The organism is Methylobacterium sp. E-046 (assembly GCF_022829625.1).
GTDB lineage: Bacteria > Pseudomonadota > Alphaproteobacteria > Rhizobiales > Beijerinckiaceae > Methylobacterium > Methylobacterium longum.
The window spans coordinates 1-111946 of sequence record NZ_JAKSYP010000090.1; the positions used below are offsets into that span (position 1 = coordinate 1).

A 111946-nucleotide genomic window follows, 5' to 3' on the forward strand; every position below is an offset into this window, starting at 1 on the left:
ACCTGCTGAAAGCTCACGCCCAGCGCGTGACCCAGGGCGGTCTGGCTCAGCCCCTGTGCCTTGCGTAGGCTCGCCACAAGACCACCGATCGTGCGGTCCGCATCCGTCGTGAGCTTCGGACTGTTGGCCATCGTCATGTCGAGTGACGCTTCCTGCCGAGAAGGCTCGTCTCCCCCAGTGAGAGTCGCCGATCGTGATAACATGCGATTGTGCTGTGCACCACAGAACAATCCTAGGCTGCGTTCGCAACATAGCGGGATGACGGTGTCTCGACAATGCGCCTATGCGGAACGGTGCGCCCTCGCACCGTCGGTCGGTCTGGCGGGGAAGAACAAATATCGTCAGCGCGTTAGCTGTTCCGGATCGCTGATAACGTCCGGCGACAATGGTGTCGTCCTCACGATGTGTTGCGCGGCTGCACGCCCCAGATGACCGTCTGGATCCGCACATTCTTGTGCGGCGCCAGACCATGCGGCAGCATCGGATTGTCTCCCCCTTTCTGCCGGACGATGCTGGAACATGGCAGGCGCAGCAAGACGTGAAGAACCTGATCCTACATTGATCTTTAGAATACCCGCCAGAATGTTCAGTCCTCCGCCGAACAGAGGGCTGTGGATTCTGATTTGTGTCGACGATGCGAAGTACGGAGGGCCGTGTCGTCGACACGGTCAACCCTGGGCGCAACGGAGCGGAAGGGGAGGCTTGACGCGCCGCCTGTTCCGGTTCGTTCGCGGGCCAAGCCACGGCCTTTTTCGCCCGTCAGGATCCCGCGATCGCGGACGATCCGTCCGCAGGACCGGTCATTTCCAGCCAGAACGAAGCGCCGGGCGCGCGGGCATCGTTGGGATAGAGGAACGGTATGGCGGGGCGGGAGCCGCGGGCGGCGAAGATGCGCTGTACCCGGGCGCCCAGGTCCGCGTCCCTGCAGACGTAAGTGACCGGCAGGCTTACCCGGAACGGGGGCTGGCCGCACAACAGCATTGCCGCGAGCAGATACTGCTCGTTGTACAGCCGGTGGTTCCAGGCAACCGGGTAATCGTCCGGTATGAAGATGTCATGGATGTGCACCATCACACCGGGCCGGAGGCGCGGCAGCACTTCGAAGAAGAACACCGCCACATCGGAGTTGGTGAAGACGCGGTGCGATCCGTCGAAGAACAGGATATCGCCCGCCCGCAGCTCGTCGAAAACCTTCAGGTCGCAGGCTTCCAGCGGCTTGCGCACGATCGCGTCGCAGATCCGGTCGATATGGAGGCGCGGCATGGGGTCGATCGACGTAAGCCGCGTCGGCAGTTTGAGCGCCTCGACGGTGTAGCGCGTGAAACAGGTCGAGGTCCCGGAGCCGATCTCGAGGTAATGGGCCGGACGCTTCCAGGCGAGCATCGCCATGAGCGCGGCGGCATCGAGTGCCGTGAACCACGTATTGTTCCAGTGCGGCATGCACGGATCGTCGGCGCTGGCCGCGTGCGGAACCGCGTGGAGCAGATCGGCCTGGGCTTCCAGCACGTCGAGGAAGCTTTCGTAGGCCGCCGTCTGCTGCGCCAGAACGGCGCTGAGCCGCCCGTGCGGGAGGGTGCCGGGGCTCCAGCGTGCAGTGGGTACGATCGGATAGTAGTCGTGGACCGTATGGCTCCAGCGAAACGGCTCCGTGCTGGCGCGAAAGATGTCGACGCCGGCCCGTCGCCCGGCGCTACGCACCATATCCTTCAGCATGGCCCTCACTCCAAAGACGAGAAGCATGCCGAAATTACAACCGTAAGTCGAGTGATGAGGGGTACGTAAGCGCGGGGATCCCCGGTATCCACGATGAGCGGCACTGCCGCGCAACTCACTTTTCGGGGTGGCGGCGACGGGATGCCGGCGGGGCCGACGAACCCCGCGACGGGATGCACGCGCGGCCTTCACGTGCGGTCTGCCCGTGCGGTCTGCCCGTGCGACTTGGAGGACGCGATCAGGGGGAACGAAGCACTGATTGGACTGCTTCGGGAGCGATCCATCCCAACCCGTTGATCCGTGCGCAAACAAGCGAACGCGGTTGGTTCTGGTGCCTCGGACACCGCCAGCGCTTGCGCGAGACCGCTCACCAGACGCGGTGTCGCCGTCGGCAACGCGGCCACCGGGAGACCGGACATGTCATCCTGCCGGTGGATCGGCTGCGCGCCTGGCCCGAGATCCAACCGCCGATGCCATGGTCTGCCCCTGGCGGCGAAGTCGCCTCCTGCATCGGCGGCACTTGATCGTATTCTGATCGATCGCGGGTCACACGCCAAAGTTGTGACGGCGTCCCTCGCCGGGACGGTTCAGGACAGGCCTCGGCAGCCTTCCGAGGTGAGTCCTCGTCCCACGCGCGGACCGTGGCGAGGACCTGATTGTCCCGGCTTCGGAGTGATCGCATCGATCGCAACGCCGTCGCTTGAAACCCGTGTACCCTTCGATCTTGGCCGAACACGCCTGACGCGTTGTCGGCTTTTCACGGCGAGCGCGTGCGAGTTTGACTCTGTGAGGAACTTCGGAGGCAGCACGACGTGTCCCGCGCAGATTGAACGCCGGCAGGAGCACCCTTCCGAGCCAGAGCGAAGTCCGACGGTCGAGCGGGCGCACTCGCCTTCTGCCCGATGAATCCCTACGCGGCCGGCCGGGACCGGCTTCGCGTGCTCCCCTCAAGGGAGCAGCTTGCACAGCGCCTGCACGAGGTCGCGCGCGATGAACGGCTTCTCCAGCCGGGGACCGTGCTGCTCGGCGGCGGCGCCGGTCGCGCGCACGTCGCCCGTGGCGAACAGGTAGGGCACGCCGAGCGTGCGGAGCCTGTCGGCCACGGGGTGAGCCGTCTCACCATTGCCGAGGTTGACGTCGAGCACCGCGGCGTCGAGCTCGTGGTTCTCGATCAGGTCCAGAGCCTGAGTCATGCTCGGCACCGGTCCGACGACGTCAAATCCCGCTGCCTGCAACCATCGCTTCATCTCGACAGCGATGAGATACTCGTCCTCGACGACGAGGATGCGGCGGACGTTGGGCGGCGGTGCGGGCGCTGGCATTGTTCCTCCGGGCGCGTCCGGGATGCGGTAAGCTAACTCCGCCGGCACCGTGGATGGTATCGCCTGCCAGGGAAAGAAACCGCAGGACGTCGGAATCGTCGTCACCGACCACAGCGTCGGGCGCATACTCGCCGGCGGCGTCGTCCATGCATGCCACGTACGGCTCGATCGTCGTCGAGCGCCCTCCCGCCGTGGTCAGTTGCGAAGATCTAAACCCGCGGCGGTCGCGGTCGCCGCGGATGCTCGACGCCGGATCCCCGGTGCGTGAGCCTTCCCGACCGTCGCGCAGTCCATCACCCATGAGGCGGACGGGATTCTCCCTGGTCCGGTCTGCGAGCCCGTGCAGGTCCCGGACCGGCGCGACCCGGGATCCAACGACGATGCGGCGCCCGCCCCGCGGCGTCATCGCCGCCTGAGGTCACGGGCCGAACGAAGTCGAAAGGCTCCACGATGATGCGCGAAGCCACCGACCGCGCATCGTCGATGCCCCCGGCCAGCTCTGGAGCCGATCTCACCGGGGCCGGACCTTCGGATCCGCGCAGCGCGCCCGTCGGCGAATTGGCCCTGCAACCGTACGCGCCAGCGGCGCGTCTCAGTCGCCATGCCCCATCCGGGCAGCTTTCTAGGCTGTTTGCATCGTGAATTCCCATCGATCTGCGTAGTGCGACCGATCTTCGACGCGGCCGTTGAAGATACGAGGGAGACTTCTTCCGTCGTGATACAGACGATGTGGCGCGCGCTCGATCCGATCCGCAGATTGCTCAACCTTCGCTTCCCACGTCATGGAAGCGAGAAGGATGAGGCGTTCCGAAATGTGTCTATGTCGGTTCGCCGGTTGCTCCTACTCGGCGGGATCGGAATTCTCTGGGCGCTGATATTCAGCCTCGTCGCGTACTATCTTACAATTAAATTCAAGTCATACTGATCATGATGCGGGTTGATTGGATCCGCATACAAAATTTTTCCAACGCGTTGCGGCTACGAAATGACGCTTTTGTCGCGACTTGCTCAGCATCGTTTGGCGCAGCTTATCGTTGTAGCTTAGAAGCTCTTATTCGCGTTAAAGCAGTTGGCGCAAAACGGTGTGACCCATGGGATATGTGCTGATTGCGCTGCTCGGAGTTGCCTGCGGCGTGCTGCTGACGTGGTACCTGCTCGTCCCGATCGTGACGCTGGTTGCGGTGGCGGCGGGCGTCGCAGGCGCGTTGAGGGGGCAGCCGCTCGGTGAAGTCCTGTCGGACACCGTCGTGATGGTCTGCATCCTGGAGGCGAGTTGGATCGCGACGGTGTTCGTCGTGGCGCGCCGGACGCACCGGCGGGCGGGACGATCCCGCATCTCCGATCCGGCGCGACGCCCGAGCCATGAGCCTTCAGAACGCGAAGGATGAGGTCCGTCTGGTAAGTCCGATGCCGATCGAGGCGTGGATCCGGCCGGATCGGACCGGCTGCCGGACGTGCGCACCCATCCCGGCGAAGACGGCAGCGGCGACCGGCCTACCGCCCCGTCAGCGACGGTCCGCCCGATGAGCCGCCCGTGCCGGGCGGTCCGCCGGTCGGGGTGCCGCCGATATTCACGTCCGGCGTTGTGCCGGGTACCGACGAGTTGCTCGGGTTTGCCTCGTTGCCCCGGGTGATCGGGCTGGGGCCGAGATCGCGGGCGCCTTGGCCGACGCCGCCGGTTCCGGGCGGCGGAGCCACGCCGGTGTTGCCCGCGCCTCCCGTGACCACCTGAGCGGCAGCCGGGCCGGCCAGGAGCAGTCCCACGATGCCGCTGAGCGCCAGTTTGGTCCGGGTCATCGCATTGTCCATGTCAAAGCTGTGGCCTCGTAACGGTCGAGGCACCGCGAAGTTCAAGGGGGCTTGGCGCCGACCTAGGCTCGCCGCTGCGATGACGGAGCCTGCAATTTTCCGTCGCGCGCGACATGCGGCCGTACCGCTTCGGTCCCTCGCGGGATTCTCGTACGCGATGCGCCCCCCCCGACACCGCCCGGCGAGAACAGTGAGGTCCGGTTCTGGTCGCAAATATAGAATTCACGCCGCTTTTTATGATGCCTTTATCAGTTGTCAGGAACTGAATGTCGGCACGTGATTTATGCATCCGATGAAATCGGGCGATCACGGATGGATCCTATGATCAGGCAGGCCGACCGAGATCGGCAGTGGCTGGCTCGCACTCTGCTCGTCACCTCCGTCGTCTCCGTGCTTCTCTCCTCGACAGAAAACGCCCGGGCATTCGAGTCCCACAGCATCGACGCGCAGGATGATCCGGCTCCTCTGAAACGCGAAGCACCGGTCTTCACGTACAGACAGTTCACGTCGAGACTTCCGCCGCTTCCATCTGCATTTCCGGATACGGCTTCAACCGAACCATCGCTCGACGTCGGATCCGCGGAGGCCGTGCTGCCTGTTTCGGACGATCTGCCAAGCCGGCGGCTGGCCGGCCTGATGGGACGCTTCGGCCGAGGGGTCGATGCGATCTCGGCGCGGGACGGCATATCCGCGGGCCGGGCGGGGCAGACGCAATCAACGGCGCACGAGCCGGAGACGACGGCCACGGTGGCGGATCTGCGCGCCGCGCCACCACGAGAGGCACCCGTCGCGACCAACCGGTTGATCGGAACTGGTCGGGCCAGCTGGTACCAACATCCCGGCCGGACCGCGAATGGCGAGACATACGATCCGAACCGGCTGACCGCGGCCCATCACAGCTTGCCGTTCGGAACCAAGATCAAGGTCGTCAACAAGCGCAACGGCAGGTCGGTGGTCGTCCGCATCACCGACCGGACGAATGAGCGCACGAAGGCTCGGCGCAGCTACGCGATCGATCTGTCGCGGGCCAGCGCTCGCCAACTCGGGATTGCCGGGATCGGATTGGTCGCCCTGTACACGGTGGATTGATGCGGCTGGATGTGCGGGCAGCCGGAACCGGTATGCGTCCGGCCTGTCGCGGCTGAACCGGACCTTCCGAGCGCGATTCTGCGGTCGCTCACGGGAGCCGACGACGATCCCGCTGGGGCGAGCACCTGCTGCCGGGGCACCACATCCCGGATCGTCGCCCCCCGCGACATCCGTGTCCCGCCAGAAACGACAAAGGCCGCGGATGCGCGGCCTTTGTCGTTCGTATGGTTGGAAAAACTGGAGCGGGCGAAGGGATTCGAACCCTCGACCCCAACCTTGGCAAGGTTGTGCTCTACCCCTGAGCTACACCCGCTCACTAGTGCCGCGCCGCCCGGACTTTCGTGCCGGCGGCCCCCGGCGGCGCTCTCTAAACACCATTCCGCCGGGCGTTGCAAGCGTCTCTTTCGCCCGTCGCGACGTTTCACCAATTCGGATCCGAGGGGCGGCCGAGACGGACCTCATCCAGCCGGGCGCGCGTCCCGCGGGTGGTTCCCTCCGGCAAGGCGTCGGCCGGGAAGAACGCGCACGCGGCGATTTCCCGGTCCGGCTGCTTGGGCTTGGGGATCGTGAAGCTTGAGACCACGAACAGCGCGACGTGGTCGCGCGGTGCGGCGACGACGTTCCGGTAGAGCCCTTGGAGGCGCAGCGGCCCCTGAGGGACGATACCCGTCTCCTCGCGGAACTCGCGGACCATGGCGTCGTGCGCGGTCTCGCCCCGCTCGACGCCGCCTCCGGGCAGGTGCCAGCCGCCGACATAGGTGTGGCGCACCAGCGCCACGCGACCCTGCGGATCGATGGCGATGCCGCGCACGCCGAGCGTCATGCCCCGGGACGCGAGCGCCCCGAGGTGGAACAGGCGCCGAAACAGCGGCCGGTCGAGAAGCATGCCGATGCGCGCCGGATCAGGCGACGTCGAGGGTGATCGCCCCGAGCCCCGCGATTTCCGCCACCATGCGCTGGCCGCGCTCGACAGGGCCGACGCCGGACGGGGTCCCGGTGAAGATCAGGTCGCCGGGTTGCAGCGCGAAGTAGCCCGACAGGTAGGCGATCTGCTCGGCCACCGACCAGATCATGTCGGCGAGGTCGCCTTTCTGGCGCGTCTCGCCGTCGACCGAGAGCGTGATCGAACCCCGGGCCGGGTGCCCCACCAGGGAGGCCGGATGCAGCGCACCGATCGGTCCCGAGCCGTCGGCGGCCTTCGCGGTGTCCCAGGGCCGCGACATCTTCTTGGCCTCGTCCTGAACATCGCGGCGGGTCATGTCGAGCCCGACCGCGTAGCCGTAGACGTGGTCGAGGGCGCCCTCGACCGGGATGTCGCTGCCGCCGCCCGCGAGGGCTGCCACCATCTCGACCTCGAAGTGGTAATTCCGGGTCTTGGGCGGATAGGCGTGGGGTGTCGGCTCCGCGCCGACCATCTGGAGCGCGTCGGCGGGTTTCATGAAGAAGAACGGGGGATCACGATCCGGATCCGCGCCCATCTCGCGGGCGTGGGCGGCGTAGTTCCGGCCGACGCAGTAGACGCGGCGGACGGGAAAGAAATCGCTGCTGCCGACGATCGGGAGCGCGATGCGGGGCGGGTTCTGGATGACGGAGAGCATCTCTGCCTCTGCGGTGGATCGTCCGACGGGCCGGGCGGGGGGTCCCCCGGCCTCTACGAGACCGTTGTAAGGTGCGCGTCGCCCCGCGCCATCCCGGCGCTTGCCACCGTCGCGCTCTGGCCTACAAAATTTTACCGATGACCCCGATCCCGGCTTCACTCGACACCCTGCTCGCCGCCCTCCGCGACAGCCTCGGCCCACGGCATGTGGTGACCGACCCGGCCGACATGGCCCCCTACCTCGTGGAGAGCCGGAAGTTGTACACGGGCGCCGCGCTCGCCGTGCTGCGACCGGGGACCACCGAAGAGGTCGGCTTCGCGGTCCGCGCCTGCACGCAGGCCGGGATCGCAATCGTCCCCCTTGGCGGCAATACCGGCCTCACCGGAGCCGGGGTGCCGCAGGGCGGCATGGTCCTGTCCCTGGAGAGGATGACCCGGCTGCGCTCGGTCGACCCCGTGGACGCCACGATCACGGTCGAGGCCGGGATGATTCTCCAGGAGGTGCAGGCGGCGGCCGATGCGGCCGGGATGCTGTTCCCCCTCTCCTACGCGTCGCGCGGCTCGGCGCGGATCGGCGGCGGCATCAGCACCAACGCAGGCGGCATCGCCGTCCTGGCCTACGGCAATGCCCGCGACCTCGTCCTCGGGCTCGAAGTGGTCCTGGCGGATGGACGGGTCTGGAACGGGCTCAAGGCACTGCGCAAGGACAATGCCGGCTACGACCTGAAGCAGCTCTTTATCGGGTCCGAGGGCACGCTGGGCATCGTGACGGCGGCGGTGCTGAAGCTGTTTCCGAAGACCCGATCCAGTGCCGTCGCCTTCGTCGGCCTGGATTCGGCCCGGGCCGCCCTCGCTCTGTTCGTGTTCCTCCGGACCCGCCTGGACCGGGACCTGACGGCCTTCGAGTACCTGCCGCCCTTCGCCCTGGACATCGTGCTGCGACACGTTCCCGGCACGGTCCGTCCGCTGGCCGAGGCTCACAGCGCCTACGCGCTGATCGAGGTCGCGTCGGCGAGGCCGGACGCGGACGCGCGCGCCGCCCTGGAGGCGGCCCTGGGCCAAGCGATCGAGGAGGGGCTGATCGCCGATGCCGCGCTCGGCGCGAGCGGCGCGCAGGACGACGCGCTCTGGCGCCTGCGCGAGGGCGTTCCAGAGGCGCAGACGCGGGAGGGCGCCTCGATCAAGCACGACGTCTCGGTGCCGCTGTCGCGCCTGCCCGATTTCCTCGAACGGGCCGGGGCCGCCTGCGTGGCGGCGATGCCCGGTCTCCGGCCCTGCGGCTTCGGGCATTTCGGGGACGGCAACATCCACTTCAACCTGACGCAGCCCGAAGACATGCCAGCCGCGGAGTTCCTGGCGCAGTGGGGCCGGTTCAACCGCATCGTCCACGACATCGTCCACGCCCTCGGCGGCTCGATCGCGGCCGAGCACGGCGTCGGGCTGATCAAGCGCGACGAACTCGTGCGCTACGGCGATCCCGTCGGGCTCGACCTCATGCGCCGGCTCAAGGCGGCCCTCGACCCGAAGGCGCTGTTGAATCCCGGCAAGGTGCTCGGCCCGACCGCGGGCGAGACCCCACCACCGGCCTAACGGAATTTGTGCGGCGCGCCATAATTCGGCGCGCTGACGGGTGCACGACAGCCACGCGCAGCCGCGTTCCGCGACGGCTGCGCCGAGCGTTAAGCGTCTGCTAACGCTTCGAACCGACCCTTATCGGTGACGGCGGAGGCGAGTTCGTCAGCGTCAGGCATGGCATTTGCTGTGAGACCTTCCTATCTCGCAGATGCGAGATATAACGACGACCCGTCCACGACAGACTGTTTCTGATCCTCTGGAGACCGACGGAATGCCTACCTCACAGGCCCGCGTGCAGACCACGGAAGCGAGCCGCTACCTGCAGCAGCTCTGCCGCCACTGGAGCCACAAGTTCAAGGTCGAGGCGACCCCGATGCACGGCACCGTGCCGTTCGGCGAGGACCGCGTCTGCACGTTCGACGCCGAGCCGGACGCGCTGGTGATGCGCATCGACAGCACCGATCCGGTCAACCTCACCCGGCTCGAGAACGTGGTCTCCGACCACTTGGCCCGCTTCGCCTTCCGCGAAAGCCTGGGCGATATCCGCTGGTCCCGCGCCGCTTAGGCGGCAGCACCTTCGGACGGCGGGCTGGCGGCCCGCGCCATGACGGCGGACCCGCTCGGCACCAGGCCGAGGGGGCAGTCCACGTGAAGGCCCCGTCGCAGGGCCCACGATCCTGGCTTATCCCTTGCAGACGTTGCGAGCCGTACCGCACGGTACGGAGTTCGCAGACGCGATTGGGATGGACCGATGAAGCGACGCACCCTGCTGCGCGGTGCCGGGGCCCTGGTGGCTGGAACCCTGGCGCGCCCCGCCCTGGTCCGGGCTGCCTCCGCGACGACGCTGCGCTTCGTGCCGTACGCCGACTTGGCCCTGCTCGACCCGATTATCACCACGAACTACGTCACGCGCACGCACGCGCTGATGGTGTTCGACACGCTCTACAGCCTCGACGCCGCGTACCGGGCGCAGCCGCAGATGGTGGCCGGCCACGAGGTCACCGCGGACGGCCTCACCTGGCGCCTGACGCTCCGCGACGGCCTGCGCTTCCACGACGGCACGCCGGTCCTCGCCCGCGACGTGGTGGCGAGCCTCCGTCGATGGTCCCAACGGGACGCGTTTGGCGGTGCCCTGTTCGCGACCGTGGACGCGTTGTCCGCGCCTTCCGACGCTGTCGTGGAATTCCGTTTGAAACAGCCCTTCCCGCTCCTGCCGGATGCGCTGGCAAAACCGACCTCCTACATCCCGGTGATCATGCCCGAGCGGCTGAGCGCGACGCCGGCCACGCAGGCGGTGCCCGAGATCGTGGGCAGCGGGCCGTACCGCTACGTCCCCGACGAGCGAGTACCGGGCTCGCTGAACGTCTACCGCCGGTTCGAGGCCTACCGCCCACGCGAGGGCGGCACCGCGAGCTTCACGGCGGGACCGCGGATCGCGCATTTCGATCGCGTGGAGTGGCGCACGATCCCGGACGGCGCCACGGCCGCGGGCGCCCTGCGCTCGGGCGAGATCGACTGGTGGGAGCAGCCCTTGGTGGACCTCGTGCCCGATCTGATGGGGCAGCGGGCGGTGCGCGTCGAGCTGGTGGAGACCGCGGGACTGATCGGGCAGATCCGCCTGAATCACACGCTGCCCCCCTTCGACAACCCGGCGATCAGCCACGCGCTGCTCTCCGCCATCGATCAGGGCGAGATGATGGAAGCGGTCGCCGGCAGCGATCCTGCCATCCGGCGGGGCCCGGCGGGTGTCTTCACCCCAGGCGGACCCATGGCCTCCGAGGCCGGCATGGGTGTGTTCGCCGGCGCGCGTGACCTCTCCTCGGCCAAACAGGCCCTGGCTGCGGCGGGCTACAAGGGCGAGCGAGTCGTCCTGCTCTCGGGCACCGACGTGCCGCGGATCAACGCGATCTGCGAAGTCATGGCCGATCTCTGCCGGAAGCTCGAGATGAACATCGATGTGGTGGCCACCGATTGGGGGACGGTCAACCAGCGGATCCTCAGCCCGAAGCCGCTGGACCAGGGCGGCTGGTCGATGTTCGGGATCTTCTCAGGCGGCCTCGACCACCTCTCCCCGGCCTACCATCTGGTGACGCGCGGCAACGGCCGTGCCGGCGTGCCGAGCTGGCTGACCGATGCGCCGCTGGAGGATTTGCGCACCGCGTGGTTCGCGGCGCCCGACCTCGCGTCCCAGAAGGCTTTGGCCGCGCAGATCCAGGCGCGCGCCCTGCAGGTGGGCGCCTACATCCCATGCGGCCAGTATTTCCAGCCGACGGCGTACCGACGCGACCTCGACGGCATGCTGACCGGCCTGCCGCTGTTCTGGAATCTCCGCCGTTCGGCGTGATCGGTCCCGCTCGGATCAGCCCACGCTCATCAGGCTGGCATTGCCCCCGGCGGCGGCGGTGTTGATCGTGGTCGAGACCTCCTCGACGAGGCCTATCGCGGCGTAGCAGTCGCCGCCAGCCAGCGCCTCCGGCGTGCGGCCCTGTACCGGCAGGATCGCGCCGGGACGGGCCGCGACCAGCCGGTTCACGGCCATCAGGCCGGCCGCGTCGCCCTCGTACAGGACCGCGTTCACGTCGGAGACATCGCCGAGCGTCGCAGTCCGATCGACGAGGGTCCCGAGCGCGTCGGGGATGTCCCGGAGGATCGGCCAGCTCCGGTCCGGCGCGACGACCAAAGCGCGGTTGCCGCTGCCGATAATCGCTCCGAGTTGCAGGAGCAGCCCGGTCTCGGTGCTGGCGATGGCCACGACGCGGCCGCGGGGCCGCAACGCGTAGGCGTTACGCTCCCCGACCGGGCCCCGCAGGGTGGTCACCGCGAAGCCGGGATATGAGACCGCCGCGAGATGTTCGGCAACACGGCTGCGCCCGGTCGCCTGCAACCAATCCAGGTACGGGCGGATCGCTGCACCGTCCGCCGCCAGCGCGCCGCAAGCCCCAACCGGCGGTCGCCGGACGAGCCGCGAGAGGTAGAGGGGCCCGCCGGCCTTCGGCCCCGTGCCCGACAGGCCGGATCCGCCGAACGGCTGGACCCCGACCACCGCGCCGATCACGTTGCGATTCACGTATCGGTTGCCGGCCCGAACGCGAGCGAGGACCCGGGCGATCGTCTCGTCGATCCGGCTATGCAACCCGAAGGTCAGCCCGAAGCCGGTATCGTCGATCTCCGCCAGGATCCGGTCCAAGTCGGCGCGATCGTAGCGCAGGACGTGCAGCACCGGGCCGAACACTTCCGCCTCGACGTCGGCGACGCGGTCGATCTCGATGAGGGTCGGCCTCACGAACGTGCCGCCTCCGTTCCTCGATGACAGGCTCAGCTCGTGAACGGCAAAACCGCGGGCGCGCATCGCTGCGATGTGACGGGTGATCCGATCGGCCGCCTCGGCTGTGATGATGGGCCCGACATCCACGGAGAGCCGGCGCGGATCGCCGCATTCGAGTTCGCTCAGGGCGCCTTTCAGCATCGTCAGGGTCCGATCGGCGATCTCATCCTGCAGGCACAGGATGCGCAGGGCCGAGCAGCGCTGGCCGGCGGAATCGAACGCCGAGGCGATCACATCGGCCACCACCTGTTCGGGCAGCGCCGAGGAGTCGACGATCATGGCGTTCTGTCCGCCGGTCTCCGCGATGAGGGGGATGGGTTCGGCGTGGCGGTTCAGGCGCTCGGCCAGCTGGCGCTGGATCCCCTTGGCCACCGCCGTGGAGCCGGTGAACATCACGGCCTGGACGCGCGCGTCGTCGACCAGGGCGCGTCCGACCGAACCGGGTCCAGGCAGGAGATGGAGGACGTCCGCCGGGACGCCCGCCGCATGGAGGATGCGGACCGCCTCGGCGGCGACGAGGGGCGTTTCCTCGGCCGGCTTGGCGACGACCGGGTTGCCTGCGACCAGGGCGGCTGCGACCTGTCCGACGAAGATCGCCAGCGGGAAGTTCCAGGGGGAGATGCAGGCGACGGGCCCAACCGGATCGGGGCCGCCGTCGAGCGTCCGTTCGGCTTCGGCGGCGTAGTAGCGCAGGAAGTCGACGGCCTCGCGGATCTCGGCGACCGCGGCGGCGTAGGACTTCCCGGCCTCGCGGACGATCAGCCCGATCAGCACCGGCATCCGCGCCTCGAAGGCGTCGGCGGCGCGGCGCAGGCCGGAGGCCCGCCGGACCGGCGGAGTTGCAGCCCAGGCCGGGGTCATGCCGGCGGCCAGCGCCAGGGCCCGCTCAATCTCGGCCGACGCCGACGATCGCCAGAGCCCCACCAGATCCCGATGATCGGCCGGGTTGCGGACAGGGGTGCCGGCAGAGCCCGCGTCGCACCCGGACGGCACGGACCGCCACACGGTCCGCCCGCTCACCGCCAGCCCCTCCGCCAAGCGGGCGAGTGCCGCCTCGTCGGCGAGGTCGAGGCCGGCCGCGTTGGCGCGCGCAGTCCCGTACAGCGCGCGCGGCGGTGCGATCCGCTCGTGCGGGGCACCCGGATGCTCGGACGCCTCCACGCGGGCGACGGGATCGGCGATCAGCGCCTCGACCGCGACGGCCTCGTCGGCGACGCGGTTCACGAAGGAGCTGTTGGCCCCGTTCTCCAGCAACCGCCGAACGAGGTAGGCGAGGAGGGTCTCGTGCGTGCCCACCGGCGCGTAGATGCGGCACGGCCGCCCCATCGTCTCACCGGAGACCACGGCCTCGTAGAGCGGCTCGCCCATCCCGTGGAGGCATTGGAACTCGTACTGGCCGGGCCGGAAATCGGGGCCTGCCATCTCCACGATGCTGGCGAGCGTCTGGGCGTTGTGCGTGGCGAATTGCGGGAACACGGCGTCGGGGGCCGCGAGGAGCTTGCGGGCGCAGGCGAGGTACGACAGGTCGGTGTGCACCTTGCGGGTGAAGACCGGGAAATCCGCCAGCCCATCCACCTGCGCGCGCTTGATCTCGCTGTCCCAGTAGGCACCCTTGACCAAGCGCACCATCAGCCGGCGACGGCTGCGCCGGGCGAGGTCGATCAGCACGTCGATCACGAAGGGGCAACGCTTTCCGTACGCCTGCACGACGAAGCCGAGGCCGTCCCAGCCGGCCAAGTCCGGGTCGAACGCGAGCATCTCCAGGATGTCGAGCGACAGGTCGAGCCGATCGGCTTCCTCGGCGTCGATGTTGAGGCCGATGCCGGAGCGCCTCGCCGGGGCGGCGAGGTCCCGCACCCGAGGAGGAAGTTCCGCCAGGATGCGGGCGCGTTGCGACCGGGCGTAGCGGGGATGGAGCGCCGACAGCTTGATCGAGATTCCGGGTCCGCGGAGTGCGCCGCGCCCGGCCGAAGCCACCCCGATCGCCCGGATCGCATCCGCGTAGGCGCGCCGGTAGCGCTCGGCATCCGCCGCGGTCACCGCCGCCTCGCCGAGCATGTCGTACGAGTAGGTGAAGCCCTTGGCCTCCAGCCGTGCGGCGTGTCGCAGGGCCTCCGCGATCGTCCGCCCCGCCACGAACTGCTCGCCCATCATCCGCATGGCGAGATCGACGCCGCCGCGGATCACCGGCTCGCCGCCGCGGGCGATCAGCCGGGTGAGCGCGGCCGACAATCCAGCCTCGTCCCGGGTCGCCGTCAGCCTGCCGGTGACGACCAGGCCCCAGGTCGCCGCGTTGACGAAGGGGGACGGGCTGTGACCGAGATGGGCGCGCCAATCGCCACCCGCGATCTTGTCGCGGATCAGCGCGTCCCGCGTCGCGGCGTCGGGGATGCGCAGCAGCGCCTCGGCGAGGCACATCAGCGCCACGCCCTCCTGGCTTGAGAGGGTGTATTCGTGGATCACGCCCTCGACGCCGCCGCGCGGCCGGCGTCGCCGCAGAGTCTCGATGAGTTGCCGCGCGTGGCCGGCGACGCGCTCCGCGCCCGCGGTGGTCAGCCGCGCGAGGTCGAGGAGCGCAGCGACGCAGTCCGGCTCGGCGCGGCGGCAGGCCGCGACGACGGCGGCACGCAGGGGCGGCAGGTCGGTCAGCGCGGCCGAGAAGGCAGCGAACGGATCGGTCGCATCGTCGCGGGCGCGGGATGCATGCATGGATCGCTCCCCCAAAACGGGACAACGTTCAGCCCGCCGTCTCGGCTGCAGGATACGCTGTCGGTGACGGCGATTCGGCCGGCTGCCGCAGCCGTTCCGGAACCACCCTCGCAGCGGCGCGCGTTTCCACCCGGCGCGGTCTGGCCGCCGGGATCACCGCCGGATCGGCGCGAGCCCGGACGGCCGGCGCCCGATAGGGCTTCGACGCGTCCACGCCCGATACCCGGGCGGCCGAAGCCTCGCGCGGCACGCGTTGACACCCGCGCCACCGGTGCCAGAACCCCCGGATGACCGCGATCCTGATCTACGGCGCCACCGGCTATACCGGGCAGCTTCTGGCCGCTCATGCCGTCGGACAGGGCCTGACCCCAATCCTGGCCGGGCGCGATCCGGACACGCTGCGGCCCCTCGCGGCCCGGCTCGGCCTGGAGATGCGGGTCGCGCGGCTCGACGATGGCGCAGGCCTGCGCGCCGCGTTCACCGGGGTGGCGGTGGTGATCCACGCGGCCGGCCCCTTCTCGAAGACGGCGCGGCCGATGGCGGACGCCTGCCTGGCCGCGGGCGTGCATTACGTCGACATCACCGGCGAGATCTCCGTGCTGGAGGCCCTGGCGAGGCAGGATGCGGCGGCGAAGGCGGCCGGCATCGTCCTCCTGCCCGCGGCCGGCTTCGACGTGGTGCCGAGCGACTGCCTCGCCGCCCACGTCGCCGGGCGGCTGCCCGGCGCGACGCACCTGCGCATCTCCATCGGGGGATTCGGCGGATTCAGCCGCGGTACGGCGCGCACCATGGTGGAGGGCATCGCCTGGGGCACGCGGGTGCGCCGGGACGGACGCATCGTCGAATTGCCGAGTCCGCCCCGCGCGACCGCCGATTTCGGCACCGGCCCGCGACGCACCGTGGGCCTCGGCTGGGGGGACGTGTCGAGCGCGTGGTACTCGACGCGCGTCCCCAACATCGAGGTCTACTTCGAGGCCTTCCCCGCCATGGCGGCCGCCGCAGGCCTGCCGGCCGGCCTCCGAAGGATCATCGCCGGCGGAACCGCCCAGCGCCTGATCAACCGGGGCATCGACCGGCTGCCCGCCGGCCCGTCCGCGGCCGCGCGAGAGAGGGCGCGCAGCACCTTCCTGGCGGAAGCCTGGGACGGCGCCGGCCGCCGGGTGGCGAGCCGCATGGTGACTGCCGAGGGTTACACGCTGACGGTCTGGACGGCCCTCGAGACCGCCCGGCGCGTCGCCGCGGGGGACGTGGTCCCGGGCTTCCACACTCCGGTCACCGCCTTCGGCCCGGACTTCATCCTGGGCTTCCCGCACGTGGCGCGGACGGATCTGTGAGGGGTGCGTCCGCTGTCGTAATCCCGGCGCCGCGCGGCCGAGGCTGGCATTCGAGCCCGCCGCCCGCGCCCCGGAGACGGAGCACGCGCGGGGAAGGGCGCCGCGGGCCGATCACACGGTGGCGCCGATCTGCCAGGGGGCGAATTCCGAGGAGCCGAAATCGAACTGCTCGCTCTTCGTCCGCTCCCCGCCCGCGACCTGCAGAATCCGCGCGAAGATCCGCCGTCCGGCCTCCTCGACAGTCTCCTCGCCGTCGAGGATCGTGCCGCAATTGATATCCATGTCCTCATCAAGCCGTCGATACATCGCCGAGTTGGTGGCGATCTTGATCGACGGGGTCGGCTTGCAGCCGAACACGCTGCCGCGGCCCGTGGTGAAGCAGACGAGGTTCGCGCCGCCGGCCACCTGCCCGGTCGCCGAGACCGGATCGTAGCCGGGCGTGTCCATGAAGACGAAGCCCTTGGCGGTGACGGGATCGGCGTAGCGCAGCACGTCCACGAGGTTGGTGCTGCCGGCCTTTGCCATGGCGCCGAGCGACTTCTCCAGGATCGTGGTCAGGCCGCCGGCCTTGTTGCCCGGCGACGGGTTGGCGTCGATCTCGGAGCCTTCCTTCCGGGTGTACTCCTCCCACCAGTGCATCAGGTCGACGAGCTTCTGGCCGACAGCCGGACTCACGGCCCGGCGGGTGAACAGGTGCTCGGCGCCGTAGGTCTCGGTGGTCTCCGACAGGATGACGGTACCGCCGTTCTGCACGACGAGGTCGCTGGCGATCCCCAGCGCCGGGTTGGCCGAAACGCCCGAGTAGCCGTCGGAGCCGCCGCACTGCAGGGCGACGATCAGCTCGCTCGCGGGCACCGGTTCCCGATGGACGACATTGGCCTCGTCCAGGATGCCCTTCACGAACTCGATCCCGGCCTCCACGGTCTTGCGCGTCCCGCCGAGGCTCTGGATGTTCATGCTCCGGATCCGGTCCGCCAGCCCCTGCTCCTGCAGGAAGGCGCCGATCTGGTTCACCTCGCAGCCGAGCCCGATCATGACGATGTGCGAGAAGTTCACGTGTCGGGCGTAGCCCGCGAGCGTCCGGCGCAGCAGCCGGAGGGGCTCACCCATGGCCATGCCGCAACCCGTCTTGTGGGTCAGCGCCACCACGCCGTCGACGTTCGGATAGGCGGCGAGCGGGTCGAGACCAAGAATCGGATGGCGCCGGAACGCGTCGGCGATCAGGTCGGCGACGTGCGCGCTGCAATTCACCGATGTGAGGATGCCGACGTAGTTGCGCGTCGCGACCCGCCCGTCGGGACGGCGAATGCCCTGAAACGTCGCTGCCGGCGTGACGAGTCGGGTCGGCCGCGCGTCGATCCCGAAGGCGTAGTCGCGCGCGAATTCGCCCATGCCGAGATTGTGGACGTGGACGTGCTGCCCGGCGCCGATATCGTGCTTGGCGAAGCCGATGATCTGGCCGTACTTGGTTACCGGCTCGCCGCTGCGGTGCGGACGCACCGCGACCTTGTGGCCGGCCGGGATCCGCTCGGCCGCCATCACGCCGGCCCTCACCGGCGTGCCGGGCTCGATGGCGCCGCGGGCCACGACGACGCCGTCTTCGGGCCGCAGGGCGATGACGGGGTAGCTAGACATCGAGTTCTCCTTGCGATCCGTGAGCGCGGTGCCGCTCGCGATCCGAACGATGACGGCGCCGGGGCTTGGAACCGGGCGGCCTCCGCTCAGGTGCGGTAGCTGTCGCCATCGAGCCCGTGCGGCCGGCCCGCTGCCAGCAGCGTCTCCCACACGGGCTCGGGCAGCGGTACGCCCTCGGCGAGGCGCTCCGCCCGCATGCGGCGCTCCGGCTCGCCGGGCAGCAGAACCTCGGCGCCCGGCATCGGCCGGGCACCCTTGAAGAACTCGAGGTAGGTCCGCGCCTCCGCCGCCAGGACGTCCTCGGTGCCGAGGGCCTCCGGCCGCACGTAGACCGACAGCATGCCGTTGCAGATTCGCCGCTGGCCGGGGCCGGCCGTGCCGGAGCCGGTGAGTGCACCGGCCAGAAGCTCGCACATCAGCGCGAGACCCGAGCCCTTGTGCTCGCCGAAGGCCCGGATCGCGCCCGTACCGCGCTGATTGTCGCGTTCCACGCCCTCGAGCGGGCCGAACAGGGTCGCCGGATCCGCGCTGAGCCGGCCATCGGGCTCGATCAACGCACCCTCCGGCAGGGGCTTGCCGCCCCGGGACGCCACCAGCACCTTGCCCTCGGCCACCGCCGAGGTCGCGAAGTCGAGGATGATCGGCTCCGCGCCGGGCACCGGGAAACCGGCGGCGAACGGCGCGGTGGAGAAGCGGCGCTCGACGGAGCCGAACGGTGCCACGAGCAGACTGCCCGCCACGTTGACGAAGTGAACCGAAACGAGGCCGGCTGCCGCCGCACGTTCGGCCCATTCGCCGATGCGGCCGAGATGCCCGGCATGCCGGAGCGCCACGACGGCCACGCCGTTCTCTTTCGCCTTGGCGATGCCGAGATCCGTCGCGAAGGGGCCGGCGGTCTGTCCGAAGCCGTACTGCGCGTCGAGGAGCGCGAAGGACGGCGCATCGGTGACGATTTCGGGCGTGCGTCCCGCCTCGACCTCGCCGGTACGCAGCCACTCCACGTAGCGGGTGACCCGGACGACCCCGTGACTATCGTGACCGGTGAGGTTGGCGGCCACGAGGAAACGGCCGATCCGCTCGGCCTCCGCCTCGTCGCACCCCTCCCGCATGAAGATATCCCGCACATAGTCGGACAGCCGGTCGGCTGAGATCCGCATTCCGCGTCCTCCCTGGGCCGCGCCTCGCCGGGCGCGTGCGACCCAAGCCTAGCGCCCCGGGCGTCGGTGCGCGAGGACCGGGGGTGACGCCCGGCGGAAGCTGTCGTCTCTGGGCCGGTCCGGCGATCACGCGACGGATCCGTCCGGAGCCGGCGGGTTCCCGTAGGGGTAGAAGTCGGCGGCCCGCATATGGGCGTACGGCAATCGATCGAGCCGCGTGGTGCCCAGGAACGGCTCCGGCGGTTCGACCAGCAGGATGGTGCGCGCGTAGCCGCTATCGTCGAAGCCGCGGCGGAAATGCACCCGCGACTTGATCGCCACCACGTCGTAATCGGCCGGGTCGAGGCCGAGACCCCACAACTCGGCGGGCTCGACCACCTGGGCGAGCTGCGGGCTGAGCACCAGAACGTTACCCGCCGCCAGCCGGACGCTGACCCAGTGGCCACCGCTGCCGCCGCTTCCCGCCACGCCGGGGGCCGGCGCCGCGACCACGCGCAGCACGGTGCCGGTGACCCGGATGGCGTCCCCGGCGGACGGGTCGGCGCCGCCCCCGACCGCCGCGTCGAAGGGGTCGTCGGGTCCGGCGCCGCGGGCGACGAGGGCCGCGATCGTCTCCGCCGACGCGATGGTCGCCACGAGGCAGCGACCGAGCCCTTGCGCCAGGATTTCGCGCAGCAGCCACGTGGCCTGCCCGGACCGGTCGCTGTGATCGGCCAGGACGATCGGGGTCGCGCCATCGGCGACCGCCTCCCGGGCCAGCCGCACCCCGTCCGCGATGGTGTGGATCTCGGCCGCGGCCACCAAGGCCTTGCGGTTGCGCCACGCGAAGGCGGCGATGTCCTGCGCCGCCCGGGCGGCGAGGCCCGGATCGCCATTCGTCGTCGTCTGGACGGTCATGCCGCCGTCCGGTGCGTCACCCCATGGGAAACCGAAGAAGACGTTGACGAACAGGTCCGGCTCGCGGGCCTCCCACACGAGCGCCCGCTGAACGAGGTCGGACCACGGCGGTGCGCCGGTCCATTGCGCGACGGTGGGTGAGAGGATCGGGACCTTGAGAGTCCGATGCGCCGGCCGGTAGTCGCCGCGCACGGCCCGGATCAGCATGCGGGCGGCTCGCTGTCCCTGAAGATGGCCGTCGTAGTGAGGGAAGTACTTCACCGCGAAGGACATGTCGGCGTGATCGAGGAAGGCGGCATCCTCGTTGCCGTGGAGGTCGAAGGTCGCGGCGATCACCGCCTGCTGGCCGACGGCTTCGCGGACCTGCCGGGCGAGGTCGGCCTCCGGGCGGGGCACGCCGCGCACGGCCATCGCGCCGTGAAGCGCCATGTAGACGCCGTCGACGGACCCCTGCTCCCGCAACTCCGCCAGCATGGCGTGGACGAAGTGTGCGTAGGCGTCCGCGGTGATCCAGCCCGAGGCGGTGCCGGTGCGCGGCCAGAGCGGAGACGCAATGCCCACGAGCTCGACGCCCCGATGCTCGCCCGCCACCTGCACGAATCCGCCCATATAGCCCTTCGGGTCGGTCGCGAGGAGATCCGGCCCGGAGGCCGGCGAGCCCGGATAGGTGAAGTCCTCGCGGGTCGTGTCGTTGGGCAGGAACGTCACGGTCTCGTGCGTGAACTGGAGCACGGCAAGGCGCATCGGCGGAACCCTCCTCTGGATTCTCGAACGGGCAATCAGGAGATCTCGCGCACCAGCTTGGCGATCAGGGCACGTCCGAAGGCCTCGAAGCTCGCCGCACTCATCACGAAGGCACCCGCCCCGCCGATCACCACGGTCCGGTAGTACGCTGCCAGTCCCCCTGCCGGGTTGGTGTGGTCTCTCAGGAAGCCCGGCATACCCTCGGGATCGGTGAGGATGACGATGCCGTTGATCGTGGCGCCCGCCGCCACCGCGGCCTCGCGGGCCGCAGCGATCGGACCGCCCGCGTTGCCGGTGCCGTCACCGGAGATGTCGATGACCCGGCGATCCCCCTGGAACGGCGCCCGCGCCAGCAGGGCCGTGGCGAAGCCGATGGCCGAACCGATGGCCGTGCGGCCGTAGAACGGACGCGGTGCGGCGGCCAGTCTGGCCGCGAACACGCCCGCGTCCACCCCGTTGGCGATGACCATCCAGTCGACCGCGATCCGCTGCTCCCCGGGACTGGCCCAATCGAACAGCGCGACGCCGATGCGCCCCTGCGGACCTTCCGCGATGGCACGCAGGACGCGCGGATCGCTGAACGCCTCGGCGTAGCCCCGGCGTTCGAGATCGAAGCGGGCCTCGGTGATGCTCAGGGACACGTCGGCCGCGAGAACCAGCAGGACGTCGACGGTCGGATCGGCGGCCCGCGCACGCCGGCCGGTCGGCGACAGGGCGGCGAGCATCCCGGAGACGAGCCCGGACAGGAGATGGCGCCGCCGCATGACCGGCCCTCGCTGAGGTTCGTCCCCGCGGGACGCGGGACGGCCGAGGATGCAACGAGCCGGCGCTCCCTGAAGTTCGGCCCGCAGGCGGCGCGTGCATCCGGCCGATCGGCCTCGCGCCCCTGGATTTCGGAAGGTTCCACGCGAGGCGCTCAGGACGGTGCCGCTTTCAGCCCCATCCAGCCGCGGCGGAGCGGCCCTAACTGCCCGGCCGATGGCGCAGCGAGCGCCGCTTCTTCACGAGCCCCAACCCATGCGGATTGTTCATCGAGTCGGACGTGCCGTCGAGCGTGCCGTCGTCACAGGCGTCGTTGGCGGCGCCGCGTTGGTCAGCGGCGCGATCGACGCGGCCATCGCGCTCGTCGGCCGTGCGTCCGAGCGCCTGGACGCGCGGCTGGCGGAGCTGGCCCGCGAATCGAACGCGCGCCGCGAGACGGAGGGCCGCCGGCCGATCGACCCGATCACCCTCACGTAGCCCGAATGGCCGGGAAACCGGACGCTAGAGTCCCGGTCCCTTGGCCGCTCCGAAGATGCGCCCGGGCCGGCCGTCAGCCGTGCCCTGGAGCAGCACGACCCAGCTATCCGCATCGCCGGTCTCCGTCTGGATCCCGGGCACGTCGAAGCGCAGGGCCTGTCCGGTCCAGGTCCCCAGGCGCTGCATGCCGCGCACCACGTTGACGTAGGTCGCCGTCCGTCCGCCATTCTCACCGGCCTGGATCGCGATCGACCGGCTGCGCAGGATCGGGATCAGCCAGACGTCGCCGCGCAGATCGCCCCGGGCCTCCGGCATCGCCCCGATCTCGACCAGGATCCGGTCGCCCCGCCGTTCGCTGCGCACGGGAACCGGCAGGCCGCCGTGCTGCGCAGCCTCTCGGAGGAGGCGATCGAGGGCGGACTTGTCCGACCCCACCGCGAAGCCGCTGCCGTCGACCACGATCTGCGGGGTGAAGACCTGGCGGGCACCGCGGCCGCGCGCGTAGGCGCGCTGACGGTCGGTGAGCGGGCGCGACGCCAGGGTGTCCTTCCAGCCGAGATAATCCCAGTAGGTCACCGGCAGGGTCAGGGCGATCACTCCGGGCTGCCGGGCGAGCTCCCGCAGCACCGGCTCGGCGGTGCGGCAGGCGCCGCATCCCTGGCTGGTGAACAATTCCACGACGGCGCGAACCGGTTCGGCCCGTGCCGCCGAACCGGTCAGGAAGCTCCAGAGCAGCAAGGCTGCGCAGAGCGCGCGGCGTTCCCGGAATCGGGCGTGGTGCCGGGGCGTCATCGCGCCATCAGAGCGTCTGGGACGCCGTCTGTGAAATCACGTTGGCTTGAGAGCTTTCCACCACGGGTTGAGATCCCGCGGACGGCGACCGGGGCTTGGGCAGCATGTCCGGGCGCCACCGGCGATGCATCCAGAGCCACTGGCCCGGGTTCTCGCGCACCCAGCCCTCGACGACGGTCGTCATGGCCTGCATGGCGCCGGTCACGTCGATGGTCCCATCGGCGGTCCGCGGCAGATCGAGCGGCGGCGTCAGGTCGAGCCGGAAACGGCCTTCCGGCAGGCGCACGACGCGGACCCCGTGAACGGGACATTCGTAGTGCCGGGCGAGCTTGGCGAGGAGCGGGTTGGCCAAGCAGGGGCGACCGAGGAACTCCACCACGACGCCGCGGGTGAAGTGCTGGTCGATCAACTGGCCGAGGTGGCCGCCGTTCTCCACCACGTCGCGCATGGCGAAGACGGCGCCCGGCTTCGACGCCGCGAGGCCGCCCATGGACCGTCGGCGGACCTCCTGCAGGAGGCGTGCGGCCGCCGGGTTGTTCGGCGGCCGGAACACGGCCGTCGCGTCCAACCCGAAGCGGGCCGCGCAGATCGCCGGAAGCTCCCAGTTCGCCAGATGGGCCGAGAAGATCAGCCCCGGCTGGCCGTCGTCGCGCAGGGCGACGAAGTGCTCGATGCCGGAAATGTCCGTCCGCAACGGCCCGGTGGCTTCGGGATCGTAGTCGAACAGGCTGTCGAGATGGGCGTATTCGGCGCCCGTCCGCCCGAGATTGTCCCAGGCTTCGAGGGCGATCTTCCGCCGCTCCGCCTCCGGCATGTCGGGGAAGGCGGCCCGCAGATTTGCCAGCGCGGTGCGGTGCGCGGGCAGGAGCGGCCCGATCGCGCGCAGGATCGCGGCGCCGAGTGCCGTGGACCGCGCCGGACCCAGGGCACGCGCGAGCCAGACCAGCGCCCGGATCAGCGGGATCATGGCGAACCCCGCAAGGCGTGGGTACGACCGTTTCAGGAGGAGGGCGAGACGCAGCACAATCGTTTCCCGGGTCAGTACGGGCGGCCCCCCCGATGCACCCGCAAGGCGAAGCTTAAGCCATGTTTCCCGCGGCGCGAAATGTGCGCCGCAAAACGGGTCCCGTCCGAAGCGCCGGCCGCCTACAGGCTGACCAGGATCTTGCCGAAGACGCGGCGCGACTCGAGGCGCTCCAGTCCCTCTGCGAAATCGGCCAGCGGGTAGACGGTATCGACCACGGGCCGAATGCCGGCGGCCATCTTGTCGAGGGATTGGCCGATATTGGCGAGGGAGCAACCGAAGGAGCCGGTGATGCGGTATTGCTGCTGGAACAGCTGCATCAGGTTCATGGTCGCCGAGACGCCGGAGGTCGATCCGCAGGTGACGAGGCGACCGCCGCGCTTGAGGCACAGCAGGGAGCCGTTCCAGGTGTCGGCGCCGACATGCTCGAAGACCACGTCGACACCCTTGCGCTTCGTCAGCCGCCGCACCTCGCCCTCGAACCGTTCGGTGCGGTAGTTGATGACGTGGTCGGCGCCGAGTTCGGCGGCCTTGCGGCCTTTCTCGTCGTCGCCGACGGTGGCGTAGACGGTGCAGCCGATCGCCTTGGCCATGCGGATCGCCGCGGTGCCGATCCCGGAGCCGCCGGCATGGACCAGCACGCTCTCGCCGGGCTCCAGGCGGGCATTGTCGAACAGCATGTGCTGGACGGTCCCGAAGGCGATGCCCGCGCAGGCCGCATCGGTGGCGTGGACCCCCTCCGGCACCCTGACGACGAGGCGCGCCGGCAGCGTCACGAGTTCGCGGGCGAAGCCGTCGAGGTGAAAGCCCATTACGCCCGAGACGTCCTCGCAGAGGTTGTCGCGACCCTCGCGGCAGGCCCGGCACCGACCGCAGGTCATCGCCCCGTAAGGCACGACCGGATCACCGACGGCGAGGCCGGCAACGCCTTCCCCCAAGGTTTCGACGACGCCTGCGGCTTCCGCCCCCACGATGAGGGGCAACTTCCGCTTGGCGAAGGCCATGCCGCGGAAGCCCCAGACGTCGATGAAATTGAGGCCGACGGCGCGGATGCGGATCCGGATCTCGCCGGGGCCGGGTGCGGGCGGAGGCTCGATCTCCGTGAGGCGCAGGTCGCGGTCGCCGAACAGCTGGAGGGCTTGCATCGATGCTCCACTCAATCCGGTGCGAGGTACCGTCGCCGCGCCCAGCCCAGGACCCGGCCGGCCTTGACCCGGCACCAGGTCGTGCGGCTCGGCGTGTCGTTGGTGCATCCGAACACCAGGGCCCGGGAGCGGATCTCACCGATCTGCTCGGCCGCGGGGTCAGGTTCCGCGCGGATGCTCAAAGGCTCGCCGGGCGGCAGGCCCGAGATCCGGTAGCGCTCCGGCTCGGCCCGGACCTGCTCCGGGACGAGGAGCGCCGCGAGGCAGACGGCGGAAAGGGCGAGGCTGGCGCGCATCGGCGGGATCGTCGGGTTCGAGGGCATCGCCGTCAGGTCCGGTGCACGCCCATCATGGCGGTCAGGCCGCCGTCCACGGGCAGTACGGTTCCGGTAATGTAGGAGGCCCCCTCGCCCATCAGGAAGGCGGTGAGCGCGGCGACGTCCTCGGGGCGGGCAAACCGGCCGGCGGGAATCTGCCGCTCCATGCCGTCCCGGTGACCGGCGTAACGCGCCATCATGGCGGTGTCGACGAAGCCGGGCGCGATCACGTTGACGGTCACGCCGCGCTTGGCCGATTCCACCGCGAGCGTCCGGCAATAGGCGATCAGCGCGCCCTTCGTCGCCGCGTAGGCGGCATTGCCGGCATTGCCCCGCAGGGCCGCGACCGACCCGATCGCCACGATCCGGCCGGTGCGCGTCCGGACCATCTCGCGCACCAGCGCCTTGGCGAGACGGGTCAGCGAGAAGAAGTTGACCTGCATGGCCGCCTCGGCCCGCTCTTGGTCGAGCATGGCCGCCAGGGCGTCGCAGGGTTGTCCCGCGTTATGGATGAGGCCGTAATAGCCAGCCGCCTCCGCGACCTCGCAGAACCCGTCCAGGGCTACCTTGTCGGCGAGGTCGATCGGATGGGCCGCGAGGGTGCGCTCCGGATGCGCCGCGCGCAGGTCCACCAGCAGTGACTGCGCGGCCTCGGCCGACGCCCGGTAGGTGAAGTCGACATCGTATCCGGCGGCCACGAGGGTGCGGACGATCGCCGCACCGATTCCGGTGGCGCCCCCCGTGACGAGGATACGGCGGGGCGACGAACCGGCGCTCACGCGGGCTCCGCGCCGAGGACCAGGCAGGTGTTCTGGCCGCCGAAGCCGAAGGAGTTCGACAGGACCGTCCGCACCGGAAGGTCGCGGGCGGTCTCCACCACGTCGAGGGCGATCGTCGGGTCCGGCACCCGATGGTTGATGGTCGGGGGGATGCGGCCGTGACGGATGGTCAGCAGCGACACCGCCGCCTCGATGGCGCCGGCGGCTGTCAGGGTATGGCCGATCATGGACTTGTTGGACGTCACCGGCAGGGCGGTCGTGCGGTCGCCGAACACGGCGGCCAGGCCGAGGGCCTCCATCTTGTCGTTCTCCGGCGTCGAGGTGCCATGGGCGTTGACGCTATCGATGGCGCCGGCTTGGAGGCCCGCATCCTCCAGGCTCGACCGGATCGCCGCGATGATCGGCGCCCCGTCCGGGCTGGATCGGGTGCGGTGGAAGCCGTCACCCTTCTCGCCGCATCCGAGGACGTATCCGAGGATCGTCGCCCCTCGGGCGGCGGCGGCGCCGGCATCTTCCAGGACCAGGGCAGCTGCCCCCTCGCCCATGACGAAGCCGTCCCGGTCCTTCGAGAACGGCTTCGACGCCGCCGCCGGGTCGTCGTTGCGGGTTGAGAGCGCCGAGAGCAGCGAGAAGCGGATCAGCGATTCCGGATTCACCGATCCGTCGGTGCCGATGCACAACGCCGCCGTGGTCTCTCCGCGTCGGATCGCCTCGACACCCAGCTGGATCGCGGTGGCCCCGGACGAGCAGGCCGTCGAGAGCGAGATCGGAGAGCCCTTGGTGCCGAAGCGATCGGCGATCCGATCCGCGACGGTGCCGAAGATGAAGAGGTCGTGCCACGAATCGAACCGGCGCGTCCCCGCCGCCCGGAGCAGTCCGGCATAATCGACCGGCCCGTCGCCGCCCGCGGCCTCGGCCAGGGCCTGCCGCTGCGGCCATTCCATCTCGACGGGGGGGACCGCGATGAACAGCGCGCCCGGGAAATCCCCGACGGCGCCGATCCTGGCCTGCGCGACGGCCTCCTCGGCGGCCACGGTGGCAAAGCGCTCCGACAGGAGCGGCGCGATCGTCGGCTCGGTGTCGAGGAAATCCACCGTCCCGGCAATGCGCGTGCGCAGTCCGTCCGTGGAGAACCGATCGATGACGTGGATGCCGGAGCGGCCCGCGATCATAGCCGCCCAGGTCTCGGCCTGTCCCTGCCCGAGGGAGGAAACGATGCCGAGGCCGGTCACCACCACGAGGGGCCGGCCTTTGGCATCGCGATAGGATCGCGCGCTCATGGAGCGGTCCATAAGGGATTTTGTAGCGCCGTACACCTCCGGGGCCATGCGCGGACCACGCGTTCCGCAAGCGATCCGGCGTCACGACGAGGCAGCATTCGTATCCGTTCCGTGCGGGGGGGGGGCGTCGCGCAAGTTCCGTGACCTGATCCGTTCCGCACCGCCAGGCCCCGGCCCGGAAAGCGGAGCCGGATTCGAGGCTTGCCGAAGACCATCCGTAACGGCGGCGCGGCTCGAAGCGCGCGCCGCATCGCCAAAGATACGGCTCCGCTCGACGGAGACGGCTTGCGGTCCCTCCCTCAGCCGGCTCGCGAGTCCGACGCGTCCGCGACGGCTACGCTTCGGTCGGCGCGGGCGCGTTGGCGAGGCGCAGGACCGTCTGCAGCAGCACGTCGGCGCCGGCTGCGCAGTCGGCCTGCGTGGCCGATTCCGACTCGTTGTGGCTGATGCCGTCCTTGCAGGGCACGAAGATCATGGCTGCCGGCACCTTCGCGGCAAGATTGCAGGCATCGTGGCCGGCACCCGAGATGATCCGACGCCGGCTGTGCCCGAGGCTCTCGGCCGCCGCATCGATCGCCGCCACGATGGCGGGATCGAACGGCACCGGTTCCTTGCGCCAGATCCGCGTGAGCGCGATCTCCAGGCGGCGCCGGCCGGAAATGTCGGCGGCGGCGTCCCGGAGAGCCGACTCCATAGCGTCGAGGGTGGTGGCTCGCGGGTCGCGCACGTCGAGGGTGAAGGCGACCCGCCCCGGCACGACGTTGCGTGACGGCGCGAGGATCGCGGCTTCGCCGATCGTGGCGACCGCGGAGGGCGCGTGCGCGAGGGCGATCGTCTCGGCGGCCAGGGCGAATTCCGACAGGGCCAGCAGCGCGTCGCGGCGGCGCGGCATGGGTGTCGTGCCGGCATGGCTCTCGAAGCCCGTTATGACGCCGTCGAACCACATGATGCCCTGGCCGCCCTCGACCACGCCGATCGTCTTGCCCTCGGCTTCCAAGACCGGTCCCTGCTCGATGTGCAGTTCGACGAAGGCCCCGATAGCCTGCGCGCCCACGGGCTCGCTGCCGCGGTAGCCGATCGCGTCGAGGGCGTCCGCCACGGTGATGCCGGCGGCATCGCGCTTGGCCAGAATATCGTCGGTGGTGAAGTCCCCGGCATAGGCGGCCGACGCCATCATGGCGGGGGCGAAGCGCGAGCCTTCCTCGTTGGTCCAGTTGACGACCAGAAGTGGCGCTTCGGTCTCGATGCCCGCGTCGTTCAGGCTGCGGATCACCTCCAGCCCGGCCAGCACGCCGAGGACACCGTCGAACTTGCCCCCGGTCGGCTGCGTGTCGAGGTGCGAGCCGAACGCGATCGGCTTGCGGCTCATGTCACGGCCGGGCCGCAGGGCGTATTGGGTGCCGAGCGCGTCGACCGTCACCGTGAGCCCCGCCGCCGCGCAGGCGTCCCGGAACCAGTCGCGCACGTGCCCATCTTCGGGCGAGAGCGTCAGCCGGTTGATGCCACCGGCGGTCGTGCCACCGAAGGCGGCGGTCTCCACGATGGTGGACCACAGCCGCGAGCCGTCGGAGCGCAGGTTGTGGGTCTTGCTCAGGTTCATCTCGGCCATGCCGGTTCCTTTGACGGCGCGACGCCGTGGGACGGTTGGGCGGTCGCTGGATACCGCGGGTTGAAGAACACCGTCGGCAGTAAGACCGCCGATAGCAACGTTGATGCCGACGGGCTCGCGACGCCGGTCCGTCCCCGGTTCGTCACTCCAGGAGGCGCCGGATCGGATTGGCGCGCAGCAGCCCGACGCCATCCACCCCCAGCGCCGCGGCGATCGCGCCGAGCGCGCTGGCCTCGATGTTGCTGATCCCGTCCTGGTCCGCGACATCCGCGGCGATCAGGAAGACGTTCTCGCGCTGATGCGCCGGCCGCGTCGCGACCGCCGCAACGTGGCGCAGGTTCTCGGCCCGGCCCAGGCGGGTGCGCGCGCGGGCGATGCCCGCGTACAGCTCCGTCTCCAGCATCAGGGCATCGTAGCCCTTCATCAGCACCGGATCGGCGCGCAGCCCCTGCAGGGCCACGTCGAATTCCTGGCCGGCGACCTCGCCGTCGGCCACGATCACGTTGGACGCGGCCGAGACGGCCGCCAGCATGAGCGCCTTGTCGCCCGCGTAGGCCGTCACGGTGCGGCCGACATGGCCGAAGAGATCGCGCAGGAGGCTCATGCCGAGGGATCGAGACTGGCGGTGGGATGCGTGAGGGATAGCAGACGGGCGCGTCGAGGGAAGCGGGGCGGGCGCATACGGGGCGGGCGCAAGCGGGGGGCGATCCGGCGCGCGGCCCCCGCGATCACTGATCGATCCGCAACCGGTCGAACAACATCACGAATACGGGTGCTGCAATCAGACATTCTTCGGAAACGTGGCCGTGCGAACGCTTCCGACGACCGTGCCACTCAGCACGGCCGACGGAATGCGGGCTCTGCTTTCCCCCCTCGGCCGGATCCGTTTCCGTCGCTACGCCGTCGGACCGACGTTCGGGCGCCCCCCAGGCTCGAGCTTCGGACCGGCGGCGGTTTCCGCAGCCAAGTGGTCCACCACCGTCGACAGCGCGGCCCGCTCGCCGGCACCGGACCTGCGCGCGGCCGCGAAGGCTGCCATCTGCCGGTCGGCGCTCGTTCCATCGGCGACGATGCGTCGCGCGTGCGCGCACGTCTCGGCACAGTTCAGCGCCTCGGCATCCTCCGCGATGGTGGCGAGCAGATCCTCAAGACCTTCGGCCATCGGCACCGCGCAGGCGCGCGCCTCATCGATGAGCGTCGCCCTGATGCCGTCGCGCTCGGCCCGCCACAGGTTCTCCATCACGAAGCCTCGGGACGCCGCCGTCATCCCGCTGTTGAGCCCGCGATCCCGGACGACCCGGCGCACGAGGCATCGGAACAAGGCGGCGATGCAGACCGCGTCGTCGAGGCGCGTGCAGCTGTCGGCAACCCGCAATTCGAGGGTCGGATATTTCACGGAGGCGCGCAGATGCCACCAAAGATAGCTGGCATCCGTGATGGCACCCGCTTTGGTCATCACGTCGACGTAGCGGGCGTAGTCGGCCGCGTCGGCGAACAGCTCCGGAACGCCGGTCCGGGGCAGTTCGGCGTAGGCGCGCATCCGGTACCCGGCCATCCCGGTCTGCTGGCCCTGCCAGAAGGGCGAGGAGGTCGACAGGGCGAGCAGGATCGGCAGGAACGGCAGCAGCCGGCCCATCAGTCCGATCCGGGCTTCGGAATCGGGCACTTCCACGTGCACGTGGAGGCCGCAGACGAGGTTGCGTCGGCCGAGCATCCGGAGGTCGGCCATGATGCCGTGGTAGCGCGCCTTGTCGGTGGGGCGCTGATCGCGCCACCGGGCGGTCGGATGCGTGCCGGATGCGAAGATCAGGATTCCGCGTTCGGCCCCGATTTCGGCCAGGATGCAGCGCAGATGCGCGAGATGCGCCCGTGCGGCAGCGACGTCGTCGGTCGGCGGCGAGGCTATCTCAACCTGGCATTGCAGCTGCTCCCGTTCGGCCTCGTCAACGCGGGCCTTCACGGCCGCGTGGAAGGCGCGGAGCCGGGCGCGGGGCGTCCCCCGGGACCGGGCGTCGGCGAGGAAGAACTCCTCCTCGATCCCGAACCTGTAGGCGTGGGCCATCCGCGCTCCCTGTCCGACCGATCACGCGGATCTCCCGGCGAACGCCGCCGCCCCAGTCGGGTTCCGAAGGGGCGGTGGCGCAAAAAGCGTCAGCGCCAGAATGGCTTGACGTCGAGAAGCTCGGCCCGGGCCTCGGCGGCGGCCGTCAGCAGGTCCTGTACGCCGGGATCTTCGACGCCGGGCATCGGCGGACCCGAGAGGCTCTCGGTCATCGCCCGGGCCGTCTCAAGGTCGTTGAGGCTGCCGAGATGGTCCTGCAGATCCGACAGGGCAGCGCCGAATTTGTCCTGACGCCGCCGCGCCTTCTTCTTCCGGTACAGGCCCGAGAAGAACTCCGCGCCGTAGCGAAGCTTCTTAGCGGCGATCCGGGCCCGGTGTCGGGTATGGGCGTCGAGGCGCTTGAGGCCGCGGCCGCGCTTCTTCAGCCGCAGCCGTGCCCGGTCAAGCACGCGGGCCGCGAAGGCGCGCCCGTCCTCGGCGGCGGCCGGTTGTGCTCTCCAGGCACCGACCTCGATCCAGCCGGCGAAGTCGATGATCAGGCCGCGCCACTGCGGGCTTTCCAGCGTCGCCAAGACCGCGTCGTAGGCGCGCTCGCGCTCCGCCTCGGCCCGCTCCCGCAGGCCGTCGAGACCGGGCTCATCCGGGCGCTCCTTGGCCAAGGACGGCAGGGTCTGGCCCAGGAACACGTCGAGGTTCCGAGCGTGACCGAAGGGTTCCGTGACGCGCTTGATCTCGTCGTTGAAGCCATCGGCGCGTTGATCGCCCTCAAGCATCGGTGCGAACAGCGAGAGCGCGGAACGCAGCCGGCGCAGCGCCACCCGGATCTGGTGCAGGGCCTCCGGCGGCCGCCCGCCGTCGAGGAACGCCGTTTCGTTCAGGCGCATGTGGCGGAGGCAGGCCAGCGCCACCCGGCGAAAGACCTCGCCGGCGCTGGCCTCCTCGGGCAGGTCCAAGGGCTCGGCCTTCACCACAGCCGGGCCGGAGCCGTCGACCAGCGCGAAGCCGACGGCACTCTTGGCGTTGACGCTCAGGCGCAGGGGGACGGTCTCGGCCAGCGATTGCGCCACCAGGAACAGGTCGGCCGGGTCGCCCGTCTGCAGCTCCAGCTCGATTCCGCAGAGCGGCGCATCGCCCACTGGGCTCTCGACGCGGCCCTCGTCCAGGGTGACCAGGATGCGCGATGCGCCCTGCTCCAGCGGAACCTCCCGGCGCATCACGATCGTGGAGAACAGGCGCTCCGGCGCCGCCTCGGCGTCGCGCAGGACAGGCTCCGCCGCCGTGCCGGCCCAGGCGGACGCTTCAGGCGTCTCGCCGCCAATCTCGGTCTCCCACTCGGCCCGGTCGAACAGCCCCACATCCCCGACACCGGCCTTCACGGTCTGGATGTGGCGGCCGGCCTTCGCGCGGACCCGCAGCGTCAGGCCCGCAGCTCTCAGGTCGCGGCCGGGCGTGTCGTAGTAGGTGGTCACGAGAAGGTCCGGCTCGGGAAAAGCGCTGCCCTGCAGCCGCGGATGGGACGCGAGCACCGTCAGGTCCGGACCCGAGCAATCGAGCTTCAGCTCGATCTCGCGGGGCTCCGAGCCGGCGTGACTATCGATGTCGCTCATGTTCTCCTCGTCGTGTCCCGCCTCGTCCAACGACGGGGGGAGGTACGTCCGGTTGCATCGAACCATCCTGCGGCAGCGATCCGCCCGGAGCGTTCGACCTTCGATGTCGAGAGACATCGGACCTTTCCCCGCCGTCAAGCGGGCCGCGGCTGCATCCGAGCCTGCATCTGGTGCGTGACGATGCGATTCCGGCGCATGTTGCACTGCGTGAAAATCACGCTTTCCCAAATCGGTCGGGCGTGGCAAGAATAATTGTCCACAATTGATCTGCCGCGTCCGTCCCAGCCGCGACCGGCCGGCAGCGCCCGGCTCGACGCCGAGCCGACGTGGCCGATTCCTCCTATCTTAAAGTGGTGCGCCCGGTGTGGAGGGCGGCTTCGGAGATGGTCCGGTCGGTGACTGCCTTGAAGACACTTCTCGTCGGCGTGATCGGGCATGTCGATCATGGCAAGACCGCGCTGGTCCGCGCGCTGACCGGCGTCGAGACGGACAGGCTGAAGGAGGAGCGCGCCCGCGGGGTCTCCATCGTTCCGGGTTTCGCACTGCTGGCCGCCGGTGAGGGCGAGATCGACCTCGTCGATCTTCCGGGGCACGAGCGGTTCGTCCGCGCCATGATTTCCGGGGCCACCGGCATGCGGGCCGTGATGCTGGCGGTCGACGCGCACGAAGGCATCAAGCCCCAGACCGTCGAGCATCTCGAGATCGCGCGGCTCATCGGGGTGCGCCGCGGCGTCCTGGTCCTGACCAAGGCCGACTTGGCCACGCCCGAGGTCATCGCCGCGCGGGCCGCCGAGATCGCCGCCGCGGCGTCGAGGGCCGGGATTCAGGCGGGTCCGGTGATCGCCACCTCGACGGTGACGGGCGCCGGCCTGCCCGTGCTGGGCGCAGCCCTCGCCGGGCTGCTCGACGACGCGGAGGCCGGGACCGACGACGGCTTCCCCTACCTGCCGGTCGATCGCGTCTTCTCCCGCGCGGGCTTCGGCACCGTGGTAACCGGCACGCTGCGGCGCGGGGCACTGGCCGTCGGCGACCCGGTGGAGATCGTCCCCGGCGGCCGGACCGCCGTGGTGCGCGGCCTGCAGATCCACGGCCGCCCGGTGGAGCGCGCCGAGCCGGGTCGCCGCACCGCCGTCGCCCTGCGGGGTGTCGGCCTCGACGAGATCGGACGCGGTCAGGCGCTGTCGATGCCGGGTCTTCTCGCGCCGAGCCAGTGGGTCGACGTCGCCCTCGCGGCGGCGGCCAGCGCCGAGGAACCCCTGGCCGGCGGCACGGCCTGCCGCCTCCTGTTCGGCACCACCGAGGTCGCGGCGCGGCTGCGGCTGCTCGACCGCGACGCGCTGGAACCCGGGGCCGAGACCCAGGCGCAGCTGCACCTCGCCGAAGCCGTGGCGGTTCCCGCCCGGGAGCCGTTCGTCCTGCGGCTCGATTCGCCCTCCGTCACGGTGGCGGGCGGGCGGATCCTCGATCCGGCGAGCAGACGGCGCCGGCGGCGGGATCCGCGCGTCACGGCCGACCTCGCCGCCCTGGCGGCGGGGGGACCGGCCGTTGCGCTCGCCGTCCGCCTCGGGGAGGTTGGCGCGGTCGGCGCGACACTGCAGAATCTCACCCGCCTCGCCGGCACGGCGCCGGACCGCGTGCGGCGGCTGCTTGCCGAATCGGGCGCGCGGGAGATCGGCGACCGCTTCGTCGGGGCGGCGGCCTTCGAGGCTTTGCGCACCGCCGCGCTGTCGGCCCTCGCGCAGCACCACCGCGACCATCCGATGGAGCACGGGATCGCGGTCGAGCGCTTGACCCGCGCCCTGGCGCTCTCGGAGACGCTCGTCGCCACGGTCCTGCGCGACCTGGTGGCGTCCGGGACGGTGGCACAGGCCGGAAACCTGTGGCGGCGCGCCGATTTCGATCCGGCCCGCAACGAGAGCGAGGCCGCCCGCCGGCTGGAGCAGATGTTCCGCCGGGCCGGCCTGAACCCCCCCGATGAGTCCGAGGCGGTGGGGAGGGACGTGCGCCGACGCGAGGCGCTCACCTACCTCGTGGGTGCCGGAACGGTGATCCGCGCCATCGACCGGGTGCAGCGCCGCGCGGTGCTGTTCCACCGCGAGGCGGTGGCGAGCGCCCGCACGCGCCTGACCGAGGCGTTTCCCAACGCCGGGACGCCGGAGGCGGGCTTCCTCGCCCGCGAGGCCGGCGCGACGCTGGGCATCTCCCGTAAGTTCTCGATTCCACTTCTGGAGCACCTCGACGCCACCGGCTTCACCCGCCGGGCGGGAGACCGCCGGGTGATCGTCGAACTGGAGCCGGGCGCGGCTCAGAAACCCTGACCCGGCCAGTCGTCGAAGCCGGGCTCGTAGCAGGTGTAGCCGATCAGGCAGCGCGGGTTGTCCCGGGTCGGCCGGAAGGCGCGCTTGGCCACCTCCGTGGGTTCGCAGAACGATCGGTCTCGGACGAACCGATCGTAGGTCATGCCGCCGGTGCCCAGCACGATCGCGCCGCTGGCCTGGATCAGGCGCACCGTCTGCTGGCAGGTCATGGTCGTGCTCGACGGCCGGGTCTGCGCCGCGGCGGGCGCGGCCGTCAGGAGGAGCGCTGCAACGATCCGGCTCACCATCGGGTCCGCCTGTTCACCTCGTGAGACAGGCCGATAACCCGCCCAACGCCGCCTTCAGTTCCGCGATGGCGCCCGCCACCACGACGCTCCGCCCGGTGTCCGACCCGACCGCGGCCGGACACGTCACGATGCGCCGGCGGCAGCCGCCCCTCGGAAGCGGCGGCGGATGGGTCGGCCCATCGAGACGAACGAAGCCGGACACCTCGCCTCCGACCGCGATGAGGATGCGGACGGGGTTTCGCTGCGCTCAGGCGTCGGGTGGCACCCACAGGACGTTCCAGGCCGCGGCCCCCGTGGCGAAGGGGACGGCAGGGGACGGCTCCGGCGCGAGCGCCGCGTAGACCGGGAGGTGGCGCGCCGCACAGGCCGACCACCCGTGAGCCCTGAGGAGGTCCGGGGCGCGATTGCGCAAACGCGCCCGGCGCGCGGGTTCGAGGCTCGCCCGCATCGCCGCCGCGATGGCGCCGGTGTCTCCGGGATCCACCCAGAGGGCCGCGTCGGGCGGAAGGTATTCGCTGAATGGCGCTCGGGCCGGGACGACGACCGGTGTCCCGCACGCCACGGATTCCAGCACGCAGAGGCCGAAGCTCTCCGCAAGGGACGGCGAGACGAGCGTGTCCGCCAGCCTGTAGAGGCCCGGCATGTCCGCCTGCGCGATTGACCCCGTGCGGATCACCGGCCGGCCGGGTCCGACCTCGAGCCCCTCGCGTTCAAGCGCGGCGCAGCAGCGCGCGTGGTACCCGGCATGGTAGCCCGCTTGTCCGCCCGCTTGTCCGCCCGCTTGGTCGCCCGATGCGTCCGCGCCGGCCAACACGAGCTGCGCGTGCGGCATGTCCCGTCGGAGGATCGCGAAGGCCTCGATGATCGCGAGGGTGTTCTTGCGCGGCTCGAAACCGCCGACGCTGAGGAAGATAGGGCCCGAGCTCAGCCCGAGGCGCCGAGACAGCGCGGCCTCGCCTGAGTCGGGTTCGGGGTTGAAGGCGGCACCGTCGACGCCGTTGCCGACCACCTCCGCCGCCACGCCGTACTCGGCCGCGAGGTGGAGGGCTCCGATCTGGCTCAAGGTCAGCAGGCGTGCGGCGTCGATGATGGCCCGGTCCTGCCACCGCGCCAGCGTCGGATCCGCGACCGTCGTGACACTGTGGACGGTGCGGACGAACCCTGGGATCAGCCGGCGCCGCGCGAGCGTGGCCAGGGCGTTGCCGCTGATACTGCACTGGGCGTGGAAGACATCGAAGTCGCAGGCGGCCGGTGTCGCGAAATGAGCGAGGTAGTCCGCGATCCGCGCGCCGGCCCGCGCGGACGCTGGTCCGGCGACCGGCTTGGCCGCCACCGAGACCACCGGACAGGCCGCGTTGCGGAAGAAGCCAGAGCCGGTCGGATCGGGCGCATGGACGACGGCCTCATGGCCCAGGGCGCAGAGGGCTTCCCCGAGGCTCAAGGCATGGACGCCGCCGCCGCGGGGCCCGGTCGCGTGCGTGAGGATCGCGATACGCAAGCTGTCGATCCCGGGTCGGCTCGCCGAGGCCCGCGGCACGCGCGGGTGACACCCGCGACGCCGGACCGCGCTCCCCGCCGCCCATCGGAGATCCGCCCGACGATGGACGCATTGATCGTGCCGATCCGGGAACGGACCGACGGGACCGAATTCCGGCCTGTTAATTTTGTGTTACGAATTCAGTTAGCTTTAAAGCGACGAGCGGAACCGCTCCTTCCCACGACGTGTGTCAAATTGTATCCGTCTCCTACGAGAGCCGGAGCCAACGGTCGCGTGTCCCAGTCGACGAACTCTGTGAGCACCGCCCATCCCATCCGCAGGGCGCTGCATCGTCTCGGTGTGATCTGCGGCCTGCTGGTACTGCCCACGGCGGTCCTCGCCTACGCGGACCTCCTGCCCGATTCCCTGGACCTGATCGGCATCGACTTCCGCGAGAGTCCGGATCTTCCGCACGTCGCGCGCCAGATCGCCATCGGTGCGCCCCTGAAGATCGTGGCTTTCGGGTCGTCCTCCACGGAGGGTGTCGGCGCGTCGAGCCCGGCGAACGCCTACCCGGCCCGCCTCCAGTCCGACCTGCGCAAGAAGCTGCGCGGGATGGACGTGGCGGTCATCAACCGCGGCATCGGCGGCGAGCACGTCGACGACATGCTGGTGCGCCTGGACCGCGACGTCATCGCGGCCGAGCCGCAGCTCGTCATCTGGCAGACCGGGAGCAACGATCCCCTGCGCGGCGTGTCGATCGACCATTTTCGCGACGCCACCGTCGCGGCGATCCGGCGGATTCGCGAGGCCGGCATCGACGTGGTGCTGATGGAGCCGCAATGGTGCCCGAAGCTCGAGGCCACGCCGGGCGCGTCGCGCTTCCTCGAAGCGGTGCGCAGCATCGGTGACGAGCTCGACGTTCCGGTCATCCGCCGCGCCGACCTGATGCACGGTTGGGTGCGCGAGGGGAAGCTGACCACGAAGCAGCTCTTCGCCGCCGACGGCCTGCACATGGCCGACCGGGGCTACGCGCTCCTGGCCGAGGCCGCGGCGCAGTCGATCCTGCAGGATGCCGGCCCGGTGCAGACCGCCGAGGCCGTCGCGGAGTAACGCGGCCCGCTCCGCCCACCCCCCGATGCACAGCGGAGGTGGATTCCGGCGGTGAAACTCCCCATCTCGGCGCCATCGAGAGCGGAGCCGACACTTGAGCCAGGACGCATTCAGGTACGACGACCGGGGCGCGGTGCCCCAGATGCACGCGACCACGATCCTGATGGTCCGCAAGGGCGGCCGGGTCGTGCTGGGCGGCGACGGTCAGGTCAGCCTCGGCCAGACGATCGTGAAGGGCAACGCCCGCAAGGTCCGCCGCCTCGCCAAGGGCGCTGTGATCGGCGGCTTCGCGGGCGCCACGGCCGACGCCTTCACCCTGTTCGAGCGGCTGGAAGCGAAGCTGGAGCAGTATCCCGGCCAGCTGACCCGGGCGTGCGTGGAACTTACCAAGGACTGGCGGACCGACCGCTACCTCCGCCGCCTGGAGGCCATGATGCTGGTCGCCGACCGCGACGTGAGCCTGCTCCTGTCGGGATCGGGGGACGTGCTCGAGCCCGAGAGCGGCGTCATGGCGATCGGCTCCGGCGGGAACTACGCCCTGGCGGCCGCGCGGGCCCTGGAGGACGGCGACCTCGACGCGGAGGCGATCGTCCGCCGTGCCATGACGATCGCGGCCGAGATCTGCGTCTACACGAACGGCAACCTCGTGATGGAATCGCTCGACGCCAGCTGAGGGCTCGCCGGCCGCGGGCGGCCGGACATTGAGCCGGCTTCGGCGCAGGGGGCGACCCGCCGGCCGGTCCGGATTCCCGGCCCTGCCCGCGGCGCCGCTGCGTCGACGGGGCCCTCGCCGGGGCCCGTCGCGCCACGCGCCACGCGACCGGGCACCGGATTCGTTGGCAGCCACCACTATTCGGGCCACCGACTTCGGTTAAGTGCCTATTGAAGATTTACCGTCATTTTGCATTCGGTCATGCCTGGACGGTAAAATTCTCATGAATATCGGCGGAAAAGTGCTGGGCTTCGTCGGCGCCTGCAGCCTGACGACGCTCGTGGTGGCCGGCCTCAGCGTGGCGACGCTGAAGAGCTTCGACCACGCCCTGGCCACGGTCGGGGACGCCTCGGCCCGGGCGCTCAACGCCGCGAACTTCAACCGCCTCGCGGTCGAGGTCACGATGGATTCGCGCGGCGTCTACGCCTCGGCCGACCGCGCCGAGGCGGCGAAATACGCCGCCGGGATCCGGAAGAGCCTGGCCGAGATGGACGCCCTGCGCGCCGCCTGGTCGCCCACCGTGACCGCCGCCGAGCGCCCCCTGTTCGACGCGATGGCGCACAATGCCGACGCGTTCCGGACCCTGCGCAGCGCGCTGGCCGATGCCGGTGAGACGGTCGGGCCGCGCGCGGCGGCGGATCTCGGCTTCAACGACGCCAACCGCAGCAACCGCAAGGTCTTCCAGAGCAGCATCGATGCGCTGGTGAACGCGGGCAGGACGGAGATGGCCACGGTGCAGTCCGAGTCGCGGGCGCTGGTCGAGACCCGCACGCTGCTTCTCCTCGGCCTCGCCCTGGCCGGCACGCTGATCTGCACCGCCCTCGGTCTCCTCGTGGGGCAGCGCCAGATCGCCCGGCCCCTGCGGGCGGTCGCGGACGCGATCCAGCGCCTGGCGCGGGGCGATCACACGCCGTCCGCCGTCAAGCCCGGCCGCGACGAGATCGGGGCCATCTGGGCCAGCATGGCGGTCCTCGGCGAGACCATGCGGGGCGCCGAGAGCGAGCGCGCCGAGCATCAGCGCACGGATGCCGAGGCCCGGTCCTTGAAGCGGGTCGAGATGAGCGGGCTCGCCGACCAGTTCCAGGGCAGCATCGGCAGCCTCGTCGATCACCTCGCCGGCGCCGCCGCCGGGCTGGAGCGGGCCGCCGCCGCGATGGCCGGCAACGCCGAGCATACCGGCGCCCAGTCGCAGGCCGTCACCCGTGCCGCCGAGACCACGTCGCACAACGTCGAGGCCGTGGCGGCCGCCACCGAGGAGCTGGCCGCCACCGCCAGCGAGATCGGCGTGCAGGTCACGCAGACCTCCACGGCCGCCCAGAGCGCCGTCGAGGCGGCCCGGCGCACCCGCAGCAGCGTGCAGACCCTGGCGCGCACCGCGGACGGGATCGGGCAGGTCGTCTCGCTGATCTCCACCATCGCGGGCCAGACCAATCTCCTGGCGCTCAACGCCACGATCGAGGCCGCCCGGGCCGGCGAGGCCGGCCGGGGCTTCGCGGTCGTCGCCACCGAGGTGAAGGACCTCGCCACGCAGACCGCGAAGGCCACCGAGGAGATCGGCGGCCAGATCGCCGCCATGCGCGCCGCGACTCACGAGGCGGTCGCCGCCATCGAGGAGATCGGCGGCACGATCGAGCAGGTCCACGGCATCGCCCTGGGGGTTGCCGCCGCCGTGGAGGAGCAGCAGCTCGCCACGCAGGAGATCGCCCGCAGCGTCTCCGAGGCGGCGAGCGGCACCCGGGCCGTGACCGACACGATGGCGGCGGTCCTCGGCGCTGCCCGGGAGACCGGCGCCAGCGCCGCCGAGGTCCTGAACGCCGCCGCCGACATCGCGCGCCGCTCGAACGGGCTGGGCGGCGAGGTCTCGGGCTTCGTGGCCCGGGTGCGCGCCGCCTGAGCGCCCGGTCTCAGGGCCTCGCGGTTCGGGCAACCGGACTGCGCGGCCCTCGGGTCGACGAGAACCGCATCGCGCGCCGGCCGGGTCAACGGGTCGAGGCTCGTCTGACGCCCGGCGGCGATGTTGCAATGCGGCGCGGCTGACCCTAGGGTCGGCGCATTCGCAAGGACCCGGTGAAAGCCCGGGTGGCTCTTCCGGCCGCCGATCCGCCGGACCACGCATCCGAGACGCCTTCCGGTCCGCCCCGCGCGGACCCGCCTCTCGTGCGGATTTTCCATGCAACGCAAACTCTCCGGACCCGCCGGGCTCCTCAGCTCGTGGACGTCCAACATCCGCGGCGACACCCTGTCGGGGATCGTCGTCGCCCTCGCGCTGATCCCCGAGGCCATCGGCTTCTCGGTGATCGCCGGGGTCGATCCCAAGGTCGGCCTCTACGCCTCCGTGGTGATCGCCTGCACCATCGCGTTCGCGGGCGGGCGGCCGGCCATGATCTCGGCCGCCACGGCCGCCACCGCGGTGGTGATGGTCGACCTCGTGCGCGCCCACGGCGTGCAGTACCTCTTCGCCGCCACGATCCTGATGGGCATCATCCAGATCCTGGCCGGTCTCCTCCGGCTCGGCCGGCTGATGCGGTTCGTCTCGCAATCGGTGATGACCGGCTTCGTCAACGCGCTGGCGATCCTGATCTTCCTGGCGCAGATGCCCGAACTCACCGGGGTCACGCCCGCCACCTACGGGCTGATCGCCCTCGGGCTCGCGATCATCTACGGGTTCCCGCGGATCACCCGCGCGGTACCCTCGCCGCTGGTGGCGATCGCGGTGCTCACCACGGTCACCGCCGTGTTCCACCTCGACGTGCGCACGGTGGCGCATCTCGGCGCCCTACCGTCGGCGCTGCCGAGCTTCGCCCTGCCGGACGTGCCCCTGACCCTCGACACCCTGCGGATCCTGCTGCCCTACGCGGCGACGCTGGCGGCGGTCGGCCTGCTGGAGAGCCTGCTCACCGCGCAGATCGTCGACGACTTGACCGACACCGGAAGCGACAAGAACCGCGAGTGCATGGGCCAGGGCGTCGCCAACATGGCCTCGGCGGTGTTCGGCGGCATGGGCGGCTGCGCGATGATCGGCCAGTCGGTGATCAACGTGTCGTCCGGCGCCCGCGGCCGGCTCTCGACCCTGGTGGCCGGGGCCTTCCTGCTGCTGCTGCTCGTGGCACTCCAGGATCTGCTCGCCGTGGTGCCGGTGGCGGCGCTCACCGCCGTCATGATCATGGTCTCGGTGAACACGTTCTCCTGGCGCTCTCTGCTGCGCCTGCGGACCAACCCGCTGCCCTCCTCGGCGGTGATGCTGGCAACCGTGCTGGTGGTGGTGGCCACGAAGGACCTCGCCATCGGCGTGCTGGTGGGCGTGCTGCTCTCCGGCGTCTTCTTCGCCGGGAAGGTCTCGCGGCTGAACCGGATCACGTCCGATCTGTCGCCCGACGGCAGAACCCGCACGTACCGCGTCGTCGGGCAGGTGTTCTTCGCCTCGGCCGGCACCTTCTCGGAGGCGATCGACCTGCTGGAGCCGGTGGAGCGCCTCGTGATCGACGTCCATGCGGCGCATTTCTGGGACATCTCGGCCGTCGCGGCCCTCGACCGGGTGGTGATGAAGGCGCGGTCCCGCGGTCGCGATGTCGAGGTCGTGGGGCTGAACGCGGCGAGCACGACGCTGGTCGAGCGCTTCGGCCGGCACGACAAGGACGCCGCCGCGGCCCTTCCGTCGCCCCATTGACGGCCGCCAGTCCGGGACGATCCGGCGTGGCGTCTCAGGGTGAGTGGCGAGTTTGGATGCCGGGCCGCCTCCGTCGCTGCGGATCATCCTGAGGGCGGCGATACGCCCGCGCCCCTTGCGCGGCGCGGCGCGTGACCCCATTCCCGGCCCAGGCCCTTGCTCCGGGCCGGGGAACAGGGATGGCACAGCGGTGACGACATTCTCTCCGCGCGAGATCGTGTCCGAACTCGATCGCTTCATCGTCGGGCAGCATGACGCCAAGCGCGCCGTGGCGATCGCGCTCCGCAACCGCTGGCGCCGCCAGCAGCTCACCGGGCCGCTGCGCGAGGAGGTGGCGCCCAAGAACATCCTGATGATCGGGCCGACCGGGTGCGGCAAGACCGAGATCGCCCGGCGCCTCGCGCGCCTCGCCAACGCGCCGTTCCTGAAGATCGAGGCCACCAAGTTCACCGAGGTCGGCTACGTCGGCCGCGACGTGGAGCAGATCGTCCGCGACCTCGTCGAGGTGGCCATCGGCCTGACCCGGCAGCAGAAGCGCGAGGGCGTGAAGGCCAAGGCCGAGGCGGCGGCCGAGAACCGGATCCTCGACGCCCTGGTCGGGCCGACCGCGAGTCAGGCGACCCGCGACAGCTTCCGGCGCAAGCTCCGCAACAGCGAACTCGACGACAAGGAGGTCGAGTTGGAGCTGAACTCCAGCGCCCCTTCAGGCCTTCCCATGTTCGAGATCCCCGGGATGCCCGGCGCCTCCATGGGCGCGATCAATATCGGCGACATGCTCGGCAAGGCGCTGGGTGGCCAGCGCGGCAAGCCGCGCCGGGTCCTTGTGCGGGACGCCTACAAGCCCCTGATGGCCGAGGAATCCGACAAGCTCGTGGATGACGAGGCACTGATGCGCGAAGCGATCCGCGAGGTCGAGAACAACGGCATCGTGTTCCTCGACGAGATCGACAAGATCTGCGCCCGCGAGGGTCGCTCTTCCGGCGACGTGTCCCGCGAGGGCGTCCAGCGTGACCTGCTGCCCTTGATCGAGGGCACCACCGTCGCCACCAAGCACGGGCCGGTGAAGACCGACCATATCCTGTTCATCGCGTCGGGCGCCTTCCACGTCTCGAAGCCGGCCGACCTCCTGCCGGAGTTGCAGGGACGGCTGCCGATTCGCGTGGAGCTGCAACCGCTGACGGTCGACGACTTCAAGCAGATCCTCACCGCCACCGAGGCCAGCCTGATCAAGCAGACCGTGGCGTTGATGGAGACGGAGGGCGTGACCCTGACCTTCACCGACGACGCCGTGGATGCCCTCGCCCGCGTCGCCGTGGAGGTGAACTCCTCGGTGGAGAACATCGGCGCCCGCCGGCTCCAGACGGTGCTGGAGCGGGTGATCGACGAGATCTCCTTCACGGCCACCGACCGTTCCGGCGAGACCGTGCCGATCGACGCGGCCTACGTGCGGGAGCGGGTCGAGGATCTCGCGGCCAACGCGGATCTGAGCCGGTTCATCCTCTGACGATGGGGCGGCGCGCCGCCCGGCGGGGAGCCCCGTCGTCGAGGCCGCGTTTACCGGGCGCCGCCGGTGAGCCGGGATGCCATGACTGCCCCCGAAGGGCCCTACGCACGTCGGCGGTCAGGGATTCTCGGCTCCGCGACAGGGTTCCCATTTGACCGGGGGACGTGCGGGGCGCCGGCCCCCCAACGCCATCCCATCGGACCGCATTCCTGAAAGTACCGCGGCGTGGCAGGCAACAGGTTCGGCCTCGGCGATACCGTCCTCTCGGTGGCGGCCCTCGTCACCGGCATGGTGTCGCTGCAATGCGGCGCGACCTTCGCCAAGAGCCTGTTCCCGGCGGCCGGCGCCGCCGGGACCTCCGCGCTGCGCGTCGGCTTCTCGGCGCTGATCCTCATCGTGGTCTGGCGGCCGTGGCGGCGCAGCCTGCCGGCCCGCGAGGCGGGCTGGATCGCCCTGTACGGCACGGCCCTCGGGCTGATGAACCTGCTCTTCTACCTCGCCCTGGCGCGGCTGCCCCTCGGCCCCGCGGTGGCGATCGAGTTCGTCGGGCCGCTCGCGGTCGCACTGATCGCGTCGCGGCGCCGATCCGATTTCATGTGGATCGGCGTGGCCGTGGCGGGACTGACGCTGCTCCTGCCGATTGCAACCACGGAAGGGCTCGATCCGATCGGGATCCTGCTCGATCTCGGCGCAGCCCTGGCCTGGGCGCTCTACATCCTGTTCGGCCAGCGCGCCGGCCGGATGGATGGGGGTCAGGCGGTCTCCCTCGGCATGCTCACCGCCGCCGTGGTGGTGGCACCCTTCGGCGTGGCGGAGGCCGGACCGGCGCTGCTGGCGCCCGGCATCCTGGTCTCAGGCCTCGCGGTGGCGCTGATGTCCAGCGCCCTGCCCTACTCGCTCGAGATGGTCGCGCTCCGCCGGCTGGACCGGAAGAGTTTCGGCGTATTGATGAGCGTGGAACCGGCGGTGGCGGCCTGCGCCGGCCTGCTATTGCTGGGTGAGCGAATCAGCGCTGTCCAATGGCTCGCCATCGGCCTCGTGATCACGGCATCCGTGGGGATCACTGTGGGCTCGCGGCGGGCGGGGCCGGTGCCCTTGGAAGCCTGACGGCTGCTACTTGCCGGCCAGGACCCGCGAGGCGACGTTAATGTACTTGCGCCCCGCCTCCTGGGCGTGGAGCACGGCGTCGCCGAGCTTCTCCTCGTCCCGGACGCTGGCGAGCTTGATCAGCATCGGCAGGTTGATGCCGGCCACCACTTCCACCGACCCGCCGTTCATGCAGGAGAGCGCAAGATTCGAGGGCGTGCCACCGAACATGTCGGTCAGCACCACCACGCCCTCACCGGTGTTGACGCGACAGACTGCGGACATGATGTCCCGCCGCCGCAGCTCCATATCGTCCTCCGGCCCGATCGTGATCGTCTCGATCTGATCCTGCGGGCCGACCACGTGCTCCAGTGCGGCCTTGAACTCGGTCGCAAGCAGCCCGTGGGTGACGAGCACCATGCCAATCATGGACACGTGTTCCAACGTCCTGTGTGTGTCGCCATGTTGTGCATCGCACAGCCCCCCACAAGGCGAACGCGACTATTTTGCCCGGACATTCCTGCAATCATGCCACGGCTGCTTCCTGCGCGCCATGGGGTGATACCATTGTTGCGCGACTTGGGCTTCGTGTGCGGCTGCGAAGTCACGGCCGCTTCTGCCGCAGCGCCGCACGAATCAGGAGCGGCGCGAGGCCGGCGGCACGCACGCCGGCGTCCAGGACGAAGCGCGGTAGGGCGATCCCGAGCAGGTCCGCGTCGCCCGGCGCGTCCGGCATCCGCGGTGCCGCGTCGACGAGGTCGACGGCGAGGTGCAGGATCGCCCTGTCCTGCACCGCGACGCCGAGGCTGGCGACCGGCAGGATCCCCTGTCCCCGCACCTCGACGTGGCCGGCGAGCGCGGCGTGGGGACGGGCCACGAGCCGCCCCGCCTCCACCGCGCAGATCACGCGGTCGTCCGCCACGAAGGCGCCGTCCTGCGCCGCGGCGAGGAACAGGGCGAGGCTCGACTTGCCGGCGCCGGACGGCCCGCGGATCAGAACGCCCGCGCCGCCCACCACGCAGCAGGCCGCGTGGACCGTGATCATCAGGCGTTGAGCTGGCGCGGGGCGGCCGGCAGTCGGACGATGAAGCGGGCACCGCGCACGGTGGGCTCGCCGTCCTCGTCGGGGGTGCCGGGTCGGTTCTCGGCGCGGATCGTGCCGCGATGGGCCTGCACGATCTGCCGGGAGATCGACAGGCCGAGCCCGGAATTCTGACCGAATCCCTGCTCGGGCCGGTCCGTGTAGAAGCGCTCGAAGATCCGCTCCACGGCGTGCTCGGGGATACCGGGCCCCTCGTCCTCGCAGATCAACTCGACCTCGCCGCGGACCCGGCGCAGGACCACCCGGACCTTCGCGTCGGACGGCGAGAACGAGCGGGCGTTGTCGAGGAGGTTGTTGACCACCTGCCCCAGGCGGCTGTCGTGACCGATGATCGTGAACGGCGCGTCCTGCTCCGATGCCGTGGTCTCGACGTCGAGGTGGATCAGGCAATCCTTCGGGCGCCGCCGCTCGTTGGCCACCGACACCACCGTGGTGAGCAGCCGCCGCAGGTCGACCCGCCGTGCCTCGGCGCGCGCCAGCTCGGCGTCGAGGCGCGAGGCGTCGGCGATGTCGCTGATCAGCCGGTCGAGGCGCTTCACGTCGTGCTGGATGATCGCCATCAGGCGTCCGCGCGAATCGTCGCTCTTGGCGAGGGGCAGCGTCTCGACGGCGCTGCGCAGGGACGTCAGCGGATTCTTCAGCTCGTGGCTCACGTCGGCCGCGAAGCTCTCGATGGCGTCGATGCGCCGGTAGAGCGCCTGGGTCATGTCGCGGAGCGCCCCCGAGAGGTGGCCGATCTCGTCGGTGCGCTCGGTGAAGTCGGGAATCTCCTCGCGGGTCTTGATGCCCATCCGGACCTTCTCGGCAGCCTCCGCCAGACGGCGCACCGGGCCCGCGATGGCGCCCGCCAGCAGGAACGACAGCACCACCATCACGGCCGAGGCCACGAGGAAGACCTGCAGCAGGCCGAACCGCTCCGAGGCGATCACCCGGTCGATGGCATCGCCCTGCGTGGAGATCAGCAGGGCGCCGCGGACGGAGCCGGCCCGGTGGATCGGCACCGCCACCGAGACGGTGGTCTCGCCCAGCTTGTTCCGGCGCACGAGGCTCGCCCGGTTGCCCCCGAGCGCCGCCTGGACCTCGCGGAGGGAGTGGCCGTTCACCGGCCCGGTCTCCTCCGTCTGCGCGCTCCGGGCGCGGAACAGGCCGACGAGCTTGGTCTGCACCGTCTCGAAGGCGGATTCGAGCATCCCGGGCTTGTGCGGCCGCGGCTCCAGCGGATCGGCCCGGCCGGCGTCGCCGCGTTTGAACAGGGTCCGCGTGTCGAACAGGAGGCCGCCCTCCTGATCGTAGACGCGGGCGCGGTTTCCGGTGGGCGTGACGAGGCGCGAGAGCAGCGGCGCCACCTTCTCGGGGTTGAGCGAGAAGGCGAGCGGCTGCGATTCCTCCTCCGCCGCCTCGCCGGCCTGCTGCTGGAGCAGCTTGTCGGGGTCGATCCGGATCGTGTCGGTGTCCACCGACGCGGAGGCCGCGATCGCGCCGGCGATGATCTCGCCCTGGATCGCGAGGCTCTGCGTCCGGGCCTGGATCAGGCCCTGGCGGAACTGGTTGAGGTACAGAAACCCGACCAGCAGCGCGATCAGCCCGACGAGGTTCAGGACGACGATGCGGCGCGTCAAGCTCGACGAGGCGCGCTGGCCGATCGCCTCCCAGAGGCTGCGGGGCCATTCCAGCGGTCGCGACAGGGTCTGCCCCAGGGCGGTGCGCGGCGGCGCATCGTCGGCCTGGGCGGGTGTACGCGCGGTCACGCGGCGGATACCGAAAATCACGCCTCCTTGAACCGGTAGCCGACCCCGTAGAGCGTCTCGATCATGTCGAAGCTCTGGTCGGTCACCTTGAACTTCTTGCGCAGGCGCTTGATGTGGCTGTCGATGGTCCGGTCATCGACGTAGACCTGATCGTCGTAGGCGGCGTCCATGAGGGCGTTGCGGCTCTTCACGACACCGGGGCGCTGGGCGAGGGCCTGAAGGATCAGGAACTCGGTGACCGTCAGGGTCACGGGTTCGCCCTTCCACGTGCAGGTGTGACGCTCGGGATCCATCATCAGCGCGCCGCGCTCCAGGGACCGGGCCGCGATCTCCTCGGCCCCGCGCGGGGTGGCGCCGGGCGCCTCCTTGGCGAATCGGCGCAGCACCGCCTTCACGCGCTCCACCAGGAGGCGCTGCGAGAACGGCTTATGGATGAAGTCGTCGGCGCCCATCTTGAGGCCGAACAGCTCGTCGATCTCCTCGTCCTTCGACGTGAGAAAGATCACGGGAAGGTCGGATTTCTGCCGCAGGCGTCGGAGAAGCTCCATCCCGTCCATCCGCGGCATCTTGATGTCGAAGATCGCGAGATCCGGCGGGGAGTGGCGCAGACCGTCCAGGGCGGAGGCGCCGTCCGTGTAGGTCTGGATGCGGTAGCCTTCGGTCTCCAGCGCGATCGACACAGAGGTGAGGATGTTCCGGTCGTCGTCGACGAGGGCGATGGTCGGCATGCGCGGTCCCTGACTGAACGGGTTCAGGCGCGGTCCCGGCTCTACGCACAGGCCGCGCCGCATCCCGGCCCCCGAGGGGCAGACGAACGCGCGAACCGGGCGGTTTCGGCGCAGCCCGGCGCGCGCAAAGGGACAGGTGCTTTAGTACGGCCGATTGGAAAAAGCGAGCGGCGGTCATAGCTTGGCCGTAACGCAGGGCCGCGGCGGCCGATCTGACGCGGGCCGGACGCCTCGCGCGCCGGCCGCCGCGCCGGTAACGTGCGGCTGGAAGGCGGCGGTGATCCGAAGGGGCGCGACGGCATGGGCGAGACGAGCGAGAACGGACCCCGCGGCCCGGCCCGACCGCTGCCCGCCGAGGCGGCCCCCTTCGACGCCATCGGGCTGGCGCGCGCCCTGCTGCGCGGCGTCCGCTCCGGGGCGTTGGCGACCCTCGACCCGGACGGGACCCCCTTCGCCTCCCTCGTGACGATGGCGACCGACTCGGATGGGACGCCGCTGATGCTGCTGTCGCGGCTCTCGGCCCATACCCGCAACCTGCTGGCCAGTCCGCGCTGCTCGTTGCTGTTCTCGCAGGGCGGCAAGGGCGATCCCCTGGCCCATCCCCGGCTCACCGTGGTCGGCCGCGCCGTCCAGACCCAGGAGATTCGGGCCCGGGAGCGCTTCCTGGCCCGCCATCCCAAGGCCAAGCTCTACGCCGACTTCCCGGATTTCGGGTTCTTCGCCCTCGATCCCGAAGCCGGCCATCTCAATGGCGGCTTCGCGAAGGCCGCGACGCTGACGCGCGACCAGCTGCTCCTCGACCTCTCCGACGCCGAGGCTCTGGTGGCGGGCGAGCGCGGCGCCGTCGAGCACATGAACGCCGACCACGCCGACGCGCTCGCCCTCTACGCCGCCGGCTCCGGCGCCGAAGCGGGCCTGCCGTGGCGCCTCACCGGCCTCGATCCGGAGGGCATGGACCTGATGGCGGGCGACCGAACGGCGCGGGTCACCTATCCCGAGCGCGTCGCCGACATGGGGGGCCTGCGCAAGAGCCTCGTTTCCATGGCCGCGCGGGCGCGTGCGACCGGCACAGAGGCGTGAGGGCGCAAGGACTTCACGCGGGGGCATGGCGAAAGGTCGCTGAATGCCCCATATCGGCGGCATGAGCGATACCCAGACAGACACCTATCCCTTCAGCCTCGACGTGGAACCGGTTGGCGAAAGCGGCTCCCTGTTCCAGTGGAGCATCCGCAAGCACGGGAAGCTGCACCAGCGCTCGGACCGGAAGCATCCGACCGAGGCGAAGGCGCGCTCCCACGGCGAAGCCGAGATCGAGCGCCTGATTCGCGACCGCGGTCGCTGAGCGGACGGGCCGGATCCGGCGATCGTCACGTCCCCGGCACGGGGGTCGGCATGGTCCGGCCCCCGTCGTCGTGACCGCCCCCGGCGGTCCGGATCCCAGGCCCTGATTCGCAGCCCCCGGCCGACGCTGCGGGATCTTCGACCCGGCGGCGCCGCCGCGCGGGCGCTTAGGCCGCGCTTGGCGCCTTGCCGCCGCACTGCTATCTCGCGCGGAAGCCGATCCATCCGAACACGCCCCGACGTCAGACGGCGTGCGCCGGCGCGTGCCCGAACGGAATGCCGATGACAGCCCCGATCGAATCCATCCGCAACTTCTCGATCGTCGCGCATATCGACCACGGCAAATCGACCCTGGCGGACCGGCTGATCCAGGCCACCGGCACCGTCGCGCTGCGCGACATGAGCGAGCAGATGCTCGACTCGATGGATATCGAGAAGGAGCGCGGCATCACCATCAAGGCGCAGACCGTGCGCCTGGAATACAAGGCGCAGGACGGTCGCGACTACGTCCTGAACCTGATGGACACGCCCGGCCACGTCGACTTCGCGTACGAGGTGTCCCGCTCGCTCGCCGCCTGCGAGGGCTCGCTGCTGGTGGTCGACGCCTCCCAGGGGGTCGAGGCGCAGACGCTCGCCAACGTCTATCAGGCCCTCGACGCCAACCACGAGATCGTCCCGGTCCTCAACAAGGTCGACCTGCCGGCCGCCGAGCCCGACCGGGTGAAGGAGCAGATCGAGGAGGTGATCGGTCTCGACGCCTCTCAGGCCGTGCCGATCTCGGCCAAGACCGGGCTCAACATCGAGGCCGTGCTGGAGGCGATCGTCACGCGCCTGCCGGCGCCGAAAGGCAACCGCGACGCGCCGCTCAAGGCCCTGCTGGTGGACAGCTGGTACGACGCGTATCTCGGCGTCGTCGTGCTGGTGCGCGTCATCGACGGCACCCTCAAGAAGGGCATGACCATCCGCATGATGGGCGCCGACGCGGTCTACGGCGTGGACCGGATCGGCGTGTTCCGCCCGAAGATGGCCGATATCGACGCGCTGGGCCCGGGCGAGGTCGGCTTCTTCACCGGCTCGATCAAGGAGGTCGCCGACACCCGCGTCGGCGACACCATCACCGAGGACAAGCGCCAGACCACCGAGATGCTGCCGGGCTTCAAGGAGGTTCAGGCGGTGGTGTTCTGCGGCCTGTTCCCGGTGGACGCGGCCGAATTCGAGAACCTGCGCTCGGCCATGGGCCGTCTCCGGCTCAACGACGCCTCGTTCTCCTACGAGATGGAGAGTTCGGCGGCGCTCGGCTTCGGCTTCCGCTGCGGCTTCCTCGGTCTGCTGCACCTGGAGATCATCCAGGAGCGGCTGGAGCGGGAATTCAACCTCGACCTGATCTCGACGGCGCCCTCCGTCGTCTACCGGCTGCAGATGCGCGACGGCACCGTCAAGGAGCTGCACAACCCGGCCGACATGCCGGACGTGATGAAGATCGAGACGATCGAGGAGCCCTGGATCCGCGCCACGATCCTGACGCCGGACGAGTATCTCGGCGGCGTGCTCAAGCTCTGCCAGGACCGCCGCGGGGTCCAGATCGACCTCAACTACGTCGGCAAGCGCGCCATGGTGGTCTACGACCTGCCGCTCAACGAGGTGGTGTTCGACTTTTACGACCGGCTGAAGTCGATCTCGAAGGGCTACGCCTCGTTCGACTACCACGTCTCCGACTACCGCGAGGGCGACCTCGTGAAGATGTCGCTGCTGGTCAATGCGGAGCCGGTGGACGCCCTGTCGATGCTGGTCCACCGCACCCGCGCCGAATCCCGTGGCCGGGCCATGTGCGAGAAGCTGAAGGACCTGATCCCCCGCCACCTGTTCCAGATTCCGGTCCAGGCGGCGATCGGCGGCAAGATCATCGCCCGCGAGACGATCAAGGCCCTGTCCAAGGACGTCACCGCCAAGTGCTACGGCGGCGACATCTCGCGCAAGCGCAAGCTTCTGGACAAGCAGAAGGAAGGCAAGAAAAAGATGCGCCAGTTCGGGCGCGTCGAGATCCCCCAGGAGGCGTTCATCGCCGCCCTGAAGATGGACGATTGAGGCGAGGCGACCGGGATCGGCAGTCCGATTATGACGCGGCCCCTCCCCCCCCTCGGGGCGGGAGAGGCGCGGGGGCTATCCGGGCGGCAGCACGTCGATCTGGATCCCTGAGTAATAAGCCGCCAGATTGGCGATATCGGCGTCCGACAGCTCCTTCGCGACCACGTTCATGATCTCGTTCTGCCGCTTGCCGTCGCGGTACTCGGTGAGCGCCTTGACGAGGTAAGGCTCCACCTGCCCGGCGAGGTTCGGCGCCTCCGGCAGCTTCGAGAGTCCGTCCATCCCGTGGCAGGTCTGGCAGGCGCTCGCGCGCTTCCGGCCTGCGCCCGCGTCGCCGGCCCGGGCCGAGAACGGGACGAGAATGGCGGCGAGGAGGAGGAGCGGGCGAATCATCGGGCGGGCTCGGGATGGGGTCCAGGTTACGCGCATTCGGACGGGCCGAGTCGGGGACGCGGGCTCCCCCTCCCGCACGGGAGAGGAGGCGCGTCGGGCCTGTCCGCAACCCGGGCGCCCCTCTTTTGGAGAGGCGCCCCGTCACAAAAACTACTTCTCGTAAGAGATCCGGTAGATCGCCCCGGCGGAATCGTCGGAGACCAGCAGCGAGCCGTCGAGCATCACCGCCACGTCCACCGGACGGCCGAGATACTCGCCGTCGCCGGTGAGCCAGCCCTCCGCGAACGGCTTCACCGACTCGATCTTCCCGTCGGCCCCGAGCTTGGCGAACATCACCCGGGCGCCCACCGGCTCGGTGCGATTCCAGGATCCGTGCTCGGCGATGAAAATCCCGCCCTTGTACTCCGCCGGGAACTGCTTGCCGGTGTAGAAGGTCATGCCGAGATCGGCCGCGTGGGGCGGCAATTCGGCCATCGGCGCGACCGCGTCGGCCGGCGGCGCCTGGTCCTTGTACTCGACCGTGCGGACGGAGCCGCCGCCGAACCACGGGAAACCGAAATTCTCGCCCGCCTTGGTGGCGTGATTCAGCTCGCCCGGCGGCTTGTCGTCGCCCATCCCGTCGACCTGATTGTCGGTGAACCAGAGCGACTTGTCGGTGGCGAAATCCATACCCACCGAGTTTCGGATACCGGTGGCGTAGACTTCGCGGTTCTTGCCGTCGGCGTCGATCCGGATGATGCCGCCGATGCCGACCTTCCTGTAGAGGTCCATCTTCTCGGCGGGCGGCACGTTGTAGGGCTGCCCGAGGGCGATATAGGTCTTCCCATCCGCGCCGACCCGGCAGACGCGGGCGGTGTGGTTGAAGCTCTCCTCGGCGGTGGGGATCAGCTCGCCCTGCTTGACCAGCACGCCGGCGGCCACGTCGGGGTTCTCGTAGAAGAACTCGGCGGCCGGGAAGGCGAGGACGCGGTTCTGCTCGACGACGGTCAGCACCCCGTCCTTCGAGAAGCAGACGCCGTTCGGGATCTTGAACTCGATGCCCGGCGCGAAGGCCCGGACCTCGTCGGCGACCCGGTCCTTGTCGCGGTCGGTGACCGTGTAGACCTTGCTCTTGCGCGTGCCGACGAACAGGACGCCGGCATTGGGGCCGACCGCGATGGCGCGGGCGTCCGGCACGACGGCGTAGAGGTCGATCTTGAAGCCGTCGGGCAGCTTGATCTTGCCGAGGTTCTTACGGATCGCGTCGGCGCGCCGGCCGGTCTGCGGGATTTCGGGGGCGGCCTGCGTGTTCGTGCTGTGGAAGCCCTGGAGCTTCTCCAGATCGTCCGTCTTGGCCTTGGTCTCCGCGGGGGCGGCGCCCTGCGCCAGCGCGGGTGCGGCGACGCCCGCCAGAAGCGCGGCGATGATCAGTGATCGCATCGTCAATGTTCCTCCCGGCCGCCCTTGAAGCTGGGGCTGTCCGGAAGCGGACGATAGAGGCGCGATCACGCGGAGCAAGCCGCATCGGTGACGCGGCCCGGGGCCTGTCGCCGGTCAGGCGACCTTGCGGGGCACGAGCCGCTCGCTGCCCAGCGCGGCCTGGGCGCCGGAGACGCCGGCCTCCGTGTATTCGGCGTCCTCGTTGACCTGCCAGACGTCGTGCCGGCGCCGCCCGCAGAGGATGTTCTCCACGGTCAGCATCGCGGTCATCATCGCGTGGTCCTGGTTGTTGTACTTGTGCATGCCGTTGCGGCCGACGAGGTGCAGGCTCGGGAAGTCCCGCTCCAGCTCCCGGCGCACGGTGGCGACGTGGCCGGCATACTCCTCGTCGTAGACCGGATAGGCCTTGGGTTGGCGGACCACGCAGGCATCGACCACATCGGCCGGGTCGATCAGGCCGATCTGCGCGATCTCCCGCTTGGCGAGATCGACCAAGTCGGCATCCGTGGCGTTCCACAGCCCGTCGCCCTCGAAGCAGAAATACTCGAGGCCGAGGCAGGTGTGGCCGTCGTCCGGCACCATCTCGGGCGACCAGGAGCGGAAGTTCTGCACGCGCCCAACCTTCACGGACGGGTCGTGGATGTAGATCCAGTTGTCGGGAAAGTCCGTGCGGGCCTTCGCGATGAGCGCCACGGTCAGGAAGTCGCGGTACTTCAGCGCCCGGGCGTTGAAGGTGCTGAGCGGCCGCGGCCGGATCGCGTCGATCAGGTCCCGCACCGGGGCCGACGAGACCACGTGGCGGGCCGTGAAGGTCTCGCGGGTGCCGTCGGCGCGGCGGGCCGCCACGGTCCAGATCCCGGTGCCGGGATCGTATCCAAGGGAATCGACGCCGCGGTCGAGGAGGACGCGTCCGCCCTGCGCGCGGACCTTGGCGGCGGCGGCCTCCCACATCATGCCCGGACCGCGCCGGGGATAGCGGAACGACTCGATCAGCGTCTTGATCACCGGTCCCCCGGCCCGGGCCGGCTTGCGCAGGCCGAGCGAGCGCTTCAGCCCGTCGCGGATCGCCGCGCCGAGGTCGAGCCCCTTGATCCGTTGCGCGGCCCAATCGGCCGAGATGGCGTCGCACGACATACCCCACACCTTCTCGGTGTAGGTCTTGAAGAAGATCGCGAACAGGCGCTCGCCGAACTGGTTGCGCACCCAGGCGTGGAAGGTCTTCGGGTCGGCCACCGGTCGCGCGCGAGCGTAGAGATAGGAGGCGAGGCAGGCGGCGCTGGTCAGGACGCCGAGGTTGCGCAGCGCCTCGAAGGCCTTCAGCGGGTAGGCGTAGTACCGGCCGCGATAGTAGATCCGCGACAGCCGCGGCCGCTCGATGAAGTCGTTCGGCAGGATCTCGTCCCAGAGATCGACCACCGCCTGCGACTTCGAGAAGAACCGGTGCCCGCCGATGTCGAACAGGTAGCCGTTGTGGGAGACCGTGCGCGAGATGCCCCCGACCTGGTCCGGATCCCGCTCGAGGACGATGACCGAGCGCCCCTGCTTCGACAGCAGGTAGGCGGCGGTGAGGCCCGCCGGCCCCGCGCCGATCACCAGCGTCTCGGTGTGGTGGCTCATCCCCGGCTCCGGCTGGCTGCGCGGCCGGAACGCGCCGCGGCGCGCCGGTTATCGCAAGGGGTGGTTAATGAACCGCGTCCCCGGGGATTGACCGGTCCTTAAGCGTAATCGCCGACACATCCCTCGGCGCCCGTCCGCGCCGCGCAGGAGATGCAGCCGATGCCGTCCGCGGTCGCCGTCATGCCGCACCGGATCGATCTCCGCATGATCCTGTGGGTGCTGTTCGCGCTCTGCCTCGCGACCATGCACCCGCCCGAGGTCGTCTGGGAGACGATCCGCCACCTGCGCGTGCCCGACACCGACGACGCCATGCGCCTCGTGGAGGTGCGCGACCTCCTCGCCGGCCAAGGCTGGTACGACAACGTCCAATCGCGCTTCCTCGCGCCCGCCGGCGTGCCGAGCCACTGGTCACGCCTCGTGGACGCCCCGATTGCCGGGCTGATCGCCGCGCTGACGCCGTTCCTCGGCGGGTTTCTCGCCCTGGGCGCGACGGCCGCGCTCTGGCCGTTCCTCCTGTTCGGGCTGTACTGCGTCGTCCTCTACCGCGGCACGGCCGCCAGCTTCGGCAGCCGCGCGGCGCTCCTGTCGATCCTCGTGGCCACCCAGTCCTTCGGGGTGAGCATCCAGTTCCAGCCCGGCCGCGTCGATCATCACAACGTGCAGATCCTGGCCATGCTGGGTCTGGCCTTCTGCATGATCCGCGGCGGCCTGCGCGCCGGCCTCGTCGGCGGAGTCCTCGCGGCGCTGTCGCTGGCGGTGGGGCTGGAGGGCCTGCCCGCCGTGGCCCTCGGAGCCCTGTACCTGACCGGCGACTGGTGCCTGCGCGGGCGCCCGGCCCTGTCGGCCCTGGGGGGCTTCGGGCTTGCCCTGGGGATCGCCGCTCCCCTCCTGTTCGCGCTTCAGACCGCCCCCAACCTCTGGACGGCGCCGCGTTGCGACGCCCTCTCGGCGCCCTGGCTGTGGCTGACCTCCGGCGGATTCGCCCTCGCGGTCGCGGCCCTGATCCTGGCGCCCCGCCTCGCCACGGTCCAGGGGCGGATCGCCCTCGCGGGCCTCAGCGGCGCCATCCTGCTCGCCGGATTCGCGAGCGCCTTCCCGCTCTGCCTCGGCGGCCCCTTCCCCGACATGCCGGAGCTTGTGCGGACCCACTGGCTGCTCACGGTCAACGAGATGTCCTCCGTGCCCAAATTTGTGGCGCGGGGGCAATGGGAGGTCCTGGTCTTCTACCCGGCGGCCCTGCTGGCGTGCCTGACCGCCACCGGGAAGGCGTGGCGCGGCCCGGCCCGGCGGGCGTGGTCGATCATCGCCCTGTTCCTGTGGCCGGGCCTGATCCTCGGCGTCTTCCAGTTCCGCGGCCTCTACATCGCCTCCGGCTTCGTGCCGCTCGTGGCCGGCGCGGTGATCGACCGGGCCCTCACGGGCGCGGGTGAGCCGGCCGCGGGGGCGCGGCGCTGGGGGAGCCTCGCGCTGAGCTGCGGCCTCGTCAGCACCCTCTGGATGGTGCCGGCGGCCCTCGCCGAAATCCTGGCTCCCGCCTCGCGCACGGCCACCGATCCCGGGGGGGCGATCGCCTGCCAGAGCGAGGCGGCGCTGCGCCCCCTGGCGGCGCTTCCGCCGGGGACCGTCTTGGCGCCGATTCTCATGGGGCCGACCATCCTGTTGCGCACGCCCCACCGGATCGTCGCCGCCCCCTATCACCGGGCCATCCCGGGCCTCACCGCCGCCATCGAGGGCCTCGGCGGCACCGAGGCGGACCTCGACCGGGTGCTGCGCGACTTCGGGGTCGGCTACCTCGTCGCCTGCCCGGATCGCCCGGCCGACGACCTCCAGGCCGAGCCCGCCTTCGCGACGCGGCTCGCCCGCGGGACCGCACAGTCGGACCGGCTGCAGGCGCTGGACCTGCCCGGCCCGCTGAAGGTTTGGCGGGTGGTGCCCCGATCGAGCCCGTGACGGCCACGGGGGGCCGCCGCACCACCGTGACGACGGACGTTTGTGCCTCCCCGCAGGAGCCGGAGCGCGGCGAACGCCTCGCAGAACGGCGGAAAATATCGCCGATCACGAGAACTCTCCGGCGTCCCGGGCGCAGCCAAGCGAGGCTGTGCGGCGCGACATCGTCATCGGGGAAGCAGATCCGGACCGCGGTGCCGTGGCCGTCGCGGGAGGGCCGCCGATCCGCCCTCACGCCTCCAGAACGGTGCGACCGGTCAGAGCAGGCGGCGGTCCAGGCGGATGATGCGGCAGGGATCGCCAGCCCGCGCGGCGGGCTCGTGGGGCGCGCGGATCAGCAGCGCCTCGGCGCGGCCGAGGACAGCCAGCATTGAGGAATCCTGCCGCTGCTCCGGATCCGCCACCGGGAGCCGGCCCGGCGCGTTCGTGAGGCTCGCCCGCATGTAGTCGGCCCGTCCGTCATTGGCCGGGAGGTCGCGGCCGAGCGTCGCCGGCTCGCTGCGGTCGGCGCCGGCCTGGGGATCCCCCTGGAGCGCGCGGATCGCCGGCACCACGAAGAGCAGCCCGCAGACGATGGACGAGACCGGGTTGCCCGGCAGTCCGATCACCAGCATGTCGCCGAGGCGGCCGTGCATCAGCGGCTTGCCGGGCCGGAGCGCCACGCGCCAGAAACCGAGTTCCAGCCCCTCGCGGGCAAGCGCCGCCTGGACGAGGTCGTGATCACCGACCGACGCCCCGCCCAGCGTCACCAGCAGGTCGGCCCGTGCCGCCCGCGCGCGCCGGAACGCGTCCTCCAGTGCGCCGTGATCGTCGGCCGCGATGCCGAGATCGAGGATCTCGGCCCCCGCCTCGGCGGCGAGCGCGGCCAGCGCGAGGCCGTTCGAGGCGACGATCTGGTCCCAGGCCGGCTCGGCGCCCGGCTCAACCAGTTCGTCCCCGGTGGCGAGGATCGCCACGCGCGGTTTGCGCCGCACGGACAGGCGCGGATGGCCTGCCGCGGCGGCGAGGGCGAGGCGCCGGGCATCAAGGCTCATCCCCGCCGCCAGCAGGGTCTCGCCCGCGGAGAAATCCAGTCCGGCGCGCCGGATGAAGCGGTTCGGCTCCACCGGCTCCACGACATGGACGGCGCCGCCGTCGGCCCGCGCGTCTTCCTGGATGAGGATCGCGTCCGCGCCCCGAGGCACGGGGGCGCCAGTGAAGATCCGCACCGCCTCGCCGGCCCCGAGCGATCCGCCGAAGCCGTGACCGGCCGCGCTGGTGCCGATGAGCCGCAGGCGCGCGCCTTCCACGCCTGCATCGGCGCTGCGGACCGCGTAGCCGTCCATGGCGGAGGCGGGAAACGGTGGCTGCGTGCGCGTGGCGACGACGTCGGCCGCGAGCGTCCGCCCGGCGGCCTGCGGCAGCGGCACCGTCTCCGATCCCAGCGGGGCGGCGACGCTCGCCAGGACCCGGTTCAACGCCTCGGCGACCGGGATCAGGCCGCTCATGCGGCCGGAGCCCGGTAGGCGCCGGAGCGGCCGCCATCCTTGGCGGTGAGGCGGATGCCCTCGATCCGCATGCCGCGATCCACCGCCTTCACCATGTCGTAGACCGTCAGGCACGCCACCGAGACCGCCGTCAGCGCCTCCATCTCGACGCCGGTCGGCCCCTGGACCCGCACCTCGGCGGCGATGCGCAGGCCGGGCAGCGCATCGTCCAGCTCGATCGCGACGCGCACCTTCGAGAGCAGCAGCGGGTGGCAGAGGGGAATCAATTCGTGCGTGCGCTTGGCCGCCATGATGCCGGCGAGGCGGGCCGTGCCGATCACGTCGCCCTTCTTGGCGTCGCCCTCGCGGATCAGCGCCAGCGTCTCGGGCTGCATCACGATGCAGCCCTCCGCCCGGGCGGCCCGGTCGGTGGCGGGCTTTTCAGTGACGTCGACCATGTTGGCCGCGCCGCTGGTATCGAGGTGGGTGAGCGTCGCGCCCGGCTGCATCGCTCAGCCCTTCATCTTGGCCTTGCCGCCCTTGACGTCCGCACCCCCGCCCTCGGCGTCGCCGAAGAGCAGCGCGCGGGTCGCCCGGGTGACGTCCGCCTGTCGCATCAGGCTCTCGCCGACCAGCACCACGCCGAGGCCGTTCTCGCGGAGCCGCGTCACGTCCGCGTGGCCGCCGATGCCGCTCTCCGCGACGGCGATCCGATCCTGCGGGATCCCGGCGCCGAGGCGGATCGCGGTGTCGAACGACACCTCGAACGTCTTGAGGTTGCGGTTGTTGATCCCGATCAGGGCGGTCCCGAGCGGGATCGCCCGCGCGAGCTCGGCCTCGTCGTGCACCTCGACGAGGACGTCCATCCCGAGGAGATGGGCGGTGGCGACGAGGTCGACGGCCTCGTCGTCGTCCAGGCAGGCCATGATCACGAGGATGCAATCGGCGCCCCAGGCCCGGGCCTCGTAGACTTGGTAGGGCTCGAACAGGAAGTCCTTGCGCAGCACCGGTAGCCCGCAGGCGGCGCGCGCCTGGGTCAGGTATTCCGGCCGTCCCTGGAACGAGGGCTCGTCGGTGAGCACCGACAGGCAGGTGGCCCCCCCCGCCTCGTAGGCGGCGGCCAGAGCAGCGGGGTCGAAGTCGGCGCGGATCAGGCCCTTGGACGGGGAGGCCTTCTTCACCTCGGCGATGAGCGCCGGCCGCCCCTCCCCGAGATGGGACCGGATCGCCGCCGCGAAGCCCCGCACCGGCTTGGCGTCCGCCACCTTGCGTTCGAGCTTGGCGAGGGGCACCCGCAACTTCGCCTCGGCGATCTCGCGGCGCTTGTAGGCCTCAATCCGAGCCAGCACGTTCGGCCGCTCGGTCGGCGCCTCGGTCCGCGTCCCGGTGGCGGTGCCCTGCGTCGCTTCCTGCGACGCCCCTTGCGTGATCGCGCTCATCGGCCCTCCTGCCCGTTGGAGTGGTCGTTCGAAGCCCGGACCAATCGGGTCAGCGTCGCCCGGGCCGCCCCGGAATCGACGGCATCCTGCGCCCGCGCGAGCCCGTCCGCCAGCGTTGCGGCGGCCCCCGCGACGACGAGTGCGGCCCCTGCGTTGAGAACCGCGATGTCCCGGTAGGCGTTGCGCGCACCCGCCAGGACGGCCTCCAGCGCCCGGGCGTTGTCGGGCGGGTCGCCGCCGCGCAGCTCCTCGGGCCTGCGCAGGGCGAGCCCGAACTCCTTCGGATCGATGGTGAACCGGGAGATCCGCCCCTCCTCCAGGGCGACGACCCGCGTCGGGCCCGTGACGGTGATCTCGTCGAGGCCGTCCGAGCCGTGGACGGTCCAGACCCGGCGGCTGCCGAGTTCCCCGAGCACCCGCGTCAGCGGTTCGGCGAGCGCCTCCTGGGCCACGCCGAAGAGCTGATAGGCCACGCCGGCCGGATTGCTGAGGGGACCCAGCAGGTTGAAGATGGTCCGCACGGGCAGTTCGGAGCGCACCGCCGCCACGTGGCGCATCGCCGGATGGTGGGCCTGCGCGAACAGGAAGCAGAGGCCGGCCTCGTCGAGGCAGCGCGCCTGTCCCGCGGCGTCGAGTCCGAGCCGCACGCCCAGGGCGGCCAGCACGTCGGCGGCGCCGGAGCGCGAGGTCGCGGCGCGGTTGCCGTGCTTGGCCACCGGCACGCCGCAGGCGGCCACCAGGATCGCCGCGAGGGTCGAGACGTTGACGCTGCCGGAATGGTCGCCGCCGGTGCCGACCACGTCGACCGCGTTCTCCGGCGCCCGGATCCGGCTCATGCGGGCCCGCATGGCTTCGGCGGCGCCGACGATCTCCTCGACGGACTCGCCGCGCACCTTGAGGGCGGTCAGGAACGCGCCGGCCTGAACGGGCGTCACCTCGCCCGACAGCAAGTCGTCGAAGGCCGCGCGCGCCTCGGCGCGGTCGAGGGCGAAGCCCCCGGCGACCTTCGCGAGATGGGGTCTGAAACTGTCCATGCGCTCTGCCGGAAGGCCTCGTCGGCCGCCGGGCGTCAATGCACGCCGGCGCGGCTCCTGTCACGCGCCGCGTTCCAGGCGGCGGCGAGATCGAGGAAGTTCTTCACGATCTCCGGGCCGTGCTGCGAGCGGATGCTCTCCGGGTGGAACTGGACGCCGTGAAGCGGCCGCTCGGCGTGCTCCAGACCCATGATCAGCCCGTCCGCCTCGGCGGTGACCCGGAGCGTCTCCGGGCAGCTCGCCCGGTCGACCACCAGGGAATGGTAACGCGTCGCCTCGAAGCTGTCGTTCAGGCCGCGGAACAGGCCGCTGGCACCGTGGCGTATGGTCGAGACCTTGCCGTGCAGCGGCAGCGGCGCCCGCACCACGTCGCCCCCGAAGGCCTGCCCGATCGCCTGGAGCCCGAGGCAGACGCCGAAGATCGGGATGTCTTGCGAGAGTTCGCGCACCACATCCAGGCACACGCCGGCCTCGTTGGGTGTGCACGGCCCCGGGGAGAGCACGATCGCGTCCGGCGCCTTGGCGCGGATCTCGGGGACGGTGAGCGCGTCGTTGCGCACGACATCGATCGCGCCGCAGAGCGGGCCGATGAGATGGACCAGATTCCACGTGAAGGAATCGTAGTTGTCGATGACGAGGATGTTGGACATCGCGGCGGCACGCTCGGGCATGGGGGCGATGTGACCGGTCGGGAAGAAGCGGTCAACTGCGCGCGGCACGACCCGGGCTCCCGGCCCCCCCCGGCGCTTGCGTCCGCGACAGATCCGGGAGCCTGCCCCGGACTACTGCCCCCGTTTCGCCTGCGCGGCGAACCGCACCGCCTCCTCGGCCGCCCGGAACAGCGCCTTGGCCTTGTTGACGCATTCCTGCTGCTCGGAGGCCGGATCGGAATCGTACACGATCCCGGCCCCGGCCTGGACGTGCATCCGCCCGTCCTTCACCAGGGCGGTGCGGAGGACGATGCAGGTGTCCATCTCGCCGCGCGCGCCGAAATAGCCGATGCAGCCCGCGTAGGGTCCGCGCTTCTCGCGCTCCAGCTCGTCGATGATCTCCATGGCTCGCACCTTCGGGGCGCCGGAGACCGTGCCGGCCGGGAAACCCGCCGCCAGGGCGTCGAGGGGGTCGTGACGCGGGTCGAGGTCGCCCTCGACGTTCGACACGATGTGCATCACCTGGCTGTAGCGCTCGATGAAGAACGAGTCGGTCACCCGCACGCTGCCGATGCGGGAGACGCGGCCGGCATCGTTGCGGCCGAGATCGAGCAGCATCAGGTGCTCCGCCCGCTCCTTCGGATCGGCGAGGAGTTCCGCCGCGAGCGCCGCATCCTCGGCCGGGGTCGCGCCGCGGCGACGGGTGCCCGCGATGGGCCGGACCGTGACGGTGCCCTCGCGCACCCGCACCAGGATCTCCGGCGAGGAGCAGACGATCTGGAAGGCCTCGAAGTCGAGGTAGCACAGGAACGGCGCCGGGTTGGTGCGCCGGAGCGAGCGGTACAGGCTGAAGGCGGGCAGGGTGAACGGCGCCGAGAACCGCTGGGACAGCACCACCTGGAACACGTCGCCCGCAACGATGTACTCCTTGGCCCGCGCCACCATGGCGAAGAAGTCGTCCGGTGGCGTGTTGGAAACCGGCTCGGGATGCGCCACCGCCGAGAGGTCGATCCGCGCCTCGATAGGCAGGGGACTTTCGAGGGCCGCCGCGACCCGGTCGAGGCGCTGGAGGGCATGCTCGTGGGCCGCCCGCGCGGCGACGCCCGGATCGGGCCGCACCGGCGAGACCACGGTGATCACGTCGCGGATGGAATCGAACACCACCATCACCCGCGGCCGGATCAGGATCGCGTCCGGCACGCCGAGGGGATCCGGGTTCGGCTCCGGGAGCCGCTCCATGGCGCGGACCATGTCGTAGCCGAGATAGCCGAACAGGCCGGCGGCCATGGGCGGCAGGTCCGCATCCGCAGGGTCGCCGATGGCGCTCTCGGCGATCAGCGCCCGCAGGCTCGCCAGGGGCGCGCGGTCATCCGGTTCGAAATGCGTCAGGTCGGTACCGCGGGCGATGGCGGGCGCCCCGTCCCGGCATCGCCACACGAGGTCCGGATCGAGCCCGATCATCGAGTAGCGGCCGCGCACGGCGCCGCCCTCGACCGATTCGAGCAGGAACGCCGAACCCGCGTGCCGGGCGCGCAGCTTCAGGAACGCCGCGACCGGCGTTTCCAGATCCGCTACCAGGGTCAGCGCCACGAGGCCCGGCTGCCCGGCCTCGTAGCGCGCCGCGAAGGCCGCGTAATCGGGCGCCTCGGCCATGCCTCAGTACTCGCCGCCCAGCGCCCGGCGCAGGGCCGCCGCGTCGACCTTCACGCCCGCGTTCTTCTGGACCTCGCCGATGTACTCCGACAGCACGTCGTCGGCGAGCGCCGCCTGGAAGCTCTGCGTGATCTGCCGGTCGCTCGGGCTGTCGGCCACGAAGGCCGGCATCGTCGCCGCCGTGACCTTGAACACCGCCCGGGAATCGCCCGCCGCCGCCGAGCCGGCCTTGCCCACCGGGGTCGCAAAGATCAGGTTCACGTCGTCGGCGGTGAGCATGTCCCGGGCCTGGTTGCGCGCGAGATCCTGCGCCTCCTGCGGGTTGACGCCGACCTCCTGGGCCACGGCCTCGATGGTCTCGCCCTTGTTGAGCTTCTCGGCCAATTCGCGGCCCTTGGCCTGCAGGCGCTTGGCGATCTCGGCGGCGGTCCAGCCAGCCTTCACCCCGTCCTTCACCACATCGAGCGGCTTGTCGTGCGCCGGGTCGATGTTGGTGACGTCGTACCAGACGTAGCCGCCGGCCTTCGTGCGCAGGGGCTCGTTGTCGCCGCCGATCTCGGCGCGGAACAGGGCCGGCAGGGTGGTGTCGGGATCGGGTATGTCGGCGACCTTCCGGCCCTCCGGATCCTTGCCCTGCGAGTCGACGGCCTTCACGCCCACGAGCGTGAGGCTGCGTTCGGCAGCGATGTCGGTGAGCGGCTTGGCACCGGCGCGCTGGTCCTCGATGGCGTCCCGGGTCGTCTCCATGGCGTCCCGGGCCCGGGCCAGCGCCAGCCCCTTGCGGATCTCGCCCTCGACCTGCTCGAAGGGCTTCACGGTCCCGGACTCGATCTTGGTCACCCGCAGAAGCACCGTTCCGAACCGGCCCTGGACCGGCTGGCTCACGCCGCCCTCGGGCAGCGCGAAGGCGGCATCCGCCACGGCCTTGTCGAACAGCTCGCTCTTGGTCAGCGTGCCGAGCGTGAGATCCTTCTCGTCGGTGCCCCGCTCGGTCGCGACCGCGTCGAAGGTCTTGGAGCCGTCCTCGATCGCCTTGCGGGCGGCCTCGGCGGCGGCGGCGTCGGGGAAGACGATCTGCTGGATCGTGCGCTTCTCCGGGCTGCCGTAGCGATCCTTGTTCAGCGCGTAGGCGGCGCGGGCGTCGGCCTCCGTGATGGCGTCGGGCTTCGCCATCGCCTCGGGGTCGACGACCAGGAGATTGGCGGACCTGAACTCGGGCGCGCGGAAGCCCGACTTGTTGGCCTCATACCAGGTCTTCAGCTCCTCGTCGGTCGGATCCGGAATCTGGCCGGCCGTGGAGGGCGTCAGCATCAGGTAGGCGGCGGCCCGGCGCTCGGTGGTGTAGCGGTGGACGGCCTCCCGCATGGCCCCGGGCACGTGCAGATCGGACGACACGGCCTCGGCGAGCTGGAGGCGGGCGATCACGGAGCGCTGCTCGCGCACGAACATGCCCTCGTTCAGGCCCGCCCGCTGCAACGTCTGGTAGAAGAGCTGCGAGTCGAACTGACCTTGCGCGTTCTGGAAGCTCTTCTCGTCGTGGATCGCCCGGATCACCGAGGCGTCCGGCACGGCGAGGCCGAGATCGTGCGTCTTCTGATCGAGGGCGGCCTCGGTGATCAGCTGGGACATCACCTGCCGGTCGAGGCCGAGCATCCGCGCCTGATCCGGCGTGAGCGCCCGCTTCAGCTGCGTCTGATAGCGCTGCAACTGGTTCTGATAGGCTTGGCGCACCTGCTCGGTGGTGATCGGCGTGCTGCCGACCGTCGCCACCCTGTTGCTGGAGCCGCCCCGGAAGAACTCCTCGACGCCGAAGATCCCCACGCCCGCGATCAGCAGGGCGAAGATGATCGTCAGGATGATCTTGCCGAGCCAGTGCTGGCTGGCGTTGCGGATGCCCTGAAGCATGGTCTGTGATCGAATACCTGCGGCGGCCGTCCCGTCGCCGGGCCGGCGGAATCCTTGAGAGCGGACCGCGATAGACCATTCGCGTCCACAGGCAAAGGCTTGGGCGTTCCGCACCTGTTTGCGCGCTCAAGCTCGCTCTGGTAGGCCCCGGCGACTTCTGAAAAGCCGCGGCGGAGCGAGGGCAGGAATGACGCAGTCGGGGCGCAGGCCGCTGGTCGCCGGCAATTGGAAGATGAACGGCACGCGTGCGTCGATCTCGGTGGTCGAGACGATCCGCGACCGGCTGGCACCGGACCTCGCCGCCCGCATCGACGTGCTGATCTGCCCCCCCGCGACGCTGATCAGTTCCTGCGTGGCCGCCGCCGCGGGCTCGCCCATCGCCATCGGCGGACAGAACCTGCACGCCCGCGAGAGCGGCGCCTTCACGGGCTCGATCTCGGCCGAGATGCTCGCCGATCTCGGCGCCAGCTACGTGATCGTGGGCCATTCCGAGCGGCGGGCCTACCACCACGAGACCGACGACGGCGTCCACGCCAAGGCGCTCGGCGCCCGGCGCGCCGGCCTGTGCGGCATCATCTGCGTGGGCGAGACCATCGAGGAGCGCGAGCAGGGCCGCGCCCTCGACATCGTCCGCGCCCAACTCGCCATCGGCCTGCCGAAGGGCGCGAAGGCGGCCGACACGGTGATCGCCTACGAGCCGGTCTGGGCGATCGGCTCGGGCCGCACGCCGACCCCGCGCGACATCGCTGAGGTCCACGCGTCGCTGCGCGAGATGCTGGACAAGCTCGTGGGCGACGAGGCGCAGAAGATCCGGATCCTCTACGGCGGCTCGGTGAAGCCCGGCAACGCCCGCGAACTCCTGTCGGTGGACAATGTCGACGGCGCGCTGGTCGGCGGCGCGAGCCTCGTGGCCGACGATTTCCTGGGGATCTGCGCCGCCTACGTGTGAGCGCGCGGACGGGTCGTCATCCCGGTCTCCGCTGCGCGGCCCGCGGACGGCGGTCGTTGCCTTAAATCCTGTGCATGGCGCGTCCCACGAAGTGGCGCGTCCCATGAAAATGGGATCCTGGCCGCGCGCAGCCCGCGGCATCGGGACCGGACGGAGGGCCGCACGCGACCTGCGGCGGTGGCGCGGCCGGACCGGTCCCTCGGCCCGCGAGGACCGGCGAACGCGGGCGGGCTCAGATCTTGAAGGCCTGACGGGCCAGCAGCCGCCAGCGGCCGCCGTCCCGGTGCCAGACCTGCATCACGCCGATATGCACGGGCGAGGTCTTGCCGTTCGCAATGCTCTCCCCGGTGAAGACGTGCCGGGCGATGGCGTCGTCGCCGACCACCGAGACCGACCGGTCCGACAGGGTGATGCTCGGGAAGCTGGCACGCTTGGTAGCCAGCGGCTCGATGAAGGCCGCCCTGTCCTGCACGAGCCCGCTGGAATGTCCGTAGCTCAGACCGTCATGGGTCAGCGCCTCGAGCGCCGGTCCATCCCCGGCGAGCAGGGCCTTGGTGAGGGCGTCGACCGCCTCCTCGACGGCAGCACCGCCCGGGTCGGCAGCCTGCCCGGGTCGCGTCCGCATCAGGACGGGTGCTGCAATGGCGGCGGCGAGCGCCGAACGGCGTGACACGGACATGATGCGGCTCCGGATACGGGGCGGCGCCTTCGATCGTCCGCCCTCCGGTGGACAGAGCACGGCGCGCGGCCGATGACGAGGGGCGGCAGGAACAGCGGGCCGGCGGCGTCAGGTTGGCGGCGGCGGACGGGTGGTGTATGGCGCTGGCAGAATTCCGGCCGACCCGCCCGCGGGTCGCAGGCGAAGATCTCCCGATCCGACAGGGAGACGGCGCAGGCGGCCCCGGGCTTCGGCCTTTGCGCCTCCGTCCGCCGGCTGTCCCAGCCGGCGCGCGGCGCTGAAGATCCCGGAACACCGATGCAGACCGTCCTGATCGTCGTCCACCTCATCATCGTGCTCGCGCTGATCGGCGTCGTGCTGCTTCAGCGCTCCGAGGGTGGCCTGGGCCTGGGCGGCGGCGGTGGCGGCGGAGTCGGGGGCTTCATGACCGGCCGCGGCCAGGCCAACGCCCTCACACGGGCGACCGCGATCCTGGCGGCGCTGTTCTTCACGACCAGCCTGGTCCTGGCGATCCTGTCGCATCGCTCGGCCGCGCCGAAATCGATTCTCGACACCGGCGCGCCGCAGACATCGGGCCAGCCCGCCAAGCAGCCGACCGGCGCCGACAACCTGCTCGACACGCTCCGCCAGCAGCAGGATCGGGTCCCGGCGACGGCCCCGGCCCAGCCGGCCGCTCCGGCCCAGCCCGCGGTTCCGGACGCGCCGCAGTCGCGCTGACGGCCCGCGCCCGGCGCGGCGCACCGTCTCACACGTCTTTCGACGGACCGGCGGCGAGCCGGTCCGTGTCATGCATTCCGCGATCCCCAGCCCATGCACGGGCCGGGGCATTCGCCGTTTGGCAAACGCCAGCACCTTCTTTATGGACCGAGGCCCATGACGCGGTACGTTTTCATCACCGGCGGCGTGGTCTCCTCCCTCGGCAAGGGACTCGCCTCGGCGGCCCTGGCGGCGGTGCTTCAGGCCCGCGGCTACCGGGTCCGGATGCGCAAGCTCGACCCCTACCTGAACGTCGATCCGGGCACGATGAGCCCGACCCAGCACGGCGAGGTGTTCGTCACCGACGACGGCGCCGAGACCGACCTCGACCTCGGCCATTACGAGCGCTTCACCGGCGTGCCGGCGAGCCGGGCCGACAACATCACCACCGGCCGGATCTACCAGGACATCATCGCCAAGGAGCGGCGCGGCGATTATCTCGGCGCCACGATCCAAGTGATCCCGCACGTCACCAACGCCATCAAGGATTTCGTCCTCGACGGCAACGACAGCTTCGACTTCGTGCTCGTCGAGATCGGCGGCACCGTGGGCGACATCGAGGGGCTGCCGTTCTTCGAGGCGATCCGTCAACTCGGCCAGGAACTGCCCCGCGGCACCTGCTGCTACGTGCACCTGACGCTCCTGCCCTACATCCCGTCCGCGGGCGAGCTGAAGACCAAGCCGACGCAGCATTCCGTGAAGGAGCTGCGTTCCATCGGCATCCAGCCCGACATCCTCCTCTGCCGCTGCGACCGCGACATACCCGTCGACGAGCGCCGCAAGCTGGCGCTGTTCTGCAACGTCCGCGAGACCGCCGTGATCGAGGCGCGCGACGTGGCCTCGATCTACGAGGTGCCGCTCTCCTACCGGACCGCCGGCCTCGACCGGGAGGTGCTCGGCCATTTCGGCCTGGAGCACGGCGAGGAGCCGGATCTCGGCCGCTGGCGGACCATCGCCGAGCGCGTCCGCAATCCGGAGGGCGAGGTCTCCATCGCCATCGTGGGCAAGTACACGGGGCTGAAGGACGCCTACAAGTCGCTGACCGAGGCGCTGACCCACGGGGGCATCAGCCACCGGGTGAAGGTCAACCTCGAGTGGATCGAGGCCGAGGTGTTCGAGCGCGAGGACCCGGCGCCGTTCCTGGAGGGCCTCAACGGCATCCTGGTCCCGGGCGGGTTCGGCCAGCGCGGCGCCGAGGGCAAGATCCGCGCGGCGCGCTACGCCCGCGAGAAGCGGATCCCCTATCTCGGCATCTGCTTCGGCATGCAGATGGCGGTGATCGAGGCGGCCCGGTCGCTCGCCGGGATGCCGAACGCCAATTCGACCGAGTTCGGCGCCACGTCCGAGCCGGTGGTCGGCCTGCTCACCGAGTGGCTGCGCGGCAACGAGCTGGAGCGCCGCGCCGCGGCCGGGGACCTCGGCGGCACGATGCGGCTCGGCGCCTACGAGGCGAAGCTCGATCCCGAATCGAAGATCGCCCAGATCTACGGGTCCGAGCACATCTCGGAGCGTCACCGCCATCGCTACGAGGTCAACATGGCCTATCGCGAACGGCTAGAGTCGAAGGGCCTGCGCTTCTCCGGCGTCTCGCCGGACGGACTGCTGCCCGAGACGGTCGAGCATGTCGGGCATCCGTGGTTCATCGGCGTGCAATTTCACCCGGAGCTGAAGTCGCGCCCCTTCGAGCCGCACCCGCTGTTCAAGGGTTTCGTCGGCGCGGCGATCGAGCAGAGCCGCCTAGTCTGACGGGCATCAGGGCGCGGCGGCGCGCCGCTCCTCGCCCCGCGGCTCCGCACCCTATATGCACCGGGCCGTGACAGAGATCCTCTTCTACCACATGCAGCGGCAGCCCCTGGAGAAGGTGCTGCCGAATCTCGTCGAGCGCTCCCTCGAGCGCGGCTGGCAGGCCGCGATCCAGGCCGCGAGCGAGGAGCGTCTCCAGGCGCTGGACGACCACCTCTGGACCTATTCCGACGAAAGCTTCCTGCCGCACGGCACGGACCGTGAGCCGGATGCGGGGAGCCAGCCCGTGGTGCTGACCCTGCGGGACGTGAACCCGAACGCCGCCTCGATCCGCTTCCTCGTCGAGGGCGCCGACCTGCCGCCGGACGCCGGCGGATACGCGCGGATCTGCATCCTGTTCGACGGCACCGATCAGGACGCTCTCCTGCGCGCCCGCGAGCAGTGGAAGCAGGCCAAGGACGCGGGCCACGCAGTCGCCTACTGGCAGCAGGACGAGTCCGGGCGCTGGAACAAGAAGGCGTGATGGTGACCCCGACGAGATTCGCGCGCGCTGCGCTCGCCCTGTCCCTGACGGTCGCGGCCCCCTTGCCGGTCCGCGCGCAGGACGCGCCGCATGGTCAGGCGGAGGCGCGGCCGGCGCCGCGCGGTCCGGAGGGGCGGCGCCTGCCGCCCGATTCGACCACGAAGCACAGCCTGCCCCTGCCGGACGGCCGGACCCTCGCGGTCACCGCTACCGCCGGCAGCCTGCCCCTCGTCGACGAGGCCGGCAAGCTGCAGGCCGAGATCGCCTACGTGGCCTACACGGTGGCGCCGGAAGCCGGCCGCGAAAGGCCCGTGACCTTCGCGGTCAACGGCGGGCCAGGCGCGGCCTCGGCCTACCTGAACATCGGGGCGATCGGCCCGTGGCGGCTGCCCGTCGGCACGGCCAGCATCAGCCCGTCGCAGCCGGTGGCGCTCACCCCCAACGACGGCACGTGGCTGGGCTTCACCGACCTCGTCTTCATCGATCCGGTCGGGACGGGTTACAGCCGCGCGGCCGACGGCAACGGCAAGGCCTACTGGTCGATCGAGTCCGACGCGTCGACGCTCGCGGCGGTCATCGCACGCTACCTGCGCGTCAACGACCGCATGGCGAGCCCGAAATTCTTCGTCGGCGAGAGCTACGGCGGCTTCCGGGGTCCGCTGATCGCCGAGAAACTGCAGGAGGATGTCGGCGTCGGCCTGTCCGGGCTGGTGCTGCTGTCGCCGGTGCTGGATTTCGGCTGGCTGGAAACGCCCCGCGCCAATCCCTGGGGCTACGTGCTGAAGCTGCCCTCCCTCGCCGCCGGAGCGCTGGAGCGGACCGGCCAAGTGCCGACGCCGGCCCTGCTGGCGGACGCGGAGTCCTACGCGTCGGGCCCCTACTTCGCGGATCTGCTGAAAGGTCCGAGTGACGCACAGGCCGTCGCGCGGATGACCGACAGGGTCGCGCCCCTCGTCGGCCTCGACGCCGCCCTGGTGCGCGCCCAGGCGGCGCGGCTCACGACCCGCAGCGTCCAGCGCGAGGTCGACCGCGCCGACGGGAGGGTGACCAGCGCCTATGATACCGGGATCACCGGCTGGGATCCGAACCCGGATGCCGCGCAGTCGAGCTTCGAGGACCCGCAACTCACGGCGCTCCAGGCTCCGCTGACCAGCGCCATGATCGACCTCTACGCACGCACGCTGAAATGGCCCGTGCCCAACGTGCGCTACGAGCTGCTCAACTCAGCCGTGAACCGCGGCTGGAGCTGGGGCTCCGGCCGGCAAGCCCCGGAGGTGCTGTCCAACCTGAAGGGAGCCCTCGCCCTGGACGGTCGGCTGCGGGTCCTCGTGGTGCACGGCTTCACCGACCTCGTGACGCCCTACTACGCCTCGAAGCTTCTGCTGGCGCAGGTCCCCGCCTACGCGGCGGGTCGCCTGAGCCTCGCGGTCTATCCGGGCGGGCACATGTTCTACACCCGCCCCGATTCGCGGGCGGCGTTCAGGACGGATGTCGAGCGTCTCTTCTCCGAGGCCGTGAAGGCGCGCGATGTCGGGTCCTCGGAAGCGCCTTCGCAAGCCCCTTCGCAAGTCCCCTGGCAAGCCCCGGCGGAGCGGCACTAGGCCGGACCCGCCGGGAAGGGCCGTTCCGCGAGCAGGCCGTTCGACGCGCCGCCGCCTCCGCACGACAGCCGAAAGTCTCACCCGACCCGCATCCCGCGCGGCAGGATCGCGGGTCGGGCGGCGCCGCTCGGAGGATGGCGACGAGATTCGGATCCCACCGGCCGCCGATCCGTTGTGCGGGGACGCCGTAGCGTCTACAAAGGGCCCGTGACGGTGCCCCGGCGACGGGGTGAAAAGGGAATGCGGTGAGGGGCGTAAGCCTCAAATCCGCGGCTGCCCCCGCAACTGTGAGCGGCGAGTGCCTGCCAGAGAGCCACCGGAGCGATCCGGGAAGGCGGCCGGCGCGCAGAGCCGCGAGCCAGGAGACCTGCCGTCACGCCAGGATCCCGCAATGCCGCCGGTGGGGCGGCTGGAGAGACACGCTGATGACCACTTCGACCCTCGCCCCCGCCGCACTCGGCACCCGCTCGGCCGAGCGACCCGTCGCCGTGGCACTCGCGGCGTTCCTCGGCCTCGGCCTGCTGTTCATGGCGGGCTTCTCGCCGGCGATCGCGCTCCACAACGCGGCGCACGACTTCCGGCACACCCAGAACTTCCCCTGCCACTGACGCCCTGACACAAGGGATGATCATCCGGCTTCTGTCGGCGGCGCTGGCTGCCGGCTTCATCGCGGCCATCGTCGTGACGGGCCTCGAACTCACGCTGACCTTGCCGCTGATCCTCGCGGCCGAGCGCTACGAGCGGGCGGAGCCCTCGCATCAGGCAGCCAAGACGTTGCCGATCGTGCTGGCTCATTCCGGTCACGATCATTCCGATGCCGATAAGGCCGGGCCGGATCGCGCCGCCCCGGAATGGCAGCCCGGTGCCGGTCTGCCGCGGATGGCGTTCACCGCACTCGCGACCCTGGTCGGAGGGGTCGGCTACGCCCTGTTGCTCGGCGCGGTGATGCTCGCCTGCGGGCGCGAGCCGACGGCGCGGACCTGCCTCGCCTTCGCGATCGCGGGCTTCGCCAGCGTCGCTCTGGCACCGGGTCTCGGCCTGCCGCCGGAACTGCCCGGCAGCGAGGCGGCCCCCCTGGCGGCCCGCCAGGCATGGTGGGTGATGACCGCGGCGGCAACTGGAATGGGCCTCTACCTGATCGCGATCCGCCGCTCGTTCATCGCCATCCTGGGTGGCCTCATCCTGATGATCATCCCCCACATGGTCGGCGCGCCGCAGGCCCCGGCCGGGACCTCCGAGCTTCCTGCGGCTCTCGCCGCGCAGTTCGCGTCGCGATCCCTGGCGATCGGCTTCGTGCTCTGGGTGATGATCGGCCTGGGATTCGGCTGGGCGTGGCACGCTTTGGCGCGCGACGCGGCGCGGGGTGCGGCCCGTGCCTGAGACCGTCCTGTACGTCTGCACGACCTGCCGCCGCGAGGGCGACGACCCGGACGGACCCCGCGCCGGGAGCCGCCTCCTCGATGCGCTGCGGGCCCGGGCCGGCGCTGATCCGCACCTGCGGATCGAGCCCGTGGAGTGTCTGTCGGTCTGCAAGCGCCCCTGCACCGTGGCCGTGGCCTCGGCCGAGCGCTGGACCTACGTGTACGGCGACATGGACCCGGCCCTCTCGGCCGAGACCATCCTGGCCGGGGTAGCCGCCTACGCGACGACCTCGGACGGCATCGTGCCCTGGCGCAACCGGCCGGCCGAGTTCCGCAAGGGCGTGGTCGCCCGCATCCCACCCTTCCCCGAACCTCGCCCGCTTCCGGCCGGCACCCTGGAGGCCGCCGAATGACCATCGTGTCCAAGATCCCCTGCACCATCGTCACGGGCTTCCTGGGGGCCGGCAAGACGACCCTCGTGCGCCACGTCGTCGAGAACGCGAAGGGCCGTCGCCTCGCCATCCTGGTCAACGAGTTCGGCGATGTCGGCTTCGACAAGTCGTTCCTGGCCACCTGCGGCGTCGAGGGCTGCACGGAGGATTCCATCGTCGAGCTGCCGAACGGCTGCATCTGCTGCACGGTGGCGGACGACTTCGTGCCCGCCCTGGAGACGCTGCTCGCCCGCGCCGAGCCGCCGGAGCACATCCTGATCGAGACGTCCGGTCTCGCCCTGCCCAAGCCCCTCGTCCAGGCGTTCCAGTGGCCGGCGATCCGCTCGCGGGTGACCGTGGACGGGGTCGTCGCCGTGGTGGACGGCCCGGCGGTGGCCTCGGGGGCCTTCGCGGAGGATCCGGAGGCCCTGGCCGCCCAGCGAGCGGCCGATCAGTCGGTGGATCACGACAATCCGCTGGAGGAGGTGTTCGAGGACCAGCTCCTCTGCGCCGATCTGGTGGTGCTCAACAAGGCCGACCTGATCGATGCCGCGACCCGCGCCCGGGTCCGAGCCGAGGTGGAGAAGCAGCTGCCGCGCGCCGTGAAGGTGGTGGAGACCGAGAACGGCGTCATCGACCCGCGCGTGCTGCTGGGCCTCGGCGCGGCGGCCGAGGACGATCTCGACGCCCGCCCCTCGCATCACGGCGCGGACGAGGACCACGACCACGACGACTTCGAGACCGTGGCGTTGCCGGTCCGGCCGGCGGTCACCGCCGGCGACCTCGCGGCCCGGGTCGAGAAGGCGGCCGAGACGGACGGCGTGCTGCGCATCAAGGGTTTCGCCGAGGTCGAGGGCAAGGCGATGCGCCTGGTGGTGCAGGGTGTCGGACGCCGGGTCGCCCACCATTTCGACCGGCCCTGGCGGCCGGGCGAGCCCCGCGACGGAACGCTCGTGGTGATCGGCCTGAAGGGCTTCGACCGGGACGCGGTCGCCGCGGCGCTCGCGGGATGACGTCCGGCGCGCGCGCCCGTTCGAACTCACCCTGAGAGGCCGCCGCGATGCATCTCGTGCGCATCGACTCGGTCTCCCTCGACGAGGGCGAGGCCGCCGTGGATCTCGGGCAGGAGCCCGGCGATCTCGTGGTGCTGTCCTTCACCGACAGCGACCTGTCGGGGCTGGCGCAGGCCCATGCGGCCGAACCCGAGCTGCCGAGCCTGCGCCTCGCCAAGATGGCGAAGCTTCGGCATCCGCTCTCGGTCGACCTCTACGTCGAGCGCGTGGTGGCGCGCGCGAAGCTCGTGGTGATCCGCTGCCTCGGCGGTCTGGATTACTGGCGCTACGGGGTCGAGCGCTGCGCCGAGATAGCCCGGAAGGAGGGTGTCGTGCTGGCCGTGCTGCCGGGCGACGACCGGCCCGATCCGCGGCTCGCCACCTTCTCGACCGATCCCGATCTCGCCGAGGACCTCGACCTGTATTTCCGGGCGGGAGGCTTCGATAACATCCGGCGGATGCTGCGGCGTCTGGCCGCCCGGATCGGCTCCGGCCACGCGGTCGAGCCGCCGCGGCCGCTGCCGCGCGGCTTTCCCTGGTGCCCGGGCTGCGGCGTGCTGCCCCTGGATGCGGCGGTCGCGGCCGCGGCATCGGGGGTCCCGCTCGCCGGATCGGCGGCACCGCTGGCCCTGCTGGTGGTCTATCGTTCCGCCGTCCTCGGGGGCGACACGGCGCCCTTCGTGGCCCTCACCGCCGCCCTGCGCGCCCGCGGGATCGGCGTTTTGCCGATGGCTGTGTCGAGCCTGAAGGAGCCGGAAGCCGCCGCCGCGGTGGCCGCGGCCGTGCGGACGCGCGGGCCGGATCTCGTGATCGCCGCCACCGCGTTCTCGGCCCGTGAGGACGGAATCGACTTCGTTCTCGACGGCGCCGACTGCCCGGTTCTCCAGGCCTTCACGGTGGGTGCCGGGCGGGCCGCCTGGGAGGCGTCGGCCCGCGGGCTGGGCGCTGCCGACCTCGCCATGCAGGTGGCGCTGCCCGAGTTCGACGGCCGGCTCTCGGGCTTTCCGATCTCCTTCAAGGAAGAGTCTCCCGACATCGCGGGCTTCGCCGAGCGCCGGGCCGTGCCGTATGCGGCCGGGATCGAGGCCCTGGCGGACCGCGCCGCGGGCTGGCTGCGTCTGGCCGCCCTGCCGCGTGCCGAGCGGCGGGTCGCCATGGTGCTGTCGGATTATCCGGCGCGCGGCGGACGGGCCGGCTTCGCTGTCGGCCTCGATACCCCGGCGAGCGCCCGGTCGATCGCCGCCGATCTCGCCGCGGCGGGCTACGCGGTCGGCGCGCTGCCGGAAGAGACCGCGCTGATGGAGCGGCTGACCGCGGAGCCGGCCCGGTTCGACGTGCCGCTGGAGACCTATGCCGGCTGGCTCGATGGTCTCCCGGGACCGACGCGCGACGCGCTCGTCGAGGCCTGGGGGGAACCGGAGGCCGATGACGCCTGCGTTGGGGGGGCGTTCCGATTCCGCGTGGTGACCGGCGAACGTGCGCCGCCGGCGGGCGATGACGCCCCGCGCGAGAACCTCGCCGTCTTCCTCCAGCCCGACCGCGGGCGCGACGCGGACCGGAAGGCCGGCTACCACGACCCGGAGCGTCTCCCGACCCACGCGTATCTGGCGTTCCATCTCGGGCTGCGGCGGCATTTCGACGTCCTGGTGCAGCTCGGCACCCACGGCACCACCGAGTGGCTCCCCGGCAAGGCGGTGGCGCTGTCCCCCTATTGCCTGCCGGCGCTCTGCGTCGGCGGCCTGCCGGTGGTCTACCCGTTCATCGTCGACGATCCGGGCGAGGCCGCCCCGCTGAAGCGTCGCCTGGGCGGCATCGCGCTGGGCCACCTGACGCCGGAGACGGCCACGCAGGATCTGCCGCCCGAAGCCGCGCGCCTGCGCGAGCTCGTAGAGGAGTATTCCGCCGCAAGCGTGCTCGACCCGCGCCGGGCCGACCTCATCGCCCGCGCCATCCTGGAGGAGGCGGGCGCCGCCGGGCTCCTGGACGGCGCGGGCATCGACGCGGCGACGCCGATGGACGAGGCGCTGACCCGGCTCGACGCGCACCTGTGCGATCTCGGGGAGACCATCTTCCGCGACGGGCTGCACGTGTTCGGCCGCGCGCCCGAAGGCGCCTCGGACGCCGTCGCGGCGAGCGCGGCCGGCGAGCGCGCCGGCCTGCGCGCCGCCCTCGATGCCCGCTTCGTCCGGCCGGGACCGGCCGGCTCGCCCTCCCGGGGCCGGGCCGACGTGCTGCCGACCGGACGAAACCTCACGACGCTCGATCCCCGCGCGATCCCGAGCCGCGCCGCCGCGCTCCTGGGCAGCCGGGCGGCCGACGCGGTCGTGACGCGTTACCTTCAGGACGAGGGTGCCTACCCGGCCCGCATCGTCATGGACCTCTGGGCATCCCCCACCCTGCGGACCGGCGGGGAGGACGTGGCGCACGCCCTGGCGCTCATGGGCGTCCGACCGGTCTGGGACCACGCCAGCACCCGCGTGACGGGTTTCGAGATCCTGCCGCTGGCGCTGCTCGACCGGCCCCGCATCGACGTCACGGTGCGGGTCTCCGGCGCGTTCCGCGACACCTTCCCCGACACGCTGGCGCTGATCGACCGGGCCGCCCGGGCGGTGGCCGCGCGCGACGAGGCCGACGACGAGAATCCCCTGGCGGGAGCCCGCCGCCGCGGCGAAGCCACCGCGCGGGTCTACGGCGCGGCGCCGGGTCGGTACGGAGCCGGCACGGCCGCCGCCGCCCTCGACGGAAGCTGGGAGGGCCGCGCCGATCTCGGCCGGGCCTACCTCGCGGCCAGCAACCACGCCTACGGCGATCACGAGGCGCCGGACACCGATTTCGCCGCCCGTGTGGCGGCCGCCGACGCCTACCTGCACGCCTTCGACGTGGCCGAGCGCGACCTGTTCGACGGCGACGCTGCCGTGGATGCGATGGGCGGTTTCGCGGCGGCCGCCGTGCTGGCCGGCGGACGTCCGGCGCTCTACAGCCTCGACGTCTCCGTGCCGGAGCGGCCGAAGGCCCGCACCGCCCGGGAAGACGTCGCCCGGCTGATCGGTGGGCGCCTCGCCGCGCCCCGCTGGATCGCCGCCCAGCTCGATCACGGCTACCGGGGGGCGCAGGAGCTGGCGCAGGGCCTCGACGCCGTCTTCGTGCTCGCCGCCACGAGCGATGCCGTCACGGATGCCGCCTTCGACCGGCTCTACGCGGCCTGGATCGCGGACGCCGACGTGTTCGAGCGCCTCCGCGCCGCCAACCCGGCGGCCACCCGCGCGATCCTGGAGCGGTTCGACGCGGCCCGGGACCGCGGCCTCTGGCACAGCCGCCGCAACGCCCTGCCGGCGGACGCGCTGCTGCCGGAGGCCGCGGAGTGAGCGCCTCCGGCCATCGCCGTGTTCTCCCCGAGGCGCCGGCCCGGAGGGGCTGGTGCCCCGGGCTCGCGCGTCCGATGCCCACCGGCGACGGCCTCCTGGCGCGGGTGCATCCGCCCCTGGGGATCCTCACGCCGCCTCAGGCCCGCGCGGTCGCGGACGGGGCGCGCCGCCACGGGAACGGGCATCTCGACCTCACCGCCCGGGCCAACCTCCAGGTCCGCGGGGTCAGCGAGGCGACCCGCCTGGCCCTGGCGGACCGGCTTCAATCGATCGGCCTCGGGGACGTGCGGGCGGATGGGGGCCCCCAGCGCCTGACGCTGACGAGCCCGCTGGCGGGCATCGATCCCGACGAGACGATCGACGTCCCGGCCCTCGCCCGTGCCGTCGAGGCGATGGGGCCGACGATCCTCGGACTGCCGGCCAAGACGCTGGTCGTGATCGAGGGTCGCGTGGGCGCGGCGATGCCGGAGGCCGATTGCTTCGTGATCGCGCGCGGCCCGGGCGTGGTGGCGGTTGCGATCGGTGCCGCTCCGGGGCTTCGCGAACTCGTGACCTGCGAAGCCGGCGACGCCCCCGGCTTGGTCCGGGCGCTGCTCGATGCCTTCGCGCGGACCGGTCGGCGGCGCATGCGCGACCTGTCGGACACCGACATGTCGGTCATGATCCGAGCTCTCACGGCCGAGGGACCGATCCGCGCGCCGGTCTGTGTGACGGAGGGCGGCCGCGACTTCGTGAGCGGATCGCCGTTCGCCCCCGCACCCGGCCTCCACGCCGGCCTCCGGATCCTCGCCCTCGACGCGCCCTTCGGCCGCTGCACCGCCGATGCCCTCGACCGGATCGCGGATGCCGCGGAGGCGTTCGGAACGGACGCGATCCGCCTGTCGCCGACGCGCGGCTTCGTCCTGACGACCGCGCCCGGCATCCGCGCAGCCGCGGTGGTGGCGGATCTCGCGTCCGACTTCATCGTCGCGTCCGACGATCCCCGCTCCAGCATCGACGCCTGTACGGGCGCGCCCGGCTGCGCCTCCGGATCGACCCCGACCCTCGCGGACGCGGCGCGCCTCGCGGGGGCCTTCAGGCCCCTCGCGATGCCGGACATCTCCGCGCACGTCTCCGGCTGCGCCAAGGGCTGCGCCCGCCCCGGCCCGGCCGACCTGACTCTCGTCGGCCGCGACGGCCGGTACGGCGTCGTGCTCGGCGGAGCGCCGGGCGATGAGCCGGCGATGGATCTCCCTATCGAGGCGGTGCTGGAGCGGTTAGGAAGGGCCAAGACTGTCGGGCTCTCCGCCGCTTTCGCGCCGGATATGGCCCGGACGACGTGCGGGAGGACCAGGAGACCGGCATGAGCGCGAGCCACAACGCCCTGCGCCAGACAGGATCGGAGCCGGCCGCGGCCCACGAGCCCCCGTCCCGCTACGAATATGTCCGCGACGGCGGCGCGATCTACGCGCGCTCCTTCGCGATGATCCGCGCCGAGGCCAACCTCGCCCGGTGGTCCGGCGCGGCCGAGCGCGTCGTGGTGCGCATGATCCACGCCTGCGGCATGACCGACCTCCCGGCCGACGTGGCGATGTCGGCGGATTTCGCCGAGGCCGGCGTCGCGGCGCTCCAGGCCGGCGCGCCGATCCTGTGCGACGTCCGGATGGTGGCCGACGGCGTCACCCGGGCGCGGCTGCCCGCCGACAATCGCGTGATCTGCACCCTCGGCGACCCGCGGGTGCCGGATCTCGCCCAGAGCCTCGGGACGACCCGGTCGGCCGCCGCCATGGAACTCTGGCGCGAATACCTGCCGGGCAGCGTCGTGGCGGTCGGCAACGCGCCGACTGCCCTGTTCCGACTTCTGGAGCTGCTTGACGCGGGGGTGAAACCGCCCGCGGCGGTGATCGGCATCCCGGTCGGTTTCGTCGGCGCCGCGGAATCCAAGGACGCCCTGGCCCGGGACGGTCGGGTGCCCTTCGTGGTGGTCCATGGACGCCGCGGCGGCAGCGCCATGACGGCGGCGGCCGTCAACGCGCTGGCCAGCGAGGTCGAGTGATGGACGGGTTCGAACGGCTGGACGCTCCCGCCGACGAGATCCCCGCCGCGGCCGTGACCGGCACGCTCTACGGGGTCGGGATGGGCCCGGGCGATCCGGAACTGCTGACCGTCAAGGCGCAACGGATCCTCACGCGGGCGCCGGTGCTGGTGCATTTCTGCAAGCGCGGCCGGCGCGGCAACGCCCGCACCATCGCGGACGCGATCCTGCGCGATCCTGCCCGGGAGATGCCCCTCGCCTATCCGTACACGACCGAGATCCACCCGGAGCATCCCGATTACGTCGCCGCGCTCGCCGGGTTCTACGACGACGCGGCCGGGCAGCTCGCCGACCACCTCGGCGCGGGACGCGACGTGGCGATCCTGTCCGAGGGCGACCCCTTCTTCTACGGCTCGTTCATGCACCTGTGGCGGCGCCTCAAGGACCGATTCCCCGTCGAGGTGGTGCCCGGCGTGACCGGGATGTCGGGATGCTGGACCCGGGCCGGAACCCCGATCACCTGGGGGGACGACATCCTCACCGTCCTGCCCGCGACCCTGCCGCTCGCCGCGCTCACGGAGCGCCTCGGCGCCACGGACGCGGCCGTGGTCATGAAGCTCGGACGTCACCTGCCGAAGGTGCGCGCGGCCCTGGCGGCGGCGGGAGTCCTCGAGCGGGCGATCTATGTCGAGCGCGGCACCATGTCGGGCGAGCGCGTCGTCATGCTGTCCGACAAGCCGGACGACGAGGCGCCCTATTTCTCCATGGTGCTCCTGCCCGGCGAGGGCAGGCGACCGTGAGCGGAAGCCTCACCGTCGTCGGCCTCGGTCCGGGCGATGCGGCCCTGCTGACCGATTCCGCACGCCGGGCCCTCGATGCCGCCGAGGATATCGTCGGCTACTTCCCCTACGTCGCCCGCGTGCCCGAGCGCCCGGGGCTGACCCGCCATGCCAGCGACAACCGGGTGGAGGTCGACCGCGCCCGCCACGCCCTGCAGCTGGCCGCTTCCGGGCGCCGGGTCGCCGTGGTCTCCGGCGGCGATCCCGGCGTCTTCGCCATGGCGGCGGCGGTGTTCGAGGCCGTGGAGCACGGCGAGCCGGGCTGGCGCGACCTCGCCATCGTGGTGGAGCCCGGAATAACCGCGATGCTGGCGGCCGCGGCGCGGCTCGGTGCGCCGCTCGGCGGCGATTTTTGCGCCCTGTCCCTCTCGGACAACCTCAAGCCGTGGCCGGTTGTGACCGCCCGGCTCGAGGCCGTGCTGCGGGCCGATCTGGTGGTCGCGCTCTACAACCCGATCTCCTCCGCCCGGCCCTGGCAGCTCGGCGCCGCGTTGGACATCGCCGCCGGGATCCGCGCGCCGGAAACGCCGGTGATGTTCGCCCGCGCGATCAGCCGGCCGGACGAGGCGATCCGCGTCGCGAGCCTCGCGCAGGCGCGCGACGTGCCGGCCGACATGGCCACGATGGTGATCCTGGGTGCCTCGACCACGCGGCTGATCCCGCGGGACGGCCGGCCGCCCTTCGTCTACACCGCGCGCAAGGTCGAGGGGGCCGCGTGATCGCCCGCATCGAGCCAGCGGAGCGCGGCGGCGGCGTCCGGGACGCTCGGGACGTCGAGTTTCGGCGGCCGCCGCACCATGATGACGGGAATGCCGAGGGCACGCGCCGCCGCGATCTTTCCGTAGGTCGCGCCGCCGCCGGAATTCTTGCTCACCAGAACGTCGATGCCGGCCTCCCGCATCAGCGCAGCCTCGGCCGCGGCGTCGAAGGGCCCCCGTGCCTCGATGGTGGTGAGATGAGGCACGCGCAACACCGCGCGAATCGGCTCGACCGTGCGCGCCAGATAGGCGTGCTGGGGTGCATCCGAGAAGGCCGCGGCCTCCTGGCGACCGATCGTCAGGAACACCCGTCGCGCGCGCTGTCCCAGGGCAACGACAGCGTCCCCCATGGTGTCGACCTCGGTCCAGAGATCGCCGGGTACGGGGCTCCAGGCCGGGCGCCGGATCGCCAGGAGCGGCACGCCCGCCCGCGCCGAGGCGCGCGCGGCGTTCCCCGAGATCGTGGCGGCGAAGGGATGGGTCGCGTCGACCAGGCCGGTGATTCCCTCGGCGTTCAGATAGAGCGCCAGACCCTCGGCGCCGCCGAACCCGCCGACCCGCGTCGGCACCGGCTCGACCTTCGGCGCGGCGGTTCGTCCGGCCAGGGACAACACCACGGACAGGTCGGCTCGGCCGGCCAGGGCCCGCGCCAGGGCGCTCGCCTCACCGGTTCCACCCAGGATCAGGATCCGCTCGGCACGTCGCGTCATGGGCGCCTTGTCCATGAGCGCTGAGCCCCTGTCGAGCACCGTCTGGCTGTCGATCGTCGGCATCGGTGAGGACGGTCGCGACGGGTTGAGCCCCGCCGCTGCAGGCGCCCTCGACGCCGCCCGTGTGGTCTATGGCGGCCGCCGCCACCTCGCCCTGGCCGGGCCCCTCGCCGCGGAGACGCGGGCCTGGCCGAGCCCGATCCACGAGGCCTACCCGGGGATCCTCGCGCGACGGGGCGAGCCGACCTGCATCCTGGCGACCGGCGATCCGTTCCACTACGGCATCGGTGCCGAGATCGCCCGCCTGGTTTCACCGGCCGAGATTCGCGCCTTCCCGCTTCCCTCGGCGTTCAGCCTCGCCTGCGCGCGCCTCGGCTGGCCGCTGGCCGAGTGCGGTCTCGTCACCCTCCACGGCCGGGCACTGAGCCGGATCGTCCCGCATCTCCAACCGGGCGCGCGGCTCCTCGTCCTGTCCTGGGACGGCGCGACACCGGCCGCTCTGGCGGCGCTGCTCCGGGGGCGCGGCTTCGGCGCCTCGACCCTCACGGTGCTGGAGGCGATGGACGGCCCCCGCGAGCGCGTCCGCGCGGCGGGCGCGGAGGGGTTCGACCTCGGCGCGATCGATCCGCTCAACACGGTTGCGATCGCCGTCTCGGGCGACGGACCGGCACTGCCCCTCGCGCCGGGCCTCGACGATGCCCTGTTCGAGAATGATGGGCAGCTCACCAAGGCCGAGATCCGCGCCCTGACCCTCGCGGCCCTGCGCCCGCATCCGGGCCTTCACCTGTGGGACATCGGCGCCGGCGCCGGATCGATCGGCATCGAGTGGATGCTGCGCCACCCGAGCCTGCGCGCCACCGCGATCGAGGCACGGCCCGACCGGGCCGAGCGCATCGGACGCAACGCCGGAACGCTGGGCGTGCCCGACCTGACCGTCGTGGTCGGTGCGGCGCCCGGAGCCCTCGTCGGCCTGCCGGCACCCGATGCGGTCTTCATCGGCGGCGGTGTCTCGGCGCCCGGATTGCTCTCTGCGGCCGTGACGGCGCTTCGGCCCGGCGGGCGCTGCGTCGCGAACGCGGTGACCCTGGAGGGCGAGGCCGCCCTGCTGGCGGCGTTCCAGGAGCGGGGCGGCAGCCTGCGGCGCTTCGCGGTCGACCGGGCGAGCCAGGTCGGCGCCCTGCACGGCTGGCGGCCGGCCATGCCGGTGACGCAGTGGGCCTGGACCAAGCCATGACCGGCGCCCTGATCGCCGGAATCGGCTTCCGGCGCGAGACGGGCGCCGACGAGATCGCGGCGCTCATCCTCCGGGCCCTGGGCCTCCTCGGGGCCGATTGTGAGGACCTGATCGCCGTCGCGACGGCGGCCGACCGGGCCGGCGGACCCGCGATCCGCGAGGCAGCGGGGCGGTTCGGCCTGTGTCCCTCCCCCGTGGCCGCAGCGGAGCTGGCGGCACGCGACGGTGACGTGGTCACCCGTTCCCGGCGGATCGAGCGCCTGCGCGGCGTGGGGTCCCTGGCCGAGGCGGCGGCGCTGGCCGTCGGCGGGCCGGAGAGCCGCCTCGCCCTCCCGCGGATCGCGAGCGGCGGCGCCACCTGCGCCCTGGCCGTCCGCCAGACACCGATGACAGAGCCATGACCGTCCACTTCATCGGCGCCGGTCCCGGCGCGGCAGACCTCATCACGGTGCGCGGCCGCGACCGCATCGCCGCCTGCCCGGTCTGCCTCTACGCCGGCTCCCTGGTGGCGCCCGAGATCCTCGGCTGGTGCCCGCCCGGTGCCCGGATCGTCGATACGGCTCCCCTCGACCTCGACGCCATCATGACGGAGATCGCGGCGGCCCATGCGGACGGGCAGGACGTGGCGCGGCTCCATTCCGGGGATCTGTCGATCTGGAGCGCGCTGGCCGAGCAGATGCGCCGGCTCGACGCCCTCGGCATCCCCTACACGGTGACACCGGGCGTCCCGGCCTTCGCGGCGGCCGCCGCCCTGCTGCGGCGCGAGCTGACCGTGCCGGGCGTGGCGCAATCCGTGGTCCTGACGCGCACCTCCGGCCGCGCCAGCGCCATGCCGGAGCGCGAGACCCTGGCGGCCTTCGCGGCGACCGGGGCGACCCTGGCGATCCATCTCTCGATCCACGTGGTCGAGGCCGTCGCGGCCACCCTGATCCCGTTCTACGGGTCGTCCTGCCCGGCGGCGGCGGTGTTCCGCGCCTCATGGCCGGACGAGCGGGTGCTCACGGGCGACCTCGCCGCGCTGCCTGGGCTGGTCGCGGAGGCGGGACTGGAGCGCACCGCGCTGATCCTCGTCGGACCGGCACTGGCCGCGGAGACGTTCCGCGAGAGCGCGCTCTATGCCGCCGATTACGACCGGCGCTATCGGCCGGGCGGCGCCGTCGGGGGCGCCGCGTGAGCGCGCCCGGGCTCCTGATCGCGGCTCCCCGGTCGAGTTCCGGCAAGACGACGGTGTCGCTCGCCCTGATGCGCGCCCTGGCCCGCCGGGGTCTGCGGGTGCGCGGTGCCAAGTGCGGGCCGGACTACATCGATCCGGCATTCCACCACGCGGCGACTGGCCGGCCGAGCTTCAACCTCGACAGCTTCGCCATGCCGGCGGCGCTCCTCGACGCCGTGGCCGGCGCGACGGCGGCGGACGCCGACATCGTCGTCGCCGAGGGCTCGATGGGCCTGTTCGACGGCGTGCGGGCGGCCGAAAACCGAACTGGCGCCAACGCCGACATCGCGGCCCGCTACGGATGGCCGGTGGTGCTGGTCGTCGACGTCTCGGGTGCCGCGCAGTCGGCCGCGGCGGTCGCTCTGGGCTGCAAGCTCTACGACCCGCGCGTGACGATCGCGGGGGTGATCCTCAACAAGGTGGCCAGCGCGCGCCATCGCCGCCTCGTGGAAGCCGGCATGGCGCGCGCTGGCCTGCTGGTCCTCGGCGCGCTGATGCGCGACGCGCAGCTCGTCCTGCCGGAGCGCCACCTCGGCCTCGTCCAGGCCGGGGAGACCGCCGATCTGGCGGCGCGCCTCGATCGCCTCGCCGATCTCGCCGAGATGGGCATCGACCTCGACGCCGTGGTCGCCTGCGCTGGCGGCGCCGCGCCGCGTACGCCGGGTTCGCTGTCGCTTCCGCCGGGGCAGCGCATCGCGGTCGCCCGCGATGCGGCGTTCAGCTTCCTCTATCCGCACCAGGAGGCCGGGTGGCGCATCGCGGGGGCCGAGCTGATCCCGTTCTCACCCCTGGCGGACGAACCGCCGCCGGAGGGATGCGACGTCTGCTGGTTGCCGGGCGGGTACCCCGAACTGCACGCCGGCCGGCTCGCGGGCGCGTCGCAATTCCTGGCGGGACTGCGCGAATTTGCGCGCACCCGTCCGGTTCACGGGGAGTGCGGCGGCTACATGGTGCTCGGGCAGACCCTGGAGGATGCCAACGGGACCACGCACGCCATGGCGGGTCTGCTCCCGGTGGAGACGTCGTATCACCGCCGGAAGCTCCATCTCGGCTACCGCGTGGCGCGCCTGTGCGAGGCCGGGCTCCTCGGCGGGCGCGAGGCCCGCTTGATCGGTCACGAGTTCCACTACGCGAGCGAACTGTCGCCGCCGCCATCCGCCGAAATCGCCCTGGCCCGCGTCGCGGATTCGGAAGGCATCGACCTCGGCTTCGCCGGTCACCGGGTCGGTGCGGTCACCGGAAGCTTCTTCCACCTGATCGCCGCGGATACGACACCCTGACGGGAGAACGAGTTCCAGGGAGAAGAGAGGCCCCGCAAGCCGTGCTCGACCGGTCCAGATGAGGCCGTTCGTCCTCAGACACACGCGCGGCGGTTTCGCCCCTGGCTGAGCGGGGGTGATCGTTCGACGAAGCAGAACTTGGCGCGAACGAACGTCAGGCTGGATCCGCAGGCGCGACGCCGCGAATCTGCGCGAGGCGGGCCGCGCTGCGCACCAGCGCCAGCACGTCGCGCCGCATCTGCTCGTCCTCGATCTGCGCGTAGGCGCGCAGCAATTCGATGGCGCCATGGGCGCTCAGGAAGCCGAAGACGTCTTCCTGAGTCTTCTCGCGCGCCTCGCCCTCCTCGAAGAAGGCCGAGACCGGGACCTCGAGCAGACGGGCGATCTCGCGCAGCCGACCGGCGCCGACGCGGTTCTGGCCCTTCTCGTATTTCTGTACCTGCTGGAAGGTCACGCCGACGGCATTGCCCAGCGCGGTCTGGCTCATGCCCCGTGCCTTCCGCAAGGCGGTGATGCGGATGCCGACCAGACGATCCACGTCGGTGGTCTGCTTCGGCATAGGCTGCGCGGCCGAATCCTTCTCGGCGGGGTGGACTGCGTCCTGCTGCGAACGCGGAGTCTTCGCCTCGCCGTCGCGCTGCTTCACCGTCCGCCCTCACGTCCTATGTCGTCAAAGTGTATCGCACGGCTCAAGATCAGGCAGCCCTTAATCTGACCACCTCAAGCCGCCCGTTAGTAGGACACCAAGTTGCCAAGCTTCGCAAGTCAAAGATTACACCTTCTAGTTTAAGACCACACAACTTTGCAACATTGTTGCTGAAATGTCGACGCACTGACACCGGGCAGTTTTTCGTGGGTGCGCCCTGTCGCCGCGCCGTGGGTCGCCTTGGTTCCAGCAGGCTTGTAGGGTCAGCGCCTCAAAGGAGAAACGCATGTTCATCGCGATGAATCGGTTCAAGGTCGTCAAGGATTCGACCGGAGACTTCGAGGCCGTTTGGTTGGGCCGCGACAGCCATCTCGGTGAAATGGAGGGTTTCGTCGAATTTCATCTCCTGCGCGGGCCGGAGCACGAGGATCACGTCCTCTACGCGTCGCATACCATCTGGCGCAGCAAGGCCGATTTCGAGGCCTGGACCCGTTCGGAGCAGTTCAGGAAGGCGCACGGTCGCGTCCCCACGACCAAGCCGCTCTACCTCGGACATCCGCAATTCGAAGGCTTCGAGACGATCCAGACCGTCGGCAGCACGGATGAGGCACAGCAACGCGCCGAAACGGTCTGATCTCCACATTCGCGCCGGAGGGTGATCTCTGATCCGTTCCGGCGCGGATACCGATTGGCCGCACTGCACGCGCCGGCTGTGTTTGCCGACACAGCAACCCGTCCGCATTGTATCGCGTCCGGCGCGCGTCGTGCCGGAACGGCATCAGTCAGCGTCCGAAACCGCCTCAGCATTAATTATCTGTTGCTGCTCCCGTCCGGCCATACTAGTCCGCGGTATCCTGGGACGGACAGGACAGTGATTCTTCTGGGGCCGGCCGCTTGCTCCGTCACCGGCATCGGCCGGCGCTGAAGCCTTCCAAGTTTCAGACTGGCACATAGTCCGCTCAAGACGGGACTTGGCGCGCCAGATGTTTCACGAACGGCTCCCAGAAACGTTCCAGGCTCTCCCGAGCGCGGCCGCGCGCCGCCGCAACGTGTGGTCGGCCCTGCTGCCGCGCCGCGGTCAGGCGGCGGCCCGGATCGCCCTGTCGATGGCGCTGGCCGTAACCGACGTCGCCGCGATCGTCTCCATCACGATGCTGATGGAGTTCGCCTACCACTTGGCCTGGGAAGACGGCTCCGCCTGGGCCAGCGGCGTGCGCGGCCTGCGCCTCTCGGCGCTTCTCAGCCTCGTCATCGTCGCGACCAACGCGCTGCGCGCCGAGTACGACCTCGACAGCGCCATGACGCAGAAGACCAACCTTCAGCGCACGATCTCGTTGTGGTTCGTGGCCTGGGCCGTCGTCCTGGTCGTCAGCTTCATGACGAAGACCACGAACGACTACTCGCGCATCGTCTCCATCGGGATCTTCTGCCTGGGGTTGCCCGCCCTGGTGGTGACCCGCTCGGCCATGATCCGCCTCGTGCGCCGCAGCCTGACCGCCGGGTCGGCCTCGGCAAGCCGCGTGCATCTCGTCGGCTACGAGGAGGACATCGCCCGCTTCTACGCCGGCAACGAGGCCGAGAGCCTGGGTCTCCGCATCGTCGGCACCAGCTACCTGCGCCGCGTCGATCCGGGGGCCGACACGGCCACCCGTCACGATCAGTTGCAGGAGGATCTGGACCTCGCCGTCTCGGTGGTGCGCTTCCTGCGGCCGGACGACGTCTTCGTGCTGGTGCCGTGGACGGATTCCGCCGAAGTCGAGCGCTGCATCGACGCGTTTCTGCGCGTGCCCTCGGCGCTGCACCTGCGGCCCGGTGCAGTCCTCGACCGATTCCCGGACCTTCAGGTCACCCGCGTCGGCGGCGTCTCCGGCATCAATATCGGCCGCCGCCCGCTCAACCTCGGCGAGGTCATGCTGAAGCGCGTCTTCGACGTGACGGTGGCGACGATCGCCCTCGTGTCGCTGGCGCCGCTGCTCGCGGTGATCGCGGTGGCGATCAAGCTCGACAGCCCGGGGCCGGTCTTCTTCCGCCAGAAGCGCTACGGCTTCAACCAGCAGCCGTTCGGCGTCTTCAAATTCCGATCGATGCGGGCGGATCCGACCGCCTCATTCCGCCAGGCGACCCGCAACGACAGCCGCATCACCCGGGTGGGAGCGCTCCTCCGGCGCACCAACCTCGACGAACTCCCGCAGATCCTCAACGTGCTGCGGGGCGAGATGTCGCTCGTCGGCCCCCGCCCCCACGCCCTCGCTCACGACCGGAGCTTCGAGCGGCGGATCGCCCTCTACGCGCGGCGCCACAACGTCCGGCCGGGGATCACCGGCTGGGCCCAGGTCAATGGCTATCGCGGCGAGACGCAGACCGATCTGGCCATGGAGCGGCGCGTCGCCTGCGACCTGCACTACATCGACAATTGGTCGGTCTGGTTCGATATCCAGATCATGATCCAGACGGTGGTCTCGCGCCGGGCCTACCAGAACGCGTGCTGACCGGTCAGGGCGCCTGCATCCGCTCGCGGCAGGCGCCGCAATCGCCCTCGACCTCCAGGATGCTGTGGACCGGCGTGAAGCCGGCCCGCTCCAGCGTCCGCCCGAGGCCGCCCTCGACCTCCACCGACGACGCTTCGTCGACGCCGCCGCAGCTGCGGCAGATCAGGAAGATCACGCCCTCGCCGGGGGCGTGGCCGTGGGCGCAGGGGATGAAGGCATTGCGGCTCGCGATCCGGTGGACGAGCCCCTGCTCCATGAGGAAGTCCAGGGCGCGGTAGACCGAGACCGGCGCGACGCGCTTGCCGGGCGCGCTGAGGCGCTCAGCGATGTCGTAGGCGCCCTGTGCCTTGCCGGATTCCGCCACGGCCTCCAGGACATCCCGGCGCAGCGGCGTGAACTGCAGCCCACGCTCCCGGCACACGGCCTCGGCCCGCGCGAGCATGTCGTCGGCGTCCGCGTGGCACGCCGCGTGACCCTCGTGACGGTGCATGGTGGCTCCAGGGATTGATCCGCCGGTTGTCCCGCGGGTTTGTTACAGTGTATCACCGCCGCCCTGGACCGCACCAGTACCGGTAGCCCCGCACGGTCCCCGCGCCGGCTCGAACGCGCGACGAGGACGCCTTGGCCATCAGACCCAGTCCGAGACGAGCGGCACCACCATCCCTGTTCCGCAGCGGGCTCGGGCCGCGCCTCGCGCTCGCCGGCGCGCTCTCGGCCGTCGTCTGGCTGGTGATCGCCTGGGCGCTGACGGCATGAGCGCTCGTCCGGCGCAACCCGACCCGATCCGCCTCGTCGGCCTGACCCTGGGCTACGACCGGCATCCGGCCGTCCACCACCTCGACGGGACCGTCCGGGCCGGCGACCTGCTGGCCCTGGTGGGCCCGAACGGGGCAGGCAAGTCGACCCTCCTGAAGGGCATGGCCGGCGAGATCCGCTGCCTGGACGGACGCATCGAGCGGGCCGGCGCCATCGCCTACATGCCGCAGGCCGACGAGATCGACAGAAGCTTCCCGCTGAGCGTCCTCGACCTCGCCGGCATGGGGCTGTGGCGGCGGGCCGGTGCTTGGCGCAGCCTCAACCGGCACCGCGCCGCGATCGAGGCGGCTCTGGCGACGGTCGGCCTCGAGGGCTTCGAGGCGCGGCCGGTCGGCACCCTGTCGGGGGGGCAGTTCCGGCGGGCCCTGTTCGCGCGCCTGATCCTGCAGGACTGCCCCGTCGTGCTGCTCGACGAGCCTTTCACGGGGATCGACGCCCGCACGGTCGAGGATCTGCTGGCGCTCCTGCGCCGCTGGCACGGCGAGGGCCGCACCGTGGTCGCCGCTCTCCACGACCTCGGGCAGGTCCAGGCGCATTTTCCGACCACGCTGCTCCTCGCCCGCGCGCCGGTATCCTGGGGTCCGACGGCACGGGTGCTGACGCCCGAAAACCTCGCCCGCGCGCGCGCGCTCTCCGAGGCCTGGGACGAGGATGCCGCGATTTGCGCGGGACCCCGCGCCTCCGGCGGGCACGCGCACGATCATGGGGCGCACGCGCCGGGCGACCACCACCATCACGAGGACGCCGCGTGATCGAGCCGTTCGCGTCCCTGGTCGCACCGTTCGTGGAATTCGGCTTCATGCGCCGCGCGCTGGCCGGCTGCCTCGCCCTGTCGGTCTCGGCGCCGCCGGTCGGCGTGTTCCTGACCCTGCGCCGCATGAGCCTGATGAGCGACGCGATGAGCCACGCGATCCTGCCCGGGGCCGCCGCGGGGTTTCTGGTCGCCGGCCTGTCGCTGCCGGCGATGACCCTCGGCGGCCTCGTGGCCGGCCTCGCGGTGGCCCTGCTCGCCGGCGCGGTCACCCGCGCCACGGTGGTCCGGGAGGACGCCAACCTCGCGGCCTTCTACCTCATCTCGCTGGCGGGCGGCGTGCTGCTCGTCTCGCTGCGCGGCTCGCAGATCGACCTGATGCACTTCCTGTTCGGCTCTGTCCTTGCGCTGGACGATGCCGCCCTGATGCTGCTCGGCGGCATCAGCACGCTGACCCTCGCGGCGCTCGCCGTGATCTACCGTCCGCTGGTCATGGAATGCGTCGATCCGCTGTTCCTGCGCACCGTGAGCCGGGGCGGCGGACCGGTGCATCTCGCCTTCCTGGCCCTGGTGGTGGTCAACCTCGTCGGCGGCTTCCAGGCCCTTGGGACGCTCCTGGCCGTCGGGCTGATGCTGCTCCCGGCGGTGGCGGCCCGGTTCTGGGCCCGAGACCTCGGTGGCCTGATCCCGGTGTCGATGCTGATCGCCGCCATCGCCAGCGTGGCGGGCCTGAGCCTGTCCTACCGCTTCGATCTGCCCAGCGGACCGGCCATCGTGCTGGCGGCCGGCGCCCTCTACGTCGCGTCCATGCTGGCCGGCCCGCGGGACGGTCTGCTCCGCCGCCTCGCACGGCCCCGCCACCTCGAAGCCTGATCAGGGCTGATCCTTCAGCGCCGCCAGCCCTTCGCGGTAGGTGGGATAGGCGAGTTCCACGCCGAGTTCGTCCCGGATCAGGCGGTTCCGAACCCGCTTGTTCTCGCCGTAGAAGCTCCGCGCCATGGGTGACAGATCGGCGGTCTCGAAGTCGATCTCCGGCGGCAGCGGCAGTCCGGTGAGGGCGGCGGCGTGCTCGGTCACGGTCTGCGGCGCCGTGGGCTCGTCGTCGGTGACGTTGTAGATCGCACCCGGCCGGGGCCGGTCGATCGAGGCGAGGAGCGTCGTGGCGATGTCGTCGACGTGGATACGGTTGAACACCTGCCCGGCCTTCACGATCCGCTGCGAGCGACCCTCGCGCAGCTTCACGATCGGGTTGCGCCCCGGACCGTAGATGCCGGAGAGGCGGAACACCTGAACGGCCTTGCCGGCCTGCGCGCCCAGCGACAGCCACGCCGACTCCGCGTCGAGCCGGATCTTCGAGCGGGCGCTGCGCGGCGTCGCCGGTGTCGTCTCGTCGATCCAGGCGCCGCCCTGATCGCCGTACACGCCGATCGTGGACAGGTAGCCGATCCAGCCGATCCGGCTCGCCGCGACGGCGTCCGCGTAGCGGGCCAGAACCGGATCGCCCTCCGCGCCGGGGGGCGCCGAGACGAGAAGCACGTCGGTGTCGACGAGGTCTTCGACGATGCGCGGATCATCGGCCTCCGGGCCGAAGGCGCGCAGGCTGAAGCCCGTCGCCGAGGCGAGCCGCGCCGCCGCAGCGGGATCGGTGACGGTGGCGCGCACGGTTCCGAACCGGCCGCGCGCCCGCTCTGCAAAACGGCGGCCGGTGAAGCCGAGCCCGAAGACGAAGAGATTCATGCGGCGGATGTCTCGCCCGTCCGGGCTTCCGTCAAGCCGAGCGCGGTCCGCCACTCGTCGCGCACGTGCGCGTCACGCTCGGTCGGCCAGTAACGGCTGTGCAGCGCGCGGAGCGCCGCCGGCTCCAGGAGACGTCCGCAGGCCCAGATCGCCATGCCGCGGACCAGGGGCGATTCGTCGGCGAGGCGTGCGACGACGGAGCCCGCGAGGTCCGGCCTGCCGGAATTGCCGATGGCGATCATCACGTTGCGCAGGACGCGGTCGCGCCCCGTGCGCTTCACTGGCGTCCCCGCGAAGAACGTGCGGAAGGCCGCATCGTCGAGGCCCGCCAGATCCGAGAGCGCCGGGGCGGCCAGATCCGCCTTGGCGGCGAGCCGTGTTTCGGCGGCCGTGCGGGCGAACTTGTTCCAGGGACAGACAGCGAGGCAATCGTCGCAGCCGAAGATGCGATTTCCGATCGCGGGCCGGAATTCCAGCGGGATCGGCCCCGCGTGCTCGATGGTCAGGTACGAGATGCAGCGCCGCGCATCGAGCCGGTACGGCGCCGGGAACGCATCGGTGGGGCACACGTCCAGGCAGGCGCGGCAGGATCCGCAATGGTCGCGTCCGGCTTCGTCCGGCTCGAACTCCGCGCTGGTGTAGATCGCCCCCAGGAGCAGCCAGTTGCCGTGGTCGCGGGAGATCAGCACCGTGTGCTTGCCCTGCCAGCCGAGCCCGGCCGCCTCCGCCAGCGTCTTCTCCATGACCGGGGCGGTGTCGCAGAACACCTTTACCCGCACGTCGCCCTTGGCGGAGAGATAGCCGCCCAGCTCCTTCAGCTTGCCCTTCAAAACCTCGTGATAATCGCGGCGCTGGGCGTAGGCGGCGACGGCGCCCCGCTCTGCCCGGGCCAGGAGCGCCAGGGGATCGTCCTCGGGCCGGTAGCTCATCGCCAGGACCACGATGCTGCGCAAGCCCGGCCACAGGCTGATCGGGCGGGCGCGCTGGTCGGCCCGCTCCGCCATCCAGTCCATGGTGCCCTGGGCTCCCTCGGCCAGCCACGCCGACAGGCGGGCCGGCAGATCGGGCAGGCGGTCGGGCCGCGTCACGCGCAGGCTGCAGAAGCCGAGGTCGCGGGCCCTGCTCTCCAGAAGGCCCCGCAGGTCGGCGCCGTGGTAGATGCGTCGCTGTTTCAGAAATCCAGATCCGCGTAGTGGCCGGAGGGGGCCATCCCGGGCACCCGATCGGCGAGCAGGCCGCGGAACGAGGGCCGCGACTTCACGCGGGCATACCAGTTCCGGGCCATTTCGTCCTCGTCCCAGGGGACGTCGCCGAGATAGTCGACGCAGGAGAGATGCGCGGCGGCGGCCAGATCGGCATAGGTCAGGTTGTCGCCGGCGATCCATTTGCGACGGGCGATCAGGTATCCGATATACTTGAGATGGTAGCGCACGTTGGTGCGCGCCGCGCGGATCGCATTCATGTCGGGAGGGCCGCCGCCCTCGTGCGCGGCCATGAAGCGCTTCGAGATCTTCTCGTTGACGAGGTAGCCGGTCACCTCGGAATCGAACTTGACCAGGAACCAGTCGAGCAGCCGCCTGACCTCGACCCGCCCGACCGTGTCCTCCGGCATCATCCGGCGTCCGGAGAGGCCGAGACCGCGGGTCTCGTCGAGGTACTCGGCGACGACGCCCGCCCCGGGGATCACGAGGCCGTTCTGCTCCAGCAGCACGGGTGTCGTTCCCGCCGGATTGATCAGCAGGAAGTCGTCGCGATGCTCCCAGGGCCGTTCCTCGAACAGCGTCGGTTCCATGCCCATCTCGGCGAGCACGAGACGGATGAACCGGGAATTCGCGCAGAAGGGGAAGTGGTAGAGGGTTGCCATCGAGGCCGTGAGACTGGTTCGGTCTGACCGCGCGGCCGGGCCCGCGCGTCGGCCCCGACGCGCGGATGTTCGGCGCGCAGGACGTCGGACCGAGCGTTATTGCCCGACCGTTGCCGAGCCCTTAACACGCGCAGCCGGCCCCGGTAACTGCCCGTCAACCCTGATGAGCGCAGTCACCGGCCGGTATTGAAGCGGTTCGCGGTGCGCCCGGTACGGGCCGGCGTGCGCCCGGACGCGAGGCACCACCATGGATCTGGCAAGCATCGGCAAGGCGGTCCTGCTCGCCCTGGTTGAGGGAGCGACCGAATTCATCCCGGTCTCGTCCACGGGCCATCAGCTGCTGGTGGGTCACTTCATCGGCTTCCACTCGCCCAACAACACCTTCGAGGTGTTGATCCAGCTCGGCGCGATCCTGGCGATCCTGCTGGTGTATTTCCGCCGCCTGCTGGGGATCGCCACGGCGCTGCCGTCGGACCCCAAGGCCCGCCGCTTCGTGCTCGGGATCCTGGTGGCCTTCCTGCCGGCGGCGATCATCGGCGGCATCTTCTCGAAGATGATCAAGGCATACCTGTTCAACCCGTGGATCGTGTGCGCGACCCTGGTGGCGGGCGGGCTGGTGCTCCTCGTCATCGACGACACCGACCTCGAGGTGAAGAAGACCGACGTCTACGATTTCCCGCTGCCGATGGACCTGAAGATCGGCATCTTCCAGTGCCTCGCCATGATCCCCGGCGTCTCGCGCTCGGGCGCGACGATCGTGGGCGCGATGCTGATGGGCGCCGACAAGCGCTCGGCCACCGAGTTCTCGTTCTATCTCGCGATGCCCACCATGGCGGGCGCCTTCGCCAAGGACCTGTTGGACAATTACAAGTATCTGTCGAGCGACGATGTCGGCCTGATCGTGATCGGCTTCGTCGTGTCGTTCATCGCTGCGCTGATCGTGGTGCGCGTGCTCCTCGACTACGTGTCGCGCCACGGCTTCTGGCTGTTTGCGTGGTGGCGGATCATCGTCGGCGCCCTGGGCTTTGCCGGGCTCATCATCTTCGGTTGATCGCCGAAGCAGGGCCCGCGCCCGGCCCGCCCCGTGGTGACGGTGCCGGGTGACGTCGACCCCCTCACGCGCTCCAATTCCCAACAACCCGGGGGCGGGCCGTCAAGGCCCGCCGGTGCGGGAAGCCGCGGATGAACGGGTGACGGGAGCGGCCGAAAGCCCCCTTCCGGGTCCGGCGGAGCGTCGGCGCGGCGATCAAAAATCGGTGACCGGCGGCTTGAGGTTTCCTCAACCATCGGGCGATTGCCACGAGCGGAGCGGCGTGCGAGGCAATCCCGAGACAGCGGTGCGCGAGACGCCGCGCTCTGGGACGATCCGATGGAAGACAGACCGCTCGCCGACCTCTTCGAGCCCGCCGACCGGGCGCGGTGGCTCGGCCTCGTCGAAGGCGTGCTGAAGGGCGCCGATTTCGAGAAGCGGCTGGTTTCCCGGACGGCCGACGGCCTGCGGATCGAGCCGCTCTACGGTTCCGCGGAGCCGGCCGCCCAACCGGTACGGGCGCCGGGCCCGTGGCGGATCGCCCAGCGGGTCGACCATCCCGATCTCTCAACCGCCAACGCGCAGGCGATGACCGACCTCGAGGGCGGCGCCGACGCCCTCGTTCTGGCTCTCGCGGGTGCCCGTGGCGCCCGGGGCTACGGTCTGACCGTCGCGACGGTCGAGGATCTCGACGCGGCGCTGAAGGGCGTGATGCTGCCGCTGATCGCCCTGCGGCTCGACGCCGGCGGCGACGGCCTCGGGGCCGCCCGGCTGGTGCGCGCCCTGGCCGAGCGACGGGGCGAGGACCTGTCGTCCTACGACCTCGATCTCGGCATCGATCCCGTCGGCGTCCTGGCAGCGTCGGGCAGCCTCGGGGCCGTCTGGAGCGAGATCGCTCCGCGCCTCGCCGAGACCGCGGCGGAACTCGAAGCCGCGGGCTTCACCGGCCGGGCCTTCCTGGCCGATGGGCGCCCGTACCACGAGGGCGGGGCCGGTGAGGCAGCCGAACTCGGCGCCGTGCTGGCCACCGCGGTGACCTACCTGCGCGCCCTGGAGGCTGCCGGCCACGATCTCGCCTCCGCCCGCGACCGCATCGCGGTGCTGCTCGCCGCCGACGCGGACGAGTTCGTGACGGTCGCGAAGTTCCGCGCGATGCGGCGCCTCTGGGCGCGGATCGAGCAGGCCTGTGGGCTGGATCCGAAGCCCCTGCGCCTTCACGCCGAGACCGCGTGGCGCATGATGACCAAGCGCGATCCCTTCGTGAACATCCTTCGGACCGGCATGGCGGCGGCCGCCGCCGGAATGGGCGGCGCCGACAGCGTCGCGATCCTCCCCTACACGCAGGCGTTGGGCCTTCCCGATTCGTTCGCCCGGCGCGTCGCGCGCAACAGCCAGATCGTCCTCATCGAGGAATCGCACCTCGCCCGGGTCAGCGATCCGGCAGCGGGTTCGGGCGGCTTCGAGGCGTTGACCGCCGAGATCGCCGAAGCGGCGTGGGCGTCGTTCCAGGCGATCGAGGCGGAGGGCGGCATCGTCGCCTCGCTCAGCGTCGGCAAGCTGCAGCGCCGGATCGAGCAGACCCGGGAGGCGCGCGCCAAGGCCGTGGCGAGCCGCCGTGAGGCGCTCACCGGTGCCAGCGAGTTTCCGAATCTCGCGGAGAAGCCCGTCGCCGTGCTCGACGTGGCGCCCGTGACCGCGCCGCGCGGCGCGAATTTCGGCGCCGGGTCGGCGGTCGCCTGCGACGCCCTGCCGTCCCAGCGCTTGGCCGAGCCCTACGAGGCGCTGCGCGACGCGTCCGATGCCTATCTCGCCAAGACCGGGCGCAGGCCGTCGGTGTTCCTGGCCAATCTCGGCCCGGTGGCCGCGTTCAACGCGCGGGCGACCTTCGCGGCCAACGCCTTCGCCGCCGGCGGCATTGCGGCGCTGTCCAACGACGGCTTCGACGATCCCGCCGCCCTGGCGGAGGCGTACAAGGCCTCCGGCGCCACGCTCGCCTGCATCTGCTCCACCGACGCGCTTTATGCCGAGCACGCTGCCGGAGCGGCTGAAGCGCTGGCGAAGGCCGGCGCCGGCACGATCTACCTCGCCGGAAAGCCGCGGGACGGTGCCGAGGCCCTGCAGCAGGCCGGCGTGAGCGCCTTCCTGCATGTCGGCTGCGACATGCTCGCCCTGCTCGACGCGGCGCTGCGCGCGGCCATGCGCGCGCCCGTCCCGCCCCAGGCCGCGTGACGGCGCGGACCGCCGTGGCGAGGCCGCACGCCCGACCGGATCGGAGTCGCATGTCGCGCCTTACCGTCACTGCCCTGATCCTCATCGGCGCGATGCCGGCCACGGCCGCGCCCCGCGGGGCCGCGCTGCCGAACCGCTTCGACGGCACGTGGAGCGTGGAGATCATCACGGAGGCGGGCGACTGCGACCGTGCCTACCGCTACCCGGTGAAGATCGAGCGGGGGCGGGCACGCTTCGTCGGGGCGGCCTTCACGATTGCGGGCGGCGTCACCGGCACCGGCGCGATCCAGGGCTCCATCTCGAACGGCACGTCCACCGCGGACGTGCGCGGGCGGCTGGGCCGCAACGGGTTCGGTGCGGGGACCTGGGTGTCCACCGGCCTGCTGCAGTGCCGGGGCCGCTGGAACGCGGAACGCCGCGACTGAGACGCCGCAGAACGGTCCGGATCTTGCCCGCAATCGGGCAGGCGAACCGCGTCCTCAGCCCCGATCCCGACGCAATCGTGAGGGAATGCTGAACGCGGTTCGGAACCCGACGAGACCGCCCGCATGAAGTCTTCGCTCCTCGCCACGCTCGCCGTCCTCGTGCTCGTCCCGGCAGCGCAGGCGCGCCCGCATCGGCAGCCGGCGGCTCCCGCCGTGAACGCGGAGGTGGCCGAGAAGGCGCTGGCTCCGCTCCGCCTGGCGGCCACCGAATGCTTTGCCGACACGGTCCTGTCCAACCCGAAGGCGACGGCCGAGGCGCGGGCCGGCCACTGGTACGAGGCCGTGGGCATCACGGGCTTCCTGTGCCGGCCGGAAGTCGCCGCGATGATCCAGGCGCATGACCGGATCTACGGGCCGAAATCCGGCGAGCGCTACTTCAAGGGCGCCTACGTCAAGCATCTCGACCAGCAACTCGCCCAGCGCCTCGAGCCGATGCTGGCCCGCAAGGCGGTCGCCAGCGCCGAGCCGCCGGTCGACCGGAGCGGCGAGGACGCCGCGCCGGGCAACTGATCGGCCCCGGCCCGGCACCGGTCGCCGGGACGGCGATGCCCTACGAGTTGCATTACTGGCCGATGATCCAGGGCCGCGGCGAGTTCGTGCGTCTCGCCCTGGAGGACGCCGGCGCCCCCTACATCGACGTCGCCCGGCAGGACGACGAGGCGGGTGGGATCGAGCCGATGCTGGATTGCCTCACCGATCCCGCCAACCCCCGGCCGCCGCTGGCGCCGCCATTCCTGCGCGACGGTGATGTCGTCGTGGGGCAGACCGCCGCGATCCTGCTCTACCTCGGTCCGCGCCTCGGCCTCGTCGGCACCTCGGAAGCGGACCGGATCTGGACCCATCAGCTCCAGCTCACCATCGCGGATGCGGTCGACGAGGCGCACGATACGCATCACCCCCTCGGTGTCGGCCTGTACTACGCGGACCAGAAACCCGAGGCCCGGCGCCGGGCCGAGGGGTTCCGGGCGGAGCGCATCCCGAAGTACCTCGGCTATTTCGAGCGTGTGCTGAGCGCCAACGGCGGCGAGCGTCTGGTCGGCGCAGACCTGTCGTACGCCGACCTCTCCCTCTTTCAGCTCGTCGACGGGCTGCGCTACGCCTTCCCGAAGGCGAGCGCCGCTGCCTTGCGCGATACGCCGCGGGTCGCAGGGCTGCATCAGGCCGTGGCGCGGCGTCCGCGCCTGGCGGCGTACCTGGCGAGCTCCCGGCGCGTTCCCTTCAGCGAGGACGGCATCTTCCGCCGCTACCCCGAACTCGATGCCTGACGCGACGCGTCGGCTTCGCTGCGGCGCTAAAGCGAGCTGTCCGGGAGGCGGGATGCCGGGCGCGCCGGCTCACCGCGCCTTCTGAGCGACCAAGACGGCCGCGAGCGTCAGCGCCACGATGAACAGCACCAGCGACAGCAGCCGCCAGAACTGAAGGGGGTCGCGCTCCAGCAGCGAGGCCCGCCGGGCATCCGTGAAGGCCGGATTGGGGTGCCGCAGGTCGTGCATCAGTTCCGACAGGGCTTGGTAGCGCCGCAGGGGGTTCGGGTGAACGGCCTTGCGCAACGCGCCGTCTATCCAGACCGGAAGCAGCGGACGCACCATCAGGGCCGACGCGTAGCGCAGCTTGCGCTGTGCCGCCCGAGTCCGCGCCCGCGGCACGGCATCGCCGTAGGGCAGCCGCCCGGTGAGCATCTGGTAGGCGATCACCCCCACCGAGAAGACGTCCGAGGCGGCCGTGGCGGATTCCCCCAGGAAGCATTCCGGCGCCGTGTACTGGACCGTTCCCAGAATCTCGGCCGGGTCGATTCGTGGATCTCCCTCGACGACGCCGGCGACCTTGGTGGCGCCGAAATCGATGACCTGCACGGTCCCGGACGCGTCGATCAGCACGTTGTCGGGACGCAGGTCCTGATGAACCATTTCCCGGCGGTGGAAAGCCTGCACGCCCCTGGCGAGCTGGTCCAACAGCTTGCGCACCGTCTCCAGATCGGGCGCCGCGTGGTCGCGCATCCACTGGGCGAGGGTCTGTCCCTCCACGTAGCGCATCACCGTGTAGAGGTGGCTGCGCCGGCGGCCCTGCGGATGAGCCTTGAGCACGTGCGGGCTGTCGATCCGGCGGGCGATCCACTCCTCCATCGCGAAGCGGCGGCGCTGCGCGGGATCGTCCCGCAGGTCGAGGGACAGAACCTTCAGGGCCACGTGCGCCCCGGTCTCCGCGTCGATCGCGCGGTAGACCCGGCTGCGCGGGCCGGTATGCAGGACGTGCAGGAGCCGGTAGCCGTCGAATTCCGCGGGCGGTTCGAGCAACGGCGCAGGATCGAGACCCTCGACATCGCCGAGCAGATCCGTCGGCTCGCCCTCCGGCAGCGACGTCACCCGCACGATCTGGACCGTGAGGTTGTCCGGGCTGCCCGCGGCCAGAGCCATCTCGACGATGGTGCGGGCCGCCTCGTCGAGGTCGTCCGCGTTCGCGACGGCCGCCGCGATGTCCCGGGGCCGGAGGTGCTCGTGGACACCGTCGGTGGTGAGGACGAAGACGTCGCCGGGCTCGGTGGCGAGCCTCAGGTAGTCGATCTCGACGCGACCGCCGGCGCCGAGGGCCCGACCGAGGTAGGATTCCGCAGCCGAGACCACTACGCGGTGATCCTCGGTGAGTTGCTCGAGGGACCTGCCCGCCACGCGCCAGATCCGGCCGTCGCCGACGTGGAACAGGTGCGCGGCCCGCGCCTTCAGGACCAGGGCGTCGAAGGTGGTGACGTAGCCCCGGTCGACATCGTTCGGGTCGCTTCCCCGCCGTGTCTGGGCATAGAGCCAGGAATTCGTCGCCGCGATCACCTGCTGTGCCGCGTTCTTCACCGACCACGTGTCGGGCGTGGCGTAATAATCGCTCAGGAAACTCGTGACCGCGGTCTGGCTCGCGGCGGCGCCCGCGGCGCTGGAGCTGATGCCGTCCGCGAGCGCCACCGCGACGCCCTTTAAACCCCGTCCCGGCTGCGGTGGAACGAGGATCCCGTGGAAATCCTGATTGGCCGCCTTCCGGCCGGCGGCGCTGTGCTGGCCGACGGAAACCGTCAGGTCCCGCGGCGGCCCGCCCGCCACGGTGCTCAAGCGGCCGCCGCCGTGCCGTCAACGCGGCCCCGATAGGACAGGGCTTCGGCGACGTGCATCCGCCGCACCTGCGGCTCCCCGTCGAGGTCGGCCAGCGTCCGGGCCACGCGGAGCGTGCGGTGGAAGCCGCGGGCGGAGAGCCGCATGGTCTCGGCCGCCTGGCGAAGCAGCGACGTTCCGTCCGCATCGGGAGACGCGACGTCCTCGATCAGGTTCGGCGGGCAGGTGGCGTTGGTGGTGGCTGCCGGCAGGCCCCGCCCCGCATAGCGCGTCGTCTGGAGCGTGCGGGCCGTGGCAACCCGACCGGCCGCCTCGCGCGAGCCTTCCGTGGGCGGCGGTAGGATCAGGTCGGCCGCCATCACCGCCGGAACCTCGATGCGCAGGTCGATCCGGTCCAGGAGCGGACCGGAGATCCGCGCCTGATACTGCGCCATGCAGCGCTCGTTCGGCCCGCGCCGGCAGGCGTAGCCCGGCTCCAGCCCCTGGCCGCAGCGACACGGGTTCATGGCGGCGACGAGCTGGAAGCGGGCCGGGTAGGTCACCCTGTGATTCGCCCGGGCGATCATCACCGTGCCGGTCTCCATCGGCTGGCGCAGGCCGTCGAGCACCTGGGGCGTGAATTCGGGCAGCTCGTCCAGGAACAGTACGCCGCCATGGGCGAGGGAAACCTCCCCCGGTCGGGCTCCCAGGCCGCCGCCTACGAGGGCGGCCATCGAGGCGGAATGGTGCGGTTGCCGGAAGGGCCGGCGATTCGAGAGGGCGCCCCCCTTGAGCTCGCCCGTCACCGACTGGATCATGGAGATATCGAGCAGTTCGCGGGGGCCGAGCGGCGGCAGGATCGAGGGCAGCCTCGCAGCCAGCATCGATTTGCCCGAGCCGGGCGGCCCGTTCATCAGCAGGTTGTGGCTGCCGGCCGCGGCAATCTCCAGTGCCCGCTTGGCGCCCTCCTGGCCCTTGATGTCGGCGAGGTCCGGCAGCGGCCCCGAAACGCCCGCGACGGCGGGCTCTGGCCGGGCCATGACCTGGCTGCCCTTGAAGTGATTGGCGAGCTGGATCAGCGACCGGGGGGCGAGGACGTCGAGGTCGCCCCCGGCCCAGGCCGCCTCCGGCCCGGTGGCGGCCGGACAGATCAGACCGAGACCCCGGCCGCCCGCCGCGATGGCAGCCGGCAGCACGCCGTTCACCGCCGTGATGCTGCCGTCGAGGGCGAGTTCGCCCAGCACGCAGTAGCCGGCGAGGGCGTCGGCCGGAATCGCGCCGATCGCCGCCATGACGCCGAGGGCGATCGGGAGGTCGTAATGCGACCCCTCCTTCGGCAGGTCGGCCGGGGCGAGGTTGACGGTGATGCGCTTGGCCGGCAGCGCCAGGCCGGAGGCGATCAGGGCGCCGCGTATCCGCTCGCGGGACTCGCCCACCGCCTTGTCGGGCAGGCCGACGATGTTGAAGACCACCGATCCCGGGATGATCTGGATCTGTACGTCGACCGCCCGCGCCTCGATGCCCTCGAAGGCCACGGTGGCGACGCGAGTGACCATAGGTGAACAATCCTCGCCGCGGGGGCCGCACGGCATAGGTTTGGGGGAGAATCGCAGGGCGCTCAAGGGGATCGGCGTCGGGATGGAACCCCGATCCCGCATTCCTGTTCACAGCCGGCACCACGCAACGGAACGGAGACCGCCATGCGCCTCGCCCAGCCCCTCCTCGCCCTGGCCCTGGTGGCCGGCTTCACCGCCGCCGCCCACGCCGATCAGAAGCTCCCGCCCGATCAGCAGGCCAAGGTTGAAGCCATGCTCAAGCAGGAGGGCTTCACCAAGTGGAAGGAGATCGAGCTCGACGACGGCATGATCGAGGTCGACGACGCCGTCGACGCCAATGGCAAGCAGTTCGACCTGAAGCTCGATCCGAAGAGCCTGGCCATCGTGAAGCGCGAGGCCGAGTAGGCGACGCTTGCGTTCGGGGCGAGCCCCGGCCATATAGCCGGCGGGGGGTTGGCGAGGGACGTTTCACTCGCCAACCGGGTCAGGTCCGGAAGGAAGCAGCCCTAACGAGACCGAGCGGGTCTTCGTCCAGCCTCCCACCTCATTCCCGCGTGCGGCAGCCCGATCCCGACCCGGCATGGACGCTTCGACCGGCACGCCTGACGACGAGCCGGGCCTGCCCGGGTTTCCAGCGCCGCCCGTCGCGGCCACGCCCTACCGGGTTCTCGCGCGCAAGTACCGGCCCACCAATTTCGGCGACCTGATCGGCCAGGACGCGATGGTGCGTACCCTTGCCAACGGGTTCGCGGCCAACCGCATTCCCCAGGCCTGGATGCTTACGGGCGTTCGCGGGGTCGGCAAGACCACCACGGCGCGCATCCTCGCCCGCGGCCTCAACTATGCCCGGGCCGGCCAGCCCGATACCGGACCGACCGTGTCGATGCCGGAACTCGGCCTCCATTGCGCGGCGATCATGGAATCCCGGCACATGGACGTGCTGGAGATGGACGCCGCCTCCCATACCGGCATCGACGACGTCCGGGCGATCATCGACGGCATCCGCTACGGACCGGTTTCGGCGCGCTACAAGGTCTACATCGTCGACGAGGTCCACATGCTCTCCGAGAAGGCGTTCAACGCCTTCCTGAAGACGCTGGAGGAGCCGCCGCCGCACGCCAAGTTCGTGTTCGCCACCACGGAGATCCGCAAGGTTCCGGTGACGATCCTGTCCCGCTGCCAGCGGTTCGATCTGCGGCGCGTCGAGGCTCCGACCCTGCACGCTCACCTCGCCAAGGTCTGCGCCGCCGAGGGCGTCGCGGCCGAGGACGAGGCGCTGGGCGCCATCGTGCGCGCCGCCGAGGGATCCGTGCGCGACGCCCTCTCGCTCCTGGACCAGGGTATCGCCCACGGCGCCGGGTCCGTCACCGCGCAGAGCGTGCGCGACATGCTCGGCCTCGCCGATCGCGCCCGGATCCTCGACCTGTTCGAGGCGGTCATGCGCGGGTCCGTGCCCGCCGCCTTCGCGGAACTGCGGGCGCAGTACGATTCCGGTGCCGACCCGTCGGTGGTGCTGTCCGACCTCGCCGCCTTCACGCATCTGGTGACGCGGCTCAAGGCGGTGCCCGAGACGGCAGCCGACCCGACGCTCAGCGAGACCGAGCGCGTTCGCGGCGGTCAGTTCGCGGAGAAGCTGTCCATCCGCGCCCTCTCGCGCGCGTGGCAGATCCTGCTCAAAGCGATCCCTGAGGTGCAGGCCGCGCCCCGGCCGCTGGCGGCGGCCGAGATGGCAATCGTGCGCCTCGCCTACGCGGCCGACCTGCCCACGCCCGACGAGGCGCTGCGCCAGCTCAAGGCCGAGGCGGCCGCGGCACCGGCGGGGGATCCACCTGAGCCGACGGCCCGCCCGCCCCTGCCACCGATTCCCGACCTGCGGGGCGGTGGCTCGGCGGCTCTCGCCGCGGCGCCGCGGACCCTGCCCCCGGAGCCGGTCCCGGTCACCGCTCCGACCGCGATGAGCGCGCCGGCCCCGCGGCCGGCCGCCGTCGCGCCGCCGAGCCCGCGGCTCGGCCGGTTCGAGGACCTGATCGCCCTCGCGGACGCCAACCGCGACATCCTGCTCCGGACCGCGCTGGAGCGCGACGTGCACCTCGTACGCTTCGAGGAAGGGCGGCTCGAGATCCGGCTCGCCCCCGGCGGACGGCCGAGCCTCGCCACCGACATCGCCGCCGCCATCGAGCGCTGGACCGGGCGGCGCTGGGCAGTCGCGCTCTCGAAGGAAGAGGGCGCGCCGACCCTGGACGCGGCCGCCCGCGCCGCCACCGAGACCCGCCGCGAGAACGCGGCCGCCGACCCGTTCGTGCGCGAGGTGCTGACGCGATTCCCCGGCGCGGAGATCGTGGACGTACGCGAGATGGCGGCCGACGCTGCGCCCCCGGCCGATGAAGAGACTCTCGGCGAAGGCGATGCCGCACGGGTCGACGACGCCGCGGACGACGACGTCTAGAGATTTTCGCCGGGCGCTGCGTGGCGGAACGGCGGCGCGGTCCCCAGATCAGGACGCGACGAAACAACGGGAAGACAGCTGCATGCGCGACCTGATGGGCATCATGAAGCAGGCTCAGGCCATGCAGGAGAAGATGGCCAACCTGCAGACTGAGATGGACGCGATCGAGGTCGCCGGCGCCTCCGGCGGCGGCTCGGTGCGGGTGACCATGTCGGCCAAGGGCCAGATGAAAGGGATTACGATCGATCCGTCCCTGATGGTCGCTGACGAGCGCGAGATCCTTGAGGACCTGATCGTGGCAGCCTGCAACGACGCCCGCGGCAAGGCCGAGGCGACCATGCAGGAGCGCATGGCCGAGCTGACCAAGGGCCTGCCGCTGCCGCCGGGCATGAAGCTGCCGTTCTAGGGGCGCACTGACCGTCTCGTTCCGCCCGCGGCCCTTGTCCTAAGGTGACCGCTCCGCTTCGGGGCGCCGTGACGAAGCGCGGCTGGGAACGCCGCTGGGATGTGCTCGCCAGTCGAGGTCGGGCGGCCGCTCCGGCCGCCCGCACCGGTCGATCAGGCGGCGATCGCCTGCGCGGTCGGCCCGGCGGCGCGCACGTCGGCGTCGACATGGGCCTCGAACCGCTTGAAGTTGTTGTCGAACATCTTCACGAGGCGGGCGGCCGTCTCCACGAAGGCCCCCTTGTTGCCCCAGGTCTTCACCGGCGTGAGGATGTGGGGCTCGACGCCCGGCACCGAGACCGGCACAGCGAAGCCGAAATACGGGTCGCGGCGGAACTCGGCCTGCGCCAGCGAACCGTCGAGGGCGGCGCCCAGCAGGCGCCGGGTCACGCGGATCGGCATGCGCCGACCGCTGCCGACCCCGCCGCCGGTCCAGCCGGTGTTGACCAGCCAGCAATCGACGCTGTGCTTGGCGATCAGGTCGCGGAGCAGGTTGCCGTAGGTGCTCGGGTGCCGCGGCATGAACGGCGCGCCGAAGCAGGTGGAGAAGGTCGCCTCAGGCCCGGTCAGGCCGCGCTCGGTGCCGGCGACCTTGGCGGTGTAGCCGCTGAGGAAGTGGTACATCGCCTCGGCGCCGGTGAGCTTGGCGATCGGCGGCATCACCCCGAAGGCGTCGCAGGTCAGCATCACGATGTTCTTCGGATGCCCGGCCCGGCCGGTGGCGCTGGCGTTGGCGATGAAGTCGAGCGGGTAGGCGCAGCGGGTGTTCTCGGTAAGGGAGGCGTCATCAAAGTCCGGCACCCGGGTGACCGGATCGATGATCACGTTCTCCATCACCGTGCCGAAGCGCTCGGTGGTGGCGTAGATCTCCGGCTCCGCGTTCCGCGAGAGGCGAATCGTCTTGGCGTAGCAGCCGCCCTCGAAGTTGAAGATGCCTGCATTCGACCAGCCGTGCTCGTCGTCGCCCAGGAGCTGGCGGGACGAGTCGTTCGACAGCGTCGTCTTGCCGGTGCCCGAGAGGCCGAAGAAGATCGCCGAGCCGCCGTCGGCGTCGAGCGCGGCGTTGGCCGAGCAGTGCATCGGCATCACACCCTGACCGGGCAGGATGTAGTTGAGGTAGGTGAAGACCGACTTCTTCATCTCGCCCGCGTAGGCCGAGCCGCCGATCAGCACGAGCTTCTTCGCGAAGTCGATGGCGATCACGGTCTTGGAGCGGCAGCCGTGGCGGGCCGGGTCCGCCTGGAAGCTCGGCAGGTCGATGATCGTCATGTCCGGCACGTAGGACGCGATCTCGGAGCGGTCCGGCCGTATCAGAAGGTTGCGGATAAACAGCGAGTGCCACGCGAACTCGCTGAAAACCCGGGCCTTGACGCGGTAGGCCGGATCGGCGCCGCCGTAGAGGTCCTGGGCGAACAGCTCCCGGCCCTCGGCGTGCTTCAGGAAGTCCTGCCGCAGGGTCTCGAACTTTTCGGGCGTGATCGCGCCGTTGTTGTCCCACCAGACCTCGGATTCCGTGGCGGCGTCGCGCACGACGAACTTGTCCTTGGGCGAGCGGCCGGTATGGCTGCCGGTGGTCGCCACGAGGGCGCCGCCGCGGGCGAGCTGCGCCTCCTTGCGGGCGAGCGCCTCCTCGTAGAGCCGCGGCGCCTCGAAATTCCAGTGGACGGCCTTGAGGTCGCGGAAGCCCGCGGCCTCGGCCCCGTGGGCCGCGTTGTGATCACCGATGTTGGTCAAGATCGTATCCTCCGGGCCCCTGTTCGACCGTCGACGCGACTACACCGAACGGCAATGCCGTCCGGAAAGGACCAGGGGACGTCCGCGCGGTCGTACAGGTCCGCCGCGCGCAGGATCTCCGTTCCCCGGCAGCTTCGATCCCCTCAGCTGAGTAGGCGGCGAAGCTTCGCTGTCATTATGGGCTTCGTCCGAGGCCCGCAATGTGTACGAACAGGCTAGACCACAGTTGTGGACGCAGGAACCCCCGTCTGTAAGCAGTCGCACCCGTTCGCGTACGTGCGCGGACGAGCAGTTCGCCTCTGGAATACCCAGATGCGGGGTGGGCGCTCATGCACCCTTGCATGCCAGGCGGCGACGTCTATGCCCCTGACGGACGCCCGCTCTTCCCTCGCCCAGAGGCACCAAGAGGCACGATGCCCCAAGCCGTTGCCGGCCCCGAGATCGAACGCCTGATCCAGCTCCTCGCCCGCATGCCGGGGCTCGGGCCGCGCTCGGCGCGCCGCGCCGCCCTCCAGCTCATCAAGAAACGCGACACCCTGCTCGGGCCTCTGGCCGACGCGATGCGGGTCGCCGCCGACCGCATCATCGTGTGCACCGGCTGCGGGAACGTCGACACCTCGGACCCCTGCACCATCTGCAGGGACGCCGAGCGCGATCCCACGACCCTCGTGGTGGTCGAGGACGTGTCGGATCTCTGGGCGCTCGAACGCTCGGGGGCCGTGAAGGCGCGCTACCACGTGCTCGGCGGCGTGCTCTCGGCGCTGGACGGGGTGCGGCCGGAGCATCTCAACCTCGCGACCCTCGTGGATCGCGTGGCTCGACCCGAGGTCACCGAGGTGATCCTGGCCCTCAACGCCACCGTCGACGGGCAGACGACGGCCCATTACGTCACCGAGTCGATCCGGCACTGCGACGTGAAGGTCACGCGCCTCGCCCACGGCGTGCCGGTGGGCGGCGAGCTCGATTATCTCGATGAGGGGACCCTGACCGCCGCCATCCGCAGCCGTACCGCCTTCTGACCGGACTTCCGCGGCAGCCCGGGGATCATTTGACCGGTTCCCGGCCGCATCCTATTCGACGTCCAGCCCGGAGACGTCCCGGCGCTGTCCCTGCCGGTTGCCGCCATGACCATCCGCCCGCTCGTCATCCTCCCCGATCCCGTTCTGCGCCGGGCCTCCGACCCGGTCGGCCCGATCACCGCGGAGATCCGCACCCTCGTCGCCGACATGTTCGAGACGATGTACGACGCCCCCGGCGTGGGACTGGCGGCGATCCAGATCGGCGTGGCCAAGCGCGTCGTCACGATCGACACGTCGAAGGAGGAAGGCGTCCGCGACGCGAAGGTGTTCATCAATCCCGAGATCATCTGGTCCTCGGAGGAGATGCGGGTCTACGACGAGGGCTGCCTGTCGATCCCTGAATATTACGGCGAGGTCGAGCGGCCGGACCGGGTCCGCGTACGGTTCCGCGACATCGACGGCAACGAGCAGGAGATCGAGGCCGGTGGCCTGCTCTCGACCTGCATCCAGCACGAGATCGATCACCTCAACGGCGTGCTGTTCATCGACCACCTGTCGAAGCTGAAGCGCGACCGGGTGATCAAGAAGTTCGCCAAGGCGGCCAAGCGCGACGCGGCCTGAGGCGGCCATGCGCGTCATCTTCATGGGCACGCCGGACTTCGCGGTGCCGACCCTCGCCCGGCTGGCACAGGACGGTCACGACATCGCCGCAGTCTATACCCGCGCGCCCGCGAAGGCCGGCCGCGGGATGAGCCTGCGCCCCTCCCCGGTCCAGGCCCTGGCCGAGACGCTCGGCGTGTCCGTTCTGACGCCGTCGACGCTGCGCACACCGGAGGCGGCCGAGACCTTCGCGGGTCACCGCGCGGAGGTCGCCGTGGTCGTGGCCTACGGGATGCTGCTGCCGCAAGCGATCCTCGACGCGCCGGCGCACGGTTGCCTGAACCTGCACGGTTCCCTGCTGCCGCGCTGGCGGGGCGCCGCGCCGATCCAGCGCGCCGTGATGGCGGGCGATGCCGAGAGCGGGGTCGGCGTGATGCGGATGGAAGCCGGGCTCGACACCGGTCCCGTGGCCCTCGAGGCCCGGATCCCGATCGCACCCGGCATGACGGCCGGTGAGTTGCACGACGCGCTGATGCCCGTGGGCGCCGACCTGATGGCGCAGGCCATCGTCCGTTTGGGTCAGGACCGCCTGGCGTTCACGCGGCAGCCCGAAGAGGGCGTGGTCTACGCGCGCAAGATCACCAACGACGAGGCGCGGATCGACTGGTCGCGGCCGGCGCACGAGGTCGCCAACCGGATCAACGGGTTGTCGCCATTCCCGGGGGCCTTCTTCGAGGTCGATCTCGGCAAGGGCCCGGAGCGGGTGAAGGTCCTGCGGGCCGCGCGCGCCGACGGAGGGGGCGTCGCCGGGACGCTCCTCGATTCCGACGGCACGGTGGCGTGCGGCGACGGCGCCGTGCGGCTGATCGAGCTCAGGCGGGCCGGCAAGGGCGGCAGCGCGGCGGGATCCGACTTCGTCCGCGGCGCCCGCCTGACGCCCGGCACCCGCCTCGGCTGATGCCCCGCTACAAGCTCGTCATCGAATACGACGGCGGCCCGTTCTGTGGCTGGCAACGGCAGGCCGACGAGCCCACGGTCCAGGGGGCGATCGAGGCGGCGGTGACGCGATTTTCCGGGGAGGAAGCCAGGCTCACCTGCGCGGGCCGGACCGATGCCGGCGTTCACGCCGTCCATCAGGTGGCCCATCTCGACCTGATCAAGGAATGGCGGACCGACACGGTGCGGGACGCGCTGAACGCCCATCTCCGTCCGCAACCGGTGGCGGTCCTGTCGGCCGAGATCGTGCCGGCAGCCTTCGATGCCCGCCACTCGGCGATCCGGCGGCACTACCGCTACCGCATCCTCAACCGGCGCAGCCCGGCCGCGCTAACGCGGGCCCATGTCTGGCACGTGCCCTGGCCGCTGGACGCCGATCTCATGCATGTCGCGGCCCAGCGCCTCGTGGGTCGCCATGATTTCTCGGCCTTCAGGGCGGCCGAATGCCAGGCCAACAGCCCGGTGCGCACGCTGGAGCAGCTCGACGTCCGCCGGTCCCCGATGGCGCTGCACGACGAGATCGTCGTTGCGACCTCCGCACGCTCCTTCCTGCATCATCAGGTGCGCGCGATGGTCGGGACGCTGATGCTCGCCGGGTGCGGGCGTCTCTCTGCGGACGAAGTGGCCGACATTCTGGCCTCCGGCGAGAAACGCCGGTGCGGCCCCCTAGCGCCCGCTGCGGGCCTGACTTTCGTCAAGGTGGATTACCCGGATCTGGACCACTCTCAGGTCTGAGAAGCCGGATTTGCGATCTGAGATTCGAGCGACGGGGAACGCACGGGCGGGCTGCTCACTACGCGGGGGCGGCGGCGTCGCCGGTTCTCCTCATCGTGGCTCCCGCCACGGCGAAAACGCATCGCCCCGGCATCGTGAGGTATCTCTCGACCGCCTTCCGTCGGCCCTCGTCGTCACGCTCCACGGCTTGGCCAATCTAGACTTCGCCAACCCCGACCCGGCGACATTCCTGAGCGCCGCGGCACGCGTGTCTGCCGGGACCCGTCGATGCAGGAGATTGAATCGCTCGGCCTGGATCTGGGATCCGATCGGTGCCCGGGCCGGCAGCCACGTCGTCGGGATCCGCATTTGCTTCCGGGCCATCGACGGATTCGACTTCGCGTGGCTCAGGCGCGGGCCGCGCTGAAGTACGCCTCCAGCACCCGCTCGTAGATCGCGGTCAGCCGCTCGAGATCGGCGACCGCCACGCACTCGTCGACCTGGTGCATGGTCTCCCCCACGAGGCCGAACTCGATCACCGGACAGGCATCCTTGATGAAACGGGCATCCGACGTGCCGCCCGTGGTCGAGAGCGTGGGGGTCAGGCCCGTTTCGGTCCGGATGGCGTCGGACACCAGCGTCACGAAGTCATCCGGTCGCGTCAGGAAGGCCGGAGCGTTCGAGGGATGAAGGTCGAGGGCAAAGCGCACCGCGTTCCCGGCCGCCTGCTCCAGGCGCCGTCGGATCTCGGCGCCGAGGCTCTCCGCGGTCCAGTCATCGTTGAACCGCACGTTGAACGTCGCCCGCGCCGTCGCCGGGATCACGTTGGTGGCCGGATTGCCCACGTCGATCGTCGTGAATTCGAGATTCGAGGCATCGAAATGCGTGGTGCCGCCGTCCAGCGGCTCGGCCGCGAGCGCCGACGCGAGGCGCAGCAGGCCCGGGATCGGGTTCTCCGCCTTGTGAGGATAGGCGACATGGCCCTGGCGGCCGAGAACCGTGAGCTTGCCGGTGAGCGAGCCCCGCCGACCGATCTTGATCATCTCGCCGAGCCGACCCGGGTTGGTGGGCTCGCCGAGAAGGCAATGGTCGAAGCGCTCGCCCCGGGCGCGGGCCCAGGCGAGGAGCTTCACGGTGCCGTTGACCGCCGGCCCCTCCTCGTCGCCGGTGATCAGGAACGCGATGGAACCGGTGAACCCGGCGCCGCGCCGCGTCAGGAAGGCCCGCGTCGCCGCCAGCATGCAGGCGATGCCGCCCTTCATGTCGGCGGCACCGCGGCCGTACAGCATGCCCTCGTCCACCGCGCCGTCGTATGGCCCGTGCCGCCAAGCACCGTCACCCTCCGGCACGACGTCGG

General features: G+C 71.0%; 100 protein-coding genes, 1 tRNA gene, 1 other RNA gene, 1 riboswitch and 1 other annotated feature (1 of these 104 cut by a window edge). Of the genes, 54 read left to right on the forward strand and 48 right to left on the reverse strand.

Translation table 11 applies throughout. The features are described from left to right. Nucleotides 1-759: 759 nt before the first annotated feature. A complete protein-coding gene (locus MKK82_RS07300) occupies nt 760-1713 on the reverse strand; it encodes a class I SAM-dependent methyltransferase (protein WP_238285311.1) in 954 nt (317 codons plus the stop codon). Between the two features lie 947 nt (nt 1714-2660). After that, entirely contained in the window at nt 2661-3161 is a 501-nt protein-coding gene (locus MKK82_RS07305) for a response regulator (RefSeq protein ID WP_308445411.1), read from the reverse strand. Nucleotides 3162-4126: 965 nt separating this feature from the next. Between MKK82_RS07305 and MKK82_RS07310 the strand changes: the two genes are divergently transcribed. Then, complete coding sequence (locus MKK82_RS07310; RefSeq protein ID WP_238285310.1) at nt 4127-4423, forward strand: hypothetical protein; 297 nt, start codon at nt 4127-4129, stop codon at nt 4421-4423. Between the two features lie 106 nt (nt 4424-4529). On the opposite strand, the gene MKK82_RS07315 is transcribed toward MKK82_RS07310, so the two are convergent. After that, the gene (locus MKK82_RS07315; RefSeq protein WP_238285309.1) at nt 4530-4832 is read right to left on the reverse strand and encodes a hypothetical protein; all 303 of its coding nucleotides are present in this window, start codon (nt 4830-4832) and stop codon (nt 4530-4532) included. Between the two features lie 333 nt (nt 4833-5165). Between MKK82_RS07315 and MKK82_RS07320 the strand changes: the two genes are divergently transcribed. After that, entirely contained in the window at nt 5166-5933 is a 768-nt protein-coding gene (locus MKK82_RS07320) for a septal ring lytic transglycosylase RlpA family protein (protein WP_238285308.1), read from the forward strand. A gap of 238 nt (nt 5934-6171) precedes the next feature. Here MKK82_RS07320 and MKK82_RS07325 read toward each other — a convergent pair. The 3 genes from MKK82_RS07325 to MKK82_RS07335 form a co-directional block, all read right to left on the reverse strand. Further along, nucleotides 6172-6246 (reverse strand) — tRNA-Gly (locus MKK82_RS07325). A gap of 108 nt (nt 6247-6354) precedes the next feature. Next, complete coding sequence (locus MKK82_RS07330; protein WP_243985175.1) at nt 6355-6819, reverse strand: NUDIX domain-containing protein; 465 nt, start codon at nt 6817-6819, stop codon at nt 6355-6357. Between the two features lie 16 nt (nt 6820-6835). Further along, nucleotides 6836-7531 carry a fumarylacetoacetate hydrolase family protein gene (locus tag MKK82_RS07335; protein ID WP_238285306.1) on the reverse strand — a complete coding sequence of 232 codons (696 nt, stop codon included), beginning with the start codon at nt 7529-7531 and terminating at the stop codon, nt 6836-6838. A 137-nt stretch (nt 7532-7668) separates the two neighbouring features. Between MKK82_RS07335 and MKK82_RS07340 the strand changes: the two genes are divergently transcribed. The 3 genes from MKK82_RS07340 to MKK82_RS07350 all read left to right on the forward strand — a co-directional run bounded on the left by MKK82_RS07340 (nt 7669) and on the right by MKK82_RS07350 (nt 11449). Continuing rightward, the gene (locus MKK82_RS07340; protein ID WP_238285304.1) at nt 7669-9120 is read left to right on the forward strand and encodes an FAD-binding oxidoreductase; all 1452 of its coding nucleotides are present in this window, start codon (nt 7669-7671) and stop codon (nt 9118-9120) included. Between the two features lie 256 nt (nt 9121-9376). Beyond that, on the forward strand, nt 9377-9670 hold the full coding sequence (locus MKK82_RS07345; RefSeq protein WP_238285302.1) for a DUF2218 domain-containing protein: 294 nt from the start codon (nt 9377-9379) through the stop codon (nt 9668-9670). A 186-nt stretch (nt 9671-9856) separates the two neighbouring features. Next, the gene (locus MKK82_RS07350) at nt 9857-11449 is read left to right on the forward strand and encodes an ABC transporter substrate-binding protein (RefSeq protein WP_243985177.1); all 1593 of its coding nucleotides are present in this window, start codon (nt 9857-9859) and stop codon (nt 11447-11449) included. A gap of 15 nt (nt 11450-11464) precedes the next feature. Here MKK82_RS07350 and putA read toward each other — a convergent pair whose 3' ends face one another. Then, nucleotides 11465-15139 carry a trifunctional transcriptional regulator/proline dehydrogenase/L-glutamate gamma-semialdehyde dehydrogenase gene (gene putA / locus MKK82_RS07355; RefSeq protein WP_238285299.1) on the reverse strand — a complete coding sequence of 1225 codons (3675 nt, stop codon included), beginning with the start codon at nt 15137-15139 and terminating at the stop codon, nt 11465-11467. A 287-nt stretch (nt 15140-15426) separates the two neighbouring features. Between putA and MKK82_RS07360 the strand changes: the two genes are divergently transcribed. After that, nucleotides 15427-16473, forward strand: coding sequence for a saccharopine dehydrogenase family protein (locus MKK82_RS07360; protein ID WP_238285297.1), 1047 nt, complete (start codon nt 15427-15429; stop codon nt 16471-16473). A gap of 111 nt (nt 16474-16584) precedes the next feature. Here the strand turns inward: MKK82_RS07360 and MKK82_RS07365 are convergent, their stop codons facing one another. The 4 genes from MKK82_RS07365 to MKK82_RS07380 all read right to left on the reverse strand — a co-directional run bounded on the left by MKK82_RS07365 (nt 16585) and on the right by MKK82_RS07380 (nt 21670). Further along, complete coding sequence (locus tag MKK82_RS07365) at nt 16585-18108, reverse strand: UxaA family hydrolase (protein ID WP_243985179.1); 1524 nt, start codon at nt 18106-18108, stop codon at nt 16585-16587. Between the two features lie 86 nt (nt 18109-18194). Beyond that, nucleotides 18195-19265: a malate/lactate/ureidoglycolate dehydrogenase gene (locus MKK82_RS07370; RefSeq protein ID WP_238285294.1), complete on the reverse strand. Its 1071-nt coding sequence runs from the start codon at nt 19263-19265 to the stop codon at nt 18195-18197. 126 nt (nt 19266-19391) lie between these two features. After that, the gene (locus MKK82_RS07375; RefSeq protein ID WP_243985181.1) at nt 19392-20906 is read right to left on the reverse strand and encodes a M81 family metallopeptidase; all 1515 of its coding nucleotides are present in this window, start codon (nt 20904-20906) and stop codon (nt 19392-19394) included. A gap of 35 nt (nt 20907-20941) precedes the next feature. Then, a complete protein-coding gene (locus MKK82_RS07380) occupies nt 20942-21670 on the reverse strand; it encodes a DUF1194 domain-containing protein (protein ID WP_238285292.1) in 729 nt (242 codons plus the stop codon). 253 nt (nt 21671-21923) lie between these two features. Here MKK82_RS07380 and MKK82_RS07385 point away from each other — a divergent pair, with 253 nt between their 5' ends. Beyond that, the gene (locus MKK82_RS07385; protein WP_238285288.1) at nt 21924-22145 is read left to right on the forward strand and encodes a hypothetical protein; all 222 of its coding nucleotides are present in this window, start codon (nt 21924-21926) and stop codon (nt 22143-22145) included. Nucleotides 22146-22169: 24 nt separating this feature from the next. Here MKK82_RS07385 and MKK82_RS07390 read toward each other — a convergent pair whose 3' ends face one another. From MKK82_RS07390 to MKK82_RS07435, 10 genes are all read right to left on the reverse strand, one after another. Beyond that, the gene (locus MKK82_RS07390; protein WP_238285287.1) at nt 22170-22937 is read right to left on the reverse strand and encodes a DUF1223 domain-containing protein; all 768 of its coding nucleotides are present in this window, start codon (nt 22935-22937) and stop codon (nt 22170-22172) included. Between the two features lie 7 nt (nt 22938-22944). Beyond that, nucleotides 22945-23961, reverse strand: a complete 1017-nt coding sequence (locus tag MKK82_RS07395) for a lipid A biosynthesis lauroyl acyltransferase (RefSeq protein WP_238285286.1) — start codon at nt 23959-23961, stop codon at nt 22945-22947. A 122-nt stretch (nt 23962-24083) separates the two neighbouring features. Beyond that, nucleotides 24084-25106: a zinc-binding dehydrogenase gene (locus MKK82_RS07400; protein WP_238285282.1), complete on the reverse strand. Its 1023-nt coding sequence runs from the start codon at nt 25104-25106 to the stop codon at nt 24084-24086. 11 nt (nt 25107-25117) lie between these two features. Next, nucleotides 25118-25429 (reverse strand): SH3 domain-containing protein, encoded by a 312-nt coding sequence (locus MKK82_RS07405; protein ID WP_243985183.1) that lies wholly within the window; start codon nt 25427-25429, stop codon nt 25118-25120. A gap of 5 nt (nt 25430-25434) precedes the next feature. After that, a complete protein-coding gene (locus MKK82_RS07410; RefSeq protein ID WP_238285279.1) occupies nt 25435-26202 on the reverse strand; it encodes an SDR family NAD(P)-dependent oxidoreductase in 768 nt (255 codons plus the stop codon). Beyond that, a complete protein-coding gene (locus MKK82_RS07415; protein WP_243985185.1) occupies nt 26199-27482 on the reverse strand; it encodes a beta-ketoacyl-ACP synthase in 1284 nt (427 codons plus the stop codon). Before MKK82_RS07415 ends, MKK82_RS07410 begins: the two co-directional genes overlap by 4 nt. 334 nt (nt 27483-27816) lie before the next feature. Beyond that, on the reverse strand, nt 27817-29091 hold the full coding sequence (locus tag MKK82_RS07420; protein ID WP_409566779.1) for a Zn-dependent hydrolase: 1275 nt from the start codon (nt 29089-29091) through the stop codon (nt 27817-27819). A 142-nt stretch (nt 29092-29233) separates the two neighbouring features. After that, nucleotides 29234-29695 (reverse strand): tellurite resistance TerB family protein, encoded by a 462-nt coding sequence (locus tag MKK82_RS07425; RefSeq protein WP_238285277.1) that lies wholly within the window; start codon nt 29693-29695, stop codon nt 29234-29236. A 291-nt stretch (nt 29696-29986) separates the two neighbouring features. Next, on the reverse strand, nt 29987-31153 hold the full coding sequence (locus MKK82_RS07430) for a carboxylate-amine ligase (protein ID WP_243985187.1): 1167 nt from the start codon (nt 31151-31153) through the stop codon (nt 29987-29989). A gap of 89 nt (nt 31154-31242) precedes the next feature. Next, complete coding sequence (locus MKK82_RS07435) at nt 31243-32760, reverse strand: CYTH and CHAD domain-containing protein (protein WP_238285275.1); 1518 nt, start codon at nt 32758-32760, stop codon at nt 31243-31245. A gap of 383 nt (nt 32761-33143) precedes the next feature. Here MKK82_RS07435 and selB point away from each other — a divergent pair, with 383 nt between their 5' ends. Further along, nucleotides 33144-35078, forward strand: coding sequence for a selenocysteine-specific translation elongation factor (selB, locus tag MKK82_RS07440; protein ID WP_238285274.1), 1935 nt, complete (start codon nt 33144-33146; stop codon nt 35076-35078). Here the strand turns inward: selB and MKK82_RS07445 are convergent. Both MKK82_RS07445 and MKK82_RS07450 read right to left on the reverse strand, forming a co-directional pair. Further along, nucleotides 35066-35365, reverse strand: a complete 300-nt coding sequence (locus MKK82_RS07445) for a hypothetical protein (RefSeq protein ID WP_238285273.1) — start codon at nt 35363-35365, stop codon at nt 35066-35068. The two genes, selB and MKK82_RS07445, sit on opposite strands and share 13 nt — an antisense overlap. Before the next feature lie 247 nt (nt 35366-35612). Then, the gene (locus MKK82_RS07450; protein ID WP_243985258.1) at nt 35613-36872 is read right to left on the reverse strand and encodes an MSMEG_0565 family glycosyltransferase; all 1260 of its coding nucleotides are present in this window, start codon (nt 36870-36872) and stop codon (nt 35613-35615) included. 264 nt (nt 36873-37136) lie between these two features. On the opposite strand from MKK82_RS07450, the gene MKK82_RS07455 reads away from it, so the two are divergent. From MKK82_RS07455 to MKK82_RS07480, 6 genes are all read left to right on the forward strand, one after another. Beyond that, complete coding sequence (locus MKK82_RS07455) at nt 37137-37955, forward strand: SGNH/GDSL hydrolase family protein (RefSeq protein ID WP_373323261.1); 819 nt, start codon at nt 37137-37139, stop codon at nt 37953-37955. A 142-nt stretch (nt 37956-38097) separates the two neighbouring features. Next, a complete protein-coding gene (gene hslV / locus MKK82_RS07460) occupies nt 38098-38628 on the forward strand; it encodes an ATP-dependent protease subunit HslV (RefSeq protein WP_238285338.1) in 531 nt (176 codons plus the stop codon). 262 nt (nt 38629-38890) lie between these two features. Further along, on the forward strand, nt 38891-40561 hold the full coding sequence (locus MKK82_RS07465; RefSeq protein WP_238285272.1) for a methyl-accepting chemotaxis protein: 1671 nt from the start codon (nt 38891-38893) through the stop codon (nt 40559-40561). 163 nt (nt 40562-40724) lie between these two features. Then, nucleotides 40725-40780: a sequence feature (sul1 is cis-regulatory element that is thought to sense ions involved in sulfur or methionine metabolism; They are found in Alphaproteobacteria), on the forward strand. 57 nt (nt 40781-40837) lie between these two features. After that, nucleotides 40838-42334, forward strand: a complete 1497-nt coding sequence (locus MKK82_RS07470) for a SulP family inorganic anion transporter (RefSeq protein WP_238285269.1) — start codon at nt 40838-40840, stop codon at nt 42332-42334. Nucleotides 42335-42524: 190 nt separating this feature from the next. Then, on the forward strand, nt 42525-43838 hold the full coding sequence (gene hslU / locus MKK82_RS07475) for an ATP-dependent protease ATPase subunit HslU (protein WP_243985189.1): 1314 nt from the start codon (nt 42525-42527) through the stop codon (nt 43836-43838). Between the two features lie 225 nt (nt 43839-44063). Further along, nucleotides 44064-44945: an EamA family transporter gene (locus tag MKK82_RS07480; protein WP_238285265.1), complete on the forward strand. Its 882-nt coding sequence runs from the start codon at nt 44064-44066 to the stop codon at nt 44943-44945. Nucleotides 44946-44951: 6 nt separating this feature from the next. Here the strand turns inward: MKK82_RS07480 and MKK82_RS07485 are convergent, their stop codons facing one another. From MKK82_RS07485 to MKK82_RS07500, 4 genes are all read right to left on the reverse strand, one after another. Continuing rightward, complete coding sequence (locus tag MKK82_RS07485; protein WP_043351658.1) at nt 44952-45353, reverse strand: PTS sugar transporter subunit IIA; 402 nt, start codon at nt 45351-45353, stop codon at nt 44952-44954. Between the two features lie 175 nt (nt 45354-45528). Next, nucleotides 45529-45969, reverse strand: coding sequence for an HPr kinase/phosphorylase (locus MKK82_RS07490; protein WP_238285264.1), 441 nt, complete (start codon nt 45967-45969; stop codon nt 45529-45531). Then, nucleotides 45969-47723 (reverse strand): sensor histidine kinase, encoded by a 1755-nt coding sequence (locus tag MKK82_RS07495; protein ID WP_238285336.1) that lies wholly within the window; start codon nt 47721-47723, stop codon nt 45969-45971. Before MKK82_RS07495 ends, MKK82_RS07490 begins: the two co-directional genes overlap by 1 nt. A gap of 68 nt (nt 47724-47791) precedes the next feature. Next, entirely contained in the window at nt 47792-48502 is a 711-nt protein-coding gene (locus tag MKK82_RS07500; protein WP_238285262.1) for a response regulator transcription factor, read from the reverse strand. Between the two features lie 300 nt (nt 48503-48802). Between MKK82_RS07500 and MKK82_RS07505 the strand changes: the two genes are divergently transcribed. The 3 genes from MKK82_RS07505 to lepA all read left to right on the forward strand — a co-directional run bounded on the left by MKK82_RS07505 (nt 48803) and on the right by lepA (nt 51928). Further along, nucleotides 48803-49582 (forward strand): HugZ family protein, encoded by a 780-nt coding sequence (locus tag MKK82_RS07505; protein WP_238285261.1) that lies wholly within the window; start codon nt 48803-48805, stop codon nt 49580-49582. A 43-nt stretch (nt 49583-49625) separates the two neighbouring features. Next, nucleotides 49626-49844 carry a hypothetical protein gene (locus tag MKK82_RS07510; RefSeq protein ID WP_238285260.1) on the forward strand — a complete coding sequence of 73 codons (219 nt, stop codon included), beginning with the start codon at nt 49626-49628 and terminating at the stop codon, nt 49842-49844. Between the two features lie 281 nt (nt 49845-50125). Beyond that, nucleotides 50126-51928, forward strand: a complete 1803-nt coding sequence (gene lepA / locus MKK82_RS07515; RefSeq protein WP_238285258.1) for a translation elongation factor 4 — start codon at nt 50126-50128, stop codon at nt 51926-51928. A 75-nt stretch (nt 51929-52003) separates the two neighbouring features. On the opposite strand, the gene MKK82_RS07520 is transcribed toward lepA, so the two are convergent. The 3 genes from MKK82_RS07520 to MKK82_RS07530 form a co-directional block, all read right to left on the reverse strand. Continuing rightward, nucleotides 52004-52321 carry a c-type cytochrome gene (locus MKK82_RS07520; RefSeq protein WP_238285253.1) on the reverse strand — a complete coding sequence of 106 codons (318 nt, stop codon included), beginning with the start codon at nt 52319-52321 and terminating at the stop codon, nt 52004-52006. 150 nt (nt 52322-52471) lie between these two features. Further along, nucleotides 52472-53740, reverse strand: a complete 1269-nt coding sequence (locus MKK82_RS07525; protein ID WP_238285252.1) for a PQQ-dependent sugar dehydrogenase — start codon at nt 53738-53740, stop codon at nt 52472-52474. Nucleotides 53741-53854: 114 nt separating this feature from the next. After that, nucleotides 53855-55357 carry an NAD(P)/FAD-dependent oxidoreductase gene (locus tag MKK82_RS07530; RefSeq protein ID WP_238285245.1) on the reverse strand — a complete coding sequence of 501 codons (1503 nt, stop codon included), beginning with the start codon at nt 55355-55357 and terminating at the stop codon, nt 53855-53857. Between the two features lie 159 nt (nt 55358-55516). Between MKK82_RS07530 and MKK82_RS07535 the strand changes: the two genes are divergently transcribed. Beyond that, nucleotides 55517-57307 carry a hypothetical protein gene (locus MKK82_RS07535; RefSeq protein WP_243985191.1) on the forward strand — a complete coding sequence of 597 codons (1791 nt, stop codon included), beginning with the start codon at nt 55517-55519 and terminating at the stop codon, nt 57305-57307. A 254-nt stretch (nt 57308-57561) separates the two neighbouring features. Here MKK82_RS07535 and glp read toward each other — a convergent pair whose 3' ends face one another. The 7 genes from glp to MKK82_RS07570 form a co-directional block, all read right to left on the reverse strand. Beyond that, entirely contained in the window at nt 57562-58791 is a 1230-nt protein-coding gene (glp, locus tag MKK82_RS07540) for a gephyrin-like molybdotransferase Glp (RefSeq protein ID WP_238285240.1), read from the reverse strand. Further along, on the reverse strand, nt 58788-59279 hold the full coding sequence (moaC, locus tag MKK82_RS07545) for a cyclic pyranopterin monophosphate synthase MoaC (RefSeq protein WP_238285238.1): 492 nt from the start codon (nt 59277-59279) through the stop codon (nt 58788-58790). The genes glp and moaC overlap by 4 nt, the downstream gene beginning before the upstream one ends. Nucleotides 59280-59282: 3 nt before the next feature. Beyond that, a complete protein-coding gene (gene trpC / locus MKK82_RS07550) occupies nt 59283-60209 on the reverse strand; it encodes an indole-3-glycerol phosphate synthase TrpC (RefSeq protein WP_238285236.1) in 927 nt (308 codons plus the stop codon). After that, on the reverse strand, nt 60206-61243 hold the full coding sequence (gene trpD / locus MKK82_RS07555; RefSeq protein ID WP_238285234.1) for an anthranilate phosphoribosyltransferase: 1038 nt from the start codon (nt 61241-61243) through the stop codon (nt 60206-60208). The genes trpC and trpD overlap by 4 nt, the downstream gene beginning before the upstream one ends. A 35-nt stretch (nt 61244-61278) precedes the next feature. Beyond that, entirely contained in the window at nt 61279-61893 is a 615-nt protein-coding gene (locus tag MKK82_RS07560) for an anthranilate synthase component II (protein WP_238285335.1), read from the reverse strand. A gap of 132 nt (nt 61894-62025) precedes the next feature. Further along, entirely contained in the window at nt 62026-63546 is a 1521-nt protein-coding gene (gene trpE / locus MKK82_RS07565) for an anthranilate synthase component I (RefSeq protein WP_238285232.1), read from the reverse strand. 3 nt (nt 63547-63549) lie between these two features. After that, nucleotides 63550-65451 (reverse strand): peptidylprolyl isomerase, encoded by a 1902-nt coding sequence (locus tag MKK82_RS07570; protein ID WP_238285229.1) that lies wholly within the window; start codon nt 65449-65451, stop codon nt 63550-63552. 187 nt (nt 65452-65638) lie between these two features. Here MKK82_RS07570 and tpiA point away from each other — a divergent pair, with 187 nt between their 5' ends. Continuing rightward, nucleotides 65639-66400, forward strand: coding sequence for a triose-phosphate isomerase (tpiA, locus tag MKK82_RS07575; RefSeq protein WP_238285228.1), 762 nt, complete (start codon nt 65639-65641; stop codon nt 66398-66400). A 232-nt stretch (nt 66401-66632) separates the two neighbouring features. Here the strand turns inward: tpiA and MKK82_RS07580 are convergent, their stop codons facing one another. Next, nucleotides 66633-67079: a nuclear transport factor 2 family protein gene (locus tag MKK82_RS07580; RefSeq protein WP_238285224.1), complete on the reverse strand. Its 447-nt coding sequence runs from the start codon at nt 67077-67079 to the stop codon at nt 66633-66635. A 297-nt stretch (nt 67080-67376) separates the two neighbouring features. Here MKK82_RS07580 and secG point away from each other — a divergent pair, with 297 nt between their 5' ends. The 13 genes from secG to cobJ all read left to right on the forward strand — a co-directional run bounded on the left by secG (nt 67377) and on the right by cobJ (nt 81483). After that, a complete protein-coding gene (gene secG / locus MKK82_RS07585; RefSeq protein WP_238285221.1) occupies nt 67377-67796 on the forward strand; it encodes a preprotein translocase subunit SecG in 420 nt (139 codons plus the stop codon). Nucleotides 67797-67952: 156 nt separating this feature from the next. Continuing rightward, nucleotides 67953-69581, forward strand: coding sequence for a CTP synthase (locus tag MKK82_RS07590; RefSeq protein ID WP_238285220.1), 1629 nt, complete (start codon nt 67953-67955; stop codon nt 69579-69581). Between the two features lie 67 nt (nt 69582-69648). Next, nucleotides 69649-70101: a DNA polymerase III subunit chi gene (locus tag MKK82_RS07595; RefSeq protein ID WP_238285219.1), complete on the forward strand. Its 453-nt coding sequence runs from the start codon at nt 69649-69651 to the stop codon at nt 70099-70101. Continuing rightward, complete coding sequence (locus tag MKK82_RS07600; RefSeq protein WP_243985193.1) at nt 70101-71702, forward strand: S10 family peptidase; 1602 nt, start codon at nt 70101-70103, stop codon at nt 71700-71702. Before MKK82_RS07595 ends, MKK82_RS07600 begins: the two co-directional genes overlap by 1 nt. 194 nt (nt 71703-71896) lie before the next feature. Next, nucleotides 71897-72092, forward strand: a riboswitch (cobalamin riboswitch). 35 nt (nt 72093-72127) lie between these two features. Next, on the forward strand, nt 72128-72310 hold the full coding sequence (locus MKK82_RS07605) for a CbtB-domain containing protein (protein WP_238285217.1): 183 nt from the start codon (nt 72128-72130) through the stop codon (nt 72308-72310). A gap of 16 nt (nt 72311-72326) precedes the next feature. Further along, the gene (locus MKK82_RS07610) at nt 72327-73082 is read left to right on the forward strand and encodes a CbtA family protein (protein ID WP_243985195.1); all 756 of its coding nucleotides are present in this window, start codon (nt 72327-72329) and stop codon (nt 73080-73082) included. Then, nucleotides 73075-73476 carry a DUF1636 family protein gene (locus tag MKK82_RS07615; protein ID WP_243985197.1) on the forward strand — a complete coding sequence of 134 codons (402 nt, stop codon included), beginning with the start codon at nt 73075-73077 and terminating at the stop codon, nt 73474-73476. Before MKK82_RS07610 ends, MKK82_RS07615 begins: the two co-directional genes overlap by 8 nt. Further along, nucleotides 73473-74507: a cobalamin biosynthesis protein CobW gene (gene cobW / locus MKK82_RS07620; RefSeq protein WP_238285213.1), complete on the forward strand. Its 1035-nt coding sequence runs from the start codon at nt 73473-73475 to the stop codon at nt 74505-74507. Before MKK82_RS07615 ends, cobW begins: the two co-directional genes overlap by 4 nt. A gap of 47 nt (nt 74508-74554) precedes the next feature. After that, a complete protein-coding gene (gene cobN, locus MKK82_RS07625) occupies nt 74555-77911 on the forward strand; it encodes a cobaltochelatase subunit CobN (RefSeq protein ID WP_243985199.1) in 3357 nt (1118 codons plus the stop codon). Further along, the gene (gene cobG / locus MKK82_RS07630; RefSeq protein ID WP_313902088.1) at nt 77908-79257 is read left to right on the forward strand and encodes a precorrin-3B synthase; all 1350 of its coding nucleotides are present in this window, start codon (nt 77908-77910) and stop codon (nt 79255-79257) included. The genes cobN and cobG overlap by 4 nt, the downstream gene beginning before the upstream one ends. Further along, nucleotides 79254-79946 (forward strand): precorrin-8X methylmutase, encoded by a 693-nt coding sequence (locus tag MKK82_RS07635; protein WP_279602857.1) that lies wholly within the window; start codon nt 79254-79256, stop codon nt 79944-79946. The genes cobG and MKK82_RS07635 overlap by 4 nt, the downstream gene beginning before the upstream one ends. Beyond that, nucleotides 79946-80725, forward strand: coding sequence for a precorrin-2 C(20)-methyltransferase (locus MKK82_RS07640; RefSeq protein WP_238285210.1), 780 nt, complete (start codon nt 79946-79948; stop codon nt 80723-80725). Before MKK82_RS07635 ends, MKK82_RS07640 begins: the two co-directional genes overlap by 1 nt. Continuing rightward, complete coding sequence (gene cobJ / locus MKK82_RS07645) at nt 80722-81483, forward strand: precorrin-3B C(17)-methyltransferase (RefSeq protein WP_243985203.1); 762 nt, start codon at nt 80722-80724, stop codon at nt 81481-81483. The genes MKK82_RS07640 and cobJ overlap by 4 nt, the downstream gene beginning before the upstream one ends. On the opposite strand, the gene MKK82_RS07650 is transcribed toward cobJ, so the two are convergent. Next, on the reverse strand, nt 81450-82232 hold the full coding sequence (locus MKK82_RS07650; protein ID WP_238285208.1) for a cobalt-precorrin-6A reductase: 783 nt from the start codon (nt 82230-82232) through the stop codon (nt 81450-81452). The two genes, cobJ and MKK82_RS07650, sit on opposite strands and share 34 nt — an antisense overlap. 13 nt (nt 82233-82245) lie before the next feature. Between MKK82_RS07650 and cbiE the strand changes: the two genes are divergently transcribed. Genes cbiE through MKK82_RS07670 form a run of 4 tightly spaced genes read left to right on the forward strand, consistent with a single transcriptional unit; the run spans nt 82246 to nt 85959 of the window. Continuing rightward, entirely contained in the window at nt 82246-83466 is a 1221-nt protein-coding gene (gene cbiE, locus MKK82_RS07655) for a precorrin-6y C5,15-methyltransferase (decarboxylating) subunit CbiE (protein WP_238285207.1), read from the forward strand. Then, the gene (locus MKK82_RS07660; RefSeq protein WP_238285206.1) at nt 83463-83867 is read left to right on the forward strand and encodes a cobalamin biosynthesis protein; all 405 of its coding nucleotides are present in this window, start codon (nt 83463-83465) and stop codon (nt 83865-83867) included. The genes cbiE and MKK82_RS07660 overlap by 4 nt, the downstream gene beginning before the upstream one ends. Then, a complete protein-coding gene (gene cobM, locus MKK82_RS07665; RefSeq protein ID WP_238285205.1) occupies nt 83864-84640 on the forward strand; it encodes a precorrin-4 C(11)-methyltransferase in 777 nt (258 codons plus the stop codon). The genes MKK82_RS07660 and cobM overlap by 4 nt, the downstream gene beginning before the upstream one ends. Then, complete coding sequence (locus MKK82_RS07670) at nt 84637-85959, forward strand: cobyrinate a,c-diamide synthase (protein ID WP_238285204.1); 1323 nt, start codon at nt 84637-84639, stop codon at nt 85957-85959. Before cobM ends, MKK82_RS07670 begins: the two co-directional genes overlap by 4 nt. Before the next feature lie 154 nt (nt 85960-86113). Here the strand turns inward: MKK82_RS07670 and MKK82_RS07675 are convergent, their stop codons facing one another. Then, nucleotides 86114-86518: a helix-turn-helix domain-containing protein gene (locus MKK82_RS07675; protein WP_238285332.1), complete on the reverse strand. Its 405-nt coding sequence runs from the start codon at nt 86516-86518 to the stop codon at nt 86114-86116. 373 nt (nt 86519-86891) lie between these two features. On the opposite strand from MKK82_RS07675, the gene MKK82_RS07680 reads away from it, so the two are divergent. Both MKK82_RS07680 and MKK82_RS07685 read left to right on the forward strand, forming a co-directional pair. Continuing rightward, on the forward strand, nt 86892-87239 hold the full coding sequence (locus tag MKK82_RS07680) for an antibiotic biosynthesis monooxygenase family protein (RefSeq protein WP_238285202.1): 348 nt from the start codon (nt 86892-86894) through the stop codon (nt 87237-87239). Between the two features lie 349 nt (nt 87240-87588). Further along, nucleotides 87589-89094 carry an undecaprenyl-phosphate glucose phosphotransferase gene (locus MKK82_RS07685; RefSeq protein ID WP_238285201.1) on the forward strand — a complete coding sequence of 502 codons (1506 nt, stop codon included), beginning with the start codon at nt 87589-87591 and terminating at the stop codon, nt 89092-89094. 4 nt (nt 89095-89098) lie between these two features. Here MKK82_RS07685 and MKK82_RS07690 read toward each other — a convergent pair whose 3' ends face one another. After that, on the reverse strand, nt 89099-89584 hold the full coding sequence (locus tag MKK82_RS07690) for a transcriptional repressor (protein ID WP_238285200.1): 486 nt from the start codon (nt 89582-89584) through the stop codon (nt 89099-89101). 131 nt (nt 89585-89715) lie between these two features. Here MKK82_RS07690 and MKK82_RS33855 point away from each other — a divergent pair, with 131 nt between their 5' ends. The 3 genes from MKK82_RS33855 to MKK82_RS07700 are packed head-to-tail and all read left to right on the forward strand — an operon-like array spanning nt 89716 to nt 91534. Then, on the forward strand, nt 89716-89850 hold the full coding sequence (locus MKK82_RS33855) for a hypothetical protein (protein WP_279602858.1): 135 nt from the start codon (nt 89716-89718) through the stop codon (nt 89848-89850). After that, complete coding sequence (locus MKK82_RS07695; protein ID WP_238285199.1) at nt 89847-90662, forward strand: metal ABC transporter ATP-binding protein; 816 nt, start codon at nt 89847-89849, stop codon at nt 90660-90662. Before MKK82_RS33855 ends, MKK82_RS07695 begins: the two co-directional genes overlap by 4 nt. Before the next feature lie 47 nt (nt 90663-90709). Beyond that, complete coding sequence (locus tag MKK82_RS07700; RefSeq protein ID WP_238285330.1) at nt 90710-91534, forward strand: metal ABC transporter permease; 825 nt, start codon at nt 90710-90712, stop codon at nt 91532-91534. On the opposite strand, the gene MKK82_RS07705 is transcribed toward MKK82_RS07700, so the two are convergent. From MKK82_RS07705 to MKK82_RS07715, 3 genes are read right to left on the reverse strand one after another with little or no spacing between them, the layout of a single operon-like run. Then, a complete protein-coding gene (locus tag MKK82_RS07705; RefSeq protein ID WP_238285198.1) occupies nt 91535-92398 on the reverse strand; it encodes an SDR family oxidoreductase in 864 nt (287 codons plus the stop codon). Then, entirely contained in the window at nt 92395-93540 is a 1146-nt protein-coding gene (gene queG / locus MKK82_RS07710; RefSeq protein WP_308445412.1) for a tRNA epoxyqueuosine(34) reductase QueG, read from the reverse strand. Before queG ends, MKK82_RS07705 begins: the two co-directional genes overlap by 4 nt. Before the next feature lie 29 nt (nt 93541-93569). Continuing rightward, complete coding sequence (locus MKK82_RS07715) at nt 93570-94262, reverse strand: glutathione S-transferase family protein (RefSeq protein WP_238285191.1); 693 nt, start codon at nt 94260-94262, stop codon at nt 93570-93572. Nucleotides 94263-94509: 247 nt separating this feature from the next. Between MKK82_RS07715 and MKK82_RS07720 the strand changes: the two genes are divergently transcribed. From MKK82_RS07720 to MKK82_RS07740, 5 genes are all read left to right on the forward strand, one after another. Beyond that, on the forward strand, nt 94510-95313 hold the full coding sequence (locus tag MKK82_RS07720; protein ID WP_238285189.1) for an undecaprenyl-diphosphate phosphatase: 804 nt from the start codon (nt 94510-94512) through the stop codon (nt 95311-95313). Nucleotides 95314-95631: 318 nt separating this feature from the next. Beyond that, on the forward strand, nt 95632-97521 hold the full coding sequence (locus MKK82_RS07725; RefSeq protein ID WP_238285187.1) for a methylmalonyl-CoA mutase subunit beta: 1890 nt from the start codon (nt 95632-95634) through the stop codon (nt 97519-97521). 50 nt (nt 97522-97571) lie between these two features. Next, entirely contained in the window at nt 97572-97946 is a 375-nt protein-coding gene (locus tag MKK82_RS07730) for a hypothetical protein (protein WP_238285185.1), read from the forward strand. A gap of 123 nt (nt 97947-98069) precedes the next feature. Next, nucleotides 98070-98516 (forward strand): hypothetical protein, encoded by a 447-nt coding sequence (locus MKK82_RS07735; RefSeq protein WP_238285184.1) that lies wholly within the window; start codon nt 98070-98072, stop codon nt 98514-98516. 35 nt (nt 98517-98551) lie between these two features. Further along, entirely contained in the window at nt 98552-99271 is a 720-nt protein-coding gene (locus tag MKK82_RS07740) for a glutathione S-transferase (protein ID WP_243985204.1), read from the forward strand. A 69-nt stretch (nt 99272-99340) separates the two neighbouring features. Here the strand turns inward: MKK82_RS07740 and MKK82_RS07745 are convergent, their stop codons facing one another. Continuing rightward, complete coding sequence (locus MKK82_RS07745) at nt 99341-101092, reverse strand: bifunctional protein-serine/threonine kinase/phosphatase (protein WP_238285328.1); 1752 nt, start codon at nt 101090-101092, stop codon at nt 99341-99343. Nucleotides 101093-101097: 5 nt separating this feature from the next. Further along, nucleotides 101098-102636, reverse strand: coding sequence for a YifB family Mg chelatase-like AAA ATPase (locus tag MKK82_RS07750; RefSeq protein ID WP_243985206.1), 1539 nt, complete (start codon nt 102634-102636; stop codon nt 101098-101100). A 144-nt stretch (nt 102637-102780) separates the two neighbouring features. Here MKK82_RS07750 and MKK82_RS07755 point away from each other — a divergent pair, with 144 nt between their 5' ends. The 4 genes from MKK82_RS07755 (at nt 102781) to MKK82_RS07770 (ending at nt 105488) form a co-directional block, all read left to right on the forward strand. Next, nucleotides 102781-103041, forward strand: a complete 261-nt coding sequence (locus tag MKK82_RS07755) for a PepSY domain-containing protein (RefSeq protein WP_238285176.1) — start codon at nt 102781-102783, stop codon at nt 103039-103041. A 41-nt stretch (nt 103042-103082) separates the two neighbouring features. Continuing rightward, an RNA gene (gene ffs, locus MKK82_RS07760) (signal recognition particle sRNA small type) lies at nt 103083-103181 on the forward strand. 35 nt (nt 103182-103216) lie between these two features. Beyond that, nucleotides 103217-105082, forward strand: a complete 1866-nt coding sequence (locus MKK82_RS07765; RefSeq protein WP_238285175.1) for a DNA polymerase III subunit gamma/tau — start codon at nt 103217-103219, stop codon at nt 105080-105082. An 82-nt stretch (nt 105083-105164) separates the two neighbouring features. Then, nucleotides 105165-105488 (forward strand): YbaB/EbfC family nucleoid-associated protein, encoded by a 324-nt coding sequence (locus tag MKK82_RS07770; protein ID WP_243985208.1) that lies wholly within the window; start codon nt 105165-105167, stop codon nt 105486-105488. Between the two features lie 152 nt (nt 105489-105640). Here MKK82_RS07770 and MKK82_RS07775 read toward each other — a convergent pair whose 3' ends face one another. Further along, entirely contained in the window at nt 105641-107260 is a 1620-nt protein-coding gene (locus MKK82_RS07775; RefSeq protein ID WP_243985210.1) for a phosphoenolpyruvate carboxykinase, read from the reverse strand. Between the two features lie 413 nt (nt 107261-107673). Here MKK82_RS07775 and recR point away from each other — a divergent pair, with 413 nt between their 5' ends. From recR to truA, 4 genes are all read left to right on the forward strand, one after another. After that, nucleotides 107674-108279 carry a recombination mediator RecR gene (gene recR, locus MKK82_RS07780; RefSeq protein WP_238285169.1) on the forward strand — a complete coding sequence of 202 codons (606 nt, stop codon included), beginning with the start codon at nt 107674-107676 and terminating at the stop codon, nt 108277-108279. A gap of 105 nt (nt 108280-108384) precedes the next feature. Next, nucleotides 108385-108900 carry a peptide deformylase gene (gene def / locus MKK82_RS07785; RefSeq protein WP_238285168.1) on the forward strand — a complete coding sequence of 172 codons (516 nt, stop codon included), beginning with the start codon at nt 108385-108387 and terminating at the stop codon, nt 108898-108900. 7 nt (nt 108901-108907) lie between these two features. Beyond that, nucleotides 108908-109837, forward strand: a complete 930-nt coding sequence (gene fmt, locus MKK82_RS07790; RefSeq protein ID WP_238285167.1) for a methionyl-tRNA formyltransferase — start codon at nt 108908-108910, stop codon at nt 109835-109837. Next, a complete protein-coding gene (gene truA / locus MKK82_RS07795; RefSeq protein WP_238285166.1) occupies nt 109837-110610 on the forward strand; it encodes a tRNA pseudouridine(38-40) synthase TruA in 774 nt (257 codons plus the stop codon). Before fmt ends, truA begins: the two co-directional genes overlap by 1 nt. Nucleotides 110611-110996: 386 nt before the next feature. On the opposite strand, the gene dapE is transcribed toward truA, so the two are convergent. After that, on the reverse strand, nt 110997-111946 hold the 3' portion of the coding sequence (gene dapE / locus MKK82_RS07800; protein WP_238285327.1) for a succinyl-diaminopimelate desuccinylase. The gene runs 235 nt beyond the window's last position; only the last 950 of its 1185 coding nucleotides appear in the window; its start codon lies off the right edge, out of view — the gene reads right to left on this strand; it ends in the stop codon at nt 110997-110999.

Excerpts from the sequence above, each read along its gene's own strand:
- MKK82_RS07300 (WP_238285311.1), bottom strand. The coding sequence starts at position 1,713 with ATGCTGAAGGATATGGTGCGTAGCGCCGGGCGACGGGCCGGCGTCGAC.
- MKK82_RS07305 (WP_308445411.1), bottom strand. The coding sequence starts at position 3,161 with ATGCGCCCGACGCTGTGGTCGGTGACGACGATTCCGACGTCCTGCGGT.
- MKK82_RS07310 (WP_238285310.1), top strand. The coding sequence starts at position 4,127 with ATGGGATATGTGCTGATTGCGCTGCTCGGAGTTGCCTGCGGCGTGCTG.
- MKK82_RS07315 (WP_238285309.1), bottom strand. The coding sequence starts at position 4,832 with ATGACCCGGACCAAACTGGCGCTCAGCGGCATCGTGGGACTGCTCCTG.
- MKK82_RS07320 (WP_238285308.1), top strand. The coding sequence starts at position 5,166 with ATGATCAGGCAGGCCGACCGAGATCGGCAGTGGCTGGCTCGCACTCTG.
- MKK82_RS07330 (WP_243985175.1), bottom strand. The coding sequence starts at position 6,819 with ATGCTTCTCGACCGGCCGCTGTTTCGGCGCCTGTTCCACCTCGGGGCG.
- MKK82_RS07335 (WP_238285306.1), bottom strand. The coding sequence starts at position 7,531 with ATGCTCTCCGTCATCCAGAACCCGCCCCGCATCGCGCTCCCGATCGTC.
- MKK82_RS07340 (WP_238285304.1), top strand. The coding sequence starts at position 7,669 with ATGACCCCGATCCCGGCTTCACTCGACACCCTGCTCGCCGCCCTCCGC.
- MKK82_RS07345 (WP_238285302.1), top strand. The coding sequence starts at position 9,377 with ATGCCTACCTCACAGGCCCGCGTGCAGACCACGGAAGCGAGCCGCTAC.
- MKK82_RS07350 (WP_243985177.1), top strand. The coding sequence starts at position 9,857 with ATGAAGCGACGCACCCTGCTGCGCGGTGCCGGGGCCCTGGTGGCTGGA.
- putA (WP_238285299.1), bottom strand. The coding sequence starts at position 15,139 with ATGCATGCATCCCGCGCCCGCGACGATGCGACCGATCCGTTCGCTGCC.
- MKK82_RS07360 (WP_238285297.1), top strand. The coding sequence starts at position 15,427 with ATGACCGCGATCCTGATCTACGGCGCCACCGGCTATACCGGGCAGCTT.
- MKK82_RS07365 (WP_243985179.1), bottom strand. The coding sequence starts at position 18,108 with ATGTCTAGCTACCCCGTCATCGCCCTGCGGCCCGAAGACGGCGTCGTC.
- MKK82_RS07370 (WP_238285294.1), bottom strand. The coding sequence starts at position 19,265 with ATGCGGATCTCAGCCGACCGGCTGTCCGACTATGTGCGGGATATCTTC.
- MKK82_RS07375 (WP_243985181.1), bottom strand. The coding sequence starts at position 20,906 with ATGCGCCTTGCCGTGCTCCAGTTCACGCACGAGACCGTGACGTTCCTG.
- MKK82_RS07380 (WP_238285292.1), bottom strand. The coding sequence starts at position 21,670 with ATGCGGCGGCGCCATCTCCTGTCCGGGCTCGTCTCCGGGATGCTCGCC.
- MKK82_RS07385 (WP_238285288.1), top strand. The coding sequence starts at position 21,924 with ATGCGGATTGTTCATCGAGTCGGACGTGCCGTCGAGCGTGCCGTCGTC.
- MKK82_RS07390 (WP_238285287.1), bottom strand. The coding sequence starts at position 22,937 with ATGACGCCCCGGCACCACGCCCGATTCCGGGAACGCCGCGCGCTCTGC.
- MKK82_RS07400 (WP_238285282.1), bottom strand. The coding sequence starts at position 25,106 with ATGCAAGCCCTCCAGCTGTTCGGCGACCGCGACCTGCGCCTCACGGAG.
- MKK82_RS07405 (WP_243985183.1), bottom strand. The coding sequence starts at position 25,429 with ATGCCCTCGAACCCGACGATCCCGCCGATGCGCGCCAGCCTCGCCCTT.
- MKK82_RS07415 (WP_243985185.1), bottom strand. The coding sequence starts at position 27,482 with ATGAGCGCGCGATCCTATCGCGATGCCAAAGGCCGGCCCCTCGTGGTG.
- MKK82_RS07420 (WP_409566779.1), bottom strand. The coding sequence starts at position 29,091 with ATGGCCGAGATGAACCTGAGCAAGACCCACAACCTGCGCTCCGACGGC.
- MKK82_RS07425 (WP_238285277.1), bottom strand. The coding sequence starts at position 29,695 with ATGAGCCTCCTGCGCGATCTCTTCGGCCATGTCGGCCGCACCGTGACG.
- MKK82_RS07430 (WP_243985187.1), bottom strand. The coding sequence starts at position 31,153 with ATGGCCCACGCCTACAGGTTCGGGATCGAGGAGGAGTTCTTCCTCGCC.
- MKK82_RS07435 (WP_238285275.1), bottom strand. The coding sequence starts at position 32,760 with ATGAGCGACATCGATAGTCACGCCGGCTCGGAGCCCCGCGAGATCGAG.
- selB (WP_238285274.1), top strand. The coding sequence starts at position 33,144 with ATGGTCCGGTCGGTGACTGCCTTGAAGACACTTCTCGTCGGCGTGATC.
- MKK82_RS07445 (WP_238285273.1), bottom strand. The coding sequence starts at position 35,365 with ATGGTGAGCCGGATCGTTGCAGCGCTCCTCCTGACGGCCGCGCCCGCC.
- hslV (WP_238285338.1), top strand. The coding sequence starts at position 38,098 with ATGCACGCGACCACGATCCTGATGGTCCGCAAGGGCGGCCGGGTCGTG.
- MKK82_RS07465 (WP_238285272.1), top strand. The coding sequence starts at position 38,891 with ATGAATATCGGCGGAAAAGTGCTGGGCTTCGTCGGCGCCTGCAGCCTG.
- MKK82_RS07470 (WP_238285269.1), top strand. The coding sequence starts at position 40,838 with ATGCAACGCAAACTCTCCGGACCCGCCGGGCTCCTCAGCTCGTGGACG.
- MKK82_RS07485 (WP_043351658.1), bottom strand. The coding sequence starts at position 45,353 with ATGATTGGCATGGTGCTCGTCACCCACGGGCTGCTTGCGACCGAGTTC.
- MKK82_RS07490 (WP_238285264.1), bottom strand. The coding sequence starts at position 45,969 with ATGATCACGGTCCACGCGGCCTGCTGCGTGGTGGGCGGCGCGGGCGTT.
- MKK82_RS07500 (WP_238285262.1), bottom strand. The coding sequence starts at position 48,502 with ATGCCGACCATCGCCCTCGTCGACGACGACCGGAACATCCTCACCTCT.
- MKK82_RS07505 (WP_238285261.1), top strand. The coding sequence starts at position 48,803 with ATGGGCGAGACGAGCGAGAACGGACCCCGCGGCCCGGCCCGACCGCTG.
- MKK82_RS07510 (WP_238285260.1), top strand. The coding sequence starts at position 49,626 with ATGCCCCATATCGGCGGCATGAGCGATACCCAGACAGACACCTATCCC.
- lepA (WP_238285258.1), top strand. The coding sequence starts at position 50,126 with ATGACAGCCCCGATCGAATCCATCCGCAACTTCTCGATCGTCGCGCAT.
- MKK82_RS07520 (WP_238285253.1), bottom strand. The coding sequence starts at position 52,321 with ATGATTCGCCCGCTCCTCCTCCTCGCCGCCATTCTCGTCCCGTTCTCG.
- MKK82_RS07525 (WP_238285252.1), bottom strand. The coding sequence starts at position 53,740 with ATGCGATCACTGATCATCGCCGCGCTTCTGGCGGGCGTCGCCGCACCC.
- MKK82_RS07530 (WP_238285245.1), bottom strand. The coding sequence starts at position 55,357 with ATGAGCCACCACACCGAGACGCTGGTGATCGGCGCGGGGCCGGCGGGC.
- MKK82_RS07535 (WP_243985191.1), top strand. The coding sequence starts at position 55,517 with ATGCCGTCCGCGGTCGCCGTCATGCCGCACCGGATCGATCTCCGCATG.
- glp (WP_238285240.1), bottom strand. The coding sequence starts at position 58,791 with ATGAGCGGCCTGATCCCGGTCGCCGAGGCGTTGAACCGGGTCCTGGCG.
- moaC (WP_238285238.1), bottom strand. The coding sequence starts at position 59,279 with ATGCAGCCGGGCGCGACGCTCACCCACCTCGATACCAGCGGCGCGGCC.
- trpC (WP_238285236.1), bottom strand. The coding sequence starts at position 60,209 with ATGAGCGCGATCACGCAAGGGGCGTCGCAGGAAGCGACGCAGGGCACC.
- trpD (WP_238285234.1), bottom strand. The coding sequence starts at position 61,243 with ATGGACAGTTTCAGACCCCATCTCGCGAAGGTCGCCGGGGGCTTCGCC.
- MKK82_RS07560 (WP_238285335.1), bottom strand. The coding sequence starts at position 61,893 with ATGTCCAACATCCTCGTCATCGACAACTACGATTCCTTCACGTGGAAT.
- trpE (WP_238285232.1), bottom strand. The coding sequence starts at position 63,546 with ATGGCCGAGGCGCCCGATTACGCGGCCTTCGCGGCGCGCTACGAGGCC.
- MKK82_RS07570 (WP_238285229.1), bottom strand. The coding sequence starts at position 65,451 with ATGCTTCAGGGCATCCGCAACGCCAGCCAGCACTGGCTCGGCAAGATC.
- tpiA (WP_238285228.1), top strand. The coding sequence starts at position 65,639 with ATGACGCAGTCGGGGCGCAGGCCGCTGGTCGCCGGCAATTGGAAGATG.
- MKK82_RS07580 (WP_238285224.1), bottom strand. The coding sequence starts at position 67,079 with ATGTCCGTGTCACGCCGTTCGGCGCTCGCCGCCGCCATTGCAGCACCC.
- secG (WP_238285221.1), top strand. The coding sequence starts at position 67,377 with ATGCAGACCGTCCTGATCGTCGTCCACCTCATCATCGTGCTCGCGCTG.
- MKK82_RS07590 (WP_238285220.1), top strand. The coding sequence starts at position 67,953 with ATGACGCGGTACGTTTTCATCACCGGCGGCGTGGTCTCCTCCCTCGGC.
- MKK82_RS07600 (WP_243985193.1), top strand. The coding sequence starts at position 70,101 with ATGGTGACCCCGACGAGATTCGCGCGCGCTGCGCTCGCCCTGTCCCTG.
- MKK82_RS07605 (WP_238285217.1), top strand. The coding sequence starts at position 72,128 with ATGACCACTTCGACCCTCGCCCCCGCCGCACTCGGCACCCGCTCGGCC.
- MKK82_RS07610 (WP_243985195.1), top strand. The coding sequence starts at position 72,327 with ATGATCATCCGGCTTCTGTCGGCGGCGCTGGCTGCCGGCTTCATCGCG.
- cobW (WP_238285213.1), top strand. The coding sequence starts at position 73,473 with ATGACCATCGTGTCCAAGATCCCCTGCACCATCGTCACGGGCTTCCTG.
- cobN (WP_243985199.1), top strand. The coding sequence starts at position 74,555 with ATGCATCTCGTGCGCATCGACTCGGTCTCCCTCGACGAGGGCGAGGCC.
- MKK82_RS07635 (WP_279602857.1), top strand. The coding sequence starts at position 79,254 with ATGAGCGCGAGCCACAACGCCCTGCGCCAGACAGGATCGGAGCCGGCC.
- MKK82_RS07640 (WP_238285210.1), top strand. The coding sequence starts at position 79,946 with ATGGACGGGTTCGAACGGCTGGACGCTCCCGCCGACGAGATCCCCGCC.
- MKK82_RS07650 (WP_238285208.1), bottom strand. The coding sequence starts at position 82,232 with ATGACGCGACGTGCCGAGCGGATCCTGATCCTGGGTGGAACCGGTGAG.
- cbiE (WP_238285207.1), top strand. The coding sequence starts at position 82,246 with ATGAGCGCTGAGCCCCTGTCGAGCACCGTCTGGCTGTCGATCGTCGGC.
- MKK82_RS07660 (WP_238285206.1), top strand. The coding sequence starts at position 83,463 with ATGACCGGCGCCCTGATCGCCGGAATCGGCTTCCGGCGCGAGACGGGC.
- cobM (WP_238285205.1), top strand. The coding sequence starts at position 83,864 with ATGACCGTCCACTTCATCGGCGCCGGTCCCGGCGCGGCAGACCTCATC.
- MKK82_RS07675 (WP_238285332.1), bottom strand. The coding sequence starts at position 86,518 with ATGCCGAAGCAGACCACCGACGTGGATCGTCTGGTCGGCATCCGCATC.
- MKK82_RS07680 (WP_238285202.1), top strand. The coding sequence starts at position 86,892 with ATGTTCATCGCGATGAATCGGTTCAAGGTCGTCAAGGATTCGACCGGA.
- MKK82_RS07685 (WP_238285201.1), top strand. The coding sequence starts at position 87,589 with ATGTTTCACGAACGGCTCCCAGAAACGTTCCAGGCTCTCCCGAGCGCG.
- MKK82_RS07690 (WP_238285200.1), bottom strand. The coding sequence starts at position 89,584 with ATGCACCGTCACGAGGGTCACGCGGCGTGCCACGCGGACGCCGACGAC.
- MKK82_RS07695 (WP_238285199.1), top strand. The coding sequence starts at position 89,847 with ATGAGCGCTCGTCCGGCGCAACCCGACCCGATCCGCCTCGTCGGCCTG.
- MKK82_RS07700 (WP_238285330.1), top strand. The coding sequence starts at position 90,710 with ATGCGCCGCGCGCTGGCCGGCTGCCTCGCCCTGTCGGTCTCGGCGCCG.
- MKK82_RS07705 (WP_238285198.1), bottom strand. The coding sequence starts at position 92,398 with ATGAATCTCTTCGTCTTCGGGCTCGGCTTCACCGGCCGCCGTTTTGCA.
- MKK82_RS07715 (WP_238285191.1), bottom strand. The coding sequence starts at position 94,262 with ATGGCAACCCTCTACCACTTCCCCTTCTGCGCGAATTCCCGGTTCATC.
- MKK82_RS07720 (WP_238285189.1), top strand. The coding sequence starts at position 94,510 with ATGGATCTGGCAAGCATCGGCAAGGCGGTCCTGCTCGCCCTGGTTGAG.
- MKK82_RS07725 (WP_238285187.1), top strand. The coding sequence starts at position 95,632 with ATGGAAGACAGACCGCTCGCCGACCTCTTCGAGCCCGCCGACCGGGCG.
- MKK82_RS07730 (WP_238285185.1), top strand. The coding sequence starts at position 97,572 with ATGTCGCGCCTTACCGTCACTGCCCTGATCCTCATCGGCGCGATGCCG.
- MKK82_RS07735 (WP_238285184.1), top strand. The coding sequence starts at position 98,070 with ATGAAGTCTTCGCTCCTCGCCACGCTCGCCGTCCTCGTGCTCGTCCCG.
- MKK82_RS07740 (WP_243985204.1), top strand. The coding sequence starts at position 98,552 with ATGCCCTACGAGTTGCATTACTGGCCGATGATCCAGGGCCGCGGCGAG.
- MKK82_RS07750 (WP_243985206.1), bottom strand. The coding sequence starts at position 102,636 with ATGGTCACTCGCGTCGCCACCGTGGCCTTCGAGGGCATCGAGGCGCGG.
- MKK82_RS07755 (WP_238285176.1), top strand. The coding sequence starts at position 102,781 with ATGCGCCTCGCCCAGCCCCTCCTCGCCCTGGCCCTGGTGGCCGGCTTC.
- MKK82_RS07765 (WP_238285175.1), top strand. The coding sequence starts at position 103,217 with ATGGACGCTTCGACCGGCACGCCTGACGACGAGCCGGGCCTGCCCGGG.
- MKK82_RS07770 (WP_243985208.1), top strand. The coding sequence starts at position 105,165 with ATGCGCGACCTGATGGGCATCATGAAGCAGGCTCAGGCCATGCAGGAG.
- recR (WP_238285169.1), top strand. The coding sequence starts at position 107,674 with ATGCCCCAAGCCGTTGCCGGCCCCGAGATCGAACGCCTGATCCAGCTC.
- def (WP_238285168.1), top strand. The coding sequence starts at position 108,385 with ATGACCATCCGCCCGCTCGTCATCCTCCCCGATCCCGTTCTGCGCCGG.
- fmt (WP_238285167.1), top strand. The coding sequence starts at position 108,908 with ATGCGCGTCATCTTCATGGGCACGCCGGACTTCGCGGTGCCGACCCTC.
- truA (WP_238285166.1), top strand. The coding sequence starts at position 109,837 with ATGCCCCGCTACAAGCTCGTCATCGAATACGACGGCGGCCCGTTCTGT.